Below are 115343 nucleotides of genomic sequence, written 5' to 3'. Positions count from 1 at the left end.
CCCAAAAAACGGAACAGTCCATCATTGGCAAAGATAACCGTCCAGTCGGCGTCAAAACGACACTTAAATACAGCACCGGGTATTCCGTTGTAAATCAGCTCCATTTCTTTGGTGGCTTTTTCATACTCCTGTTGAGTTGTAATTTCATCGGTTACGTCTGTATATACGGCATAATAATAGATGGTTCCGTCTTCTTCCGGAACAACACTACTCCTATTATTTACCCAACGATATTCATTCTTTGAATTTTTAATACGATATGTACTGTTGACCGGTTTCCTGCTTTCCATTGCAGCCGCTACTTCTAAAATAACCCGATCAAAATCATCAGGGTGTAAACCCGCCATCGCATCTGCTGAATATAATGCCATGAGATTTTCTTTTGTGTCTCCCATCATTTGGCTCCAGCCGTCACTCATATAGACGGGGATAATCTTATCATCACAAAGCTTCAATTTTACAACACCGCCGGGAATATTATCAACAATTGTCTGAAGCAGGTGCGTGCTTTTTTCTGCATCCTGGCGCAAATCCGTAATGGTATCATTCCACTGTTCTGTCATCAATCAGTTCCCCTCTTTCATAATGAACGCTGCCAAAGTGTCGTATAGCCTTTGCGGCTCAATGGGCTTTGCAAGATGGGCATTCATCCCGGCATCCAGACTACGCTGCACATCCTCATCAAAGGCGTTGGCCGTCATTGCAATAATCGGAATACTTTTAGCCTCTGCACGGTTCATGGAACGAATGGTTTCCGTGGCCTCCAGCCCATCCATCACTGGCATTCTGATATCCATGAGAATGGCATCAAATTCATGAACCTGGGCTGTTCGAAATCGTTCCAACGCCAACTTTCCGTTCGCTGCGTGTTCAACGCAAACGCCCTGTTTTTCAAGTAATTTTATGACAATCTGTGCATTGAGGGGGTGATCCTCACACAGCAGAATGTGGCAGCCATTTAGGACGGATCTATCGACGGGCTTCTCAATCCCCTTCAGAGGCAGATCTTCCTCTGAAGCCACTTCCAAATTCCATTCAACAATAAAAGCAGTGCCAATTCCCTTCTTGCTTTCCACCTGTATCGTACCGCCCATTGCTTCGACAATACTTTTAACAATTGGAAGACCCAGGCCAGTTCCTTTTCGGGTGACGTCATCATCGACATTTTCCTGTTCAAAAGGAGAAAACACCTTAGGAAGGAATGCCTCACTAATGCCCTCGCCATCATCCCTGACGATCAGGCGGTTTCTGACGACACTGCCGTTTCGAGAAACATTTTCAAGGCACAGCTCAACGTGACCCCCATTGGGTGTAAATTTAATGGCATTTGAAAGCAGATTTACCGCAACCTGACGGACATGTGTCACATCAAGCCGCATATATTGAGACGTGATCCCCTGCTGTTTCACCTCAAAATGAAGGCCTTTCGAAACAATGGTGGGCTTTACGATCGCAATAGTTTCCTGAATGAATTTAGGAAGGAAAACAACGGTAGGGTGCAGGACCATACTATTACTCTCAATTTTACGCATATCCAGCACATCGTTGATAATCGAGAGGAGATACTGTCCGGACGCTTGTATCTGTTTATAATAATTGCGCATTTCCTCCATGGAATTGCTCTCCACACCCAATCCAGACAAGCCAATCACCGCATTTAGTGGTGTACGAATATCGTGGCTCATTCTGGAAAGAAAATCGGTCTTGGCATTGGCGGCGTTTTGTGCACTGTCGAGTGCTTCCCGCAGCAGCTGCTGCGACTGCTCCTGCTGCATATACACCTCGGTAACATCAATACGGGTCAGTAAAAATATCGCCTGCTCCGCATACATCTGCGTAAACTGCAATTGCTTACGGCGTATTTTCCCGTTCGGCTCCTGTACACCGTAATTGAATTTGTATATATCCCCGTTTTGAATCCGGGCGAATATATTCGTAATCTTGCAATTTTCACGAACACGGTCTAAGTCCTCCGGGCAAACGGTTTTACAAATCAGCTCCTCGCACCGTTTATCAAATGGTTGACCGGGGAGGAACAGGGGTTCGGTGTGGGTGGAAGAATAATCCGATGCCGAATTCCGTTTACCATCAACAATAATAAAGAATTCGTAATCCGTGCGCGTCACTGTTTCCATCATCATCTTCATGACCTGTTCATCGGTAATATCATGAGCAGCAATAAAAGCAATGATATCATTGCTTTCAGGGTGCTTCATCAAATGAACATTGTATTGCAACCACCGGATATTAATATCGTCGATGTAACGGGAAAAATCCGCCGTCACCAGATAATCGCCGCTGTTATAGCTGCCCATTAAGGCCTGACGGCTAAAACGTTTGAGATAGTCTGCCCTTTTTTCTCGATTTGGAATGCGCGCTGCATTCTGCTTAAAATAGTAATCAGCATTTCCGCGTTCAAGCCATTGCGAGATCATTTCAAAGGGGCTGTCACCATCTAAAATCTTATTTTGTGTTAAGTTAATTTTAACCGAGCCGAGATTGTCTCCCTGAATGGCTGTCCGATAGTTCATTTCCTCCTGAAATTTTTGCTCAGCCAACTTTTCACGGGTGACATCTCTACCTGCGCCAAATGCCTTAATGGGCTTCCCGACAGCATCAAAAACAGTGGTATAAGTCACACGCTCACTCCACCAACCATGACCGTCGTTTGTCCTATACCATAGGTCCGCCGTCACCTCTTTCTCGCCACGTTTGAGTTTTTCAAAAATATCCAGAAAATCAGGGATACTATCTTCTCGTACATACTGATTGTCCAGCGTAGAAACGCTATAATTCTCAATAATATAGCTGTTTTGATTGATTCTGGGGGAATTAGAGATCACGGTCAGGATATCCTGCTGAATATCATATTCCCAAATGTTAATGCCAGAACTTTTTATGGCCACCTCGTAGCGTAACTGCTGTTCCTGAGCCACCTGTGTCAGCCGCACCGTTTCGTCTGCATCCATAAAGACTGCATGAAACTTTGGATTCCTGCCATTGGGATCAGCGATGTAAGTGGCATTAAGATTTACATACCGCGGCGAGCCGTTTTTCGTTTTAATACGGTAGATAATCTGTAAATTCGTCTTGTTTTTAACTGAATTCTTAATTGCCCGCAGCAGAGCAGATTGATCCTCATCAACCGTGAGCCGCAATGCATCATTTTGGCAAAGACCGTGGAGTTCTTCTCTGGAAAAACCCGATAATGCACAAAAGCCGTCACTGTAATAGGTAGTAACAACACGGTCACCTACCAGCTCATAAATGCCAATGCCGCCTTGTACAGTATTGACAAGGATCTGATAGTTTTCAAATGCATCCTGCGCCTGCTGCTGAAGCTTGCTGCTTCTTTCATACTCTTCACTAATATCCGAGTAGATTGCAAAAATGAGGGCACTTCCATCACTGCTTGGCTTTGCAGAAGCCTGCATCCGCAGCCAGATATACCGCTGCTTGGCATGATGAAATACGCGAAACGTACGATCCATGGGGAGATACTCAAACAGTACTTTATGCATGGATTGTCGCAGCCCATCCAAATCATCAGGATGAACCGCATCAGTCATCAAGTTGTTAGCCTGTTCGTAGGACAGCGCAATATCCTGCCCGAAAATTTCCGCAAATTGATGACTGATTTGCAGCGCTTTCATTGCTTTTCCGTTCCACATATACATGCAAAGTGCACCGGGTACATTATCCACCACAGTCTGAAGCCGTTCAAGAAGCTGTTCATTTTTCAATTCAGCCTGCCTCTGTGCGGTGATATCGGACACAATGACATAGATTTCACCGCCGCTTTCATCCGGGTGAATATGTCTCACATCGTAGATCCAGCATACCGAACCATCCACCTTTTCAATGCGATAGGTGCAGGTCCCATAGTCTGAACGAGAGATTTGACCGTTAATTTCAGCCAGTACACGCTCCCGATCTTTGTGCCACACCATAAGGTCAAAGCGATTTTCAAATTTGCACATAAATTGTTCTTTGGTATAACCCAGCATTTGCAGCATATTTTCGCTGATAAAATTGAACTGTTGGGTTTTTGCGTGATAACGAAACACACCCCCAGGCAGCAAATCCAGCAACAGCTTGCGATTCTCGGACAGCTCAGTTACCTGTCGCACCAGCGTGGCACGGCTGGTATCATCCTGAACATATTGGATGCGTGCTTTCCGATTTCCCCAATCAATGAGCTTTCCCTTAATTAAAAAGCTTCGACCAGAATCGTCCAGCCTTGCCTCATACTCACAATAATCACGCGTCAGCCTATCAATATGAACACAGTGATTACAAGGCCCATCTAAGTTCCAAAGGGCTTTATAACATGGCTTCCCAACACACTGTGTCTTTTTCTTGCCGGCAAGTGCGCAAGCGATGTCGTTCAAATAATAGATTTCATAGGTCTGTGCATCACATACCACGATAGCGTCACTGGATTCATCCAACAGCCAATCCATATTCCGATAGAGCACCTGCTCGGGTAGCTCAGACTCTCCGCCATAAATCCGCCAGCAGTTTTTTCCCATCCGCTTTGCCGTGAGCAGCGCCAAATCCGCATTGTGATAGACTTCCTGATAGGAGCCTCCAAACTCAGGAGCGATACATACACCAATGGAGCAGGTGATGTTTGTTTTCTGTATGATAAAATTTAATCTTTGACACATACGCTGTAAACGCGCAGGGATCTGCCCGGCGTTTAGCTTAGCTTTCATAAAAACGGCGAATTCATCTCCGCCCATACGACAGATAATATCATCCTCGCGGAACAGATCCTGCAGCTTTTTTGCCACAGTGCAAATGGCCTCATCTCCACGACTATGCCCGTACAAATCGTTGATATTTTTGAAATTGTCAATGTCCAGCATGAAGAATACGCCGTCTTTTTCGCCCTCTCCGGTAAAAAAGGCCTCTACCTGTCTCTCCATTTCTGTGCGGTTATACAGGCCCGTTAACTGATCCAGCTTGGCTTCCATGGTCAGCTGCTTCATTTTGGAGAGCATTCTCTTTTCTCTCTCCAAGGTTGCAATGGTATTTCTGGCTGTCACATTTTGCACACGGTGTATGGCAACATCCATATTGTAGGGCTTAGACAGAAAATCACTGGCTCCTAACTCGAAGGCGTGGGCTTCGCTGGCCTCTCCAGACTCAGAGGTCACCACAATGGGAATGGTATTCAACAACGGATTAACACAAATTTTCTTCAGCAGCTGAAATCCATCCATAACCGGCATGATGAGATCCAGCATAATGACGGCTATTTCATCAAAATGCGTTTCAATATATTCGTATGCAATCTGACCATTGTCTGCCTGTACAATGGTGTACATTCTTTGAAAGCACTCGGCGAGAATAGCCCGATTAACTGCAATATCATCCACAATCAGCATGACCTTCTTCGCAGAACTCTCTCCAATTTCCAGCGTTCCGGTCTGCCAGTCTTTTTCCTCGGCGGTGATTGGATCGGCAAGCTCGGCATTCAGCAGTGTCTCGGCAAACTCCGATGCCGGCATGGGTTTATCATAATAGTAGCCTTGGACATAGTTGCAGTCCATATTGCGCAGCAGGTCGATTTGTTCCTTTGTTTCAACGCCTTCGGCTACCACTAAAAGATTCATCCACTTGGCAAGACTGATAATAAAGCTGAGAATACTGCGGCTGCTGTTCTTCTCCGTTTCTATCTGGATAAAGCGCATATCCAACTTCAAAATGTCGATTGGAAGTTCAGAAAGCATGTTTAAAGAGGAATAGCCGCTCCCAAAATCGTCCATTTCAATGACAAAGCCAAGCTGCTTGAGTGTGCCTATCACTTTGATGAGCTGTTTCGGGTTTTCCGTGTATGCCGTTTCCGTAATTTCCAAATGCAATTGTTCGGGACGAAGCCCATGTTTTTTCACAATACCGCTTAGAATATCCGGCAGATTTACCTGATAAATATCTCGACGTGATACATTCACAGAAACCGGCACATATTTCCCATTGCGCTTAATCCACTGGGCAATCAATTCACAAGTTTCGTCCCAAACGAATCGATCCAACTCCGTAATAAATCCGTTGCGCTCAAATAGGGGAATAAACTCTCCGGGGTTCATGAACCCCAGCGTCGGATGAATCCAGCGCACCAGCGCCTCTGCACCGGCAACGCGTTCGCTTAAAAGATCATATTTAGGCTGGAAATATACCTGAAACTGTCCCTCCGTGAGTGCTTCTTTCATCACGTTGGTGATTTCTTGCTCCTTGAGCATTTTCATGCGAATAGCGTCATCATAATAGGCGTAGACAGAATGATACTGCCCCTTGACACTACCAGCAGCCAACATAGCGCGGTCGCACATCAGACTAATGGGTATATCCCGTTTTAAAACAGGATATACCCCGAATTTAAGAGAAATTCTCATGCTTAAAGGGTATGTAGCCAGGCTCTGATCAGCTTCCTCTGCCACAGCCCGAAACTCATCGTAATGTATTTCTCCGTTTAGCAGCACGGCAAAATGATCCGCACTCAGTCTGGCACATAGTCCACTGTACTGCCGGGTGTTTTCTTTCAGCTTGTCGGCTATATATCGGAGCAGTTTGTCGCCTTCGTCATTTCCAAAATTATCATTCACCAGTTTAAAGCGCTCCACATCTGTAACTACCAGTGTAAAGGCACGCTCCGGATGCTGCGTGAGTTGCTGCGTCGCATAACGGCAAAAGGCCTCTTCATTATAAAGCCCGGTCAGAGCATCCCGCTCAATACAGTTAATGCAGGCATTGGATTCGGAGAGCTCGATAAGATTTGCAAGCCGCTTGCGCAATATCTCCGGATTGTATGGCTTTGCCACAAAATCCAAAGCGCCTAATTTGAGTGCACGTGCCTCCGACTCATTTTTATCCGCCTGAGAGGCGACAAGTACAGGAATGGCAGCTAAAAGGGCGTCTTTCTCCATGAATTCCAAAACAGTGTAGCCGTCCATTACGGGCATCACGAGATCCAGCAGCACAGCGGAAATAGATGGTCCCTGTTCACGCAAAATCAACAAAGCAGCTTCACCATCTGCCGCCTCTAAAACCTCATATTCATCCTGTAACAGCTTTTTTAAAATGGTGCGATTGATACGCTGGTCGTCTACGATCAAGATTTTCTTTTGCATCATATGGATTCTCCGTTCCATAGATACTGGCACCGATGTCGGTATCTACATTTATCCTTTTTCTTTTGAACTTAGAAAGTGTGCAATCTTGAAGGCATATATTTGTATTTATGACAATAGAGGACTCGTTTGCGATCAGCAGAATACATTCTCTCTAAAAGGTAATTTCTTTTTTATAAGTCGCACTTAGCGACAAATTAAAATCAAAAAATATACAGCGCATCCTTTGTGCTGCAAATTAGAAGATTGGTTTATATGTTCCAACGTAATAATCGTTTGCAGTTTCTATTCGTCAATATTTCACTGCATCGCCAATAGGTTCTGCTCGAAGTATCAAGTACATATACTTATACTCATTTTAATATAACGCCAAGTACAATAAAAGTCAATATCTTTACGTAATTTGTCCACTGATAAATAGAATTTGGCTACCACTTATAATCAAAATTATATGAGAAATGACTATCACCGAACCTCTTTTCAAACTCCCTTAACCCTTCTTTAAAACAGTTCTAATGAGCTTGACAAACAATCTACTTCCCCCTATAATTATCTTAAATTCAAGACAAACGGAGGAAGATGTGAATACAAAGAATGCCCTCAAGCTATTCGTTGTTCTGAACCGCACCTGTGCAACCCTTGTAAATGCTGACCAGGAGAATATCCGCCATTATGGCTTAAGCCGCAGTGCCTTCAGCGTATTAGAACTTCTGTATCACAAAGGTCCTCAGACTGTACAGGATATCGGGAAAAAAATTTTGTTGACCAGTGGCAGCATGACGTATGTGGTCAACAAGCTGGTGGAAAGGGGCTTTGTCCAACGGGATATTTGTGAGTCGGATCGGCGGGTGACCTATGTCGGACTGACGCCTTTAGGAACAGATTTTATGGATGGGATATTCCCTGAACATGAACAACATATTGTCAAAATGTTCTCCGCCCTTTCTGATGCACAGATCGTGACGCTGACAGAAACCCTTAAACAGCTTTCAGCTTCAATAAAATAACTTCCGTTGAGCCCCACCCGGGCTTTGATATTCATCTTTCCAAGGGAATACCCTGGAAATCACAGAAGAAGAGATTACGGTCACGACTGCGCAGGATGCGCATATTCTAAGTATTGAAACGAGGAGATTCTAATGAACACATTTTTAACAGACATTCAAAAAAGACGTTCAATCTATGGCCTTTCTGCACAATCTACCCTTTCTGACGAGGCGCTTAAATCACTGGTGGAAACGGCAGTACGCCACGCCCCCTCAGCCTTTAATTCTCAAAGCAGCCGGGTTGTCCTGCTGACAGGAGAAAGCCATCAGAAGCTCTGGAATATCGTTCTGGAACACCTCCGGGCCCGGGTACCGGCAGACAAATTTGGACCCACCGAAGCAAAAATTGCCAGCTTTGCAGCGGGCTATGGCTCGATCCTCTACTTTGAGGATCAGGATATCGTCCAAGGCTTGCAAGAGCAGTTTCCAACCTACGCAGACAACTTTCCCCTTTGGTCTCAGCAAGCCTCGGGTATTCTCCAATTCATTATCTGGACAGCCTTAGCCCAGGAGGGAATGGGTGCTTCCCTACAACATTATAGCCCCCTCATCGATGCCGATGTGGCCGAGGCTTTTTCCCTTCCTAAAAATTGGAAGCTCATCGCCCAGATGCCCTTCGGTGTCCCCACAGCTCCTGCAGGTGAACGGCAATATGCCCCTACCTCGGAACGGGTGCTCTTTCGCCATTAAAAAGATTGTATAAACTGAATAGACCGACAGTTCTCCAAGTAGAGCTGTCGGTTTTTTGATTTCCCCATTGACTTTTGATATTAAAATGATATCATATAAATATCAAATCAGGAGGTAGTCTTTATGCAAGAATTTGTGAAGAATCGTAAAGAAAATGGAATGGCCATGCTGCTGCTTTTTTCAGCCCTTTATCTTATCGCCATTTTAGGGTGCATTGTAGGGGCCATGACCAGCCCTGTCCTGATGGTTATTGCCATCATCTGGCTGGCCATTGGGTGGTTTCCTTTCTTTGGTCTCAAAGTCATCAAACCCCAGGAAGCCTTAGTCCTTACCCTTTTCGGAAAATATGCCGGAACCCTTAAGGAAAGCGGCTTTTATTTTGTAAATCCCTTTTGTGTGGGGTTCAATCCCGCTGCACGGACAAAGCTGAATCAAAGCGGGGATGTCTCCGATGGGCCGAAAAAAGCCTTCACCTTTACCACCGGGAGCGGCGAGGAAAAGGCTGATCTCTCCAGCAAGAAAATCTCACTGAAAATCATGACCCTCAATAACAACCGCCAAAAAATCAACGATTGCCTGGGGAACCCCATCGATATTGGCATTGCGGTGACCTGGCGGGTGGTGGACACGGCCATGGCCGTTTTCAATGTGGATAACTACAAGGAATTTCTTTCCCTCCAATGCGACAGTGCCCTGCGGAGTATCGTCCGTCTTTACCCCTACGATATTGCCCCTAATGTGGATACCACGGGAGACGGTATTGCGGATGAGGGCAGCCTCCGGGGCTCCAGTGATACGGTAGCCCTGCGCATCAAGGAAGCCATCCAGGAAAAAGTGGCAGAGGCTGGCCTGGAGATTGTGGAGGCCCGCATTACCTACCTGGCCTACGCCCAGGAAATTGCCGCTGTCATGCTCCAGCGTCAACAGGCTTCCGCCATCATTGACGCGCGAAAGATGATTGTCGACGGTGCGGTGGGCATGGTGGAAATGGCCCTGGATCGTCTGAGCGAAGGCCAAATTTTAGAATTGGATGAGGAACGGAAGGCTGCCATGGTTTCTAACCTGCTCGTCGTCCTTTGTGGCAGCCACGATGCTCAGCCCATCGTGAATTCCGGCAGCCTGTACTAATCGTGGCCGGGGATAAGAAAAAGCAGATACCCCTGCGATTATCACCCAAACTTTACGCGGATATCGCCTCCTGGGCAGAGGATGATTTTCGTTCCATCAATGGACAAATTGAGTATCTGCTCTCAGAATGTGTCCGACAGCACCGAAAAACCGGAAAATATGTCTCTGAGGAAATCGATAAGCCTCTCAAGGTGACCCTGGATTAAAGGGCGCTGCTCCTTGCGCCCCATTCTTAAAACTTTATTGGAATTCTAAGAGAAGTGGAGTATAATAATAGTGTTCAAAGTGCAAAGGTTTTCTAACCCAAAAGATTGATCGCAAAAGGAGAGTGCAATGAATACATTTTCTAAATCTGATTTAGAGAAAAACCGCAAATACTTAGAGTTACTTTCAAACAAATTTCCAAATATTACAACGGCTGTGGGCGAGGTGGTGAACCTCCGGGCTATCCTGAACCTCCCTAAAAGCACCGAGCATTTCCTGACGGATATCCACGGTGAGCACGAAGCCTTCAATCATGTGATGCAGAACGCCTCTGGCGCCATCCGACGAAAGGTTATGGATGAGCTGGGCAGCACCGTCGCCCTGGAGGATTTAGAGGATTTGGTCACCTTGATTTATTACCCCGAGGAGAAACTGGACCTCGTAAAGAAGTGCAAGAAGGATCGATACCTGGATAATTGGTATGAGCTGACCATCTACCGCCTGGTTAAGGTGTGCCGGGCTGCGGCTTCTAAATATACCCGCTCTAAAGTGCGCAAGGCTCTTCCGACGGATTTTGCCTATGTGATGGAGGAGCTTCTCCAGGAGGACGAGCATCGTTTTAATAAAAAGGAATATTATAACCAGATCATCCAAAGTCTGGTGATGTACGGTCGGGCCGACCATTTCATCATTGAGTTGTCCAGCGTCATTAAACGCCTGACCATCGACCATCTCCACATCATTGGGGATGTCTTTGACCGGGGGCCTGGTCCGGAGGTGGTGATGGAGACACTGATGAAGCACCATTCCCTGGATATGCAATGGGGTAACCATGATATCCTCTGGATGGGTGCCGCCGCGGGTAATGCCGCCTCCATCGCCAATGTGGTTCGTATCGCCCTGCGCTACGCCAATATGGATGTGCTGGAAAATGGCTACGGCATCAATCTGCTGCCCCTGGCGACCTTTGCCAACCGGGTGTACCGACAGGACCCCTGTCTGGATTTCATCCCCCGGATCAATGAAGAAAAGAAGGAAACCGAGGCGGAGCTGGATCTCATGACCCGGATGCACAAGGCCATCGCCGTCATCCAATTTAAAATTGAGGATGCCCTCATTGCAAGACACCCGGAATATGCCATGGCAGACCGCCAGCTGCTGCGCCATTTGGATCTGGAAAAAGGAATCGTCACAGTGGAAGGGGGGGATTACGCCCTCAACGATACCAATTTTCCCACCATCGATCCTGCAGACCCCGCTGCCCTCACTGAGGACGAAGCCCTTGTCATTGATCGACTGGTGCATTCCTTCCTCCACAGCGAAAAGCTCCAGCGCCATATTCGTTTTATGTATGCCAAGGGAAGTATGTACCTGGTGTACAATGACAATGTCCTCTTCCACGCCTCCATCCCCCTCAATGAGGATGGCACCTTTAAATCCTGGCGATATAAAGGCCGGGATTACGCCGGTAAAGGCCTGATGGATAAGTTTGACCAGCTGGCCCGGGAAGCCTATTTCACCGATTTTATCGAGGACCCGCCGCGTTCGGATTTCCTGTGGTTCCTGTGGTGTCATCGGGATTCTCCCCTTTTTGGCAAGGATAAGATGGCAACTTTTGAGCGTTATTTCATCGACGATAAAACGCCTCACAAAGAGCACTATACACCCTTTTACACCATGATTGATGAAAATGAAACCCTGGTGGATAATATCCTCAAGGAATTTGGGGTGGACCCCTCCCAGGGACATCTCATCAATGGCCATGTCCCGGTAAAGGCGAAATCCGGGGAAAGCCCCATTCGCGCCGGCGGTAAGCAACTGGTCATTGATGGGGGCTTTGCCAAAGCCTACCAAAACACCACCGGTATTGCCGGGTATACCCTGACCTTTAACTCCTACGGTCTGACCCTCATCAGCCATCGTCCCTTTGAATCTGTGGAAATGGCCATTAAGGAGGGGGTTGATATCAAATCCACCAAACAGGTCATTGAATCCACCATCGACCGCAAACGGGTAAAGGATACGGATATCGGCAAAGCGCTTCTCTGCCAGGTGTACGATTTGGAAATGCTCATTACAGCCTATCGTAAGGGCTTTATCAAAGAAAAATTATACTGAAGCCACTAAAATATTAAGCGAGGTGAGAATGATGAAAAAATTTGGGCGATTGGCCTCCGGGCTATTGCTGACAGCAGCATTGACCGGCTGCAGCGCCGGTCCCGGTCACACCACCCCTTCTGGTTCACCGGAAGATTACCGTTACTGGAACCAATTTTCCACTCAGCTCTTCGCCCAGGTTTCAGATCAAGCCAATGTTCTGGTGTCTCCCACCTCCGCCTATTTTGCCCTGGCCATGCTGTCTGACGGTGCGGCCGGGGATACGGAAAAGGCCTTTAATACGGTCCTTGGCCAATCCGAACCGGCGCTGGACCAAAACGCCCAATCTTTATTCAACTCCCTCCAACAAACCGAGGGTAGCACAACCCTGGATATTGCCGATGGATTATGGATTAACCAACAATTCACCGTTGAGCAATCCTATATTAACCAGGTGAAAAAATATTACGATGCCCAGGTCGAGGTCCTGGATTTATCCCAGGCCAAGGACCCCATCAACCGGTGGGTTTCCAAACAAACCCAGGGGCTGATTCCGGAGTTACTGGACGCTGATCCCGCCCCTTCTGATGTGATGGTCCTGGTTAACACCTTATATTTTAAGGGGAAATGGCAGCAGCCCTTTGAAGCCGAGGCCACAACAGAGGGGCCCTTTACCCAGACTGACGGCAGTACCGGCACCACGCCCTTTCTAAAAGCCGGGGACTATTCCTGCCGATATTTTAAAACGGAGGGCCTGGAGGGGGCCATCCTGCCCTACGATGATGGAAGGACTGCCTTTGTGGCACTGCGACCAGCGGATGGCGGTGCCATCCGGGATGCCCTGGCCGGTTTCTCTGCAGATACTCTTGCCCGGCTGATGGAACAGGCCCAGGAGAAAACACTGGCTCTCTCCCTTCCTAAATTTGAGAAGGAATCCACCCTCCCACTGAATAAACCACTGGACAACCTGGGGCTATCCATTGCCTTCAGCAGTAAGGCTGATTTTTCTAAAATCGGTGAAGATCTTTTCGTCAGCGAGGTTCTCCAAAAAACAAAGATTATTGTCGATGAGGCTGGTACTGAGGCAGCCGCCGCCACCGAAATCACCATGAAAGTCACCTCCCTGCCCCCTGAGCCGGAAATCACCCTGGACTTTAATACTCCCTTTGCTTATTTCATTGTCGATACCCAAAGCGGGCTGCCCCTGTTTATGGGGATTTACGAGTCACCATCATAAAAAATAAAAGCGGGCTGTCCGAGACAGCCCGCTTTTATACCTATTTTATACCTAACGCCGACAGCTGCCAGAGCCACTGCCGTCCCGGAGACGCGCCTGCCCACCGGTTCCGCTTCCATCTCCATTTCCGTTATGGTGCTGACCACCCTCTCCATCCTGGGTGCCCGCACCGGTCCCATCCTGGGCTGGGGTACAGACCGTACCATTGCCATTTTGAGTCCCGTCACAGTTTTCCTGGGTGCACTGGGTCTGGGTGCAGACTGCGGCGTTGCCACCAGCATTTCCTGCCCCATTCCCGGCGCCAAAACCATTTCCCGCAGCCAGGGCGGTGGTGCCCATAATACCTAACAATGCGGTGGTCACCACCGCGCCCATTACTTTACCTTTTAACATGATTTATTTCCTCCATTCTTTAACATTGACCATATTATACGATGAAGTTGTGGCAAAACCATGGCAGGTTACGTTATAATGATGAAAAAATCATGGCGCGTGCCATCATTTCGTCATATTTACACCCTATACTATTCCTATGATTCACACTCTAAAGGAGGCCCCCCATGCCCAATCTTTTAATCGCCGATGATAACCCCCAAATTTGTTCCATTCTAGAGGAATACGCTAAATTAGAGGGCTTTACCGTTTATACCGCCGCTGACGGTAAGGCGGCCCTGGATGCTTACCATGCCCATCCCATGGATATGATTCTTTTGGATGTCATGATGCCTTTAAAGGATGGCTTTGAGGTCTGCCGCACCATCCGGCGGGAAAGCACGGTTCCCATCATTATGGTAACCGCCCGGGGCGAGGATTTTGAACGGATCATGGGCTTGGACATCGGTGCCGATGACTATATTGTCAAGCCCTTTTCCCCAGGTGAGGTCATGGCTCGGGTTCGGGCCATTCTCAGACGGCTGGATACCACCAAGGAGGATGCTCTCCAGGAAACCTGTACCCTGGATAATCTGGTATTAAACCTCACCAATTATGAGGCCACCGTTGATGGCAATCCCCTTTCCCTGACCAAAAAGGAGCTGGAGCTTCTCTGGCTCATGGCCACCCACCCTGACCGGGTCTACACCCGGGATAATCTGCTGGATCAGGTCTGGGGCTACGATTATTTTGGCGATACCCGTACCGTTGATTCCCACATTAAGCGGCTCCGGGCAAAAATTGATCACTTCCCCCATCCCCACTGGCAGATTAAAACGGTTTGGGGCGTAGGGTATAAATTTGAGGTGTGTCCCGATGACGCTGAAAATTAAAGGTAAGCTAACGATTTTTTCAGCCGCCATACTGCTATTTTTCAGTATTGTCGTCGGCGTCTTGTTTCTCGGAATGTTCTCCCGTCTAACGACAGCGATCTACAAGGATAATCTGGAAGAACGGGCGGAAGCCGTCGCCCACAGCATGTCTGGTTTTATCAGCGAAGAAGCCACACGATCCGAGGCAGAGCACGGAAAAGGCTATGGTCAATCGGAAAGTTTTGGGAAACACTCCTACTATTTGCGCTTTATCGATGATGCCGCTGGTGCCGATTCCTGGATTGTCAATGCCGATGGCTCAACCTTCTCCCTGGATAATGGAGAGACCACTGAACAATCGAACCTTTCAGATGAAGGCATGGCCCTTCTTCCCCGGGTTTTCCAGGGAGAGACCGTTACCCAGGAACACCAGGGTGGCTTCTTGGCCGTCCCGGCTATTCTGGTGGGGACTCCCGTAACGGATGGAGGGGGCAATGTGATTGCGGCGGTAATGATGGATACCCACGCCACTGGCGTTTCCGATACCATTGAATCCGGGATTAAAATCCTCCTGGCCAGCATGGTTATCGCCCTGGGTCTCGCCATTTTGTTGTCTTCGGTACTGGCCAAACGCTTCACCCGTCCCTTAAAACGGATCGAAGAAACCACTAAGATCCTGGCCCAGGGGGATTACTCCGCCCAAACCCAGGTGGTGACCAATGACGAAATTGGCTCCCTGGCCATTCATGTGGATGCCCTGGCCCATCGTCTGGATGAGGCGTCCCGGGAAAGCGAAAAGTTAGAGCGCCTTCGCCAGGCCTTCATCGCTAATATTTCCCATGAGCTGCGCACTCCGGTGACGGTCATGCGGGGCTCCCTGGAGGCCCTGAAAGACGGTGTGGTTTCCGACCCGGATCAGGTAAAGGCGTATTATACCCAACTGGTCGATGAAAGCATTCACCTGGAACGTATGGTCAACGATCTGCTGGAGCTAACCCGCCTCCAAAACATTGACTACTCCATTGAGAAAGAGCACCTGAACCTGCCGGAAGTTTTAGATAACGCCCTGCGCACCTGTCGCCAGCTAGCCGCTCCCAAAAGCATCACCCTGGATATTAAACGGGATGTCCAGCACTTCCCCTATGAGGGGGATTATGGTCGGCTGCGCCAGCTCTTTATCATTATCCTGGACAATGCCGTTAAGTTTACCCCCGTGGGGGGCACCATTGAAATTCAATCCAATCAGTCATCTGATGCCATGACGGTGCGTATCACCGATCATGGCCCGGGAATCCCCCCAGAGGACCTCCCCCATATCTTTGACCGTTTCTACAAAGCCAACACGGGAAGCAACCAAAAGGGAACGGGCTTGGGCCTGGCCATCGCTGGACAGATTGCCGCGCGCCACGGTATCTCCATCTCCGCGGACAGCACCCCAGGGGTCACTACCACCTTCACCATCCATATTCCCTCATAAAAAAACGGCGCAATGCCGTTTTTTTTATGCCCTGTTTTTTCCAACTTTATGATAAAGAATGGGGCCAATGGCCAGACCTAAGCCCAGCACCAGACCAATGATCATTCGTATGCTTTTGGTATTTTTAGCCAGTGGGGCCATTGTTGTGAAGGATATTTGAGCTGGGCCAGCCATCACACTCCCATCCCGGGCACTTATGGTCGTATCGATGCGCAGGGTGTAGGTTTTCCCTTCCCGGAGGGACTCCCTGGGCGTAACAATGATATAATTCCGACGGTCTGGGGCTTCATTTTCATCGGCCATGGTGATCTCCACCGGAATCTTAGTGTCATTTTGCCAAAGGGTGATGGCATTGGTATTCACCGTCCGCACCCCTGTGCTCACCACATTTTTGTTGAACTCCAGCTCAATGACGGTATTGAGGGGCACCTCTGTGGCCTTATTGGCCGGGGAGGAGGACACCAGGCCCAGGGGCTCCTCCGCCCGAACCGGGTGCAGTCCTTCCGCAGCCATCCCCAGCATCAGAAGCATTCCCACTATCAACGCATATCTCATTGATCCTTTTATCCCCAATCTCATGGCACTGCGCACCCCCAGACTTTTTTACCATTATAACACGTTAGAAAGCGTTTTAAAAGCGCAGCACCACCACCGCAGTGCTGCGCAACGATCAATTCATTCAGGCCGTGAGGCAAACCTCTTTTATTGCTTTGAAAGGAAAGCGTCCACTTCCTCTGCTGTGGGCAGTGAGGGCTGGGCACCGAGTTTGGTACAGGCTAATCCCCCCACGGCATTGGCATATTTTGCCGCAGCCAAGATATCCCCGGTTTCCACATACATCTTTACCAATGCCCCGGTAAAAGCATCCCCAGCGGCGGTAGGGTCCACACAATCGACCGTGTAGGGCGGCACCATCTCCTGGATGCCCTCACCGTAGATATAGGAGCCCTTGTCCCCCATCTTCAGTACCACATACTGGCAATGGGCGCGTTCCATAAGCTTCCTGGATGCTTCCAGACAGGTGTCCTCGTCCACAGGCAGAATCCCAACCAAAGCCTTGGTTTCGGTTTCGTTGGGGGAGAGGATGGTCAGCCCCTTCATTTTTTCCAGGGGATAATCCTGGGCCGGGCCAGCATCAAGGCAGGTGATGATTCCCTTTTCCCTTGCCATCTCAAGGGCGGCAATATTGGTTTCCAGGGGGATTTCCAGCTGCATCATAACGGCCTGGGGTGCCTTGGCAAAAGCGCCAGCCAAGGCATCCGGAGCAGTGGCGTCGTTGGCCCCCTTGTAGATTATAATGCGGTTCATCCCGCTTTCTTCTAAAAGAATAACGGCCATTCCCGTACTCTGACCCTCCACCAGCTGCATATAGTCGGTATCCATTCCTTCGGCTTCCAGCATAGCCTTTAGGGCTTCTCCGTTGGCATCCTGCCCCAAAGTGCAATAAACGGCGACATCTGCTCCCACCCGGGATGCCGCCACCGCAGAGTTTGAGCCCTTGCCGCCACCGGCATTCTTGTAGCTGTCCCCCAGAACGCTTTCACTGGGATCGGGAACACGCGCCATCTGTAAAATTAAATCCATCATGATACTGCCCACCATCAAAATCTTTGCTGCCATCCTGTTACCTCCAACTTTTATAATTTCTTATATCCTACCATGAATCGATAATGATATAATGCTATTATGCTTATAATTTAAATAATCTTTAAGGAGACGACCGCCCATGTCAACCATTCATGAAATCCCGCTGAACCAACCCATGGCAGATATCCTGTCTGCCGTGGAGGCCGACAGCAGCCGCTTCGGCCTGTCGGCTGGCGACTGCCTGCGCATGCGCCTGATCTGCGAAGAGCTGCTGGCCACCCTGCAGGATATCATCACCAACACCGAGGGGTTCCTCTTCATCCAAAAAGATGCCCATACATTAAGTCTGCACCTCAAGCTGCTTCGCCCGGTGGAGGGCACAGAGCGTGACCGCCTCATCCGCATGGCCAATACCGAAGGGAAGGCCCAGGGAAAGGGACTGTTCTCGCGGATTTCCGCCAAATTCGTGGATGCCTTCCTTTCGGATGTTTCCTCCTATATGCCCCATTACCCCGACGGAGAGGAAGGCAGCCAAGAGTATTCCCCCACCCTGCTTTATGAATTCCTGATGGATGACGCTTCGGATGAGGACACGCTCTCCGGGCTGGAAAACCGGCTGCTCCAAGGCTTCTCCGACGGGATTTCCGTTTATGCCGGGCTGCGGTATTCCGAGCTCATCGTGACGAAGAAGCTGCCCGCCCCAGGGTGCTGATGGTCCGGGTCCGACTGATGCGCTCATGCCACAGGGGCTTCTCGTGGTTGCACATATACAGCACCAAATGGATGACCAATACCGTCGCCAGGGCAAATTCGCAGGATCCAAACAAGGTGATCAGCGCCGGATAGACCGTGGTCGGAGACTGGGCCAGGGCAAAAAGGCCCAGCCCCCACAACGGTGACAGGATAAACACCCCATAAAGCAGCACCTCCCGCAGGCAGAGTTCGCCCAGCTTTACCCGGCCGCCATCCCTCCCCTCTACCCGGATCCGGACCAGGGCCTTCCCCAGGGTCTGTCCCTGACGTAACCATTGGACGAGGATGAAGTACAGCACCACGCCGCCAGCCAGGACCGCGGCCAAAGCGGCAGCAGTCCCCCATCGCCCCATCCGGGTCAGGAGGATATAGACGCCGCCCCCGGGAATCAGCAGGACCAGCCAATCCACAGCCATGGCCACAGTCCGCCGGAAAACTGATACGTTATCCCCCCGGGTGTAGCCCACCGGTATGGCATGCTCCAGATCCGGCAGGTGGGGCATCAGCTTCCGGGTGATGGCGTAGCCCAACATCCCCCCAAGCGTATTGCAGATCAGATCATCCACATCCACGATCCGGTAGGGCCGGGGATAGATGAAGAAAACGCCGCTGAGCTGGACCAGCTCAAAGAACAGGCTGGTCAACAAGCTGATGAGGAGAACCTGCTTCCAGTTCATCCGGAACATATAACCCAGAAAAAACCCCAGGGGCATCATCATCACCACATTAGCGGCATTGACGAAGAGGTCCGCCGAAAGGAGGGCCCCCACATAGGTTGAAGGGTCCGTTATGCGAAAGCCGGTATTCTTCAGCCAGTCCATCACCGCACGAAAGGGCAAAAGCTGGAGATAGGGATCCGTCATCCCCCGGACCTCCTCGATGCTGGGCAAGGGCAGGATGGTGAGGAAGAAGGCACACAAGCCGTAGAGAATGAAGGTGTAAAACAGGATGCTTCGCCCGACAAAGAACGCCCCGCTCCGCCGGTATTGGTGGATGACATAGGGGCAGGTCGCCAAAAATGTAATCACTGGAAATAAAATGACTGCCACCTGGATGGCAAATAAGTAGCTACGCACAATATCCTCCGTATTAACACTCACTAAACACGTTTGAAATGACTTTTGTAAAAAAAGGAGAAAAAAATGACCATTACCAAAACCTACAATGGAAGCTGTCTCACAATCGCCTTATCCGGCCGGCTGGATACGTCCACCGCGCCTCAGCTGGAACTGACCCTCAAGGAATCCACCGAGGGTATCCAAAAGCTGGTATTTGATTTTACCGCCATGGAATACCTTTCCTCCGCGGGACTGCGGGTCCTGCTGTCCGCCCAAAAGACCATGAACAAGCAGGGAGACATGATTCTCACCGGGGTCAACGATGCGATCATGGAGGTCTTCGAGATCACCGGCTTCACCGATATCCTAACCTTCCAATAGCCCAGGTTTACCCAAGGCTTTTAACCAGCCGGAGACGGTTTGCATCCCCCTCCCGGCTGTAGGACACCTCATCCATGAGCTTTTTCACCAGGTAGATTCCCAGCCCCCCCAGGGCCCGCTCCTCCGCCCCTCCGGTGAGGGACGGATCTGACTGCCGGGTGGGGTCAAAAGCCGAGCCGTCATCCCACACCGTCACCTGGACCTGTCCCGCCCCGACACTGCAGGTGATTCGAATCTCCCGGGCATCCCCATGGATGATGATATTGGCCACCACCTCATCCAGGGCAATCCCATATTTTACCACGATCTCCGGGGGGCACCCCCCGGCCTCCAGGGCCTGGGAAAGGAAATCCGCCGTCACGGGGATATTTTCAGTACAAGCCTCACCCTTCCACTGCTTCATTCTGCGTCCCTCCTTTGTATTTCAGGACCAGCATGGTGATATCATCAAACTGGGCCACATCCCCGACAAAGGCATCAATATCTGCCGTCACAGCCCCCGTCAGCGCCGATCCAGAATCCTCAAAATGGGTGTTGAGCACCCCCTCCAGCCGTTCCTCGCCGTATAGGGTATTGCTCCCATCCGTCGCCTCCGTCACCCCGTCGGTGTACAAAAACAGGGTATCCCCCGGCGTAAGGGTCAGGCGCTGCTCGGCATATTGAATACCCTCCATAGCCCCCAGCACCAGATTTCTTCGCATTTCAAGGGGTTTGAAAATCCCGGACTTTTTCAAATAGGGGGGATTGTGACCCGCATTGACAAAGCGGACCTCTCCCGTTGAGATTTCCAGCATTCCCATCCAAGCGGTAACAAACATCCCTTCATCATTGCCGGCACAGAGCTCTTCATTGGCACCCGTCATGGCCTCCGCGACACCAACCCCCGTTTCCACCACACTTTTCAGCAGCGTCTTTACCGTCATCATAAACATGGCGGCGGGAATGCCCTTACCGGAAACATCCGCCACCAGAAAGACCAAATGGTCCGAATCCAAAAGGTAGAAATCGAAGAAATCGCCCCCCACCTCCTTGGCGGTATCCATGGTGGCGTAAATATCAAACATTCCAGCGTAGTCCGGAAAGGGCTTAAAGGTATCCGGCAAGGCTGATGCCTGGACCGCCCGGGCGAAGGCCAACTCCTGGTCGATGCGCTCGGCGGCATCGGCAATGTATTGCTTCAGGGTCTTGACGGTGACATTGATATCATCGGACAGGGAGGCGAACTCTGCATTGCTCCGGACATCCACCGTGACCTCCAGATTGCCGCTGGTAATCTGGGCTAAAGATCGGTTGATTTCCTGGATATTGGCCACCACCTTTTTTTTGATGAGTGAATAGACCATAATGTAGAGCGCGGCAAAGACCAGAACATCCATAAACGCCACCACATAGGCAGAAACATCCCGGGTAAAGAAAACTTCATCTATGGGTGCATAAGCAATGATGGTCGTGTCCCCCAGTGTGCTGTAAAGGACAAAGGCATCCCAGTGGTAGACCTGGCTTTCAAACCGGACCCCAGGCTCCACCCCCTGCAAATCAATGCCAATATCCCCAAGGGTTTGACCGGTCGCACCTCTGCCGTCACTCAAAATCCGCCCGGATGCATCTGCCAGGATGATGCCTCCGGAGGTCCCAATGTGCCCATTGGCTGACGCTTCTCCAGATGCCTGTAACGCCCGGCTGACATCGGACACCTGAACCCCTAAGATGGTATCAATGGATTTCTCGGCCAGGGCCGTTTGTAAAATGAAAATAAAGACACTCGCCACCAGGAAAGCAATGGTAACACAAAGGAGTAGCCAGCGCTCGAAGGTCTGGACAATTCGCTGCTGGCCTTTACTGCGCACCCGACATTCCTCGCTGTTCGCCGCAATGGCCAAAAGCGCCACCATCACGCACAGGCCATTAATGATAATCATGGGGAAGCTGCATTGCCTGACAAAGGCAAAATCCCGCTGGATATCGCCCATATTGGTGATGAAGATCATCAGCATATGAAAAACCTCCATCACCATGGCAATGAGCAGACCAAAGGTCCATGTCGGTTTTTTATCATCCAAAAGCTTTCGTCGCAGCAATGCAGCCAGTACCCCAGCCAGGACCGTTGAGATACTGCAGGCCAGGCGGGTGTAAGTACCCGCTCCCCAGTAAATGGCAAACCATCGTCCCACTCCGCCGATCATCCCGGCAATGATTCCTGCCGGTGCCCCGAAGATCAGCCCGGCACACAGGGGCGCGGCATCCCGCACATTGATAATGGCCCCATCGATGTCTATGCCAAAGGTGGTGGCCAGATTGGCTAAAATCCCGAAGAGAATGCCAATGACGATTTGACGATGCCAAAAATCCGCCCTTCCCAGCTGCTTCTGACGTTTTGAATCAAAACGATACACCAGATAAACCACGCCGTCAAAGAGTAAGGCCATGAGCAGCAACCGGCCATAATCCATTAACATCGTCCACTCCATTCGTCATTCCTCCTGGCACTTTCTTGCTTTCGCTGTCTTAAGTATAACATATCTTCGGAAATCAGCAGTAAAACCTGAATAATTTATCGCACAAAAAAACCAGGGCATCTACCCTGGTTCAGTTTTTTCATCATTCTTAATACGTAAAAGCACCCTCAATTTCGGTGTCCAACAAGTCAATTTTCACACTGCGTGTCAATACATCGGAATAAGAGAAAGATAAACGCTGTGGTGCCCGTTTTTCCTCCTTGACCTTAACCGTAAAAATACTTGGATAAGTTCCTTCAATCACGCCTTCTTTATGATAAAGTTTTTTTTTGCTCTTATGTGCTTCCAGCTTGATGCGGCAACCGCGGTAAGATTCGACTTCACGTTTGACATCATTAATCGTCGCCCGTTGTTTTTGCATTCACTTCACCTCACTGCTTGTTCTGAAAATAGTATAGCAGGTTTTTTAATAAAAGTAAAGCAAATATTTTAGCAATTGCAAATCTTAAAGTCAATATGTAAATTAAATATTTTTTTACAGCGTGTAATCCCTTGCACAGGCACTATATCTTGTGTGTAATGTAAACATTTCTTAAGTATTCTCTTTTGGCAATACCCTTTTGAGGGCTGGTCGCCTAATGCTTTTGGGAAATCTCTAAAAGCTTATTCTTTAATTCGCCTTCGATCTTAGCCAGTTCGACCTCTGCCTCACGCCGTTTTTGACGTCCATCGGCCTGGATCTGGAGGACCTCATCAAAGGTCGAGATCAAGGACTCGTTGGTTTTCTTTAAGGTTTCGATGTCCACAATGCCCTTTTCGGATTCCTTGGCTGTTTCGATGGTATTAATTTTTAAGGTTTCGGCATTTTTGCGCAGCAGCGCATTGGTCATATCCGTCACCTGACTTTGGGCTTTGGCAGCCTCGGTAGAATGGGCGACGCCCAGGGCCAGAACCATCTGACTCTTCCACAGGGGAATGGTGTTCACCAGGGAGGACTGGATCTTTTCTGCCATCAGGGTATCATTATTTTGGACCAGCCGGATTTGGGGGGCCATTTGCATGGAGATGACCCGGGTAAGCTCTAAATCATGGAGCTTCTTTTCAAAGCGGTTGCACATGGAGGCTAAATCGTTGGCAGCCTGGGCATCCTCAGGGAAACCCGTTCGTTTGGATTTTTCCACCAGAGCTGGTAAATCGACGGTTTGCACCTCTTCCAGCTTTTTCTTCCCAGCCAGAATATACATGGACAGCTCTTTAAAGTAGGTCAGGTTGATATCGTACATCTTGTCCAGCATGGCAATGTCCTTGAGGAGCTGGATCTGATGACCTTCCAAAACATCACAGATTTTGTTGACGTTCGTTTCTGCCGCAGCGTATTTGGCCTTCATGCCTTCGATTTTATTGGCGCCTTTTTTGAAAAAGCCAAAGATGCCCTTATCCTCTTCATCGACATCAAATTTTTTCAGCTCGACGACCATACTGGTCAACATATTTCCAACTTCACCTAAATCCTGGGTTTTAACGTTGTCCAGGGCGGTATCAGAGAAATCGGCAATTTTCTTTTGTGCCCCGGCTCCGTACTGCATGACCAGGTTCGAATCATTGATATTGATCTGCCTTGCAAATTCATCGACCATTCGCTGTTCTTCCGGGGTCAAGGGATTTTCCTCCACCACCTGTTCCACAGCCTTAGCCTGGGGCACCTCTAAGGTCAGCTCTGGCTTAGACTGTGCATCAGCAAAGGGATCCAGGGTCAAACTTGGGGTTTCTACCCCTTCCATTTTTAATTCATCACTCATACGATCTCCTCCATTTTAAGATTCCTTATTTATTTGCAACAGACCATCCTCGGTTAAGCCTTCCTGGGCGAACATCGTCTTCATGACGGAAATATCCGTAGAGATGTCCATGGCTGTATCCTGATAAAAGCTGTCCAGGAGCTTTTCAAAGGCGCTGCTGATGGTATCCAGGGTTTCTTCAATTTCGTCCTTGGAACGCTTGATATTGGGCCCCTGGACCGGTTCTGCCTCCAGATCCTTGTAGGCATTAACCAACTTTAAGGTGGTGGGCAGATAATACCCCATAAACCGCCTTATTTCCATGAGCTGATCCGGATTTTTCTGGATGAAATCAAAGATTTTTCTAATGATGGTCTCCAGACGGTCTAACTTCCGGGATACAGATTCTTCCGGAATCGCCGCATTGGCCTCCTGGATTTGACGAATATTGGCTTCACCCTCTTCAATGACCAGACGAACTTCCTTATACACGGGATTTTCGGCCTCCAGCCTGCGCCTCTGCTCCTCTTCCTGCTGTTGTCGTTGTATTTCCTCCTGCTTCTGCCGCTCCCCTTCTTTCATTTTCTGGTAGGCCTCATAGGCATCATCACTGAGGAGGAGCATCTGACCATCATCGGTAATACGCCCCTCTGGGAACATTCGGGCCTCAATCATCCGATTAAGATCCTTATCCACGTATCGCTGGGATTTTCCGATGGTATCCGCCAGCTCCTTCGTATCCACATAGGCCCGGCCTCCCAGCTGTTTCACATATTTACGAAATCGGGTGACACGGTTCATCAGGCTCTTAGCCTTCCCCCCCATGTATCCCCCCAGAACCAAAAGCCCTGCACTGATAATCTGCAGGCCAATGCCCAATCCGCCAATGAGTGCCGCGCCTGCCATTCCTGCTGCTGCAATAATGGCCACCACACTCCCGACAACCAGAAATGGCCCTGAGACCGTTCCAGCGGGGGATTTTGCCACAGGGGCCCGCATGGGCTTCGGCTTAGGTGGTTGGTTCGTCGCTGCCACCTGGGCTGCTTTAATGGACTTTTCCATTTGGTATTGTCCCTTTTTAATGCCCTTTTTGGCTTCCACTAGCGCTTTATCCACAGTACTTGAGATCATGGATCCCAATTGTTCATAATTTACGGAGGAAATGGCATCCTGTACGATTTTCCCAATATCCTCACCGATATTACTATCTTTTTTTTCATCCGCCATTGTATCAACTCCCAATTTTAATCAATTCTGTTTAATATTATACCACAGATACACCCGGGTTGAAATGGACAGTATCCCTTCTTAAGCACATTCTATGCGCCCTTCTGCCCTTCACCCACTCTCAATAAAAAATCCATAATTGTCGGCAGATACACCTCCGGATGTGTAATGAAATCATCATGACGTGCACCTTCCTGATAAAGCAAGGAAGCCCCTGGGATCGCTGTGGCCATGGTTTGGGTGTGCCGCCGGGTGACGATATCCTTTGTGCCAGAGATAATCAAGGTTGGTGCCGTAATGCCTTCTAAGGCGATTCGATTCAGCTTTGGCTCCTTGACCATCAGGGCGTACTGCCGACGTTTATGGGCCAAATCCTTGGAAAAAGGCGCTGCCAGACACAATCCGACATAGCTCAAATGAATGGAAAGCCATGCCATGGGACCCAGGCCCAATGGCCAGGCATTGGCGCCCACAGGCACAATGGCTGTCACCCGTTGGGGGCAGCTGATGGCCAGCTGCAGGGCAATGTTTCCCCCATCGGAAAAGCCGACAACTGCGGCCTTTTCAATGGAAAGGGCATCCATTACCCGGGAAATATCCATCGCAAAAAGGGCCATGCTCCATGGTTCTTCCCCTGATTCAGACCGTCCATGTCCCCGGGTATCCAGGCACACGACGGTAAAACGATCCTTTAACACTGCAATATGTGGTTCAAAAATCCCCATATTCTCCCCATTCCCATGGAGAAGGAGTACCGCCGGCCCGGATCCCTCCATGCGGTAATGAATATGGACGCCTCCGGCATTGGCAAAGCCTTCAATGGCTTTTGCCTTTCCAAATCTCCCTGCTGCTAATTTAATCATGATCCATCGCCTCATTCTTTTCGAATTACAACAAAATATTTTTAGCTATTTTTCATTTTACCGAAGCTTTCTTAAAATTTCCAGTTTGACAATTTAAGGGGGATTGTCGATAATAGTATACTATAAAACCACTGGACTGAGAGGACAGAAATGAACAAATTTCCCACCATCGAACAAACGGACCAATTAAAGGATTATCGGGAGCAGATTGCCCAATGTCGTCCCCCCGTTTTCCATCCCGATGTGGCCTTTTCCGGAACGGCAGGCTCTCACACCGAGGATGCCGCCATGTCTTTTTTTGGGGAATCGGCTCATTTCATCCCCCATGCTTCCTTTGAGGATGTTTTTAAGAGCATCACTGGCGGTGGTGCCCATTACGGCGTCCTGCCCATCGAGAATAGTTCCACCGGTGCCATTGCAGCTGTCTATGATCTCCTCTCTGATTATCGATGCTTTATCGTCGGTGAGGAGAAGAAAAGCATCATCCAATGTCTTATGGCTTCTGAGGGTGCCACTCTGGATACCCTCCAGGAAATTTACTCCCATCCCCAGGGCTTCCAACAATCCCAGCGCTTTTTAGAGGGCTATCCCCAGTGGACTTGTATTCCCTGGCACAATACTGCCGTGGCTGCTCAAATGGTTTCTAAGGCTAAAAACCCAGCCTACGGTGCCATCGCCAGCCCCCGGGCTGCTCAGATCCACCATTTGAACATTCTGGCTGAGGGCATCAATACCGCGACCCAAAACACCACCCGCTTTGTGGTGGTAGCCGCCCAAATGGAGGATCGCCCAGATCAGGATAAAATGAGCATCGCCTTTCACCTGCCCCACTACACTGGTGCCCTTTACAGCGTCCTGGGGATCTTTGAGCGCCATCATCTCAACCTGTGTAAAATTGAATCCCGGCCCATCCCCGATGCGAATTGGGAGTATCAATTCTTCCTTGATTTTCTGGGCGCCGAGGACAGCGCCACCGTGGACGATGCCATCGCTGAACTCATCCAGGGCACCGTCCGTTTCCGGTTCTTAGGACGCTACGCTTCAAAAAAATAACGCCCTCGGGAAAGGGCGTTTCATGGCACAAAAAAAGGGAGGATGAGGGGTATCCTCCCTTGCAGAATAAACTCTGCCGAATGCTAATGCATTCGTTTCGTGTCACCACGAATGGCATCAAACCAATGCACTAAAAAAAGCGACTCTCTCTTATCCCCTCTGACAAAGCCATTTCGCTTTGCCCCACTGCCTTTCAACAGCTTAACCAAATGGATGTGCTTTTTACTAGTTTTAATTCATTCTAACATTAAGGCCAATTCTCGTCAATGCTTTTCTCAGGGTAATCTGTTTTTAACCTTTCGCCTTTCCTAGGCAAAGTATTGATTAAATTCACTTTTATCCGAGGCCCAGTCATGACCCACGTCAAAGCTAATCAGCTGATCCTTCACCAGCTTAGCCAGATTGGCATTCAGGGTATGCATGCCCTCCTTACCCCCGGTCTGCATCACCGAGGCCAGCTGATGGGTTTTATTTTCCCGGATCATATTAAGCACCGCATCCGTGCCAGTCATAATTTCATGGGCAGCCATTCGCCCTTCTCCCGTGGCCAGGGGCACCAGCTGTTGGGTAATAACCCCTTTAAGGGTGGCAGCCAGCTGGGTTCGAATCTGCTGCTGGCTGTGGGAGGGGAAAACATCGATAATACGGTCGATGGTATTGGCCGCCCCGATGGTATGAAGGGTGGACAGAACCAAATGGCCGGTTTCTGCAGCGGTTACTGCCGCCGAAATGGTTTCAAAGTCCCGCATTTCCCCCACCAGAATAACATCCGGGTCCTCCCGGAGGGCAGAGCGAAGGGCATCGGCAAAGCTGACCACATCCACGTCCACCTCCCGCTGATGCACCATACTGCGTTTATGGTTGTGCTTATACTCCACCGGGTCCTCAATGGTGAGGATATGCTTCTGATAGTTGGTATTGATATAATCCAGCATGGCTGCCAGAGTGGTGGATTTTCCACTTCCCGTGGGCCCCGTCACCAAAATCAGTCCCCGGGGCTCGCTGGCCAGACGCCGAATCACCGGCGGCAGCTTTAAATCCTCAAAATCAGGAATCCGATCATTAAGGAGACGGATTGCTGCCGTCAGCTCACCCTGCTGGCGGTAGATATTGACGCGCTGACGCAGCCCTTCAGGGGTAACATAACAAAAGTCCGAATCCTGGCCCGCCTTGATCTTGGCCTGCTGACGCTCATCCATCATCCCCCAGATCATGGCTTCCACTTCATCCCTGGTCATTTCAAAGGGCCCCTGGGCCAAGGCCCCGTTCTTTCTGAATACGGGCTTCAGCTCCGCCGTCAGATGAATGTCAGAGCAATTATTTTTCCGTCCAAAATCAATGAGTTCTAAAAGGGTTGCCATTATCTTTTCCTCCCAAATTTATATCCATTAATCCACATAGTAGGTCACCTTCAGCAGCTCTTCCATCGTGGTAACCCCAGAGAGGACCAGCCGGACCAGGCTCTGACGCAGATAGTGGATTTTGTCATTTTTTTCCACGTAGGCATAAATCTCCTCGGCAGGAACATTCCGGGAAATCATATTACGCAGCTCCCGGTCAATGGCCAGGATTTCGTGGACGGCAATTCGCCCTTTGTAGCCTGTACCATTACACTGATGACACCCTGCCCCCCGATAGAGCACGTCCACATCCTTCCCTAAAATTTCTTTTTCGGCAATGGTTGGGGTGTAGGCCTCCTTACAATTCGGACAAATCTTTTTAACCAGACGCTGGGCCACCAGACCCGTCAGAGAATTGGCCACCATATACGGTTCCACCCCCATGTCAATGAGCCGGACAATGGATGAAACGGCATCGTTGGTGTGAAGGGTGGAGAGTACCAAGTGACCGGTGATGGCCGCCCGAACGGCGATATCCGCCGTTTCTGCATCCCGGGTTTCCCCCACCATAATGATATCCGGGTCCTGTCGGAGCAAGGACCGCAGCCCCACCTCAAAGGTCAGGCCAGCCTGGGGATTCACCTGGGTCTGATTGATGCCATCCAGATTTCGTTCCACGGGGTCTTCGATGGTACTGATGTTGACATTCTTTTGGGAAAGCATCTCTAAGATCATGTACAGGGTTGTGGTTTTCCCACTTCCCGTTGGGCCGGTCATATAGACGATACCATGGGGGCTTTGGAGGATGCGGAGCATCTTTTCATAATCTTCAGTTTCCATCCCAAAGGTTTCAGCATGATCCAGGCGGGTGTTCAGGCTCAAAAATCGCAGCACCGCCTTTTCACCGTATACCGTGGGAATAAGGGAGGTTCGAATATTCATCTCCGTTCCCTTTATCCGTACCCGGAAATGACCATCCTGGGGGAGGCGTCGTTCTGCAATATCCAAATTTGAGAGAATCTTAATTCGGGCAATGAGATTTTGGTGAAGGGTCGGGGATAGGGTCAGGTACTCAACAATCAGGCCATCGATCCGCATCCGGACAACCGTCTGCGTTTCAAAAGGCTCGATATGGATATCGCTGGCACCGGCGTTAAACCCCTTAATCAGGATAGAGTTAATGAGGTTGACCACTGGCGCATCACTGCCATCGGCATCCAATTCTTCCACCAATGAAAGGCTTTCTGAATCCTCCACCGCCAGATTCGCCTCACTGGCTGCCTTCTTCGCTTCAATTTCAGAATAAGTGGCATCAATGGCTTTAGCAATTTCTTCCCGGGTAGCCAGTACCGTGTCAATAATCTTTCCGGTAATCATCCGAAGATCTTCCAGAGCATAAAAATCCAGGGGATCGTTCAGGGCCACTAAAAGATGTCCTTGTTTTTCTGCAACGGGAATGGCACTGTATTTTTCTGCGATATTCCGGGGGATTTCAGCGGCTGCGGCCATGTCCACCACCAGATCAGCCATCCGAATCACCTTGAGATCCAACCGCTTTGCCAGTGCTGTCAGAACCTGCTCCTCAGTCACATAGCCGGAATCCACCAAAATGGCTCCCAGGCGCTTGCTGCGGTCTACCTTCTGATAAGCCAGGGCTTCCCCCAGCTGTGCTTCGGTGATATATCCATCATTGACCAGAATATCTCCAATTCGTATATTCTTTTTCGGCTCACTCATACCCAGCCTCCTTACATCGGTTTCACTTTATTCCCATTATAGCATAAAACCCCATCATTGTCGTAAAAATCCAAGGTTTATACGATGATGAAACGCCCGGTTTTACGGCGGGGCATCCGTCCCGTTTTTTCAGGATATCCCAGGGTAACCATGGCTACCATTTTACCGCAATCCGGTGCAAAAACCTGACGCAGCTCTTCATCCATACGGGTTTCGATGGGGGCTGTCAGCCAGCAGCTGCCTACCCCACGCTCCCAAGCCGCCAACAGAATGTTTTCAATGGCCGCTGCCACACTTTGGGTAATGGTCACCGGTTCAAAATCATAGTCTTTGAATTCAAAGGCCAGAATGCACAATGGCGCACCGCCAAGCCCGCCGATGAAATCCAGACTTTCCTTCACCACCTCTGGATGATCGGGGAATTGTTCTTCCAGTTCTTCCCGGGAGGCTTCAGCCGACCGCCCCATGACCGCTTTCAGCTTAGCCATGGCATCCGGACTTTGGACGGCGACAAAATACCAGGGCTGCAAATTGACGGCCGACGGCGCCATGGTCCCGGCCTCTAAAATTTCCTCCAGTATTTCCCGGGGAATGGGTTCATCCTTATACCGCCGGATGCTGCGTCTTTCCATGATTGCCTGTCGACATTCCATCATTGGTCCTCCTAAAGGGATTTTTTCCATTGTATCGCACAACGTGCGGATTTGTCCATCCCCCTTCGGCCATCCCCATCATTTTTCCCGGAATTCTAACTGTAACGCTGACTTTGAATTGACAGCGCTTTTCCTTGGTGTTACGATAATTCTATAATACATTAAATCCAAAGATCGAGGAATTGCAAGTGAAAGAAACCACCCTATTACAGGTACAGGCCTATGATTATCTCATTGATATCATTAAAAAGGGCGAGCTTGAGTCAGGCCATATTTATTCCCTCAACCAAATGGCTCAAAAGATTGGTATTTCCAAAACACCACTTCGGGACGCTGTCCTGCGGCTGGAACAGGAACGTTATATCGACATCCTGCCCAGTAAGGGCTTCCGCCTTCACACCATGACCCGGGAAGATATCGTCGAAACCTACCAGATCCGGAACGCCATCGAAGCCTATTGCCTGCGGGAACTATGCCGCCATCTGGATACTGACGAGGGACAGGCCTGCCTGGCCAAACTGCAGCGCAAAATTGACACCCAAAAGACCATTGCTGACACCACCGGTTCCACTGAAGATTTTGCCCGGAAGGATTACGAATTCCACCGCAGCATGGTCCAATTCGTGGGCAACGCCACCATGCTGGAGATGTACCGCAGCTTCATGTACCGCATCTTCTGGCTCAACGTTACCTCCTTTTCAAGGGCGGGCCGCATGCAGGACACCGTCGCCGAGCACCAGCACATGATGGCCATGATCCGAAGTCGGGATATCATCGGCCTGGAGGAACAGCTGGATCATCATCTCAATATCGCCCAGCATATCAACCTGGACATGCTTGAAAAATAAGAAAAGGTACCCGCTGATGGCTTCAGAGCCGTCCGACGGGTACCTTTTTCATACTATTGGCTAAAATTTACAGAAAACTCACGCTTCAATTTCAGCAATACACACCACCTGGCTGGAATCCAGGCCTTTAATCCGCAGGGGGGCGTTGAAGAAACGAGTAATTTTCGCCCCGGCAGGAATTTCTGACAAATGCATATCCTCTACGCCAGTCACAAACTTACCGGTGTAATACCCCAGCATATGGCGATGGCAATCCGGCGGCAGCTCGCCTTCCGGACAATCCGCTGAAGCCGAACCAATGGCCAGGAAATCCATGCCGACACCCTTTAAATTGGGGAAATTTTCTGTGAGATAATCCCCGGCACTGGGGGCGATATAGGCCCCTTCATTCTGATACAGGTTTTGATCTGTATCCCGGTACTGTTCCATGCCCGTCCGGATGAGTACAAAGCTCACCTTGGCCAGAATATCGGCATAGGGTTCCAAATCTTCCTTGTAAATGCCCTGGGCCGGTCCCTTGGGGATATCCAGCAGGGCAACCTCAGTATGGCAGAAATAGTCAATGGACAGTTCATTGATATCCAAGCCATCCTTTACAAAATGGCGGGGGGCATCCATATGGGTGCCACAGTGATTGGGCAGCTCGGACACAAAGCTGCAGAAGGGACAGTCCTCGGTAACATCCGTACACTGGGTGACTTTCACTACTGGTTCTCCTGGCCATGCGTAGCCTTCTGGATCCAGGGGGTGGGATAAAAACATAAACATAATAGTACCTCCAAATTTTTTATTTTATTGATTTAAAACCTTACACACACATCAATACTTCTGCCGCTTCCCTCAGGGTCGTGATTTCCCCCACATTCCCCGGGAAGATGACATAGGGCGTCAGGGGGAATTTACTTTCCGCCCCGGTCTGCCACACGGGAATCCCCGGCTTAATCTGGCCCAGGACATTGGCTTTTTTCACTGCCAGGGCCTTGGTGCCCACATCCGAGGAGGTGATGCCCCCTTTTGCGATGACGAAGCTGGGTACTACGCTGAGCCGTCCCACCAGGGATTGCACCGCATCGGAAATCCGGACGGATAACCGCAGGTCGTCCTCCTTATCCCCGGTATCCGCGGTAATGAGGGCCCGGGTGGTGTACACACAGACGGTTTTACCGGAACGGATGGCTTCTTCTTCCAGAGCCAGACAACGGTCCACCTCCTGGGCAAAGGCAGCTTCATCCGCCACTAAGGTGGCATCCAGCTCGACAAAGACGATATTGGGATTTTCCTTTAAAGCTTCCACTTGTTGGGTGGTTTTATCCGTGTGGGAGCCCACCACGATAATCCCGCCATTTTCGGTTTCCTGCACCACCATCTGCTTCCGGGTTAACAGGGGCTGGTCAGTGACCCCACCCATGACCTTGACAATGGCGGCGGCAGTGCGAAACATAAAGGTCTTGCCCTTGGCCATGGCCCGGTACAGGGCGACGCAGAACACTTTCACATCCACATAATCGATGGCATTGACCACGATTTTATTGAAATCCGTCACGGCCATGAGCTGGGCTTCGATTTTATCGTAATCCATGGCACGGATATCCGTTAAAGCGATACTGGTCACATCGGCAGCCTTGTACGCTCCCCCGGTCTTTTCTTCCACATAGTCTTTGATGTCCGACTTGGTGTAGCCGAAGGTTTTGTCTTTCGCAAATTCGGTTTCGGCTGCGGGCACCAGTTCATCCCCATACTTCACATAATGGATATCCTCAATGGTGAAGCGTCCCCCTTCTTTGAAGAAGGGACAGAGGATTTCCCCGTCAATGGTTTTTCCGGTATGGGCCTCATAGGCTTCCTTTAAAATGACGGTTTCCAGAGGATAATGCCCCCGGAGGGTGGAGTCACTACGGCTGATGAAGAGGTAGCCCTTTCCCGTTTCCCTGGCTACTTCGGCCACCACCTGAGCAATTTCTTGATGGGCCGCCTCGGTCTGCTCTGCGGTGAAGCCCCGGGAATTGGTCATGATGTAGAACAGGTTATTTTCTTCTTCGAATCCCTGACGGATGCTGTCCGCATCCCAGGTGGTGTACACTGAGATATCGTGGACGGTTTGCACCCCGGTGGGGTCGTCATCCAGCACCACGATTTTTTGCTGATTGGCGGCAATTTCCTTTTCCAAAAGGGCATCTACGGCCCCTTCGTCAATGGCGGGATAGTTGTTTAAAACGTCGACACTGATTGACATAAACCCCTCCTAGTCTTCAACCTTTTTAACCACAACATCGGCCAGGGATTCAAAATACTGGACAATCCCGCCGTGATCATCATTCATGTGTCCATGGACCTTCAGGGCCTGGAGGATTTCATAGAGCTGGGCGGAGTAGGGAATGGGAACGTCCAAAGCATGGGCGGTGTTCACCACATTCTTAATGTCTTTATGATTGATGGAAATCTTTCCACCGGGGACGAAATTGCGCTCTACGATCAGCGGAATTTTAGCGTCCAGCACGGCGCTGCCGGCCAGCCCTCCGCGGATTGCATGATACACCTTCAGAGGATCTGCACCGGCCTTGGTAGCCAGTACAAAGGCTTCGGACACGATGGCGATGGTATTGTTGACAATAATCTGGTTGGCCAGCTTAGTCACGGAACCGCTGCCGCTGCCGCCAATTAAAACCGACGAAGATCCCATAATTTCGAAGTAGGGCTGCAGGGCATCAAAGTCCCTTTGATCCCCACCAGCCATAAAGGCCAGAGTGCCGTTAATGGCCCCGGGTTCCCCGCCAGATACAGGGGAATCCACAAAGCCCACACCCATTTTAGCCAGCCCTTCGTAGCATTCCTTGGATTCCACCGGGGTCACCGAGCTCATATCACACACCACCTTGCCAGCGGTTAACCCGGTCGCCACTCCATCCTCTCCAAAAAGAACGGCCTTGGAGATATCGCCATTGGGCAGGATCAGAAAGACAACCTCGCACTGCTCCCCGATTTCCCTATAACTGCCCTTCACCGCACCGGCTTCCACTAATTCCTGTACAGCCGCGGCATCAATGTCACACACCATCAAATCAACACCACCGGCCAACAGGTTCTTTGCCATAGGCTTTCCCATGATGCCCAGACCAATAAATCCAATCAGACTCATACCGACTCTCCTTTTCTCATTTATTATTGTAGGCTCATTATATAATATACCGGTATATCGGTCAAATGATTTTTGCTTTTTTCTCCCATAAAAAAACCAGCGTGGCCTTTAACCATGCTGGTCTTCATTCTAAAAATAATCTAATTTACTTCTTCCGCCTCCGAACAACAATCACTGCCACAATCACAGCAACGGCCGCCAGGCAAAGGACAATGGCGATAACCGGGGTGTTGGATGTCCCGGTGATGCCGGTTCCGGCATTACTGCCGGACTGAGTGGTGCTGACATTGCGGTTTTCCTTAACAAATACCGCTTCCAGGGTTTTATTGCCATCTGCGGTGATTTCGATGGTTTGTGACCCTGGCTTTACTTCACCATTAACCAGCCAGTGGTCCATGCGGTAGCCTGCCTTGGCGGTGGCGGTAAAGGTTTGGCTTTGCCCCTCGGCCAGGGTGACTGGCTGATCCGGGCTAATGCTGCCCATGTCGGCATCGTTGACCGAAGGGGTGAGGGTATAGTTGGCGGGAACGGTGGTTTTTCTGAAAAAGCTCACATCCGCCACCTGACTGCTCTGTCCCCAGACGTAAAAGGTATTTCCCAGGGTAATGCCCACATTCCGGAAGGTTTTTGCGGTGCTCAGGGTTTTACCAGCTTCTTCAAAGCTCCCGGATGTCGGATTAAAATACCAGGTATCCTGCCAGGCACCACCGGAACTGGAGACAATTCCGGTGAGTATAAAGCCCTCTGCGGTGGATCCCAGGGCCATTTCCATCTGTTGTCCGGCATCCACTGCCGGCAGGTTATGGCGCTTCACCGTATTTAAATCCGTCGTGCCAAAGAACGGCGCACCGGATTGGGTCGTGCTGGCAGCAATGGCCAGCTTATCCCCGGATACGGCGACACGGGCCTGCTCCAAGCCCTCAGGCAGCTCGACAGCGGTGGTCACCACCCCGGTGTCGACATCAATTTTCAGGATTTTATTGCTCAGGCCCAACCCCTGTGCCTCATCAGAAACCTCACCCCCAATGAGGAGTAAGTCGCTCTGATAGCTCACCGGAGTCGCCACGGCCGGCAGAGTTGCCGATGTCTTGATTTGGTTCCATTTTTGGGTTTCCGGTGTATACTCCCAGAGCTGACCAACCGGTATATATTGAGCATCAAACCCATACGCGCTCATGTAGAGTTTCCCTTCATGTCCAACGATTTGACAGAAAAAACTCGTTTCAATGCCTGTCGGGCCTAAATTGGTCCAGGAATTCCCAGCAGTGTCGTAGCGCCACAGCGTGGTTGCATCGGTATTGACATCCCCACCGAGGAGATAAACATCCTCACCCAGGGCAGCTAAACCCACAATCCCAATCCCATCATAGGCATCTCCCGTTGGAATGGAAAGATCTTCATAAGCCCCATTTATGGGCAGACTGACCTGCTTACTCCCGGATTGCCCAGCGGTATCGGTCACTACGGCCATTTGGGCTCCGGTTAGGCCCTCTGGAATCTTGACGGTAATCCGCCCGATGGTAGTGTCGGTATCCTCCATCCAGGTGAGTATTTCAGCATTCTGCCCACCAATGGTAACACTGCCTTGATCCGGCCCAATGAACCAACCCTCTAAAACGCCCCTTTGTCCCTCAGCCACCGCCGTCTGGATGGCGGGGTCGGGGTCGGTGTTGGCTTTGTCGATGTTGAGCTGGCCGCCACTGACGCAGGTTTCGGCAAAGAGATCCCGGTGGAGGGTCCCCCCGAGGATTCGTCCGGATATTTTGGCCGAGGATTCATCAGGATGATTGGAGGCCAGCAGGGCAAAAGCTCCGGTGGTAGCCGGTGCCGCCATGGAGGTCCCACCATAAACGGTGTAGCTGTCCAGGCCCGTCCCCAGACCGATGCCATCCAGGTGCAGGGTATTGGCGGTATCCCCAAAGGTCAGGGTGATCTTCATCTGGAAGTGTTCAAAATCGACATTGTCCGGCAGCTGCTGTAAAGCACTGCCGCCATTGCCGGAGTTGCCAGCATTACGCCATTGATAGCTGCCCATATCTTCCGCCGTGGTATCCGAGAAGCTGCCATCTTTAAGTTTAAAATCACATTTGACCTGGACCCGGCCGGTTTCGGACCACACGCAATAACCGCGGTAGAGTGGCTCATCCATTTCCAGCGTACGAAGCACCACGGGATTTTCTGAATAATTGGCCACATTGGATACAATGGTGACAGTTTGCGCGCCCTCTGCGGAGATATCCAGGCCATGTTCCCCACTGTAATAATTGTTCCCGATGGCCACGGCATCACCGCAGCCATCGGTCTGGCTTTCATCATAGTAATGAAAGTCCAGGCCGTCATTCACATCCGGATCATCCGTACTGCCTGCATTCTCAAAGCCTTCATACACCACTGCCCGGGCACTGTCCTTGGCGGCGCTGAAAGCGTTAAAGGTCCGGACATTCCCAGCGGCAGTGGAGAGGATGGCAGAACCCGGGGCATACAAATCCGTTTGGGTTTTGCCGTAATTGGTAAAGGACGAGGCCTTTCCGCTGGCTTCCATGGCATTGACATTTAAAACGGAGCCGCTATTGGCCATCCCCGTATCGCTTAAATCGAGATCCACATTTTTACTATCGTTTCCCGAGGCAAAAATGGTGGTAATCCCGGCGACATCGGCCGCATTCACCGCCATTTTTTCAGCCTGGCTGACGTAGTTTCCTCCGATGGAGACGTTCACGGCACGCACAGCCACCCCGGCGTTTTTAGCCTTTACCAGCCAGTTCCAGCCCTTGATCTCTGAGCTGACCCATATATAGCCGGTATTATCCTCCTGCACCTTTACACCGACAATCTTCACCTGATTCTTCATGACGCCGCTGATGCCATTGGCCCCATTCGCCCCGACGATGCCGGCACAATGGGTGCCGTGGCCGGCGATATCCATAATGTCATTATCCTTAAACGCCGCGGCACAATAGCCGTAATCATCACAGCCCAGGGCGGCCTTTTGCGCTTCGCTAAATCGATACATCTGGCTTGTCAGATTGGGATTGGTATAATCGATGCCGGTGTCCATAACGGCGACGATGGTTTCATTCCCACCCGTTAATGCCTGGGTATTCCCCACGTCGTATACCGGTTGACCATTTAGGGTCTGGCCGTCAGTGATTTTTCCGGAATTCTTCAGCTGCCATTGGAATGCGGATAAATCCGTACCTTCTTTATAGTTTAGCCAGTTGGTTTCCAGGCGGGGGGCTGCCTCCGTTCCAAGTCGACTGCCTTCCGTCTCGTCCAAGGTTGTATAGGTGTCGGCCTCGGCAAAGAGGACATCCTCCCGGGCTTCCAACGTGTCAATGAGGGTGTCGTTATCCAGGGTGTCCGAGGTCACCAGCATCAGGGTCAGGTTTTCGTTTTCCGGAGAAGCCCCAAGGGCCCTTGGCGCTGCTTCTTCGGACATGACGGCGATTCCCGCATCCCCATCCACTGTCTTTGTGTTGGCGGTGCTCACATCCATAAGAGGCTCCCACTTCAGGTCATCCTCCAGGGAATAGGTGCTTAGAGCATCCCCCCGCAGACACACAATGACCCGGGCACCAACGCCATCCCCCGATGCCGCCAAGACCGATCCTGATAATACCAAACCCAGGACAGCCATCATCAAAAAGATGTGCAGTCCATAACGTCCTTTTCTCCCCATCATACCCTCCTCATCGCTAAATCTTCTTCCTTTACCGCTTTTTCGTTATGGGCTGTCCCTCAAAAGCCTAGGCAAACAACACCCGGATGTAATCCTTCATATAGTCCGGCAGATCCGGCGGACGCCTTGCGGAAATGATATTGCCGTCCACCACCGAGGGCTCGTCCACCCAGGTGGCCCCGGCATTTTCCATATCATCCCTAATGCCTGGGGTACTGGTAACGGTCTTTCCATCTAAAATGCCCGCTGAAATCAGCACCCAGCCGGCGTGGCAGATTTCACCCACGGGCTTGCCCGCCTCATAGATGGCCCGGACCATATCTAAGACCACGGGGAAGCGGCGCAGCTTATCCGGGGCCCAGCCGCCGGGCACCAGAATGCCGTCGTAATCCCCTGGATCAATATCCCCAAAGGTGTAATCCGACACGCAGGGTACCCCGTATTTGCCATGATAGGTATGGCCGGCTTCCTCGCCCACCACATCCACCACGCAGCCTTCTTCCCGGAGCCGGTGCACCGGGTACCATAATTCTAAATCTTCAAAATCCTCACTGATAAGGGCGATTATTTTTTTATTCATCGCAATTCAGCCTCCTCTATCTTATTGCTTATTATTATAGCATTTTTTTTAATCGGATATCACACACAAGCCTATCCCATAAATTAGTCTCTCTTCATTTCTGTCATAAAGTCTGGATAATACAGCTGGCACATGTTTTTCCCCTTTTTCTTAGCATCGTACAATGCCAAATCTGCATGATGATATAAGAGATCAAAGCGCATGCCATGCTGGGGCGTGATTGCCATTCCAATGGAAACACTCAAAGAAATACCATCGCCATTTTCTTCCCACTCCTCCATGGCATCGCAGATCTGAGTCCCACTGAGCAGAGCCAGATACTCCGTTTCAATCTTCGGGGCAAAAATAACAAATTCATCCCCACCAAGGCGGGCGATATAATCTTCTGCATCAAAATAATCCCGCAGCACATCCGCCACATATTTAAGGGCTAAATCCCCCTTGGCATGCCCCAGATAATCGTTAATGGCTTTAAAGTCATCAATATCCAAGACGTAAAATGCCCCATGGTGCCACTCATTTTCTGCCAGGGCCGCATTGACTTTTTCTTCAAAGGCACGGCGGTTCAATAGTCCGGTCAGGCATTCCCGCTCGGTCTTTTTCATGAGCTGCTCCGCCTCCGCCCGAAGGCGATTTTCCTGCTGTTTGGCCCAGGTTGCATCTAAAAATACCAGCTGCATCACCCAGCCTCCACCAGGCTTACTCAGGACGTTCATACTCCCCGACACCCAAATAAGAGCACCGTCCTGCTTCAACAGCCGGCATTCAAAAGTCGTCTCTCTTTTTTCTTTTAGTACCACTTCTATTTGACCAGCTAGATGATCCTGATCCTCAGAAGCCACAGAGCACAGCCAGTCCCGTCGATTGGAGTCCCAAGAGAAACCTTTTTTACCATAACCCAGGATTTTATAAGCGGCTTTATTCATATTTAAAATTCTAGGATGATTATCACAGCTGCATTGTACAATGCCACAGGGGACGCTTTGATACAGGTGATCTAAAAATACATACTGCTGGCGGATAAAATGCTGTTTTTTTGCCAGTTCACGCTCGAGTTTAAAGTCCTTGGTAATATCTGAAAAGGTACAGTAGACCAGACGGTGTTCTTTGTTTTTCTCGATCATCCGTGCCCGAACGTGGAGCCTCCCAATACTGCCATCCCACCGCACTATTCTAAAATCCCCTTTAAGAATGCGATTTCGGCTGAAACTGGCCATCACAGCCTTTACCAGCCGGTCCCGATCATCGGGATGAACCAGAAGCAGGATTTCATCTTGAAAACGTGTATTAAATGTCTTCCAATCATAACCGCTATAGGCTACCGCCACCTCATTGATCATCTTCAGTGCCACCTTGTAGCCAAAGATGAGTATGGCCACCCCCTCAGGCATATTGTTAATGGTTTCCTGGATGATTTGATTGTTCTTCATACACTCACCTGTCTTTTATTTTTCTGTTTCTTCTCATCTTCTTATATTTATTATCTATCTTGTCCGTATTCTGTCAAGTGGAATTATTTAACATCTTATATATCATGTCCTAATCACCCCAGGGGCAGCACCACTTCCGTAATATATCGGCTGGGATCCTGGTGCTGGGGCGGACCTTCAAGATAAATATGCCGGCAGACCCCCGAAAGCTTTATTCCATTCTTTCGGGCATGGGCCACCAGCCGATCCCGCACCTCTGGAATGGATGTATAATCACCATGGTAATACATTCCCAGGGCCTTGACCTCCGGCAGCACCCGCACCCCTTCCCCCACACTGCCCGGGAGTATGGCCACACAATAGGTAATGGTGTCAGGGCTTTCCAGCGGGTATGAAATAAAGTACATGCGCTTGGTCGTGTCCGAACCGTACAGGGTCATGGCATCATGAATGATTTCACGCAGGTGGGTCATACGCATTGCCATAGTGCAAGCCTCGTAGGTTTTACAATACACGGTTTGCCCCGGAATGGTCATCAGTCCGATTGCATTGCTTCCTTCATCCTTGACCCGGGCCTTTAATTTTTCAATGCTCAAGGATAACTCATCCCGCATTTTCTCCAGGCGTGCAATCATTGGCCTTAAATCTGCGCCATCATCGTAATATTGAAGGATTTCATCCAGGGACAGTCCAAGGTTTTGCATAGTGCGGATGGTACGGATCCGGGTCAAGGTATCCATGGAGTAATAGCGATTTCCCTTTACTCTCCCGTTATCACTCCGTACATCGGCATTTAAAAGCCCACGGTCTTCGTAGTTTAAAATTATACGCCGGGTAATTCCCAGGGCCTTAGCTGCTTCACCAATGGAAAACATATATTTCTCTTTCATTTTTGTTTTTGCTCCTTGCATCGAACATCAGTGTATAGTGTATGCTTAAGTATACTACAGATAATGTACCCTGTCCTATCTTTTCGTAAAAAGCAAAGAAAAATAGAATAAGATGGTATTTCAATGAAAAACCAGGAGGATTTTAATGAAAAAGAAATTGCTTTATATTGTGATGGTGGCTGGCCTGTTACTGGCCTGCTCCACCGGGGGGGCCCTTGCCCTTGATGCCGCTACCGTGACCCCCGTCACCCTAACTCCGGAAGTGGCCACTGTCGAATCTAAAACCTATGACGGAAACACCGTTGGTCGCGGGACCCTCACCCTGAAGGGCGCTTCTGAAGGGGACACCCCCACAGCAACGGGTACCTTTACCTGGACCGACAAGGCTGCAGGAACAAGCAGCATTAACGTCACAAACATCACCTTAGACCCAGAATGGACCACGAATTATACGCTGTCCACCACAGAATTAAGTCATCAGGTTGTCTCCGCCAGCATTGCCCCGCGGCCGGCCGACATCACCTGGAATTATACACCGCCCTTTATCTATAATGGCGCCTACTACGCCGTCATCCCCCAGGTGCAAAACACCGTCCCCGGCGATATCATCAACACCATTACAGAAGGCGGCTCCAACTTTGACGCCGGAAACTACACCGCCAATGTAAGGACTTTGACCAATCGCAACTATACCCTGGAGGGTGCCACCGGCACCTCCCTCAATTGGAAAATTTTAACCACAGTGGATTTTGATCCTGCCGGGGGCACCCCTGCACCCGCCAGACAAACCCCTGCCTATGATGACCCCGTAATCCAGCCTGAAACCATCACTAAAGAAGGGTATCTCTTTGGGGGATGGTACGATGACGGAAGACTCTGGAACTTTGATATTGATCTCGCGACACAAAACAAAACCACCCTCACCGCACATTGGATTGAAAACCCCAAAGCCCTGACCAGCTTTACCCTGAACGGAAGGACCGGTACCATCAATGAAGACGCCGGCACCATTGAGGTCACCCTTCCCGGAGGGACTGACCTCAGCGCCTTAAAGGCAACCTTTTCTGCCAGTGCCGGTGCCACCGTTAAAGTGGGGCAAGCTGTGCAGGAAAGCGGCGTGACCCCCAATAATTTCAGCAGCCCGATGACCTACAGCGTGTACAGCCAGCACGAGCCATCAACGAATCCCAAAAACTACACGGTTACGGTCAAGCTTTTGAACCCGCCCGTCATTGGCGGCATCAAAGATGGCCATCATTATGTCACCACCCAACAGGCCGTCGTCACCGGCGATGCCATCACCGAGGTTACCTTAAACGGCAATCCGGTCAGCACCCTATCTGCAGCAGACAACGATATCGTCCTGAACCTGGCGGGCAACGTGGATCAAAGCTATACCATCACCGCCACCAACACCCTGGGCCTGGAAAGCACGGCCACCGTCACCATGGCCCCCATCACCACCCTGTCCAAGCCCATCGACACCCTTAATACCGATACGGTCAAATCCAGTGACCGTCCTGCCATTGACGGCACCCGAAAGGCAGTCCAGGAAGCCACCACCCCCCATGCCACCGAGGAGGAAATTGCCGGGCTCAAGGCCATCACAGATCAGTGTGACACCCTGGATGCTCAAATCAATGCGGTGGCCCAGGCGATCGAAGCGGCCAATAAAATCGCCGCTGGCATCAAAGCCGACAACGTCCAGCCCGGTGATAAAGCCGCCCTGGAAGCCTCAAAGGCAGCCCTGGAAAAGGTATTGGCTGATTACCCGAACAACTTGACCCCAAAGGAACGGCAGACCTTAACGGAACGGCTGCAAGAAATCGCAGGGGTCATCACCCTGGTGGATTATGCCCAGCTCCCGCTGACCGAAAAAGCCCAGGGGGTTAGAACCGGATTAACCGGCTCCCCCGCCACTGCTGCCATCGTCATCCTAATGGGTGCCCTCACCCTTGGCAGCGGCTATCTCTGCACTCGCAAAAAACACTAAAACGCCATTGAAAAAACAGGTGTGGCCCCCGCCTCACCTGTTTTTTCATGCTTTATTTTAAAATTCCACGGACTTCATCGATATTGTCCAGACCTTCCGCTTCGCAGTAAGCTTCCAGCCCATCGATAATCGCCACAGCGGCTCGGGGATCCACAAAGTTCATGGTCCCTACCTGGACACAGGCGGCGCCGATCATGATGAATTCCAGGGCATCCTCCCAGGTGGAGATGCCCCCCATGGCCATGACGGGGATATCCACGGCATTCACCACCTGATGGGTCATGCGCAGGGCCACCGGGCGCACCGCCGGGCCGGAAAGTCCGGCGTAAACATTATCGAAGACGATTTGCTTCTTCTTATAATCCACGGCCATGGCCTGGATGGTGTTAATGAGGGAGATCCCACTGGCCCCCGCCCCTTCACAGGCTTTCGCAATTTCTGCAATGTCCGCCACATTGGGGGACAGCTTAACCATGATGGGGTGGTCCGAAGCTTTGACCACCTTCTCAGTGATGTCCGCCGCCATCTCCGGCCGGATCCCGTAGGCCATGCCCCCGGCCTTGACATTGGGGCAGGAGATATTCAGCTCAATGAGCTGCACCGGGATGGTATTCAGACGGCGAATGGCTTCCAGGTAGGAGGCTTCATCCTTCCCCCCCACATTGACCACGGTCACCGTGCCGATCCCCGAGAGATGGGGCCATTCCTTTTCGATGAAGGCATCCACCCCCGGATTTTCCAGACCGATGCTGTTGATAATCCCCGAGGGGGTCTCCCAAATGCGAACACCGGTATTGCCCTCCCGGGGCTCCAGGGTGAGCCCCTTGGAGCACAGGCCGCCCAGCCGGGCCAAATCATAATAAGCCTCGAACTCCCGGCCGAAGTTAAAGGTCCCTGATGCGGTGAGTACCGGGTTTTTAAAGCTAACCCCGGCAAAGGTTGTTTTTAATCGTTCGCTCATCGCCCAAGCACCTCCCGGGGAAAGACTGGACCATCTTTACAAACTTTTTTGTTTCCTTCGACGGTTTTAATGGAGCAGCCCAAACAGGCCCCCATGCCACAGGCCATCCGGGCTTCCAGGGAGAGGTATACCGGGTTCTTTTCCGGCACCGCCTGGCACAGGGCATCCATCATCACCCGGGGGCCACAGGTAATAAAGGTCTCACCCCGTTTGGCCTCCACCTGAGTGGTAATGATCCCCCCCACATCCACCACCACCTCGTCGGCGATGGCATCAAAGGCCTCTACCCGATAGGCTTCGCTTGAAAAGCCCAGGTACACCCGAAGCTTTTTCTTGGGATTGGCTTCTTTAAACTGCCGGCAGGCATAGTACAGCGGTGCGATGCCAATGCCACCGCCCACCGCTACCAGAGGGGACTCCACCGCTGGAAAACCATTGCCGTAGGGGCCTTCCAGCTGAATGGCGTTTTTGGGCTCCATGCCGGAGAGGATAGCGGTGCCCTTGCCCACCACCTGGTATAAGAAAGTCACTACCCCATCCTGATAATCGTGGACGGAGATGGGGCGGCTCAGCAGCGGGTCCGTTTCCCAGGCCCGCACCATAAAGAACTGGCCAGGGGACACCACGCCCTCCCAGGCCACTTCCATCATATAAATACCGTCAGCCAGACTGCGGTTGGTTATAATTACAGCCACTTCAGTATATCCTCCTTCATCAGAGCCGTTTTTTCCCGGATGTAATCCACAAAATCCGGGCCCTCGGTTTTGCCTTGGTGGCCCCCGATAATCCCCCGGGAGGAATTAATGACAGCACAGCGGGATTTTTTAAAGATATTGGCGATATCCTTACCTGTCCCCCCCTGGGCACCGTAGCCCGGCACCAAAAAGAAGGTGGAAGGGCACTGATCCTGGAGTGCTTCAAATTCCTCGGGGAAGGTCAGGCCTACCACTGCTCCAATGGCAGAGTATCCGGATTCTCCAATAAAATCCTGACCCCAGGCGGTAATCTGGTCCCCCACGGCTTCGTACAGCTTTTTGCCATCATCCAGCACCCGTTCCTGGAAATCCCGGGAGCTGGGGTTGGAGGTGTGGAGCAGGACGAAGAGGCCCTTTTCCTTATCCTTTAGATAGGGGTAATAGGGTGAAATGGCATCCTCACCCATGTAGGCATTCACCGTAAGGATATCCACCTCAAAATCCCCTTCGAAGTGCCCCTTGGCGTACTGGGTGGCCGTGGAGCTGATATCCCCCCGCTTACAGTCCCCAATGGCAATCTTGCCAGCAGCCCGGACGGTTTTCACGGTTTCGGCGTAGGCCTTCATGCCATCCAGACCCAGAGCCTCGTAACAAGCCACCTGCATCTTGTAGCAGCCCGCTAAATCCGCCGTGGCCTCCACAATGCGCTTATTGAATTCTGTAATCTTCTCACCCGTGCTCCAGTCCTTATCCACCAGGTATCCTGGTAAAAAAGCGGGGGTGGTGTCCAGCCCCACGCAGACGGGGCTTTCCAGTGCATCCTTATATAATCGGTCCATGATCATAGACGATTTTACCTCCTTTAAATGTGAGTAATACCCGGCCCGTCAGCCGTTCCCCCACAAAGGGGGTGTTATGGCTTTTGGAAACAAAGGCCTTAGGGTCTACCTTCCAGCTGTCCTCCAGGTCCACCAGCACCAAATCCGCCGGGTATTTCTCCTTTACCAAGCCGGCTTTTAACCCCAACCGGGCCGCCGGAGCCGCACTCATCATCTCGCTCAGGCGGGTAATGGGAATACCCGCCCCCTTAAAGACCGTGTGATACATGGCAAAGGCCGTTTCAAAATTATTGATCCCCGGGGCTCCGGCAATCTTATCAGCATCGGTGTGGGGGGCATGGTCCGTGCCGCAGATATCAATATCCCCATTCAGAGCCCCTTCAATGAGGGCCCGGCGATCCCCCCAGCTTCTAAAGGGTGGGTGAACCCGGTATTCTAAGGCTGAGGCATAGAGATGGTGGGGCGTGACCTCACAGGTGATATCCAGCCCATCGGCCTTGGCCGCCATAATGGCCTCCAGGGTTGCCTTTTTGCTGATATGGCACACATGGAGATGCGCCCCTTTAGTGGCCCGGAGCAGCTCGATATCCCGCTGTACCGTCTCCGTTTCCGGCTCGCAGTGGGTGGCCAAAATAAAATTGTACTTTTTAGAGGCATTGAGAGCCTTTTTCATAATGGCCCCGTCATCCACATTGTAACCATCGTTGGAGAAGATGGGGGTCAGTTCCCGGAGGGCCTTGAAATTCACGGTTTTTTCGGTGCCAAAGCCCTCAGTGACCGCTGCCACCTGGATGACATCTGCAAGACCCACCGCTGCCGCCCGATCCAGGGTCTCAGCCATCAGCGGAGCGTTATCCATCACTGGCCGGGTGTTGGCCATGGCCACCACCGTGGTAAAGCCGCCCTTGACCGCAGCAGCCAGGCCGGTGTTAAAATCTTCCTTCTGGGTAAGCCCCGGGTCCCGGAGGTGGCTGTGCATGTCGATAAAGCCTGGCATCAGCACCTTGCCCCGACCGTCAATTTCCACATCGTGGGCCGCCTGGACCCGTCCGTTTTCCTTGTAGACCTTCTTGATCTTGTCATCCTCAATCATAACCTTGCCCACCCGGATGCCTTCAGCATCGACGATGGTTACATTGCTAATGAGCGTTCTCATGGCTTACTCCTTTTCGATGAACGTGGTATAGGCGTCGCAGTATTCGCAACGATAGATCCGTTCTTCCTCATTTTCTAAATAAAAGCGGATTTTTCCGACCTTTTCATATTGGGTAATACACCGGGGATTTTTACAGGTCATAATCCCCTCCACCTCTTTGGGAAGGGTCAGACTGATTTTTTCCACCAGCTCCCCATTGCGCACGATATTCACGGTGACATTGGGATCGATGAGTCCCAGGACATCCATATCCAGATCCAGGTCGGTCTCGATTTTTAACATATCCTTCTTCCCCATCTTATGACTGGGGATATTGTTCAGCAGCACCACCGGGTATTCCAGTTGGTCCAGGTGCAGCTCCTGATAGATTTTAAAACCGTGCCCCGCCTCGATATGGTCGATGACGATGCCTTCCTTCAGCTCCGATACATTAATCATTTATGCCACCCCCAGTAGTTTTGAAATCAATGCCATGCGCACATACATCCCGTATTTTGCCTGTTTGAAATACACGGCCCGGGGATCCGCATCCACATCCACCGCAATCTCATTGACCCGGGGCAGGGGGTGCATGACGATCATATCCTCTTTGGCGTGGCGCATCTTCTTTTTATCCAGGATGTACACATCCTTTAACCGCAGGTATTCTTCCTCATTGACAAAGCGCTCCCGCTGGACCCGGGACATATACAGAATATCCAGATCCCCGATGACGGCATCCAGATTGTCCGTCTCCACATAACTGCCAGGCTCCAGCATGGAGAGGAAATACTCCGGCATCTTTAACTCCTTAGGGGAGATAAAGACAAATTTCACATCTTTGTAACGGGCCAGGGTCTTGACCAGGGAATGGATGGTCCGCCCAAATAGCAGGTCCCCGCAAACCCCGACCACATGGCCATCACAGGTTCCCTTTTCGTGACGGATGGTCAGGAGATCCGTCAGGGTTTGGGTAGGGTGTTCATGCCCCCCGTCCCCGGCATTAATGATGGGCATCTCCGGCACCGCCTTGGACACCAGCTTAGCCGTCCCCTCCCGGGGATGACGGATTACTCCGATATCGGCATAACAGGATACCGTGCGAATGGTATCCGCAATGGTTTCCCCCTTGGAAACCGACGAATTAGCCGGGTTGTCAAATCCGATAATCTTACCGCCTAAACGCAGCATGGCGGATTCAAAACTGAACCGGGTCCGGGTGGACGGTTCGTAAAAAAGACTGGCTAATAATTTTCCCTTGCAGCAATCAATATATTCCTCCTGATTTGCAATGATCTTATCAGCCAGTCCAAAAATAGACTCTAGTTCTTCAATTGTAAAATCTCCTGGTTCGATCAAATGTCTACCTTTGAGCATTCTATCCTCCTTCAATTCAAAAGGGACCGGTGGGCCCCACTAACCCCATTGTGTTTTCTTGTGAAAATGATACGTCAAATCCATGAAAATGTCAAATAAAAAGCATCAGAGTCTGATATTGTTTTCACTGGTAATCCCTTTCAATTCACGGTATAATGATATCATAAAGATTATTTCTACTTAACCATAAAAATAGCATCACAAATATTTTGTAAATCGCTATAGCTTTCTCCTTATTATTATGCTATAATATATCGGTATAAATAGATTCAGTACCCATGACAACAAAGTAATTTCTAAAGGACGTAAGGTTAATCACCATTACCTATAAAGAAAGGATTCTGTTGCATTAAAACAGATAACATGAAAAACCATGAACTTAAGAGCTTCTACCAGTGGAATAATTGAAAATTCAATGTTTGATTATGACATTCCTGGGAACAAAGTATCCTTTGATATGATGCAAACTATATCGAACAGTGGTTATCCCACAAAGAAAAAACCCCGGTGCCTGGACATCGGTGCCGATATTCAGATCGATTATGGCATGCTTTGTAAAATGGAAGAAGACCTTTTCCTTTAAAAGCACTCACCCCCCTATCATCACATGGGGGGTTTTTTAAAATAAGGGGAGAAAACGATGCGGGATGGATATATTATCAATTTGTTAAAAAAACCAATGATGGAAGATTTCGACTCAGATCTTGGTATCCAAGAGTCTACTATTGCATGGATGCACTATGATTTTTTCCAAATAAAGCATGTGACTGATTTTAAGGACTTCTTCCTCCAGCCTGATAGTTCCAACCAGGAATTTCATGGCAGCGTACAAAGTATGTACCTGTACAAGCTAATCAAACAGGGGGGACACCACAATCACCTAACGATCTCCGACCAGCCCCTTCACGGGTTTGCCCGTGCAGAGTCCAAATCTGCACAATTCCTCTGTGTCTCACCCATCAAATTCAATCTCAAACCCAATTTTACTGATTATGAAGAGCACCTCCATAACACTTCCATTGAAATCTGCAATGCACTCACGCAATGGCGGAATATGATGACCCAGCAATCCGAAACAGCCTCATACAGCGACCTTGCATTTAATATCTTCGGTTCGTTGGGCTCTGAAGATTTAGTTCTCATTACTTCAAGCGATTCTATCCGCTGCCTGCTTTATGCTGTCGATTTTATCCGTAGCTATAGTCACACTAATCAGATTCCCTTTATTGACTCTACCACATCATATATCGTCAACAATTTTGCCGAAATCAAAAAACAGGCCTTATTTGATTCGCACATCAGCATTTCCCTTACCCTAAATCCTAAAGAAAACAACAGCGCATTCGTTAGAAAAATCCATGATATTATCACGAACAACGGTCAAAAATGTGACAACACCATAATGACAATTTTGGGTAAATTTGACTTCCGAATATTCATCAATCAGAATCAGTCAGAAACCATGCATGCCCTCTTTGATTTCTCAGATTCTCCACTCAATATACGCAACTCAGAATATCAGAAGCATGTGTACCAATCGCGAACCAACTGGCTCTACCCCAGCAAAGATTTCCAGGACCTCTACGACCATTATATAGCCAATCACTATCATCCAAAAATATTACCAACCAAATACACAGACGAGACTAAAGCCTCCATCGACCGGAAAGTAAAGCAAGTCTGTAATAATCTTAAACAGATTACCGAGGGCAGCCAGATGCTGTCCGTTTTTAAACATACCCCACATTTAAGCAAGTTGATTTGGACCCTTTTCCACGATTACTCTAAGAACATGTACAGTATTTTCAGTGATTCATGGAAGGACGACCTCCATTCACAAATCCTCGCTTTTATCGACATTATCCAGAGCCTGGATTCCTCTGGAGATCAGAATCTTTATGCCACCATGGAAGATTTAATCAATGCCATCCGACAGACTTATGTCCATGTGAATCAGGCCAATCGGATGTTCTTTGAGATCTCCGCAACAAACTTGAGGTATACCGGCTCCTTTAACAAGGTATTAAAAACCTACTACGGTATTATTCGCTGCATTATGAACATCGGCTACTCATTCCACCGCTACAGCAATACAGAACAATCCAAACTGGTACCAGTGGTCAGTTTTGAGTACACCCCCAAGATTAAAACCCGTGCATATGGTAATGCATCCGATGTTAAAAGTAAAAAAATCATCCAATTCATGCTGCCTTATGCCGCTCTGACTGATATCCCTAAATATACTGTTTATTTATTTCACGAGGTATTCCACTATATCGCACCCGTAGATCGAAAAATCCGGAATATACAGTACGCTAAAATGTGTCTAGCCCTATGGTTAAGGGAGGTCCTAAAAGCATTTTTCACAAATCTGCTGAAGAACTTCACACCACAGGACTATACATCTTTGGCAGAGGTATTAGGTGATGGTACGGATATCAACAATTGGTTGGAAATTCACTCCAGCCAAATCATCGAACACCTCTGCCGTTTAGATGGACAAGGCATTGGTACCTCTATTGAAAATGATGTATTCCATTCCTTCATAGAGTCCACCAAAAGCCATAACCTACACAAACTCACCTTTGCCAATTTAAATGAACTCCTTAAAGACCAGTTACTTCGAGAACCGATCCGGGATGGTAATTCCTTCGATTGGTGTGTGCTCCTCCTCGAACAATACATTCAAAGTGTTATGAAAACCGGCACCCTTCACTTTGATCCAACAAACATTCCAGATAAAGACAGATCCGCCTACACTGTTACATATAGCCAGCTCTTCAAAGGTCTCATGGCACAAAATAAACTGAAAAATTTTAAACAAATTTTTGGGCAAATTAGAGGAATTATTAATTTTGACCATCTGGAAATGCTATTTGACTTCTATGCCTTTGAGGGTAAGGAAGCTGCCTGCGATTTCTTTATGATCAATGCCCTTAACATCAATAAGTATGCAGATTACCTCTATTATATCTTTCAGCTGTATTTTGATATTAATGTCAAACTGGATGTAAATGAAATTTTCATCAAAGACTCCAGCATGCTCAGATTCGGGTTAATCAGCACGATTTATTACCGTAAATCGTCAATGTTGGACGGGCAGGGTTTGTTGGACTTTTTTGATGAAATCACCGTAGATGACCTCATACGGAACAAAGAATACAAAACAGTCTACGCTAGAAACTATGCAAATGAATTCCTCTTATATTTCAGGAATCATCTCTCCCGCTATCTCGCACTAGAATGGCAATGCGGCACCATCACCTTAGAGGACTGCCTATTCGACCTTCTGAGTATCAACGACCATAAAAAACATATGAGCAATGCAGGAAAAACTGAATGTAATAAACTCCACACCCTAACATTACTGAACAAGCCCTGGAATGACACGCTATCACCCTCCCAAGAGGCATTCACAGTAAATATGGCCTTTATTAACCAATTCCTGCTATACGACTCAGATTATTACGATACCCGTATAACCGAAGCACAATCATTACTCCTTCACACTATACCAAGCACATCCGCACCTCCCCACACCGCTAGGATGACTGTGCGAAATATTCAGGAATACATTAACGCTGTCAGTTTCGGTGCCAAACAAATTGGTGCGACCACCGATCCCGGTAAAAACACCCCGATCTGGTATCGGGGTGAAAGTAAAGATAATTACAATTTATTGCCCAGTTTATTTCGAAACGAGAACTATAAAATGTTGCCTCGTGCGCAGATTCTGGGATATTATGATCTCTTCCGACACCATGGCCTCACTTCCATCGAACTAGCAGGGAGTAATGCCTTAAACAGTGTTGATATCGCCGTGTGTATGCAACATTACGGATTACCCACCCATTTACTGGACTGGTCCGAAAATGCCATGATTGCATTATACTTCGCCCTTCATCCTGAACAGAATGAGATGTCAAAAAAAGAAATGGAATACTCCAACCTACAAAACAATAAAGCCGTCTACCTCCTTAATCCAGAGCGAATGAACAAAGTACGGGCAATCCTGAAAAAACTTTGTGCAAAAAACATATTCACGGAAGCCGCCCTAAAAAAACACTATACCCTCTACCGTAAAGAATTAGACACCTACCCCATTGTCGATTTATCCAATGACCACTACCAAGAGGTTTTTCCAGAATGCTATCCCATCCTTAACAAAGGATGTGACAAAATAAAAGTCACCAGCGGCCGTTCCTGCTCGTCATGTGCGACTATCAAAAGCTACATTAAAGATTTATCCGACAGCTTTCCAGTGGCTAGTTTGACATCTCTAAGCAACGCACGGATCAAAGCACAATTCGGTACCTTCACCGCATTCGACCTGACAACCTTATATGACAACACCCCAAACCTCAGGGCAATCGAACGCTATAAGTGGGCTTCGCTCAATGAAATTCACAACCGATACCTTCAATTCACCAGCACCTATAACCTTGATTGCGAGCCTTTCCTGTACAAGATTACAATCAGCAAAGATAATATCGTGCAAATGCAAATCGCCCTAGCCCGGATGGGCTTCACAAAGATGCGACTCTATCCCGAGTTGGAGCGCATTTGCCAAGAAGCTAAGGATATGATCAATCATTACTATGAATAATCATCTTCAAAAAAATAAACTTTGGGTTGAAATAGGCATTTAATGGGTTTCACTGGTAATCCCTTTCAATTCACGGTATAATACTATCAAAACCAGAATCGGAGGATATGCCATGTATTACGTTACTTATCAATACGCATCTTTTTCAGAAGCCGGCATCCTGACTTCGGACCAAAAACGCGTGGTCCCCGTCACCACCATCGGCAAGGTCATGGGGCTGAAGCTTCCCGAAAAAATGATCGACTTCATCACCCTGGCCGATGATGACCTCATTGCAGAAATTGAAGCGGCCATGCTCCAAAACCCAGACATGGGTATCCGCCGGGATAAAATACGCCTCCTGGCCCCCATCCCAAAGCCCCCCCGCAACATCTTTTGCCTGGGTAAAAATTACGCTGAGCATGCCGCAGAGATTAAAAATGTCCCCGGGCTTTCCGGTGCCCCTGCTGCCCCCATCTATTTCTCCAAGCTCTCCTCCTCAGTGATCGGGCCGGATATGCCGATTCTGTCCCACGCCAATATGACGAAACAGGTGGACTACGAAGCCGAGCTGGCCGTCATCATTGGAAAAAAGGGGGCCGACATCCCCAAGGAAAAGGTTGAAGACTATATTTTTGGCTATACCATCGCCAACGACATCACCGCCCGGGACCTCCAGCGGAAGCACTCCCAATGGTATAAAGGAAAATCCCTGGACACTTTCTGCCCCATGGGTCCGGCCATCGTCCACAAAAACGCCATGCCCCTGCCCTTGGATTTAGGGATCCGGTGCTTTGTCAATGACGAGCTGCGCCAGGAATCCAACACCAGCAAAATGATCTTCGATATTCCCTATATCGTCAATAACCTCTCCCAGGGGGTCACCCTTTATCCCGGGGATATTATTTTAACCGGGACCCCCGCCGGGGTAGGCGTCGCCCAGGACCCGCCAGTATTCTTACAGCACGGCGATGTGGTAAAAGCCGAAATTCAGGGCATTGGCACCCTGAAGAATACTATTCGATAAATTCCTGTAGAAAAGCTGAATAACAAAGCGGATAAAGCCAAACTAAAGGTTTATCCCTTATCATCAATCAAGAGATGTATATCTCCCCTTTTTCTTTTCATTCCTAATTTTTTGCAAAAAGCGCCTGGTCTCCCCCAGGCGCTTTTTGTATGCTTTTTCGTCTATTTCTGCAATAACCGACGGCCCAACAGCACTGCTATACCAAGGATGACCAGAACCCCAAAATAGATTTCAGCCGTTCCCTTCTGTACTGGTGTATAGCCTGTCCCGGGGTTTTGTGCCTTCAGCTTTGAAGGGGTATCCATGGTGTTACTGCCAATGCTGATTCCCGGCTCCTCTGGCCTTGGTTTTTCCGTAACGCCCCCCAGATTCAACGCCTTGAAGCTGTGCCACTCATCCTGGTGCATCACACAGGGACCCAGGGAAAAGGTTGGCGGATAAGAGGTGGAACTCCCTGTCTGGTTGTAATAAAAGTCCCAATGTGCAATGGATAAAACCACATCCTTTGCCTCACCTTCGCCTTTAAGCAGACGCGCCCGTTTCAAATGCCCCATTCCCTGGTCAAAAAGCACATTAAAATGGGTGGGCGTCCCACTCAGCCAGGTCCCCTCCGGCAAAAATTTCTTCAGAGCGATGCGCTGGGTGCCTTCGCTTCCCTCTACCTCCAAAATCAAATCATCGGCCAGCACCCGCTGATTCTCCAGTGCCAGGGTCACCCCAAAGCTATTCACCGGTTCATCCCCTAAGAAGATGGGGTAACTGACGCCCTTAAGGGGCAGCCACTGGTTCATTTGCCTGTTAGCGGTGGTTTGGGGGAACCCGCCAATGGTCTTCTTCAAAGACATCAGGTAGTATTCGGTGAGCTTAGCCCCATCACTTTGATCCCGGTCCTGGCGTTTAAGCCACAGAATCTCCGGAGCATTCAGAGCATTCCCCAGGTTCAGGTAATAACTCCCCTGGTTATCCTGATAACACCCGGACAAATCCATCCAGGGGATATCTTCCGTCAAAGGAGCCTGATTCCTGTCAGCCAGGGCGGCCTGCAGCCCGCTCATGACCGATGGGCTGAAATTGCCCCAAAGGGATAAACGGACTACCCGATCATCCATATGGAAGGTATTTTGCTCCTCATCACTGGCCGACAGCTCCCGATAACAATCGAAGCGTCCATTTTCATCCCCCACGCCATAGGGCGATCCCATGGCCACCCGCAGCGACTGAGGGTACGGACCATAGCTATCCGTAAAGGTCTCAATTTCCAGGGTTCCCAAGGTTCCCAAATTGACATCGGACAGATCCCCATCTTCCAGGACCATCACCTCCGGATCATCCCCCGAGGCAATAGAACAATCCGCCTCAAAACGCCGTTCGCCCCCTGTACCTGTGACGATCAGGGTGAGGGGCTGTGTATACTCGGAGTCCTCATCCCAATCCTCACTGCTGCCGCCATGGGTAAAGGTAATGTAATAGGGCACCCCATTGGTGTACCGGCAATCCGGCATCATCTGAATATCCCCGCTAATCTGGTTATACCCCAGGGTCAGGGTGCAGTTTGAAATCTTGTGATAAGCCTGGCTGCTGCGTTCCTTCGTGAAATAATTCATGCCAATATCCGATGCCTTGGCGCTCCCGGCCACCGCCGTTACCGTCGTATCCTCCATGGCCAGATGACCCCCGGCATATATGCCGGCACAGTCCCCGCTGCCCCGGGCAGACAGCATGATCCCCGCAATCTTTAAGGTACCAAAGCCATTTTGAATGCCCGGAGCTTCCCCTGCGGCCTGTACCGTCAGCTGCCCGGGGCTGCCATCTGCATTCCCACTTAAAATGGTCAGCATCTCCTGGTTACTGGTGTTCTCCACTTGAATCCCCGGACGGCTTTTGGTCCCGCCGCCTGCGGTCAGCGTCACCTGCCCTGCCACCGTCAGGGATTGCGATCCCCCCTTCGCCTTGAGTACCGGCACATTATCCCGTCCGGTAATCTCCAGATTCTTCAGGGTCACCTCAGCCCCCGTCCCCATTTCCAAGGACAGCCCCGTAAAGGACCGGGGTACCTCCCCGCCATCTAAAACAACCTTCCCCTCGAGATGGAGGGTTTTCCCCTGGAAATCCGTCTGGGTCATCTGTGATAAATCCACCGTAAGGGTGCGCCCAAAGGGTAAGCCCAGCGCCGGTTCCTCCCCTGGAAAATCATCCAGAGACTTGGGCACAAAATCCAAATCCGTCACGGGGCCGTCCCCGCCCTTTTCCAGAACCAGCAGCAGCCGGGCGGCATGCCAGGGGGTGGCCTCAGCCGCCCCGCCGAAGTTATAGCTCTCCGATGCCCGGATATAATTGGCAATGTAGCTTTGGTCCACCACATCCACACCCAGTTCATTATAGGTCACCTGGTTGGCATCAAAGACCTTCTGGCGGCCATTCTTCGTTTTGGTATCCGTATACATAATGGGGCCGGGCAGGTTTTCCACACAATCTGAGGTAAGCAACGCCTGGCAGTCGGACAAATCTGTCAGCCCGCCATTATCCACCAGCCAATCCAAAAACCGCGCCCCCTTCTTCTGACCCCAAGCGGCCTCAGCCAAGGGATACAAATCCCCCTGGGAATCAATGAGCTTAAACTGACCGGTAACATCCTGGGCCGGATAATTTTCATTATGACAATAGGTATGCTCATAGGGGTAGCGCCCCGAGAGATGCCGGACGGTATAGGTGTAAAGCTCCGATAGGGTATCCGCCCCCTGGGCAATGAAATACGTCTTCCTGTTGGCATTAAGAATAACCCCATAGCCCGCCACCGTTTTGCCCTGTCCCCGATCCGGATTATACAGGGTCATGCTCTGATGGATGGCCTCGGGATCTGCCAGCTCTGTCAGCTTACTGGCCTCAACCTCAGCATTAATGGCTGTAATCACCGCATTATACCGGGACAGGTACAGATTGTCATAGTACGGATCCTCCTTCAGGGCCGATTGATAATGGTAATACTCACTGGATAAAAACAAAAGTTGCTGGCGTACCCCCACCGTATACTGATACAGACTGTACATGGGTGTCCGGATCTGATGCTCAAAGGGATACCCCTCGCGCAGCACCCGCTCCCCCGCCGCCCAAAGGGTATCCGTACTCTGGGAATTACTCATAAGGGCGTTAATCCGGCTGATTTTAGCATCCAGATTGGCGCGCTCCGCCTTAGCCGCCCAATCCGCCGCATGGGCCTTATTCTGCTCCGGTGTGGACGCCTCCGCACTGTTGAGGACCGTCTGATAATCCCCATACAGTGTCTGGACTTCATTATCGATGGTCTTTACCTCATTCATCATCTGGGAGTAGCTTTGCAGATCCACCTTTCCGGCAACCTGGTCCATGGCCGACTTCAGCTCCCGATCCTGTGCCGCAATTTGGCTTTTCATCTCCGTCAGCGTCGTCTGGATGCCATCAATCTTATGCATCAACTCTTCGTTGAACTTCTGATTCTGGAAATCCCCCATGATCCCCGCATACACATTAATGGGATCGGAAATCTTTTTAAACACATCCCCATAGCTTGTATTGCTCAGCACCGAACCGGCAATCTCCGTCAGCTGGGCCACACTCAGCCCCTCCAGCGATACAGCATCCTCCCCAGTCCCACTCTCCTGTGCGCATACCATTGGCGTGCCCATCACAACCAGCACACACAACGTAACAGACAGTACCGCCGTCCAAATGCCTTTACATCTCCATTTCATCACAGTTCTCCTTTTAAAAATACTCCTGTACTTTTTATTAATCATACTCCTTTTTAATCTTTTATGCAATATCCATTTTTCTTTCCCATCCAGCCACTTTTCTGATATAATTAAAGAAAACTTAAGGAATCCTTTATGAAGCTAACCACCCTCCGCTACTTTGTGGCCGTCGCCGATACCCAAAGCATCCGAAAGGCTGCTGCCGAACTGTACAACTCCCAGCCCAACCTCTCCCGGGCCATCCACAGTCTGGAAGAAGAACTGGGTGCCCAGCTCTTTATCCGAAGCCCCCAGGGCATGCTCCTGACCCAGGCCGGCCAGGATGTCTATTACTACGCCCGTTCCATCGTGAACCAGGCCGATACCCTGTCCAAGCTTCAGCTGGAATCTGCCACCCCCATCCAGAAATCCCTGCGCATGGCCATCTCCGGCCTGCTTTTTCCCGATAGCCTCATCGCCGATGCCGTCAACAGCATGACCGCCCAACATATCACTCTGGCCCTGGAAGAAACCAGCACCGAAACCCTCCTCGACCGCCTGGCTGAAGGCCAGATTGACGTCGGTCTTTTCCTCCTGCACCGCGGCATTGAAACCGCCGTCCACCGGGGACTCGAGCTCCGGGAACTCATCTGCTATCCCATTGCCAGTGCCGCCATCGCCGTCCACTTCAACAACGGCGACCCCCTGGCCCAGACCGACACCATCGACCCCGGCAGCCTCTCCGACCACCGACTCCTCCGTACCCCCCCGGACTACTACGACTACCTCTCCTGGGGTCCCCTCATCGAAACCTACGGCTTCCCCCGGTTCTCCCAGACCCTCACCATCAGCCACTACCACAGCATCGTCCGCTTCCTGCGGACCCCCGGCACCCTCCTTCTGGGCAACACCCTCCAGGCCCGGGAATTCGCCAAAGCCGGCATCCTTACCCGCCCCATCACCGGCACCGCCGATGAACTCACCCTCGTCAGCGTCCACTCCCGCCGCCTCCAGGCCATCCCCCCGGAAGCCCAGACCCTACGGGATGCCGTCATCGCCTATTACCACCAAACCCCGTGATACCCAAAAAGCATGATTCCCACCCCCACACCCGGTAATCGCTTTTTCCACCCCATGCTGATATAATAATCCTTAATCAAACGATTCTAAACAAGAGGAGGAATAGATTGATGAAGGGAACAAAATTTTTATCAAGTAAAGCGATCCTAGGGATCGTCACCGCATTGGCGGTGGTTGTCACAGTGGCGGGGAGTTTTGCGGCTTGGGATGTGTTAAGTGATAAAGGAAGTGCAACCGTAACCTATCGTTCACCGGTCACAGTTACTGCCTCGACATTTACTGCATCAATTCCCAAAGTTGCAACAGTGTCTGATCTAAATGAAACTACGGGTCCAACGATTACTACCGGCGATGCGAAATTTGTTGTCTCAGACAATGAAACAGGAATTACCACATCCAACAGCCAATTGAAATTAGATATAACTGTAAAAGAGGGTGAAAGTAATTTAACCAGTAATTTTGATTTTACTGTTAGCAAGGGTGAACAACCTCTAGGTACTGTCACATCAGGGAGTGTAACTGATTCGAGCATTACTCTCGGCGAGTCGGGTAACTCTTATGTGATTACTGCAACTCCAAAGTCTACGGCTGATAGCGCTACTCTTGCTGGTAAAACTTTAACCCTAGAAGCAACTGCTACTTTAATAGCAAAATCATGATTTATCATCTTTATTGATAATAGTCCTTAATTTCAGCCATCCTCGGATGGCTTTTTTCAAACCAACTAGGCGGTATTTCCGACTCCCAGGCTGTCCGTGGCTGGTGTCTTGTCCACGCGATTTTGAGACGAACAGGCACAGCCTGTCCGTCGAGCATGAGCGGGACAAGACACCAGCAGCGGACAGCCGCCCCCATTTCCGCACCCTAGTAGAGAGGTACCCATGACCGACAAAACCACCTTTCAAAAAATCAAATCTTGCCTCACCCTGCTGCTCATCCTGATCATTGGGGGCTATACGGCCCTGTCCCTGACCGTCCCGGAACAGCTGGCCCAGGTCATCGGCTACCGCCCCTATATCATCATGACCGACAGCATGAAGGACACCCTGCCCCCGGGCACCCTGGTCATCGACCGCACCATCACCATTGAAAACTTCCATACCCTGAAGCCCGATGACATCATCACCTTTAAAGTCGACGACCTCCGGGCCAATGAAATCTTCACCCACTATTATAAAGAGCTCCAATCCACCCAGGACGGCCTGTGGGTGCGCACCCAGTCCGAAATCCTGGACCGCTACGACGACTACAGCACCACCCCCTCCGATGTCCTGGGCACCGTCGTCCTGGCCATCCCCTGGATCGGCCGCTTCATCCTCTTCTGGCGCAGCCCCTTCGGCCTTATAGAACTGGGTATCCTTGGCATCATCTGGGTCATCAACACCCTCATCTGGCGCCGTCTGGACGCCGCCGAGCACTTCAGCCAAAAGGGCCTTAATCTGGCCAAACCCCTGCGCCTGGACGATATCCACCTCCGGGGCGGTGAACTCCGGGGGGTGCTCCTTAATCCCAACCCCCAGGCCTGCACCGGCGCCACCATGGCGGTCCAGGTGTGGTACTCTGGGGATAAAACCCAGTGCCTGCGCCAGCCCATGCCCGAAATCCCCCCAAAAGGGCGCCTTAAATGGCACTGGCCCTTTGAAAAATCCGGCAATATTGTTAATTACACCGTTACGATTACGAAGGAGGACAAACCATGAAACGCTTTCGGTTAAACACAGCCCTATTGCTCATTCTGTTAGGTCTCTTTCTGGGCCTCTGCGGCTTCTCCATCACCAGTACCTACTGCGCCTGGGATCAGCTCACCGCCACCGCCACAGGGACCTTTACCTTTCCGGCGGAAACCACCCCATAAACTTAATGCTTTTATCCCCTGACCGGTGTATAATAGGGAAAAGAATGAGGAGGTAACGACAATGAGCGATTTATTCAGCGAAGGATTGGACAACCTGATGAAAGGCCTGTCCAACCTGTTCCCCAAGGACGATCCCACCATAAAATTTTTAACGGCCCGGGGAACCGTTGTGGAATTAAAAAAACGAACCGATGCCCTCTACGCCGAAATTGGCAAGATGGCCCTGGCCCGGGATGGGGACACCGCCTATGGGGACACCGCCCTCCAGCTGCGGGAGCTTTTGGATCAAATGGCTGAAGCCCAGGCCATCATCGATGCGGCCAAGGGTCAGAACGGCCAGAGCTTTAAAGACATGTTCGAAGCCCAGACCTGCCCGGTCTGCGGACAGGAAAATCCACCCGATAGTCAATATTGCAGCAGCTGCGGTGCCAAGCTGGGGGATCAGACCTGTCCGGAATGCGGACACACCAATCCGCCAGGAACCAACTTTTGTGGGAAATGTGGTGCAAAATTATAAAAACTTGTGAAAATTTTTTGTGTTTTTTCATGTTTTTATAAAATAACAGTAGCTTTTTGGTTACAATGATGTTACTATTTGTGGATATTAACTGATAAACCATGGAGGAACGAAGGATATAAAATGGGTACAATGACGACACTCCGGCAGCGCATGAGCCGGATGAAGAGTGATTTGCACAAGATTCCGGAAATCGGCGAAGAAGTCGAGGGATCGCTAATCCGCTTGGGGTTCCGAACGCTGAAATCCCTGCAGGGTGTAAACCCAGAGACCATTTATGAAAAAGAATGCCTGACCCGAGGGCGCTGTATGGACCGGAGCCGACTGTACAAATACCGCTGTGCGGTGTACTATGCCAATACCGAAAAACCGGACCCGGAAAAACTGCACTGGCTGTATTGGAAGGATCAATAATCATCAATGAGGGACGTGCCCCACAGGACGTCTCTTTTTTTATGGTTGAAGCTTATTTATGTTCTTTTTTTCTGAAAACCATGTTATACTGAATTAAGATTTATCTAAGATTAGAGAAGGAGCATCTTTCGTTATGGTTTGGAACCTTGTGGGTGAGTGGCTTTCCCTCACCATGATCTGCATTATCATTTTATACTCCCGCCGAAGTCATTATACTTTCTCCCTAAGGGACCAAATTTTCAATCTCAGTCTGTGGGTAATTTTTGTCTCCATCTTCTGCACTCTATCCTCCACCTACATGCTCTACAACTACCAAAACCTGCCCCTTTGGCTAGTTTCTGGTACCACCACCTTATATTTTGCGGTAACGCCCCTCATCGCCATTGTCTATTTTTATTATACGGCCGCCGTACTCTGTTATGACCAAAAAGCCAAGGCCATCCACCCCCTGTGGTATTTCTGCTGCTTCCCTTATCTGCTTTACCTGGCCATGGTGCTGACCAACCCCTGGCACGGCCTGATTTACCAGGTCACACCCGGTGTGGGGTACACTCAGGGAAGCGCCATCGCCATTACTTATCTGGTTTTTTACGTCTACTGTCTAGGGTGCCTGATTTTGACCATCGCCTTGCGGCGTCGGGTGGAACGCCGGGTCATGGCCATCCTTCTGGTCTTTCCCGTCATCGCCTTTATTTTTGTTTTTCTCCAGAAATTCTTTCCCCATGTCATTCTGACTGGCAGTGCTTCTATGATTTCTGCGCTCATTTTGTACCTTTACCTCCAGAGCACCCGGCTATCCATCGACCCACTGACGGGGCTGCTGAACCGCAGCGTCTTTTTAAAGGACGCCACCGCCGTCATCCAGGCCAATCGTCCCGCCTGCGCCGTGGTGGTCTCCCTCAACGAGTTTAAAAATGTCAACGCCCACTTCGGACAACAAACGGGGGATGCCCTGCTGTGTCAACTGGCACTCTTCCTGAAAGCCACCCTGGGGGATATCCCTGTTTACCGCACAAGCGGAGATCGTTTTACCTTTATGCTGACCGGTACCGACCTTCCAAGGACAGAGGACCTCCTCACCCAGATCCATGACCGTTTCGATCAGGCCTGGCAGATGGACATGGTCGAACTCCGGACCTCTGCCGCCATCGCCGTTGCCGATATCGCCTATGCAGAGGGTTCCCTGGATACGGCCATCCGCGGGATGGAGTATGCCCTGGCGGAGTGTAAGAAAAATCCGGAGATGCTGTACTGCCGGTATGAGCCCCAGCTTCGGGCTGCGGAAAACCGCCGGGAAGCGGTGAAGGCGGCACTAAAAAAAGCCCTCGTTTCCGATGGCTTTGAGCTTTTGTACCAGCCTATCTGGTCGGTTGAAGACCAGCGTTTTACCCAGGCAGAAGCCCTGCTGCGGTTGAAGCAGAAGGAGATCCCCCATTTGTATCCCGATGAATTCATCCCCGTGGCCGAGGAAACGGGTTTGATTGTCGAGATTACCTATCATATCCTGAAAAAAGTCTGCGATTTCTTTCAAATTATGGATGCCCGCAGCGATACCCTTGTACCTCTAGACCGTATTTCGGTGAATTTCTCCTTCCTCCAGTTTCTCCAGCCGGATTTAAAGGAACGCATCCTCGATATTTTGGCCCAGGGGAACGTGTCGCCTTCCCGCATTAAAATTGAGCTGACCGAGCGCATTCTCATTGAAAGCACCGATCTCATCACCCGCTTCATGGAGGATATTTCCTCCGAGGGCATCGGCTTCGCCCTGGACGATTTTGGGGTAGGGTACTCCAACACCGAAGCCCTGCTCAGCCTTCCCTTCGATGCCATCAAGCTGGATAAAGGGCTGGTGTGGACGGTGATGGGCAATCCGGACAGTGAACACTTTCTCCGGCATTTGGTCCATGGCTTCCTGGCCCTGGACCGCCATGTGGTGGCTGAGGGGGTGGAAACCCAGGAGCAGCTGGATTACATCGTACAATGCGGCTGCAATCTGATCCAGGGATACTTTTTCAGTAAGCCCCTGGAAGAGAATACCTTTCTGGACTTTTTACAGGCGTCCAGCAGAGCTTAGACCTTTATGGGTTTAGCCCGGAGCCCTATAAGGCAGTCCGGGCTAAAATTTCCTGCCCAATTGCTTTAAGGGACCGGCCGTCCGTAGTCACCGCCACATCAGCTGCTGCCTGGTAGTACGCCCGGCGTGCATCCATGAGTCCAGCGATGCCTTCCAGGTGCATGCGTCCAGCCAGCAGCGGGCGGTCCGCCCTGCCCTTCACCCGTTCATACACCGTCTGAGGCGTGGCGGTAAGCTGGACAACGATGCCGTTTTTTTTCATCAGGTCAATATTGACTGGGTTCAGGACGATGCCGCCGCCACAGGAGATAATCTGCCCCGATGTCTTCCCCAGTTTTTCCAACAGCCGGGTTTCCAGATCTCTGAAATAAGGTTCTCCCTTTTCTGAAAAAATATCCCCAATGGACAGGCCGGCCTCCGTGCTGATGGCCTCATCCGTATCCACCAGGGGCCTTTCGGTTTTTTCTGCCAGCCATTTTGAGACGGCGGACTTTCCGGTTCCCATGAAGCCCACCAAATAGATATTCGGGGTAAAGAACTGATCCATCACCTCGTAAGCCGGCATTTCCTGGCCGGTGTAGAGCCTGAAGGCCGCCGCTCCCTGCCACAGCAGCATCCCCATCCCACCGATAACCTGGCTCACACCAGCGGCTGCCGCCATGGCCATGAACCGTGTTTGTCGGGGATTATAAACGATGTCTGCCACCACCAGGTTTTCATGGAAAAGGGCCGCATCGGTAATGGGGGTGGTTTCCACAGCCGGCGCCATTCCCAGGGGGGTGGCATTAACCAGCACATCGGCCGATGCCATAGTTTCTGCCAAAATCCCGGTGTCCTCCAAATCAGCCAGAGTCAGGGTACAGGTCGGGCAATGGGCCGACAGAGCCTGAATGACCCTCTGGTTTTCTGTGAAGGATGCCCCTCGGCGGCTTAATACCGTCACCCGTCGGGCACCGTCCAGGGCACATTGTACCTGGATGGCGGTTCCGGCTCCGCCGGCTCCCAGAATAGCGATGTGCTTTCCTGAAATGGCTACGCCATGCTCCGCCAGATTTCGCACGAAGCCCTCTCCATCGGTGATATGCCCGGTAAGCACCCCGTCATCATTGACGATGGTGTTACAGGCCCCGATGATTCGAGCCGCCGGGGACAAGGCATCCATGTAGGGCACCACTGCCCGTTTATCGGGCATGGTGACGTTCATCCCCCGCATTTTAAGGGTTCGCATGGCGGCGATGGCATCCCCGACCTTGTCTTCCGGAATGTCGAAGGCCAGATAGGCGGCGTTGATGCCCAGCCGGGCAAAGCTGTAGTTGTACATGGCTGGAGAGCCGGAATGCCCCACCGGAGAGCCCATGAGCCCCAAGAGCACAGTCTTTCCATCTAAATGCTGTTCCATGCCCGCCTCCTAGTCCAAATCCATGAGCTTATCCAGCACAGCCTTTCCCAAACGCCGCTCCTTTCCCCGGTAGGGGTAGCACTGCATGGCGATGTGGGGGTTGTAATTGACCTCAATGATAGCATGGGGGGATTGGGGGTTCAGATAATCTTCGATGATCAGGTCCACACCGCAGATAAAGGCATCAAACACCCCGGCGGCCCGGACAGCCAAATCCTTAAAGACCTGGGGCATGACATCCGTATAGTCGATGGAATCCCCCCCGGTGGAGATGTTGGAATTTCCCCGAAGGGTGATGCGCTGGTTTTCTGCGGGTATGGATTCCGGGGTCAGTCCCTGGGCTTTCAAAAATCCCAGGGCGGCATCATCGAGAATAATCTTGTTTAAGGGTTTTTCGTGATCGTCCCCCCGGCGGGGGTCTTTATTCTTGCTGTTCACCAGCTCCCGGATGGTGGACAGACCATTGCCCACCACATTGGCGGCCCGGCGATGGAGCACTGCCAGGGTTTCCCCCTCCAGCACCAGGAAACGGTATTCCTTCCCTGGAATAAAGTCCTCCAGGAGGATCACGCGGTCAAAATCAAAGGCCAGACGAACGGCCGCCTCCAGCTCTGACAGCTCCGCGGGATGGTCAATGACCGTGATTCCCAGGCCAAAATTTGTGGATTTTGGCTTAACCACCAGCTTTCGGCCCACCCACAGCGGTAAGATTCCGGTGTAGCTTTCCTCTTTTTGAATTTCGATGCCTGCGGGTACCGGGATGCCGGCTTCAGCCATCAGAAGCTTGCTCACGGCTTTATTTTCCATGAGCAGGGGGGTGATATAATTATCCCTGCTGGTTTTGGTGGCCTGCTGGACGAATTCCCGGCGGCCATCCTTTCGAAGCTCAATGAGGTTTTCACCCCGGTCCAGCACCGTCACCGCGACGCCGGCTTCCATGGCCTCCCGCATGATGATCTGAGTGGACAGCTCCATATCCTCATATCCCGGGAGTCCGAAGGTTTTACTTTCTGTTGCCATTATAATCGCCTCGCTTTCTATGGAATCAGCCCCATGAATGCCTCTGTCAGCAGTACCGCCACACAGGAAAATACCGCAACGGTCACCAGTCCCTTGCCCTTGACGGCCAAAATGACGGCCACCAGTAATCCCACCGTGGCAGAAGCTATACTGCCCGTGGAAAAAAAGATGGCCGGAAAGGTCATGGCCCCCAGCACGGCATAGGGGATATAATACAAAAATGAACGGATAAACGTGCTTTTAATCTCTTTTTGAAAGAGAACCAGGGGCAGCACCCGAATGGCGTAGGTCACTCCGGCCATGACGGCGATATACGCCAGAATCATACCGGTACTCATTGGACCACTCCGGCTTCTTCAACCGGGCGGAGGACTGCCCCCACCGCCGATGCCGCCACCGCACAGATAATGATGACAAATCCACTGCCCAGCTGATTTAAAACCGGCAGGAAGGCAAAGGCACAGCTGAGCACCGCCGCGGTGAGCAGCACCGTCCGAATGGCGCCATCCTCTGTGGCCGGAGGAATGATGATAGCCAGGAACATGCCGTAAATGGCAATCCCCATGGCACTGCGGATGAACTCCGGCAGCAGGGTGCTGGCCACCGCCCCAATGAGGGTACCCAGGGTCCAGCCGATGTAAGGCATCACCATAAGCCCGAACATGTACCGCGGCCCCAGGGTTCCCGGCTGGCCGCTGCTCACGGCGAATATTTCATCCGTATTCCCAAAGGCGATGATGCACCGCTGGAGCAGGGTCACCTGCTTATCCATCTTTTGGGACCAGGACAGGGACATCAGCGCATAGCGCAGGTTAATGATGAGCTGGGTCAGGGCCATTTCAAAAAGGCTTCCCTGGCCCACCATCAGTGCCAATCCGGCGAATTGTCCGGCGGAGGTCAGGTTCGTCATGGAGATGAGCACCGCCGACCACACCGGCAGCCCGTCGGTGACGGCCATGAGCCCGAAGGTGATGGAGACGGAAAGATATCCTAATCCGATGGGGATGCCGTCCTTCAGCCCCTCGGTGAATCGATTATGACAGATTTGTTCTTCCACGATTTCTTTTTCCCTCAATTCTATTATGTCCCTTAAAACTTAAATAACGCCCTGCAGTTCTGGCTGGTCTGATCAACCACTGCCTCCAGGGAAATCCCCTTAATCTCCGCCACCTTTTTAGCCACATAGGCCACATAGGCTGGCTCATTGCGCTTTCCTCGAAGGGGCTCCGGGGTCAGGTAAGGGCTGTCCGTCTCAATGAGAAGGCGGTCCAGGGGGGCGTAGGCCACCACATCCGGTGCCTTCCGGCTGTTCTTAAAGGTCAGGGGGCCGCCGATGGACAGGTACAGACCCAGATCCAGCAGCTGTCTGGCCATCTCCACACTGCCGCTGTAGCTGTGGAATACCCCGCCGGCCTGGGGCTTTAGACAGGCTCTTACCATATCCAGACAGTCGCCGTGGGCATCCCGGTCATGGACAATGATGGGCAGAGCCAAACAATTTGCCAAATCCATCTGGGCCTCAAAGACCTTTTTTTGCACCGCCCGGGGAGCGCCGTCATCATAATAGTAATCCAGTCCGATTTCTCCAATGGCCAGGGTCTTTTCCAGGGCGCACCAGTCCCTTAGCATGGGGATGTGGACCGCTTCTACAAAGTCAGCACAATCCGACGGATGAAAGCCCACCCCGGCATAAACCTCCGGATATTCCTGGCTCAGGGCCACCGCCCGCTCGCTGGTGGGAACATTACATCCTGGATTCAGGATAAAACCCACCCCCGCTTCCCGGGCATTCCCGATAATGGATTCCACCTCATTTTCAAAACGCTCATCATCCAGATGGGCGTGACTATCTGATAACATCATTTTTTTCTCCTCAGTGATCATTTATTTTATTTTATCATAAACCCTTCTCCTGGACCATGTCGGTTTTCATTGTCCTTTGACCTTTTTTATATTATACTAATGGCATTGGAAAAGATGGTCAACAGAGATTAGAAGAGGTGAAAATTTTGGAATCACGGAATACTTTGTCAAAAAACGGATTGATGACAGGGCTTTGTTTCTTACTTGGCGATGTGCTCATCGCCTTGGTCTGCCTAGGATTCGTCAATTATTTAGGGATGCCATCCTTTGTGGCAACCCTTCTGCGCCATTGCTGGGCTTTTTTCCTTTTAGGGGGCTTTGCCCTTATTCTGGTAGGGGTCCTGGCCTTTAAGCAATATGAGCTCATCCGCTGTTCTCTCTTTGAGGGCGTGCTGCTCATGCTTCTGGGAGTATGGTTCGGCTTTTCCCGGGTGTATTTGATCTACCAGACCCCGAACGCCGGTGTATCCCTCCTTTTCGGGCTGGCCAGCGGTCTCTTGATCGCCTTCATGGTTCTGATCCATATCGATATGCTCTGGCGGGCCCCCATTAAACGGCTGTTAACCACGGATAAACACACCAAAAAAAAGGCTTCGCCATCCAAGGGGCCTGAACCGGTTCCAAAGCGTCAGCCGAAACCTCAGCAAACCCGTCAAAAAAAGCCGAGCCCTGTGCAATCCACCCGTAAGTCCGCCCCCAAATCCACTGCCTCTTCCCAAAGAGCGCAGACCGCTAAGGCAGCAGGAACCCAAAGGATGGATGCCACCCCCTCCCCGCGCACAGCCTCTGAAGCCATGCGCCAGGCCAACCGTTCCTCCCGGCCCACCCAGGCCCGAAGGCCCATCCCCCGGGGACCAGAGGTCATCCCACCCTCTAAAAAACAGCGGTCTGAAAATTAATTGCAATTTTTTTGACCTTTTTCCAAAAAAAGCTTGCAATAATATTTTTCCCTGTTATAATATATCAGGTAAGGCAATTAAGCCTCACACCTGCGTGCCAATAGCTCAGCTGGATAGAGCGTTCGGCTACGAACCGAAAGGTCGGGGGTTCGAATCCCTCTTGGCACGCCATAAACGTCGTATTTAACAGCCTTCAAGGCTGTTTTTTTATTTTATCAATTTAAAAAATATTTTCAAAACAAATCTTCACTGGTATAAACATTATACCCCTCATAATAGTAACTTGCATCTATTCCTTTCATGTAAACTTCCCGATCATTTATATTCTCTGTAAGGGCTTCTTTTAACAAGTGTTTGATTTCTAAATCTTTAATTGGACTTCGCTCCATTGCTAAGAGATAGTCGTTTTTATCGACTTTGCTCCAGTCCACTACTTTTTTAAGGTTGTGTTTCAGTATTAAATCAAGCCAAATTCTTGTACTGCATCCATTACCTTCTCTAAATGGGTGCGCAATATTCATCTCTACATATTTCTCTATAATTTCATCAAATGTTGTCTGTGGCATTTTATCTATATTTTTCAATGATACCTCTAAATACATCAATGGTGCAAAACGAAAACTTCCCTTTGCTATATTTACTGTTCTCACTTCTCCAGCAAAGGGATAAATATCATCAAATAAATATTTGTGTATTTCGGAAAGTGATGAAAATGTTCCGACTCCCAGTGTATCAAGTATGCCTTTTTCAAATAGCTCGCAGGCTTTCTTCTTACTTATACGTTCTTCTACGAGTGCAAGCTCTGCTTCTGTTTTAATTCCCAACTTATTTTCCAGCATATTAGAATCCTCTCCTTCCTTCAGCTTTATCCCAGGTCGTATCATTATCATCAACAGCATATGGATTGATCGCTGAATCTCGTATGATAAGCCATTAAAATATTATTTTACCATATTCGGTAATCAAACAGACTTAATTTTTTATTCCTCAAAGAAGATGGTGGAAGAGGTGGCGGTGTAGAACCAAACTTAATTATTAACTTTAGTCCCAATATTTGACATTTTGTCCCATACAGTGTATAATATTGCTGAGGTGATTACAATGAAGAAAAAAAATGTGTTAAATCTTATAAAATACCATGCAGAAAATAATGATTCAGCCTTTAGAAATGAAGCTTACGAAATCGCAAAGTATTTTGATAAAACAAATGATTATCAACTATCCGAATATATCATGTCACTATTATCAGATACAAACACATTTTCACCTCAAATTGATGCCAGTGAGAGTGTATTTGTAAAAAAAGTTGAAACATCGACAGACCCACTTCCATTGCCAGATTCAATCAACAGTAGTATATTAGGTATTATAAATGCTATAGGGCATAATGCTGGTGTAAATAAATTCTTATTCGAAGGGCCACCAGGTACTGGAAAAACCGAATCTGCAAAACAAATTGCCCGAATTCTTGAACGTACATTATTCATGATAGATTTTGATACCGTCATTGATAGTCGATTGGGACAAACATCAAAAAACATCTCCGCTTTATTTGATGAAATTTCATCGGTACCTAATCCACAAAAAGTAATCATTTTATTTGATGAAATAGACGCCATTGCCATTGATCGGATTAATGCCAATGATTTAAGAGAAATGGGGAGGGCGACATCTTCTGTATTAAAAGGCCTAGACGGCTTAAACGACAATATTGTTTTAATCGCAACCACAAATCTCTACAAAGCTTTTGATAAGGCCTTAACCCGACGGTTTGATGCCATTATCGATTTTAGCCTCTATACGAAGCAAGATTTAATCGATGTTGGAGAAACTATTCTAAATGATTTATTACAGAAATTTAAATTTGCAGGCCGAAATATACGGTTATTCAAAAAAATCCTGGACTGTATGGATGTGATTCCTTATCCTGGAGAATTAAAAAATTTAATTAAGACATCCTTAGCCTTCAGTGATGCAAATAATGAATATGATTATTTAAAACGACTGTATATTAGTACTTCTAAAAAGAACAGTACCATGGATTTAAAAATATTAAAAAATCAGGGTTTCACAATTCGAGAGATTGAAATATTGACCGGGATTTCCAAAAGCCAGGTCTCACGTACGCTGAAGGAGTAATGTATTTTGAATAACCTACTACAGTTAAAAGGACAATTTGAACAGGCTCCTCCCAAGAATCAATTTGGGCCGTCTAACCTACCTTCCGGTAAATCAGTTGATACTTCTAAATTAGAATCACTCATTAAAAATCTAGAGGAATTGAAATTATTTTGGAAAGATAAAAATATTTTTTCTGGTGCTTTGGTAACAGTTCACTACAACAAAGTTGCCGCTAAGAGCAATCGCGTCAAATCCCTATTGGCTAAAGGATCAAAGGATCCCAATGAAACGGTTGTTGGGGCAAAGTTTTCGACAGGAGATTCACCAAAGCATATCATTACGCATTATATCCAAAGAGATATTTTAACTGAAACAATTGGAAAACTTAAACTTTGCATCAATATATTAAATTCATATTTTAATGGCAAAATAAGTTATGCTACGATTAAAAGCATTAACGAAAAAAAACTTCGATATCAAGCAAAAGAACTTAAACCAGCAAATTTTTTGAAAATAATTATCGATTCTTATTATGTAGAAAAGTTTGATGTTGATCTCGATACGATTAATTTAAATGCTAACGCTATTATTACATTGTATCAAACCGAAGTTGAAACTCAAGAACTTCTCCAAAAGATTGGGATTAATATTCTTTCTGATCGCATCATGGATGAAACAACCATTCTTTTGCGACCAGATGAGTTGGCCATTTTAAAAGAGAAAGCCCCATTCCTCATTTCTATGGCTGTTCATGATCTATCCGAAATCACCAAAGATGATTTTCAATTTACAGATGATGACATCATTAAAATTCCATCGCCTAAAAACGAACCAACCATTGGTGTCATTGATACTTTGTTTGATGAAAATGTATATTTTTCAGAATGGGTTGATTACACCAAAATGCTTTCAGATGAGATTCCAACTTCTGCTCACGACAAGGAACACGGAACAGCCGTATCGTCAATTATTGTCGATGGTCCAGCATCCAATCCCCATTTAGATGATGGTTGCGGTCGATTCAAGGTCAGACATTTTGGTGTCGTAAACGGGAACAGCATTCATTCCTTTACAATTTTAAGAAATATCAATGAAATTGTCGCTAAGAATAGAGATATTAAGGTTTGGAATTTATCCCTTGGCTCAGTACGAGATATTAATAAAAACTTTATATCTCCGGAAGCTGCAATCCTTGATAAAATTCAATTTGATAATGATGTTATCTTTGTAATTGCAGGAACAAATTTAATGCCAGGGGAAACCACCCCAAGACCGATTGGTGCACCAGCTGATTCTCTGAACTCAGTTGTTGTAAATTCTGTCAGCATTGAAAATAAGCCTGCTTCATACAGTCGAAGGGGACCTGTTCTTTCTTTCTTTATTAAGCCGGATATCAGCTATTATGGTGGTGACAAAAATCAACCAATACGGGTTTGCACCCCCACCGGGGAAGCCTTCGTAAGGGGAACTTCCTTTGCCGCTCCATGGATTGCAAGAAAGCTTTCCTATCTAATCGATATATTAGGCTTAAATAGAGAGGTTGCAAAAGCACTTTTAATTCATTCATCAACAGGATGGGATAAACAACAGTATGCTTCAACCCTCATCGGGCATGGTGTCGTTCCAATAAAAATACAGGATATTGTACAATGTCAAGATGATGAAATACAATTTATCATTCAGGGTATTTCTGAAAAGTATGATACCTATAATTATAATCTCCCCGTTCCCATCGTTAAGGATAAGCATCCCTTTATTGCTAAAGCGACCTTATGCTACTTTCCTGCCTGTTCCCGAAATCAGGGGGTTGACTACACCAATACAGAACTGGATATTTCTTTTGGACGGTTGAATAATCAAAAGATCAGAACAATCAATAACAACTATCAGACGAATGAATCTGAGCATTTCACCTGGGAAAAGGATGCCCGAAAGCTCTTTAGAAAATGGGATAACATTAAACATATTCGGGAAATTTTCACAGGTAAAAACCAGAGTTTAAAGGCCTATGAAACCGGACTGTGGGGATTAAGTCTCAAAACAAAGGAAAGATTACCTAAAAAATATGGAGAAGGCTTAAAATTTGGTATCGTCATAACGTTTAAAGAGATTAACGGTGTTAACCGCATCGATGAATTTATTAAAAACGCTCAGCTTAGAGGATGGCTAGTGAACAAAATTGATATCGATACCCAGCTTGAGATTTACAATATTGCCGAGGAAGATATTGAATTTGAATAAAATGATATAAACAAAAAGACGGTATCTATTGGTTTTGGCGAACCGATAGATACCGTCGGAGATACATGCTTATGTTTGAATATAGTTGTGTCCATCTCGGCTTTGATTGCAAAGTGTAGTGTGTGTTATACGCTCTGTCGGCGTTGCTGCGAAAAGGGGCTTGCCACCGGGAAAGGCAGGGGCATTTGAAGCGGCAGGAAAACAGGGCTGTGATTGCATGGCGTGGAGCCGCAAGCGCAGGACTGGTTTCATCAGCAGACAGGGTGTATATGAAAGCCCCTGACCCTCGCCCTACACTCCGACTTGTAAACAAAGTGTCCCGAAGTGTGGCCACATTCCCGGAAAAATAGCAGGACAGCGGGCAACCATTTTAGAGCTTGGCTGGCTTTGCTATTTCTCCAATAAGAAGGAACTGGAACAAGTCAGTTTCGCATCATTCTATAGTCGTTCCATCTGGTAAGATAATATCGCCATTGTCTGTACTTACATCAAAAAATCCAACCTTGTGTTTTTGAGCTAAGCCACGCATAAGTTCATATGCTTCCTCTGCCACCGACCAAGAAAACGCTGCATAAATCACATTACGTCCAATACGGAATAATCTTCCTCTGGAAGATTGACCGCCATTACATCAATACAGAGCGATTTCCAACAAACCAATAGGTGTTTTACAGTTTGTAATTCGCCAAAGAAGTCGGCTGTACCAATTCATTAACCATAGTAAACCATTCCGGGTAGTTTGCCAGTTTATATGTAATGAAATCCTCTATCGTGTAATATTTTTGGTCGATTTCGGGATTGTATTTCTTTCCCTTGCACACAAAAATAATCACACCTGTTAAACCTTCCTCTGATTCTAAAGGTGTTTTACAAGGAGCATCATAATTGATAATCACAATGTGTAATTTCTCATCTGCTTCATTAGGTGATAAGAAAAACTCGTCACAAAAGCACAAGTTTTCTTGCTTGGAAAATGAAATATCCTCATTCATATATTGAAGTAGTATATCCCTGTTAATGCGATATTGTGTACCCGAAAACAATCTTTTCAGTCCGTTAAATAAGTTCACTTTCATTCATCTCAATTTCAAAATATTTGCATAATAATTAAAATATTATACCATAAAATTATGAACGTTTCAAATCGTGGATTTATACAACACAGGAAAAAAAAAGTTCAACTTTTTGTGTCCAATCTATTGACATAGGTTCATATATTGAAACCATGATCCAAGAAAAAACCGGCCTTTCCGGGGGACTAAAAACCCTGGGCATCAATGCGGTGGATATGCAGTACAATATGCTCCTCAACAAAATTCGGGGGAATCTCCCCCTGAATAAAGAATAACGTCGCCTTAATCCTAACACCGTTTCTTCAAATAAAGGATGAGAAGCACACTGGCACCCAATAATAGCCCAACCAGAGCCGCCCCCTGAAGACGCCATGATGATCCCAAACCAGTATTGTGATTGGTTCCTGGATGATCCGTTATGATTGTTTGTGTTGTCTCTTGTCTCTTGGGGACGACAGTAAGTTCCACAGAATCAAAGGGCTTTTCAATTTCACCATTATTCTTACCATCTCTCGCCTTGAGATAGATGGTAACCTTCCCCTCTGAATGGGCCTGAAGCCTACCCATTTCATCAATTGAAGCCACCTCGGGATGACTTGAAACCCATTGGGTGGTTAAATCGTCAATGGTATCTGGAGTGAGGGGCAGAACACCGCCATCTAAGGTATACCCGGTATTAAAAACGGGAGAAAGCTGAATAAATTGATCCACATCCATGATATTTCCATTGGGGATATTTCCTATGGATAGCGTCTCTGCCAGGACAGTGAAGCGGCAGTTGATAAAAGTATCCTCTGCCCGTGCATTCAATACCCCTGGCGTCTTCGGCAGGTTAATGGCATAGGTTTCATATTTTGGATAATCCCCACCACCCAAATCCGATTGCTGCAGGGGATCTTTTAACTGATCTGGCGTGAGGCCATGGATTCCCAATGCTGCTTCTTGCAGGGTTAAGCCTGTATTCTCATGAAAATCAAAGTTATACAGTATTACTGGTGTATTTCCTACCAAATCGATGATTGCATCATGGGCAACCGGAACAAGGGCTTTAGAATCATAGGTTCCATCGTCATCATTGAGTGCAACAATCTGAACCCCTTGATCTGAAAAGTTCTCCGGCAGCTTAAATCCAGGGATAGCGGTGCTGGTCTCTAATTTGATATTTCCCTGTGGGGCCCGGAGTGTTCCATCGTCCATCTTTGCATAATTCATCGTCAGTTGAATGCTCGTCAGTTGCTCCTCAAGGGGGATCGACGAATCCGCACTGATTATCCAAAAGTTATCCCTCAAATCATGGAGGGCACGGTTGCTCTCCATCTCCGGTCTGGTTTGATGAATTTCAAAGGCATTGCTGAAATAACTCCCGTTCTGAACATTCCAAAAAGCATATCGAAAATCCTCCGGTACTGTGACGCCTTTGTATCGATAATCCTGGACATAGATATGGTTATGCATCCGATCATCCGGTAAATGAATATCTCCAAAAAATGAAACGGCCTGTTCTTCAGGGGGAACAAAGGTGGCACTGCCCGCTGTCTGTGTCCCCGATTGCTCAATCTTAATTGAGCGGCTATTGGGATTTGCATTCTCAGCATTGATGGCCACATCCTTATAAAAAACCTGATCGACGTATTCATTTTGAATAATACCATAGCCTTCGGTTGTTTTAATATTCCGGATGGTAATATTTTCAATGTTAACCTGTCCCGGATTATAGAGAACATTCAATGCAACATTTTTATTACGGGTATCTACTCCCCAAAAGCTTGGATATTCAGTGCTGTTATCATTCCCGATATTTTCCAGTACCACATCCCGCATGACAAAGTTGTTACATCCAGCGACTTTTCCTCCACCTGTAACAACGAAAAAATACTCACCTCTATTTTTAGGTACCCGACTGGATCCACTCCCCCCACCCACAGGGTACATATCCTTTCCTTTCCCGTCAAACTTCAAATTCTCAAGATAAATTTCCGGATTCATGAAAATCCAGCGTTCCATTTTATCATCAATATTCGGATTGCCGGTGCCACTGCGGGGTTCTTTGGACAGCGTTGCCGTCGATTCCCCCAGTGCATCTCGATTCAACCCCACATAAGAAGCATTTTCCTTGGATAAAGCGGTGTAATTCGTACTATTCGTATCATTGTAAAGACCATCATCAAAAAAAATGGTGAAATCCCGTGAGGGAACAGCATAATTTAAAAGCTTGATCCTTGTACCGTCACGATTGGGAAATTCCAAATTTATAAAGTCAATATCACTGGATGGTTGAACGGCTACCCCCTCCAGGGAAAATACCTTTCCGTCATAGGAAATTGACTCTAAATCCCGTTTTTCCTCATCATGGGTTAAAAGATAATACTTGATCCCATCGCCGTCATAGTGATTGCCCGGCGCCACATATTCTGCCGCATTCACCGCGGGTGTAAAGGCACCCTCACTGGCTGCAGCATCCCCAGAGCGATAAATCGTTGCGGCTTCCGCCTCTCCTGAAAACAGACCAATTAATAAACATAATGGCGCAACAACCGCCAATCCCATCCGTATTTTTTCCCAAAAAACCATTGTTTTACGACTCCTCTTCTCATCTACTACACACCATAAACATACCGTATATGCGTGTATTTTTGTCGTCATTAAAACATATTGAGCGTACCAAATCCGTATACAGTGGGAGCCTCTAAAGTTTTCTGCCGTCACTTTGACATCAATACAATAAAAACCATTGCATCCGCTTCATCCTTTAGATACAATTAAGTATTATAATCATAAGGGAGTTTATTATGAAGAAATGTGTGTTTCCACTTTGCCTCATCCTATTTTTAAGTTTTTTTACCCTGTTTCCCGAAACCGGCAATGCTGCCGATGGGGATATTACTCTGACCCTGACGGTGCCCACCGCCGCCAACAGCACCATTGCCTCCGGTCGGTCCTTTAGCGTCCAGGGGACCCTGGGTACTGCCAACAATGCGGTAATTCCAGAGGACGCTGTCCTGACCATTACCCTGTCGGATGGGAGCGGTAACACGGTGCGAACCCTTTCCCAGCATCAGAAGAATAATGATAACTTAGATGTATCCAACCCATTGGTCAGCTACTACGATAAAAGTGACCCGAACCGGGAACAGCTCAAATCCGCAGGGATGGCAGAAATTCTCTATGATCCTGCCGACCCGGTTGCTTCCTTGAAAAACGGCAGCATCAAATGCTATTACAGCGATACCCAATTCCGGGGCATTATCGTTGGAGCGACCCATGCCGCCATCGATGACCAGATGAACTATGTGGATGGCGGAGGTCACGATTATCCGGCTCTGGCTGATGGTGACTACACCATTACCGCTTCCCTGTATGCCAATGATGGCAGCACGGTCCTTTCTTCCGACACCATGAAGATTACCATCGGCACCAACCCCGACAAGGTGTTAGCCCGCTTCAGTCCCAGCGGTCATTTTGCCAAAGTCCAGACCTGGGCTGACCAAATGGGCTATACCGTCTATAACGACCCCTTCCCGGGCTATTTCAGCCAGGGGAATGTCTTCGCTGAAATCCTGCCCATGTGGCGAGCTGCGGATATCACAGAATACACCGCCGGTAAGGTCCATATGGTGGTGTATAACATGAAGGCCAGCAGCTCCTCCTACTCTGTGGAGCTCGGTTACCTTCAGAGCGTCGGAGCCATTGCGGACCCCAATCGTTTTGCCGCCTATTATTACGATATTGGAGAGCCCAGCCTGGTGGTGCCAGATGCCGGCATCAGCCTCACCGGGAACATCGTCCCCTTTGATTCCGGGGATTATCTGGCCCTCACCCGGGCCGATACCGTGGCTGACGGCACCCTGGATAATACCCTCAACACCGAAACCCCTGGCATTTTAGCCACAGACACGGATTTAAGGGATGGTGTCACCATTGCCCCTGGTACAGACCTCGCCATCCAAGGCGTCACCGCCCCCATCCCGCTGGATTCTGCAGATGTCGCGAATAACGGAGATAACAGCTATACCCTGAACAATAAAATCTCTACCTTGGTCTATACCCTGGATAACGGCGCCCAACGTTGGACTGAGGAAAAACCCGTGGCAACCCTCAACCGGGTCGACAACAGCGATTGGACCACCCCCTCGGAGCTGGAATTCAGCCACGTCCTGGCCATTACGGATGACATGGCCGGTCAAAGCCTCACCGTATCCGTCCAGGGGTATGATGCCCACGGTGCTGCGGTTTCCGGTACAGCGGAAACCTTCCGCCTTTCGGTGACCGGGCATGACCCCGCACCCACAGCCCCACTGACCACCCGTGAAAATGTCCCCACAGGGACGGACCACCGCCCCCCCGTGGCTGCCCTATCTGCGGTGATGACGGCACTTTTTGTCCTGGTTGTACGGCGAAGTAAAACCCACTCTGAAAGTTAGGGCTTTATCAAGTAAAAAAGGGGCTGTCCCATGCGTGACAGCCCTCAGAGCATCAATAAAATATTCACAATCAGTACAGCGATGCCATAAATCATGAACAGCTTCTTGTAAGCCCAAATCAATGCGGCATGCTCACGGAGTACCGCCACCGGGTGGTAGTAGCTGGCGGTTTTTCCGCCGATCACTTCACCATTGATACCCAGTGCTTTTGCAAAAATGGCGGCCCGCAGAACATGGAAATTATTGGTTGCAATGACGCAAAAATAGTTTGGATTCTGCTTTTCCATCATTTTTTTTGAAAAGATGAGATTCTCTTTCGTGGTGGTAGATTGATCTTCCTTCCAGATTCGTTCCTGGGGGATTCCCTTTTCCATGAGATAGTTCGCCATGGCCTGGGCTTCTGAGATGGGTTCATCGGCTCCCTTCCCCCCTGAAACGAGGAAGATACTCTGCTGTCCTGTTTGTTGGTCAAAGGCCATGCCCCGGTCCAGACGGCTGGCTAAAAGGGGAGTAACCTGATCGTCCGCAAGCCCACACCCCAGGATGACGATATAATCCGGTTTTCTTTTGATCGGTAGTTTCTGATAAAGCATGGCGTACAGTAAAAACCCGATCATCATCATGGGAAGGTAAGCCGCCAGTGCCATACCGGTATAAAAAATCATTTCGACTATTCTGGGTATCCCGTCTACCCCATGGTTGTGCTCCAGCAAATGCAGCGCATAAAATAAAAAGCCCATGTAGGCGGCGATGCATAGAACGATGATACCGCCCAGAAACAAGGATAGGCTGTGTGCAATGGAGAACCCTTCCTTTTTAATGACCACAAGCCCATTTATCACCATCCCTGTGGCAAACAGCAGTGCCAGAATGATAAGGGGTATAACCACGTGGCCCGTAATGTCCTGGGCATAAACATAGCCCGCAATGACGATGACGCATTCCCATAGTAATGTGAGGGCACTGACCAAAAGGACGCAGTTCAGCATCCGCCTGCGTTCGTGATGGACGGATAGCAGGAAGGCGATGATCGTCCCGATGGTTACCAGGTATAATATAATCCGCGCAATGGGATAAAAAAATAAATCCATAATTTGCTTACTCCTTTGAAGTGTCATGCGCCGTATCGGAATCAACGGCACTTATGTGTCATTCTCTCCGATACCTATGTACAGGCCCATCTTTTGCTTCTTTCTTTCCCATTCGTGCAAAGCGCTGATGGCTCTGGCTTTTTCCATGGACATGCGTGCTTCGCATTGTTGGGGGTTAGTCTTAATCTTATTATAGGCATGACAATGGTTTTTATACCGGGTCGTCCAATTTCCACACTGCTGATCTGTACATATCTTCATTCATTTCACCTTTGTTCTCTTCTCTAATGATAATACCGATCAACACAGCCTGTATCACATCGCAATCATCGGTTCAATCATCAGATTTATATTTTTTCTGCCGTTTATTAAATATATTTTATATGAACTTCTTTTAAAAAATTGAAAATTGTTCCAAACGACATGAATTATATCCTAAACGACAAGCTATACATTTTATCTCTCCCTTCCATTATAATATATAATTTTTTATAATTTTTTTGTTTGTTTTCTATAAAGTTTTAAGGCGCTTAGGCGTCATTACTGTGGAAGGCTGGCCTGGACTTTACAGCGACGCTTTATACTAACCGAGGTTGCTTTCCAAAAATTTCCTTAATTTTATCCATTTTTTTCATTTTAACTTGTCGCTTAAACCTGATGATGATAAAATATACAAAAATGATATCGCTATGCAAAGAAGGGAGTGAAGTGCCATGAGTCCGACTCGAAAGGGCAAGATGACCCGTGCCCGAATACTAAACTGTGCAAAAGAATTATATTATGAAAAAGGGTTTGATAAAACCACGATTCAAGCCATCGCCGATAAGGCGGGTTCAACCTTGGGGTCAATGACCTATCATTTTTCAACCAAGGCTGATTTTGTGGATACCTTGTTTTCTGATTATCATGGAGCCATCGAACAAACCATCGATACCGTGGCACCGCGAATGAAGCATTCCGAGTTTATTCGCAAGCAGATCTTTGTGCTGTATATTTATTACCACAATATCTTTGTCGATCCTCAAATCACGCAGTTCTACCATGAAATCTTAAAAAATGACGAGTATTACCAAGTGGTTCGGGGTCAGATGGACTACATCTTTAAACAAGAGCTCTCCCATCTGGGACACACCATCTGCGCCGCTTCGATCATATCGGACCGGGGGGCGCATCAAGCCTGTTTGAATGCCTATTGCAACGGTGAGCTGGATATGACAGTCGACGGTATTGCCACCTTTGCCATCCTCTACACTACCCGTTGTTTACGGGTTTCCGATGAAGAGGCCCGCAAGGATATTAAAGATGCCCGTCGTTTCCTTAAAACCTACGGCCACGAGCTGGAAAAAATCCGACTCATTCCCTAACCCTAAACCTAAAAAAGAGCGCGCACCCCTGGTGCACGCTCACTGAAGGATTTATGAAAACAAGTAAATTTCGAGTGACACCTTCAAAATGGAAACAGAAGAAAATGCCCATGCAAGAGTAAAAATGCTCTAGCATGGGCATTTTTTATACATTAGATTATGTAATCCATCCAATTCAACCACCTCCTATTTCTTGCTATTTTTCTTTGCTTCTTTTTCAAGTACCTTGATGCTGTCTAAATATGCCTGCTCTACGGGAGTAATTGTTTTTTCTTGATATTTGCGGTATTCAGATTTTGCTTTTACAATCGCCTGTGTGTGACTGACTGTGCCGCTGTTTTGGAGCAGCTTTCTGTTGCCGGAAGTTAAAACGGAATCAAGCTGCTGCACATAATCACTCATATACATGGGTTTATGCTCAATAGCATTAATTTCAGCCAAATCAAAATAACCAGATACGAGGTTATTCAGCACTCGCAGTTCGCTTTCTTCCAAATAGTTCTTCGCAATAGAAATATCTTTCAACGCAGGGAGTTCCCCAGAAAACGAGGTCAATCCCATAAATGGCTTTTCCGCATCGGCTCTCTCGTATATGACCTCGGCGGCAGTGTGTCCGTGAGCAGCAAAGTGCAGCTTGTTCTGAACAATTTTGAAGAAACGCATGGAATCTTCACTGTGAGGATTGTAATCCACACTAGTAGCATAAAGGTCAAGAACCTGTCTGTAAAGCACTTTTTCAGAAGAACGGATATCTCTGATGCGGTCGAGCAGTTCTTTCCAGTAGCTGCCACCACCGTTGCCTTTGAGACGTTCGTCATCCATTGCAAAACCTTTTTTCATGTACTCTTTCAGAATACCTGTCGCCCAGATACGGAACTGTGTACCACGAACAGACTTTACACGATATCCCACTGAAATAATAACATCTAGATTATAGTAATCAACGTTGTAATCTTTGCCGTCAGCGGCAGTGTGGGCAAATTTTGCCCACACTGATTCTTTCAACAATTCGCCTTCTTTAAAAATATTGCGAACGTGCTTGCCGATGACACTACGATCACGCTGAAATAATTCTGCCATCTGGTCTATAGAAAGCCAGACGGTATCATTGTCAAAGGTGGCTTCAACTTTTGTTAAGCCATCAACTGTTGTGTACATGATAATATTTGTATTAGGTTTATTGTTCACTGGCTGTGCCTCCTTGTAATAAATGCTTGTGCGGTTAATATCTAGGAGCTTTGCTCCTATAGAAGCCGGTATTTCTTTAGTCGTCAAAAGTTTTGGACTAAACGTACTCTCGTAGTCAGGTCACAAATTTCTTCAGATTTTTTAAGCCAATCAACCTGCATGCTTAATTGACCAACCTTTTTGGCGTACTCCGCTTTTTCTTTGCGTTCTTCGGTGAGCTTTTCTTTGTCGATGCATTATTTAGGAATTCTTTCTTCCGATTGCGAATATGAACAATGATGCAACTGAAGCATTCCTTCGAAATCAATCACCGAGAGGGGTTTAGCATAATAATACCCCTGGCCAAACTCACACCCCCGGGATTTTAAAAAGGCAAGTTGTCCCTCGGAGTCAATCCCCTCCACCACCATTGGCAGCCCCAGGGCCTGGGCCATATGGATCACCGCTGACAGAATTTTTTCAGCTTTGTCATTTTCTTCAAATCCCCGGAGAAATTCCAAATCAATTTTAAGAATATCCACGGGAATGTCTTTTAAGACATTTAATGAGGAGTACCCGCTGCCAAAATCATCCAGGAGAATGATAAAACCATCGGCTTGCAGTTCTTTAATGGTTGCCATCATCTTTTTCGGCTCTTCCATATAAGCACTTTCCGTCACTTCAATATGGATAAATTCCTGGGGAATATCGTACCGCGTAAGGGTCTCCTTCATCTCCTTTCCCAGATTAACATTGTAAAAACTTACCTGGGAAAGATTGACAGAAATCGGGACCATGGGCAATCCCCGGTTCCGCCAGTCCGCTAAAATGGCACAACTCGCATTAAAAGTGTAGTGGTCCAACAGCCGAATAAACCCATTTTTTTCAAAAAGGGGGATAAAGTCATTGGGTGGGATTAGGCCTTCCACAGGATGATGCCACCGCACCAAGGCCTCGGCACTGGCCAGGCAATTCTTTTCAATGTCGAATACAGGCTGGAGCTGGATGATAAATTCTTCCTTGGACAAGGCTGACGCCATCTCTGTCAGAATTTTCTGTTCTGCCAATTGGCGCTCGCCCATTTCCGCTGTATACCAGCCCATTCGCCCAATGTAGTTTTGTTTAACCGTGTTAAGGGCTAAAAGTGCACGATCACACATCAATGCCACCGGCAGATTGGGATCATCGATGACGTAAACACCATAGGTCAGTACAATGGGAAAAGCCTTACTACCTCCCAAATCGGGATTGTTAAGAATCTGTTCTTTGTTTTCTTCCAGACGACGAAGCGGTACACAGATTACAAAATGATCGGATTCCATGCGGGCATAGGTGCCCCACTCCAAATCAATTTTTTGCTGAATCAACTGCCCGATGCGAATCAGGAAATCATTCCCTTTCTTCCACCCTAAAAGCATATTAATCGTGCTAAACCGTTGAATATCCATGACAATAATACACAGGGGATCATTGTCCTTCTTATATAACAACCGACAGACGTCCAGGTAAAACGCCTCCACACTGGGTAGACCCGTCAAAGAATCGACCTGATCATTATAGCTCTGAACCGAAAGATAAATGACCGCGACGGTGAGGGCGCCACCGAAACCCGTCAGGAGATAGGCCGGCATGAACGCCTGAATCCCACCCAGAATGACATTGATGAGAATTGCCGCTAGAATGGTGTAATAGGTTTCCCTTGCAATGCTCTGACGATTTCTCAGGACATACCCCAAACTGATCCCTAAATAAATGATCCCGACAATGAGTTCCAGAGCATTGAAGGGCCCCCGGATATAGCTGCCATCCGCAGAAAAAGACATAAAAAAACCGGTAAAGGGATTGATAATCAAAATACTCAGGATGCCAATCAGGGCAGGCACATACATTAAATATGGCAGGTTTCGCTTCTTTCCAACAGCGACAAAAACGTAATGGGCCAAAAGGCACGGCAACATAAAGCCTAAACAGAGGTAGAGGGCATTGGTTCCATAAAGGAGCCATAGGGGAACGACCGCATGATGCCACCCCAAAACCACGGTGGCAATATCCGTAATATTAATAAAAAATACAGCTACACAATAGAAAATAAAAAGATTAAGCTGTTTCGAAAAACGTCGGGGCTTGACAAGGAAATAGACCATCAGGATGACGAGAATTAAAATCGCCGATATTTCATATTCGATTCGGTAATCAATCATCCGCTACCCTCCAAGATATTTTTTTCATTATATCATTGTATTCTGTACTCCACAATTTATTTGTCAAATCCCTGGCTTTCATTTCAAAAAAAAGACACCCGAAGGTGTCTCGCCTTTCATCGGTCTATTCCTTCCGGGTGATGCTCTGGAGGAATTCCCTGGTCCGTTCATTTTTGGGGTGCTCAAAGATTTCCTCTGGCGGTCCTTCCTCCAGAATAATCCCGGAATCCATGAACAGTACCTTATTGGCCACCCGACGGGCGAAGCCCATTTCATGGGTGACTACAATCATGGTCATATGCTCCTCTGCCAGCTCCTGCATGACGCTCAGCACCTCACCGGTCAGCTCTGGGTCCAGGGCTGAGGTGGGCTCGTCAAAGAGCAGGATATCGGGGTTCATCATGAGGGCCCGGGCAATGGCCACCCGCTGCTTTTCACCACCGGATAAGGTGGAGGGCATAGCGTCAATTTTCCCCTCCAGGCCCACCTTTCCCAAATAGTGTTCGCAGCGCTCATCCATAACCCTGGCACTCTCCTTAGCCACCACCCGGGGTGCCAGCTCAAGGTTTTGTCTTACTGTCAGATGGGGAAAGAGATTGAAATGCTGGAAAACCATCCCCATTTTACCAATGATACCCCGGATTTCCTGGGCAGTGGGATACTGGCCATCTCGAACCAGATCCAGTCCTTCCATGGTGATGGTCCCGCCGTCAGCCTTCTCCAAATCAATGAGGCAGCGCAGAAGGGTCGATTTTCCAGAGCCGGAGGACCCAATAACGGCCACTACATCCCCCTTATTCACCTGGAAGGAAATATCCGTCAGGACCTGGTTATCTCCAAAGCATTTGGTTAAATTGCTTACTTTTATGATTTCTTCCATAATACGCTCCTAGAACGAATACTTTTTCTCAAGCTTTTTAAACACGAGTGTAATGACGAAGTTAATGACGAGATAAATAATGGCGGCTACCAGGAAGGCCGAGGTATTCCCATCCCGATTGACAGCCGCTTTGGCGTAGTGGAGAATTTCTGAAACCCCAATGACGGTTACCAGCGCCGTGTCCTTGAGGAGGGTAATGGTTTCATTACTCACAGAAGGCAGGCACACCCGAATCATCTGAGGGAGAACCACGGTACGCAGGGTCTGGCCCTTGGTCAGCCCCAGGACCTTACAGGCTTCATACTGACCCTTATCAATGGCCAGAAGCCCTCCTCTGAAGATTTCAGCAAAATAGGCGGCGTAATTCAGGCCAAAGGCGATACAGGCGGCCACAAAACGGTCAAAGGTTAAAAGTGGACCAATTCCCGGAATGAGCGGCAGACCAAAGTAGACGAATAATAGCTGCAGCAGCAGTGGGGTTCCCCGAAGGATATAGATATAAACCTCCGCAAAAGCCCGAAGAGGTGCAAAACGGCTCCTGGCCATGAGGGTAAAGAAAAATCCCAGGGGGATGGAGGCCACCAGGGTGATGGCAAAGATGGACAAGGTAACCCCTGCCCCTTCCAGCATGGGACCCATCACTGAAATCAAATAATCCATAAAAATCTCCTACTCCTATTTGATAATAAGGAGAAGCCCTCATCGAGGGCTGCCTCCCAGAACACTAAAAGGGCTTTGCTTTCGCAAAGCCCCCAATCGTATTTGTGACTAAACTACTTGGTCCCGGTGTAAATGATATTTTCACCAAACCATTTTTCTGAAATTTTAGCGGCACTGCCGTCAGCAACCATTTCATCCATGGCCTTCTGGATCTTATCCCTCAGCTCAGTGTTGCCTTTCTTAACCGCTACACCGTACAGCTCGGGTGACAGGGTATCGCTTAAGATGGTGAAATCTGCATTTTCAGAGGAAATATAGTAGCGGGCAACGACGGAGTCAACCACCACTGCCTGGATACGGCCAGATGCCAAATCCTGGAGTGCCGATACATTCTCATCAAATTCCACGGGCTTCCCGCTGTCAATCTTTGTATTAATAGGGTTATCCATTAGGGCATCATAGGCAGATGATCCCTTCTGAACGCCAACCTTTTTACCTTCTAAGGCTGCGATATTGGCAATATCTGAACCCTTCTGGACAACAACGACCTGATCGTTTTCCAGGTATGGATTGGTAAAGTCCATGGCTGCTTTCCGTTCGTCGGTGATGGTCAGCCCATTCCAGAGCGCATCGACCTTATCATTTTCAAGTTCCATTTCCTTGGTATCCCAATTGACGACCTGCAGCTTGATTTCCATCCCCATTCGTTTTGCCGCTTCTGTGGCTAAGTCAACATCGAAACCAATGATATTGTTATCTTTGTCCCTAAAGCCCATGGGGGGGAAGGAATCATCCAAGCCGATCACAAAGGTTTTATCATCATTGGTTGCACTTTCTGAATTGGTGGATCCGCCATTACTGCATCCTGCGAACAAGGCCAAGGACAACAGGCCCAGGATTAGAACCATCAACAAACTCTTTCTCTTCATTTACACTACTCCTCTTGCGTTTAATATAATTTTAAGCTTATTATACACTTCATTACATTAAAAGGGAAGAGTGTTTTCCCAAAGTTAAGCAAAAAAAGGAATCCCGGCATCACATTTTGGGGGGAAGACGCCGGGATTCTTGGAGAGAGGGGTAATATTATGATAGCCCATCAGGTTCTCGCTTCCTGATGAGTAAACATCACTTGAAAATTTTCAGTTTGGGTGTGTAACAAGCTGAAAAGTATTTCTTGATGCATCTAAAGTATACATCCTTATGTAAAAAAAGTCAAGAGTGAAAATACATGAAATTTATATTTTCTTGAATGAAATTAAGGCATTCATAATCTTTGATAAAAAATAAGAAGCCCTTGTACCTTTAGGGGGGACGGTACGAAGGCTTCTTATTTAAAGAGGGGTAATATTATGATTTACTTCTTTGATGTGTCTATAGTATACGCTCTTATGAAAAATTTGTCAAACTGAAAATGTACTGTAATGTAATTTTTTCAGTATCTTTTAAGGCAGTTATTTTCATAAATCTTTAAGAAAACACGAACCCCCAAATGCTTTTTAGGGGGAGGCATTCGAGGGTTCATAATGGAGAGGGGGGTAATATTATGATTGGTTGTTCATCAAGATTTCAAATGTGGGTGTGTGTCACATCGATTGACTTCCTTGATGTGATTACAGTATAGCACCTCATGAAAAATAAGTCAATACTGAAAATCATATGTAATGTAATTTTTTCAGCGAAACTTAAGGTTTCTTTTCCCGATTTTTCTTTCGTTCATTCCAGGGTATAAAAGAACCTCGAATGCCTTTAAGGGGGGATGCATTCGAGGTTCTATAATGGAGAGAGGGGGTAATATTATGATTTAAAACATCAATCCTTCAAAGATGGGTGTGTGTCATCTCTGAATGATCTCCTTGATGTAAGTACAGTATACGACCTTCTGTAAAAAAAGTCAATACTGAAAATCATATGTAATGTAATTTTTTCACAGTAAACTATTTCAGTTCGCTATTTTTTAATTTTCTTTTAAGTTCAGCATCATCCGGGCTTTTTTATTTTGCCGGTCAATCTCCATGGCAACCCGTTTTCTCCTGACATCCTGGAGCCGCTGCTTCAGTGCTTCATCCTCGGAATTTGCAATTTCAGTTTTCATACAATCCAGGGCTTCCTCAAATTTCTCAATTTGTGTCAGGAGTGCTTTCTTATTGCTCATGAAAAGCTCTGTCCACATTTCGGCATTAATCATGGCAATCCGGGTGAGATCACAAAAGCTTCCTCCCTCAAAGTCTGAAATATGCCGATCCTCTTCGCTATCGATGAGGGCGCAGGCGATGACGTGGCAAAGCTGGGAGGTGAAGGCAATTTTTTGATCATGAATTTCCGGGGTGGTCTCCACGATATTGACAAAGCCTAAATCCCGGATAATGGCCTTTAGCCAGGTGATATTCTCAGGATGGTTTTTCTCCCGGGGGATGAGGATATAATTACGCCCCTTAAAGATCGAATCGTCGGCACCGCCATAGCCTTCCTTTTCACTTCCGGCCATGGGATGGCCTAAAATGAAGTCCAAATCCGGGCGCATACAAGGAGACAGGGCATCGATTAACGCCTGTTTGACCCCAGTAATATCGGTGAGAACGGCCTTTTCTTTAAAATCCGTCATATGGGTTATGATAAAATCCACGGTTTGCTTGGGATATAAGCAGAAAATGACCAGATCCGTCCGGCTTAACATCTCTGCCACGCCCTCAGAGGTGCTTTCTCCCCAATCGATCACCTTATCCTGGAGGGCTGTCTCCAGCACTTCTTCATTGATGTCGAAGGCACCGATCCCGGCGGGGCCTTGCTTCCGCAGTCCCATGGCCAGAGCCCCTCCCATAAGACCCAAACCGATGATGGCAATATTCTTTCCTGCCAGGTTTTTCATTTTATAATTGCTTCCCTTCGAATTCAGCATATTTCTTCAGGGTGGTCATTATGCCGTCAAAGGCCTGGGGGGTAATGGCCTGATCCCCATCACACAGGGCTTCCTCTGGGTTATTATGAACCTCGATCATGAGTCCATCGCCTCCGGCAGCAATGGTGGCCTTGGACAGAGATTCCACCGCCCAGTTAAGGCCCGTGGCATGGCTGGGATCGATGATGACCGGCAGGTGGGTCTTGCGCTTTAGCACGGGAATACAGCTGATATCCAGGGTGTTCCGGGTGGCGGTTTCAAAGGTCCGGATCCCCCGTTCACACAACACAATTTGCCCATTGCCTCCGGCCATGATGTATTCCGCCGCCATGAGGAATTCCTTCATGGTGGCGGATAGCCCCCGTTTGAGGAGGACAGGCTTGCGCAGACGGCCAAGCTCCTTTAAAAGGGTAAAATTCTGCATATTCCGGGCTCCCACCTGGATCATATCCACCTCCTCGAAGAGGGGAATCTGGGATAAATCCATGATTTCCGTCACGATGGGAAGGCCGGTGACGGCTCTGGCCTTGAGCAACAGACCGAGGCCTGTGGGGCCCATCCCCTGGAAAGCATAGGGAGAAGTCCGGGGCTTAAAGGCGCCCCCCCTTAGCATCTTGGCGCCAGAGGCTTTGATGGCCTTGGCAATGTCAACCACCTGTTCCTCACTTTCTACGGAGCAGGGCCCGGCGATAACCGTGACGTGGCCTTCGCCAATGGGGACCCCGGACACACCCACAATGGTATCCTGGGGATGGAAGGCGCGATTGGCCTTCTTGTAGGGCTCCTGGACCCGCAGGACCTTTTCTACAATGGCGTTGGAACGCAGCTTGTGCATATCCACCATCTGGGTTTCCCCCACCAGCCCCAGGACCGTGGTTTCTTCTCCCTTAATATCGTGGATACGAACCCCCAGCTCTAAAAGAGCCTGGGTGAGCCGTTCGACCTCAGATGGCGGTGATTGGGGTTTTAAGACGATAATCATGACGGTTTCTCCTTTTCTTCTCTAGACTTCTTTATCCTCAATGGCGGCGTACTTCCGCACAACCTCCATGATCTGGCCAAATTGTTCTGGGAGCAATGCCTGATCCCCATCACACAGGGCCTCCTCGGGATTATTATGGACCTCAATCATCAAACCATCTGCCCCGGCGGCCACCGCTGCCTTGGACATGGATTCCACCATCCAGCTCACACCAGTGGCGTGGCTGGGATCGATGAGGATGGGGAGATGGGTCTTGCGTTTTAGCATGGGGATGCAGCTTAAGTCCAGGGTGTTCCGGGTGGCGGTTTCAAAGGTCCGAATCCCCCGTTCACAGAGGATGACATTTTCATTTCCCCCAGCCATGATGTATTCCGCCGCCATGAGAAATTCCTTCATGGTCGCTGACAGGCCTCGTTTCAAGAGGATGGGCTTTTGCAGCCGCCCCAATTCCTTCAGGAGGGTGAAGTTCTGCATATTCCGGGCACCTACCTGGATCAAATCCACTTCTTCAAACAGAGGAATCTGGGAAAGATCCATGATTTCTGTGACAATGGGCAGCCCCGTTTCTTTTTTAGCAATGAGCAGCAGCTCCAGCCCCATGGGTCCCATGCCCTGGAAGGCATAGGGGGACGTCCGGGGCTTAAAGGCGCCGCCCCTTAACATCTTGGCCCCTGCCGCCTTCACCGCCTTGGCAATATCCACAATCTGCCCTTCACTTTCCACAGAGCAGGGCCCGGCAATGGCCGTGATATGTCCCTCGCCCACCGGTACACCGGATACATCCACAATGGTATCCTGGGGATGGAAGGCGCGATTGGCCTTCTTGTAGGGCTCCTGGACCCGCAGGACCTTTTCCACAATGGCGTTGGAACGCAGCTTATGCATATCCACCATCTGGGTTTCCCCCACCAGCCCTAAAATCGTGGTGTTTTCTCCCTTGGAGTAATGGATCTTAATGCCCAGGGATTCTATTTTCTCTTCAAGCTTCTTAACCTCAGCTTCTGGTACGCCTTGTTTAATAACGACAATCATGGTATTTTTTCCTCTGCTTTCCTGAATAATTATACATCTTAGAAATAAACAAAGACCCGCAGGCATCATGCCTACGGGTCTTCAGTATCCAATCATCATGGGTGGCGGTTCCTTACCACCCCTTTAATTGCTCTGAAATGAATCCGCAGGCAGGCACGCAAAATAGCCAGCGCTATAGTAATAGCCCCAGCTAAAGCCAAAATATGCCTTTGTATTCATTTCACGAATTTTCATGACATTGGTTCCCTTCACAATTTAAGTTGTTTTCATTATAAACCTGTATTTTTTCAGTGTCAATGCATTTTTCATTTTTTTCAGAAGGTAATAAAGCTCCGGTAAAGCCCTTCCAAAAAACGATCCGTCATCCCGGCAATGTAATCCACAATGGCCCGCTTATAGGCCAGAGGATCTGTCTTCAGCCTATAAACCACTTTGTTTTGATACCGCTCCCCCCTGGGTCCATCCCAATATTTTGACAGCCAGCCTGAAAATTCTGCGGTTAATCGGGGGTATTGGCGGGCATAATGGGCCAGGTTTCCCTCATAATCCTCGCACCAGCCAGATAACACCTGATACACCCTTCGGATAACAGTATCCCCGTATTCGCTGTAGGATTTGAGCATGGGGTTATAGTAAATGGTCTCCCGATTAAGATGAAGCACCGCATCCATGACGGCGTAGCCTTCGTCGGAAAAACGGATGCCCACTGCTGGTGAGCTGTGGGAGCACAGATCCGTGACGAGTAAATGGATGATGTTGGCATTGTTAATCCCCGCGGCATCCTCGCCGCAGGCCTTGGCATAGCGGATGACGATATCCGTCAGTTTGGCATGGGCGTCTGCATCCATCCGTCCCAGGATGACCGCATCGTCAATATCCCGTCCGAGATAGGAGATATTATCCGCCAGCTTGATGATACACCCCTCCCAGGTAAAGGGCTCGTACTGCCCCGGCACCTTAAAGGCCGACAGCTCGATGGCATCCTCCCTGGGGATCAGGGCCCGTCCCATAATATCCCCACTGTGGGCAATGATGCCATCCCGTACAGCATAGGTGAGGTCCAGGTTGTGGAAGCAGGCATCCGGTCCCTCTAAAAGCTCCAGGGAATCCACACAGCGCAGGCCGTTCATGCCATGCCAAAAGGGAATATCCCCACCCTGTGGGATGATCCCCTCTTCCTTTATAATGGCGGCGATGGTGCGCTCCCCATCGTGGCCAAAGGGGGTATGCCCTAAATCATGGCCGATGGCGATGGCCTCGGCCAGCTCTCCATTAAGCCCCAGAAATTCCGTGATGATCCGGCTAATGGATGCCACGTAGTGAACATGGTCGATGCGGGTGCTGACGTGGTCGTGCTCCGGGGAGAAAAAGACCTGGGTTTTGTACTTCAGGCGGCGATAGGCCATGGAATGAAGAATTCTTGTATAATCCCGCCCAAAGGGTGTTCGGATATCAGTCTTTCGGCTGTACAGGGATTCTCCACGCATGATCGCCTGGGTCCATTTTTCACTTTGGGGTGTCGTGGCCATCCCCTCAAAGCATTTCCTGTTGGTCTCTTTTAGCATCCTTTTTTCCTCCCGGTGGGTCTTATTATTATCATATCATAGTCCGCAAACCTTCGCTTTAAAAACCACCGTTTTATTGACAATCCAAGGGCCGAGTGGTATATTTCATATCATATTCATCCGAATAATCGGTATTAAAAATACCGCTTGAACGAAAGGGACCGAACTTATGATTATTAATGATTTAACGACACTCATTGGCCACACACCCCTTTTGCGCCTGAACCATATTATAAAGGGGGAAGGCCTGAAAGTGGACCTTCTGGCTAAGCTGGAGTCCTTTAACCCCGGCGGCAGCGTTAAGGACCGGGTGGCCCTCTCTATGATTGATGATGCCGAGGCCAAGGGGCTGCTAAAGCCTGGCGGCACCATTATCGAACCTACCAGCGGCAATACGGGCATCGGTCTGGCCCTGGTGTGTGCCCTCCGGGGGTACCACCTGATTCTCACCATGCCAGAGACCATGAGCCCGGAGCGCAAGGCTCTCCTCATGGCCTACGGTGCAGAAATCGTCCTTACCAACGGGACCGCCGCCATGGGCGGCGCCATTGCCAAGGCCAAAGAGCTGCGGGATGCCATTGCGGGAGCCATTCTTCTGGGCCAATTTGACAACCCCGCCAATGTGGCGGCCCATCATGAAACCACTGCCCAGGAGCTATGGTCAGACACCCAGGGCAATATGGATTATTTTGTCGCCGGCGTTGGCAGCGGCGGGACCATCCAGGGGGTTGGGGAGGTCCTGAAGGAAAAGAATCCGGGAATCCGCATCCTTGCAGTGGAGCCGGAAAACTCCCCGGTCCTCTCTGGAGGACCAGCAGGCCCCCACAACCTCCAGGGTCTGGGGGCAAATTTCATCCCCAGCATCCTTGATGTGAACATTATCGATGAAATCCTCCCGGTTTCCGATCAGGCCGCCTACCGGGCCTCCCGAATGCTGGCCCAGTGCGAAGGCCTGCTCTCAGGCATTTCTGCCGGGGCTGCTCTGGAGGGTGCCCTCACCCTGGCCCGCCGCCCTGAAAATGCCGGCAAAACCATTGTCCTGCTCCTGCCTGATACGGGGGAACGCTATCTGTCCACCCCTTTGTTTCAATAGCATAACTGCGGATTTCCGCTTCCCACCACTTGGCTTGCTTTTCTTAATTCAAATCAATAAACGAGGTAAACACGATGCCCATAAAAATACCTGATAACCTCCCTGCCTTTACCACCCTGGAAAATGAGAATATCTTCGTCATGGCCAAGGGCCGGGCGGATACCCAGGATATCCGCCCCCTGCGGGTGGCTATTATGAACCTGATGCCCACCAAGATTGCCACGGAGACCCAGCTTCTGCGCCTTATTGGGAATACTCCCCTCCAGGTGGATATCACCCTCCTGCAATCCGAGACCCATGACTGTAAAAACACGGACCTTGCCCATCTGGATACCTTTTATAAAACCTGGACAGAGGTACAAAATCAGTATTTCGACGGTCTGATCATCACTGGTGCGCCCATTGAATCCCTTCCCTTTGAAGAAGTGGATTATTGGGATGAACTGGTGGACATTATGGATTGGAGCCTGACCCATGTCTTCTCCACCTGGCATATCTGCTGGGGGGCCCAGGCGGCTCTCTACCACCACTATGGGGTTCCGAAGTACGATCTCAAAGAAAAATTATTCGGCGTCTTCCCCCATCATATTGAACCAGATTATTGTCCGCTGTTCCGAGGCTTTGATGATACCTTCTACGTTCCCCACTCCCGACACTCCGAGGTTCGGGCCGAGGATATTGAAGCGGTGCCTGAACTGATGCTGGAGGCTATTTCCGAGGATGCCGGGGTATACATTGCCTCGGCCATGAAGGGGCGCCAATTCTTTGTGACCGGTCACAGTGAGTACGATGCCAACACCTTAAAGCAGGAATACGATCGGGATATCGCTGCAGGTAAGCCTATTACGGTCCCCTCCAATTATTACCCCAATGACGATCCCACCCAAACTCCAATGGTCCGCTGGCGGGGGCACGCTAATTTACTGTACCAGAACTGGCTGAATTACTATGTCTACCAGGCAACCCCCTTTGATCTGGATAACCATCCTGATTTTACCCATCTTACATCACGCTAACGCACTGAAAGGATTATTACACCATGAATGACAAAACTAAAAAACTTGTTTACGCTGCCCTTTTTATTGCCCTCGCCTTTGTTGGCGCCAATATTAAAATCATGGGCTCCATTGCCTTTGATGCCCTGCCGGCCTTTTTAGCCACCCTCATTTTAGGCTGGGGCTGGGGAGCGGTCATTGCTGCCATCGCCCATTTGCTCACCGCCGCCCTTTCCGGATTCCCCTTTACCCTGCCAGCCCACATCATCACAGCCATTATGATGTCTGTGACCATGATCGCCTTTTACTTCACCATTAAGGGCTGCCTCTTTAAAAAGCTAAACCCCATCCTTGCCTACGGCCTGGGCTGTGTGGTGGCGGTTATTGTCAATGTGCCCATCGCCCTGCTGGCCGTGGCCCCTGTTTTTACCTTACCTGTGGCCATTGGCCTGATTCCGGCACTGCTCCCTGCGGCCATCCTCAATGTTGTGCTGGCCGTGATCATCTACAATCTCCTGCCGGCACGCTTCCAGCCCTTGCCGGCCATTACCCGCAAAAACCATGACCATCAGTAAGTACCGGGACTTAACCCTTGCCTCCATTCCCGGGGGAACCGTGGTGGTGGCCGCCGACAGCTGTGGCAGCACCGGCGAAAAGTCCGAAGATTTTCTGAAATGTCCCCCCTACCACTGCGGGCGGGTTTCGGCACGGGTGGTCCTCTTTGAGCTTCTGTGCATTGGCGCGGAGGTCTTGATTCTGGCCGATGGGATCTGCTCGGAAATGCATCCCACTGGCGAAGCCATTATTCAGGGCTTTTCTGACGAGCTAAAGCTGGCGGGTCTTTCCCCGGACTGCCTCACAGGCTCCACCGAGGAAAATTTTCCCACTTCCATGACTGGGGTGGGAACTGCAGCCGTGGGGTATCTGCCCGGCACCTTTACGCCACCCCATTGCCAAGCCGGAGATATCCTGCTGTGCATCGGTACCCCTTTGGTGGGCATGGCCTTTCTGACGAATACGAAAGCACCCCTGGCGACCTACGACCATTTAAAAGAACTATGGGCCAACCCCCAGGTGCATGAGCTGGTTCCGGTGGGTTCCAAGGGTATTGCCTATGAAGCCCGCACCATCGCCGGACTCCATCAGTTGTCCCTTCAGCTTGATAAGGACTGCCCCCTGGATCTCTGCCAATCCGGCGGGCCCTCCAGCTGTGTGCTTGCCGTGGCGGCACCGGAAGCCCAATCATCACTCATGGCCGCCTTTCCCGCCTTCCGGGTCGGGACGCTTTTATCCCGGTAAATTGATTTTCTAACGGAGTCCACCATGAATGAAAAAATATTGATCATCGAGGATGATGAAAAAATTGCAAACCTTTTGGAAGAGCAGCTTGGGCATTATGGCTTTATCACCCGATGCTGTCAGGATTTCAAGCGGGTCATCGATACCTACGGGGATTTTCTTCCAGACCTTATCCTCTTAGATGTTACCCTGCCGGCCTATGACGGCTATTTTTGGTGCCAGCAGCTGCGCCAGGTGACGGCCTGCCCCATTATCTTCACCTCTGCACGCAGTGACGACATGGACCAAATTCATGCCATCTCCGAGGGCGGGGATGATTATATCACTAAGCCTTATTCCTTTAATGTCCTCATTGCTAAAATCCAGGCCCAGCTTCGCCGGGCCTATGGGGCTTACGCCGCTCCCAACGTGTCTGAAATCCGCTTTGGAGATGCCTGCTTCCATCCCGGGCGGCTGACCCTCCAGTGCCAGGATACCATCCAATCGCTGAGTAAAACCGAAGCTGCTGTCGTCCACAGCCTGTTCCGCCACGCGCCGGATGTGGTCACCCGGGAGTCCCTGCTGTCCACCATCTGGGACGATGAGTGCTTCGTCGAAGAAAACACCTTGAATGTTACCATCAGCCGTATCCGGAAACGTCTGGATCAGATTTCATCGGTCCTTCAGATTGTAGCGGTCCGCGGCATTGGCTACCGCCTGGCTGTGCCGGGAGATCCAAAGCCATGAAAGGGCACTCGCCGTTTTATCTCTTTTGGTGCGACCATTTCTGGCTATTATTTCCTTTTGCCCTGGGACCTTTGGGGGTCTTTTTCCTCTACGGGACCCTCCTGGATGCGTCACTTCTTGATTTTACCTACTACTGCTTTCTTAATCTATTAATCCTGGCCCTTTTCCTGTTATGGCGCCTGTATGCCACCTGGGGCTATTACCAGCTCATCTCTAAGTTATCCCAATCCGGTGAAACGGAGACCATGGACCATTATCAGCTCCCCTACCCCCATAGTCATTTCGAGGGTCAGGTTTCCCAGCTCCTGGGGCATCTGTCTGCCCTCTCACACCAGGAGGCCCTCCGCCACCACCAATCCCGGAAACAACAAAAGCTAGCCATGTACCGTTGGGTCCATCAGCTAAAAACCCCCTTATCTGTCATCGCCCTCACCACCGAGGCCCATGGGAAATCCGCTGATTTTTCAACGATTTCCACGGCGGTCCGACAGATTCAATATCAGCTTGACCAGATTTTGGACCTCTATTCCCTGGATGCCATTGAAAATGATTTCCAATCGGAACCGGTGGACCTCCGACAGCTTTGCAAGGCCACCATTAATGAGCTAAAAGATGCCTTCATCACCGCCCATATTTTCCCGAAGCTCACCGTTCCGGAGGGGACTGTCGTGTATTCCGATGGGAAGTGGCTAAAGCTCATCCTTTACCAGCTCCTCACCAATGCCATTAAATACAGTCCCCCAGACCAAGCAGTCTGTATCCACGGGGCGTCCAGCCCTGGCCAGGTGACCCTGTCCGTTTCCGATTCGGGGATTGGTATCCCCAAGGCAGACCTCCCTGGCATTTTCGATTTGTTTTTCTGCGGCAGTAATGGCCGGGCCACCGGGGAGTCCAACGGGATCGGCCTTTATCTCGCCAGCCAGACGGCCGCGTATCTCGGCCATCGCCTCACGGTAGAGAGCACGATCGGAAGGGGCAGCACCTTTTCCATCCTTTTCCAAAATCCGGATACCACCTTTGAAAAGATGACAGAATTGTAATCTTCTGTTATCTTTTCAAATTTCTATTCTTCTGGAAAAACGCTATACTGGAATTAAATTCTGTGTATGGAGGCAATCACTATGTCTGTCTTAGAAATCCGGCAACTCGAAAAGACCTATCCCGGAAGTGTCCCGGTACAAGCGTTAAAGGGCATCGACCTTACTGTTGAAAAGGGGGAGTTCATTGCAATCATGGGCCCCTCCGGCAGCGGCAAGAGCACCTTTTTAAATGTTATTTCAACCATTGATCAGCCCACTGGCGGGCAGGTCCGCATTGGGGGGAAGGATCCCCATGGGATGGATGATGCCCAGCTCGCCCAGTTCAGGCGGAGCACCCTGGGCTTCATCTTCCAGGATTTCAATCTCCTCCCCACCCTGACCGTTGAGGAAAACATCTTACTCCCCCTCACCCTGGAAGGGGTGAAGGTTCCGCTGATGAAAAAACGGGCCGCCACCATCGAGAAGATGCTGGGCATCGCCCATCTGGCCGATAAACGTACCTATGAAATCTCCGGGGGACAGGCCCAGCGTGTCGCTGTCGCCCGGGCCGTCATCCAGAATCCGGCCCTCCTGTTGGCCGATGAACCCACGGGCAATCTGGATTCCAAGGCCGCCAAGGATGTCATGGGGATTTTCACCATGCTCAATACCCGGATGAAATCCACCATCCTCATGGTCACCCACGATGCCACGGTCGCCAGCTATTGCCAAAGGGTCTACATTATAAAGGATGGCCTCCTCTATCAGAAAATTAATTCTGATGGGGTCCGCGCCCATTTTTATGAGCATATTTTACACGCCATGACCCAACTCGGAGGGACACCCCATGACGCTGTTTGATTTTGCCATTAAAAACATCCTCCGGGATGTCAAAGCCTACCTTTATTATTATCTCAACTGCGTCTTTGCCGTGTTGATTTTCTTCCTGTTCCAGATTCTGTCCCAGCATCCGGCCCTGGCCGTCATCGATACGAATAGCAGCATGGGCTTAACGCTCATGGCAGCGGAGCTGGTTTCCATTTGCTTTTCCCTGATTTTCATTACCTATTCGGTGAGCCAGTTCCTCCAGGGACGGAGTAAGCAATTCGGGATTATCACCATTTTAGGGGGCTCGAAGAAACAACTCAACCGCCTTCTGTTCTGGGAGAATTTCATCATCAGCGTCGCGGCGCTTTGTACAGGGATTCTCCTTGGCCTGATTCTGGCCAAGGTATTTTTGAGCTTTGCTGCCCGGATGATTGGGGGGCTGGACCTGCCCTTTTATTTCCCCCTCAGCGCCATTGCCATCACCCTGCTCGCCCTGGGATGTGTCTTTTTATTCATTGCCATCCTGGTCCCCCGGATGCTGCGCCACTCCCAAATCCTGGCCTTGCTTAAACGCGCGGACCAGGGGGATAAGCCCATCCGCCCCCTGCCGATCGCCATTGCCTTCGGCATCAGCGTCCTTCTGACCATTGCCGCCCTCATCCTCCCCGATGCCACCGGCTGGATCAGCTATCTCCTACTGCCCTGTGGCTGCGTTGCCTTATACACCAGTACGTATCTGTTCCTCATCCTGGTCTTTAACATCCAGCGCCGGCTGGCCAAATCCAGTGGGCGCTACTTCAACCGGACCCGGATGCTTGATATCTCTAATTTTTATGATACCTTCCGGACGAATTTAAAAACCATGGCCCTGACTACCCTGCTCTACACCATTTCCTTCCTGTCCATCATCCTGATGGTTTCCGCCACCCGCAATGTGGCCAGCCAAACCCGGGCGGAAATGCCCTGTGCCTTTTGGTATACCTCCTGGAGTGAACAGGCGGATACCCTGGGCAACGTGGATACCATCACCCAGACCCTCATGGATCAGCCCGGTTACCGCACCGTACAGGAAACCTTTTATCAAAAAGCAGGGGATGCTAACCCGGACCGCCAGGTCTTATTATCCCAAAGCGGCTACAACCAGATTGCCGCCTTCTTTCAGTATCCTACGGTCACTCTAACCGGCGGCCAGGTCCTCATGGTTGCCGGGGATATGCTCGAAAAGGATTATAGTATCCCCCAAGCCTACCAGGATGCACTGGCGACCTCTGGCTATACGGTATCCCTGGCTGGCACCCAGCCCGGGCTTTTGGCCATGTCGGGTTATCTGGACAGCGTCACCGTGGTTTCCGATGAAGCCTTCCAACAGCTATCCCCCAATCTGGCCGCCTGGGATGCCTATGCCTTTGATATCAATAACTGGCAGGACCTGGATGCTGAAAGTCAATCCTTAATCGACGCCTTCACCCCCATTCTGGAGCGTGGCGAAGGGGTTCTTCAGACGAATTACCATAGCTACCAGCTCAATAAGCTGAGCAAAAACCTCATCCTGTACATTGGCAGCATCCTGTGCTTCGCCTTCCTACTGGCCGTGGGCAGCTTTATTTATTCCCGGCTTTATGCCAGCATGGATAAGGAGAGTGCCTACTATCGGCGAATTGTCCGGATTGGCCTGTCCCAAAAGGAGCTCAGGCACCTCATCCGCCGCTTTATCGCAAAGCTCCTGCTCATCCCCTTCGGCCTCGCCATCCTTTATCTGTGGGTGGGTGTTTTCATCATTGATGCCTACAGTGCCGTGTCCAACATCCCGACAGCACTGGTTTGCACCGGCATTTACACCGTGCTCCAGGGGATGGTCTTCACCCTTATTCACCAGCTATACCAGCGTAAAATGTTTGCCGCTGTCTATGGGGCGTAGAATTACGCCTCTGCTTCCATGCTTTCTTCCTCGGAAACGGTGTGCCGCCAAATCCATGCGAACAGATAGGTGGCAGCGACGGCGATGATGGCCCCGGCCACATTGCCGATGATTCGCAGGCCGATGGCATCCTCCGTGGGCATGAACAGCGTCGCCGTGACCAAAGCGGAGAAGGAGTTATAAATGGTTTTGATAAAGTAGGAATTGATGAACATGGACATGAATCCGGCCATGAGGACCACCATGGATTGATAATTCGGGGGGATGAGAATGCCAAAGAGGGCAAAGAATACCAAGCAGCCTAAGATGGTTGCCGGGATGCGCAGCCATTGCCGCTTCCGCACCTCATCCTCCAAGGGGGTCAGTAGGGACAGCACGGACAAGCCCATCCACATGGTTTTCGGGAATCCGATGGCCACACCAAAAAAGAGGGTCGCTGTCAGTGTGCACCCCAGGGTAATGGCCCAACGGGCCCAGCTTTCCTTCAGGGAGAAGGGCTTCCACATTTCCCGAAGGCGATGGCGGCGGGGCACCTTCCGATTCAGCAGAAAGTGAATGAGGCCAATGGCCGATCCTACCACCACCAGGCTGAGTATCCGGCTTTCTGCAGCGCTGCCCACCACCGGGTACCCGACGAACATGACATACCCCATGACGAAAGGCAGGTACAGGGTGTGCCCGGAATCATACCGGACCAATGCCAGCACCCAGACCAGGGCCGCTACATGGCATAAAAGCCCCCACCATAGTCCACGATCTGCCAGCAGTGCCAAGAAGCCAATGCCCACAAAGGTCACAGGGATAAGGATAGCGGAGGCCTTTGCCCCATATCCAAAATCCGCCTTCATCAGCATGAGCAGCCCCATGAGCAGAATAACCCCAACGATGCTGTTTTCCGTGCCATAAAAATGACTGTATCCACTAATAAATACAACACAAAAAATAAAAATCGGCAGCTTCGTTAAAACCACCTTAACATAATCCTTCCAATGCTTCTTTTTTTCCTTCACAGTGACCTCCTGAATATCAACGAGGCATTTTACGCCTGTTTCCTTAAAGATAACATAATACCGATTGTCATTTTGGTTTGTCAAGTCTTATCTTTAGAAAAGGATTTACATGAAATATTGAAAAAATTTCAGCTTAATTGTCACTTTTACATGATTTCCTTGAATTATTACCCTCCTTAAGCTATAATTTACTTACCAAAAACCTTAGGAGGTATCAGTTCAATGTTAGTATCCGCAAAAGAAATGTTGACAAAGGCCAAAGCTGGCCATTATGGTGTCGCTCAAATTAATATTAATAACCTGGAATGGACAAAGGCTGCCCTGACCGCTGCCCAGGAAATGAACTCCCCTATTATCCTCGGTGTATCAGAAGGTGCCGGCAAATATATGTGTGGCTTTAAAACGGTGGCCGATATGACCAAGGCTATGATTGACGGTTTAAACATTACCGTCCCCGTTGCCCTGCACTTAGATCACGGCTCCTACGAAGCGGCCAAGGCCTGTATCGAAGCGGGCTTCTCGTCCGTCATGTTTGACGGCTCCAGCCTGCCCATCGAAGAAAACATCGAAAAGACCAAGGAACTCATCGCTTTGTGTGCTGAAAAAGGGATTTCCCTGGAAGCCGAAGTCGGCTCCATTGGTGGTGAAGAAGATGGCGTCATCGGTGCTGGCGAATTTGCCGATCCCATGGAATGTAAGGAAATTGCCGATTTAGGGGTGACCATGCTGGCTGCCGGTATTGGCAATATTCACGGGAAATATCCTAAAAACTGGGCTGGCCTGAACTTTGACGTTCTGGCTAAAATCCAGGAACAGACCGGTGATATGCCCTTAGTCCTTCACGGCGGTACCGGTATCCCTGATGCTATGGTGAAGGAAGCCATTGGCTTAGGTGTGGCTAAAATTAATGTCAACACCGAATGCCAGCTGGTTTTTGCTGACGCTACCCGGAAATACATTGACGCCGGTAAAGACCTGGAAGGTAAGGGCTTTGACCCCCGGAAGCTTTTAGCACCCGGTACCCAGGCGATTATCGATCTGGTTAAAGAAAAAATGGAAATGTTTGGCTCCGTCGATAAGGCGTGAGGCTGATTGAGTTATGAAAAGAGGGACTGCCACACCAGACGGTGTGCAGTCCCTCTTTCTTTATTCTTCCCTTAAAAATCCAGACAATCAGGCTCGGGTGGTTCCACCCGTTTACTGGGCCAGGGCTTTGATCTTCTTGTAAGCCGGCAGATCCGTGTATAGCTCTCCAAGGTAAGGATTGCGGCGGGTCTTGATGATCTTGTAGACCATATAGGCAAAGACAGCGATATTGGCCAGCAAAGCCAACAGGCTCATGATGAAAAGAGCGGTAGTGGGCGGTGTCGCCGAAGCAATTTCATAAACCCCAGGGGCTACCAGGGCGGTGTAGCCATCGGGTGCCAGCATCCCCTGGGCAATGGCGCCCTTTGCAATGGCATAGCTGGAGGAGGAGTGCACCATAAAGGCACTGGCATCCTGGAATGCCGGTACAGTCTGGGCAAACATACACCACATGGCCAAAGTTTGGGCACGATGCTGGAGCCAAGCCCCCTTGCCCAGGGTGAAGGCACACAGGGTCGGAGCCAGCAGCAGGGCCAGGCCACAGTACCAGGCGTGGGTCGGCAGGCAATTATAGGTATACGCAAAATTCCATAAATCATAGGCCACGATCCAAAACCACAGCATATCCGGCCACAGCATATCCCGGCTGTGATCTTTCTTCGTCACGGCACGGATACAGATTCCGAACCACCCGGTGATGGTGATGATATTTAAAATTCCGGCAATGCCATTCATCACATTCCAGGGGCCGCCGATATAATACTGAATCTGGTTATTCATAAACTCCATCACCGGCACCGTATAATGGCCGATTTCAAAATCCCGGGCTACCGCCTCACAGATATTGACGGCTAAAATAAGGGGCGGAAAGCACAGGGCAATCTTGCTCTTATCCCAGCCTTTGATAAACCGAATGCACCAGAAACCAATACAGCCTGCTGTGGAGGAATATACCTTGGCTAAATGGAACCAGTCCATGTAGGCCGTATCCTTAAACACCGTCAGCCAGCTGATGGTTAAAATAATGGGGAGGATGACGAAGGCGGTAAAGCCCACCCATTTAAAACGGCGGGTGACTTCATTGAGGCCAAAGAGTGCCCCAAAGACGCAAAGCCACACCAGGATGACGAGGGCCACCGGCACCCCTTCATAAAAAACAAACACGCAAATCCCTTCTTTCTATTGTTTCTCAGTCAATCACTCGGTATCGATCACCCGGATTTCCTTGATGAGTAAATCATTGCCGGAAATCATCTCCGAATCCTTTTCACGACAAACCGGACAGTGGAAATCCTCTGCCACGGCATTGTAGATGGTGCCGCATCCCCGGCATTCTACCAAACCGGGGATGATTTCCAAAATCAGATTAGTTTCCTCCATGCTGGTCTTATATCGGGCCGCGGGCCAGCACTCTTCCAGATAATGGGGGACGATGCCCGAAAGCTCCCCCACCTCTACCACGATTTCCGCCACCCCGGCGACACCCTCCTCAGAGGCGAGGGTGTCCTCGATGGTGTGGATCATGGCATTTAATATTCCAAGCTCATGCATGGCTATTTCCGGGTGAAGTGCTTAATGGCGGCTTCTGCAAATTTTGCTCCGGTTTCCACAGATTTTCCAGCAATCTTACTCCCCCGGACCACCGCATTGGCGGCAATCTTCATGGGAAGTTTTTCATACACATCGGGTTTGGAATCTCCGGTACGCACCAAATGGATGGCATCGAAGGCGCACTTGGTGGTGCACATCCCGCAGCCCACGCACATATACTCGTCTACCTGGACGGCACCACAGCCCAGACAGCGTTCGGTTTCTGCCTTGAGCTGTTCCTCAGTAAAAGTCAGGCGATCGTCCTTAAAGGTCCCCCGATTTTCCTCAGCCACCCCGGGGCGCTGGCGCGGCGTGCTGTCAAAGCTTCCGATTTCAATGGCCACACCATCCTTATCAAAGGCGTGGTATTCCCGGCGATCCCGCCCATACACCAGGTTTTGACCAGGCTGGACAAAGCGATGGATGGAAATGGCCCCTTCCTTACCAGCGGCAATGGCATTGATGGCGAATTGAGGGCCAGTATAGCAGTCCCCGCCGACAAAGACATCTGGCTGGGCGGTTTGATAGGTGAAGTCATCGGCCTTTACAGTATTCCCCCGTCCCGTTTCCACGGCACTGCCTGCAAGGAGGTTCCCCCATTCAATGGATTGTCCCACCGAAACCAGCACGGTATCCGCATCCACTGTCAGGGTATCGGCTTCATCGTATTGGGGAGCGAAACGCCCCTCGGCATCAAAAACCTGGGTGCATCGCATGAATTCCACGCCGATGACTGCCCCATCTTCGGTCAGAATGGATTTCGGCCCCCAGCCATTGTTAAAGGCTACGGCATCGGCTTTGGCCTCATGGATTTCCTCATCCAAAGCCGGCATTTCCTCCCGGCTTTCCAAACAGAAAAGCTGGACTGAATCCACGGATTCCCGGGTGGCCGTCCGGGCCACATCGATGGCCACATTGCCCCCGCCGATAACCACCACCTTACCGCTGACTTCAGGCTTCTGGCCCAGGGCCACCTGGCGCAGGAAATCCACCCCGGTCATCACACCCTGGGCATCCTCCCCGTCGATGCCCAGCTGCCGTCCACCCTGGGCACCGATTGCCAGGTAAAAGGCTTCATAACCCTAGGCTCTCAAATCATCCAAGGTTATATCTTCACCCACATTGACCCCGGTTTTAAACTGGACCCCAAGCTGGCGCAGCACATCGATTTCCGCATCCAGCACTTCCTTTTCCAGGCGGAAAGCGGGAATCCCCATGGCCAACATCCCCCCGAGTTTTTCTTCCCGTTCAAAAACCGTCACCGCATAATCATCCAGGGCCAGGTAATAGGCACAGGCCAATCCCGCCGGTCCCCCGCCGATAATAGCGATTTTATTTCCCAGGTGATACCGCTTCTTCGGCACAAAGCGTTTTTCGGTATCCAGCTCCTGGTCCGCAATGAACTTCTTGATTTCATCGATGGCGATGGGCTCATCAATATTTCCCCGGGTACATTCATCCTCACAGCCATGGGGACAGATCCGGCCGCAAACCGCCGGGAAGGGGTTTTCTTTTTTAATGAGCTCCAGGGCCTCTGTATAACGTCCCTGGGCTGCCAGCTTGATATACCCCTGTACGGCGATATGGGCGGGGCAGGCCGTTTTACAGGGTGCCGTTCCCTCTGGGGCAACATCCTCCCGGTTGGTGCGATAATCCACATTCCAGTTTTTCTCGCTCCAGGCATGATCCCTGGCGGTGGGAGCCGGCTTTTTCGGCGCCACTGGCCTGGTGGCACACAGGCTATGCCCTAGCTTTAACGCGTTGGTGGGGCAATTTTCCACGCATTGGCCACAGGCCACACAGTCTAATGGCTCCACCACCGCCGTATAATTCGAGCGGATGGCATCGGGCGTTTCAAAGTAGGTCGCCAGGCGCATGGAGAAACAGGAGCAGCTGCAGCAATTACAAATGGCCGCAGATTCCCCCAGCTCTTCTGTCGCTGGCATTTCGTGCATTAAACCGTTATCCTCGGCAAATTTCAGAATTTCCTCGGCTTCCTCCCGGGAAATCTGGCGCCCCCGGCCGGTTTTAATATAATACTCGGCTCCAGTCCCCATCTGAATGCAGATATCCTTGTCCAAATGGCCACAGCCATCTCCCATGACCTTCCGGGACTGGCGACAGGAGCAGTCCGACACGCTGAAGGTGTCATATTTATCCAGATAGTAGGACAGTTTTTCCCAGGGCTGCACCCCGGGATCATCCTTCACCGCATCCTCCACCGGGATGATGCGCATCATGGCCATTCCCTCTGGGAACATAGCAGCCATGGGGGCCAGGCGCCTTCTGGTGTACTCCTCAAAGGCCCGGCCGATTTCGGGATGGGCTGCCAGCTGTTCCCGATTGTTTACCATCATCTCCAGCATCCCCGGGGCAAAGATATTCACAAAATACCGGGGCTTGCCATCGCTCCGATCCGTCCATACCTTGGCCACCCCAACCTGGGTCAGCTCATCTAAAATCCTCTGGGTATCCTCCGGTGTCCGCTTGCATTTTTTAAGAATGTACTCAAAGGTCCGGGGCTTTCGAAGGCCCATCACCAAGGCCACATCGGCCATCTCATCGGTGACCACCCCATCTAAAGCGTAGTACTCCGGCTGATCCCCATCGATTTTATTCATGGCACCAGCCACACCACCCACCATCTTCGCCAGCTTTACAATCTTCGGTCTCAATTCTGATTTTGCCATTTTTGACACTCCTCTCTTAACCAATTGGTCCACACATCCATCCCCTCCCCGGTCTTTGCACTGATGGGGATAATGACTGCCCTGGGATTACGTTCTCTGATGGCTGCCGTGCAGGCTTCCATATCAAAATCGAAGTAGGGCAGTACATCCATTTTATTAATCAACACCACATCGCAGACAGAAAACATCAAAGGATACTTTAGGGGTTTATCATCTCCCTCTGGCACCGAGAGAATCATGACATTCTTTACCGCTCCGGTGTCAAACTCCGCGGGGCATACCAAGTTCCCCACATTTTCCAGGACCACCAAATCCAGGCCATCGCTCTCCAGAGCCTGTAAACCCTGCTTTGTCATATCCGCATCCAGATGGCACATCCCACCGGTGTGGAGCTGGACCACCTTGACCCCCATCGCCTCCATGGTTCGGGCGTCCACATCAGAATCGATATCCGCCTCCATGATCCCCAGGGATAAATCCCCCTTCAGAGCCTTCACCGTCCCCCCCAGGGTCGTGGTCTTTCCCGACCCTGGGGAAGACATCAGATTGAGCAAAAAGATCCCCCGATCCTTTAAATCCTGTCGCAGTGCCTCTGCCTGCTTGTCATTGTTATCAAAGACACTGCGTTTGACTTCGATCACGCGAAATGCATCCATATCCCTCACCTCGATATTGTTTATTCTTTAACGAAATAATACACCCCCCAGGCTGGTTCTGCCACGGACAAAGGTTTCCAACTGTAACGTTTTACCCCATATGCGTTAAACTGGGTAATTGTATACAAAAAAAACGACAGCATCTCAATGCTATCGTTTGATACTCAGGCTTCATCGCTCAAAACCATCTAAGGCCCGGGCGATATTTCCATGGATGGTTATCCACAGCTTGTCAATGATTTTTTCCGGGTCCGCCTGCATCCCGGTTTTAATCCAGTCCAGAATCAGGCCGACGAAGGCAAACTTGTAGAAATCTGCAACGAACTCCTGGTCCTCCCGGGGAATATTTCGCCCGGCGGATTGTTCCTCAACCACCCCCATGACCAGCTTATAATTCAGCTTATACAAATAATCAATGAGCTGATCACGATTGATGGAATGGTAAGCGTTAATCACCAGCTGTCGATTTTCCGCCGCATATTTTAACACCTGGAGGGCTCCCTGGCGCCAGGTTTCATAGGAACGCTTGCCGTCTAAGGCTTCCTGAACCTCCCCCAGAAAAATCCAGTCGATAAGATCGTAAATATCTTTAAAATGATAATAGAAGGTTTTCCGGTTAACTCCGCAGCGCTCTGCCAAATCCACTACCGTGATTTTATCCAGGGGTTTTTCTGATAAAAGCTCCTTTAGAGCGGTGGCCATGGCTTTCTTTGTAATCTGGGACATCGCTTCACCCGGGGCTGTACCCCTTTCCTTCCCTGTGAAATCTTATCTTTATTATAGCATATTTTGGTATTAAGCTCCACCTGGTCTGTGGCATCATTTTCTTTTATCTCGGTAGGTGTTGACTTAATTCTTTTACATGCTATAATCTACCTAACGATAGGTAGGTCAACATTAAAGGAGAAATGTGCTATGAACGATAACGCTACAAAGAAACAAATCATAGATACCATGTGTACTTTAGTGGCACAGCGTGGTTATGATAAAACCTCCATTGGACAGATTGCAGATGCCATTGGCATCAAAAAAGCATCCATCTATTACTACTTCAAATCCAAAGAGGAAATTTTTTTGAAGCTTGTATCGGAGCTTTATGAAGATGATTATCTGCAAAACCCGCTACTCTTACAGGCAAACATTGACGTCCAAACCTTTGAAAAAGAATTTCTGGTTTTTGGCGACGCGCTGATCGACTCTTATTTTGATAATCCGGATCTTCGCAAGGTGTATGCGGAAATTGATTTGCAGACCACAAGAATTTCAGCCCTTAAAGAAATGGTTGATGCCGCAAGCGAGCGGCTCAACGAGTTTTTGGGGGACTGTATAACCAACGGCATTGCAATCGGCGCTTTCCCACAGGATTTCAACGTATCCGTTAATGCGCAGCTTTTGTATATGGTGCTGGTGGGCATTGATTCTGCCATTTTATATGACCTCCCTATTGAGCCAAAGGCCGTATGGCACGAGGCAATTTCAAAGTTATTTACACGAAAGGATTCACAGTGAGTGATGACCGAGAATCAATTTGCAATACTTCCCATTAAGAAAATATTTTTCCAATTAACCATTCCAAGCATTCTGAGCATGGTCTTTTCCTCTCTCTATATGATGGCAGACGGTATTTTTGTTGGCCGTTTTATCGGCGCACAGGCATTGGCTGCGGTCAATCTTATTATGCCGATGATGACAATTGTGCTTGCACTTCCTAACATGATTGCAGTCGGTTCATCGGTCAAGGTGTCCACTGCCTTGGGGGAAGGAAACATCGAAAAGGCAAAGCACCTATTTTCCGCCAGTGTACTGATGGTGGTCGGCACAGGGCTTACGTTTACACTGCTTGGTGTAATTTTTCTAAAACCACTGCTTTACACCGTCATTAAAGATGCCACACTTGGAACGCTTACCTACGACTATACACGTTTCTTTGTTTATGGGCTACCGTTTATCATGCCCCTGTTTGCCATGGATAATTTTCTTCGCGTCTGTGGCAAAGCAAAATACAGTATGTGCGTTAATGTGATTGTTTCGGTCATGAATATTGCCCTTGACTGGTTTTTTATTGTGCATCTTGGCTTAGGGATTGAGTTTTCAGCAATTTCCACCGTCATCAGTATGATGATTGGTTCGGCATTTTCTTTTACACCGTTTTTCACCAAGAGAATGACCCTTCATTTTGCTAAACCGCAAATATCCGCAAAAGAAGTTTGGGGAATTTTATATAATGGCAGCTCGGAGTTTTTCAGTGGAATTGCCGGCTCTTTTATTGCTACGGTAATCAACGGTTTTCTACTGACACTTGGCGGGGTAATTGCGGTGGCAAGTTATGGCATTGTCATGTATATCGATACGCTGCTTGTTGGTATTTTATACGGTATTCTGGATGCAATACAGTCTGCGGTCAGCTACAATTTGGGAGCCAAAGAAATTAAGCGAACGTTCTCATTTTTCAAGATTTCGAGCATTACAACAGCCGTCGTATCTCTGACATGCATGGTTGGAATCCTCGTATTTCCAGATGTTTTAGCCAGTATCTTTTCAAAGAGTAACGATCAAGAAGTGACCAACATGACAATTGCGGCTTTAATACTCTTTGCGCCATCTTATCTATTCACATGGTATAATATGGTAACAAGTGCATTTTTAACCGCAATGGATAAGCCAAAAGAATCAATGTTGATTATGGCATTTCGGGCAATGGTATTCCCTCTGATTTGTCTGGTGCTGCTCACCTTGTTTATGGGTGTTTACGGCGTGTTTTTTGCCGCCACCTTATCTGGTGCCCTCACTTTTATCGCCGCTATCATCATCTGGAATAGATCGGTACATCATCTGCGCGAAATCGTACAGTAACAAGCATCCCGATACTCTGATTTACTTTCAGGGAACCGAGATACACCCTTTATCATCCCACAACGTCCGGCTCCCCCAATACAATGCCCCAAACACCGACAAACACACCACCGTGCAGATGGCAATGATTACCGCAATCTGATAGAGGATTGCCGTGGTCGGCAAGGTTCCGGAAAGAATTTGGCCTGTCATCATTCCAGGCAAAGAGATAATCCCCATCCCCACCATATTGTTCAGGGTCGGCAGCAGGGCCGTTTCCAAGGCATTATTCACAAAGGGCATCACTATTTTTTTCGGGGCCACCCCTAGATTGGTTAAGACGCGGATTCTCAGCGCATTATCTGCTAAGCCATCAAAAAAAGCCTTGAGCCCTAAATTCATCCCTGTCATGGCGTTGCCAAAAAGCATACCCGAGATGGGAATGGCATATTGGGGATTAAAGAAATTCTCCCCAATCACGCCGCAGAGAAAAAAGGCCAGAACCGAAATTCCCGATACGGCCATGGACAATAAAATAATTCCCTTAAACGCCCGGTTGAGGACGGGGCACTTTTTATAAACCCGAAGGGTTGCAAAAATAATCATGGCCAGAATATAAGCCACGGTAAACAGGGGATGGGGATTTTTAAGCACATAGGTTAGAATCAGCCCCGCCAGCACCAATTGGACCGTCATTCGCATACTTCCGATTAAAAGCAGCTTCGTCTGGTCGATGTGACTGCCCTTCATCACCGCCAGGACAACAAGAAGGAGCAGATAAATCAGCAAAAATTGGAGGATATTAATCTGAACGATACCACTATTTCCCATGGTGTCCCCCCAATTTCTTCTCCAGGGTAATGCACCCATCGGCGTAGGCCTCCGCCACTTTTCGGTTATGGCTGACCACCAAAAGGGTCGTCCCCCGTTCCCGAAGGTGGGTGGTGATGGCATCCATCAAGGCCATAGCGGTCCCTTCATCCAAAGCGGCAGTCGGTTCATCCAGCATCAAAATTTCCGGCTCAAAGGATAGAAAAATGGCCAGAAATACCCGATGCCGTTCTCCTCCGGACAGAGGCCCCGTATCCCGATCCAGGGTGTAGGGAGCCTGACACAGGGCCAAGTACCTCGCCATCGTCTCCGGCGATGGTGGCTGTAGGCCACGATAATTATAATAGGCCGCCACATTTTCTGCAATGCTTCCGCCAAAGAGATAGGGTGTTTGGTCCACCAACAGTACCCGGCGACGCAGCGCCACCCCATCCATCTGGGCGATGTCAGCCCCATCCAGGCGAATGACCCCCTTTGTCGGCCGGGCTGTTCCATTGATGAGCCGCAGAAGCGTGCTCTTACCGCTGCCGCTTTCTCCCAGGATAAAGGTTGCCCTCCCCTTTGGAATTTGGATCAGGGGATACTCAACAATTCCTCTAAATCCCACACCTTCCATTTCGATCATCACCACTTCCTCCTCCCGCAGCCGCAATTCCCCCGGTCTGCTTCAAATGGAATCTCCTTGCACAAAAAAAGGGAATCCACGATTCCCATTCTCTTATACTCCAAGTTAAGACCGTGCAGCCTGAAAGACTGCCCGGGACTGCTTTGTCATTTTAACGATACGCGCCATAAAGTCATCGATATCGGCCACTTCTTCCCGATTCATAATAAAATAATTGGCCAAAATCAAAGCGATGCGACAGGCTTCATACTGATCCTGTTTGTCCGCAATGGTATCAAAATCCGGCAGAGGCACCAGTCCTCCCACACGGCTGATAATCTGACAGCCGGTAAAGCCAACCATTTCGTGGAACCAATTGGCCAGGACAAATTCCCGATAATCATCGTAGCCCTTGTAGGTTACCCGGGCGTCGGCATCCCAGCAGGCCGTATAAACCTCAACATAGGTATTCAGAATTCCCCGCATCAGCTTAAGGACGTATTCCCGCATGGCCTCACACTGGGCCCCAGGCCCATCGGGCATATAGAACCAGCGGATATATTCGTACAATATACTCCCCATGAGATATCCCATATCCGCAGATAATGGCCCCATATAGGTGTACTCCATATCGATAACCTTCATCTCATCGCCACCCACCATAATATTGGAGGTATGGAGATCACCGTGGACCAGACACTCACTTTTCTTCATATGGATATGACGTAGTTTCAGCATCTCCGTTCGAAAGGCCATGCTTTCCCAGGGGGCATCCCCCATGGCCAGGCGAATGGGGTCAGCATCGGGATTGTGATGAGGGTCCCGATTCTCAAAGGCGCTTTCGTCCTTTAAAAATAAGCCAGTCTCGAAAATCTTGCGCATATGGGGATTGATGAATTTGGCCTCCAGCTCCTTATGGGTCTGGGGGTCCAGATAAATTTCCGATGTATAAAAATTATTCCGGGCGATAAAGGCCCCAATGTGCTCCGCCAATCCCGGGAAGGATTTCCCCTTCATCAGTTCAAAGCGCAGAATATTCAGATGTCCGCAATCCTCACAAATATAGATATGGTTCACCAGATCAATATAATAAATCTGGGGGATGTACTCTGGTGTAATGGCATATTTTAGCCGCAGAATATCCGCCTCCAGGGCATTACGGTCCGGCACGAAGGGACCTTCCCCCTCACCAAAGGCCTTGTAGTAGGTCTTGGCCTGCTTAACGATGACCGAACGTCCCCCGGTTTCCCACACCCGGTATAAAAAATTTATGAAGCCGTCGCCATCCTCTTCACCTTCACCAATTTCATACACCTTTAATTCCGCCTGTTCCGGAAATAAGGTGGTTTGGGTTTTGATATACACGATGACGCTTTCTTTATTTAAGTCCTTAAACATCATTCACCTCTCGGTGGACAAAGTTGTCCTTATTCAGTATAGCACCCTCATGTAACGGGTTAAAGGGAATTATTTTTACTTTATAGGGGATTTTTCAACCCAACACCGTGGTTAACGATTCTCCCCTTGGCGGGTATAAGTCTGTACCTCACCAGTCACGCCATTGGTCAGTGTCAGCTTGGCCTCTGTCACCACATAGGTCATGGTTGTTTCCTGACCGCCATAGGCCTGGGCATATTTTAGGGTAATGGTGCTGTTTTCCTTATCCAGGGTGTAGGTTGCTGCATCCCCCTCCATAATCTTAAAAACACCATCAGACGTAAAGGTAACGGCAACACCGGTGGAGTCTTCCGTCCACTGACCCACAATACTGACTGCAGATCCGGAATCTCCCCCCTTTAAGCTATTCCCCAGCGCTGTAAAGCCAAATGCCCCACCAACGCAAACTACAACCAGGACAATGGCGGCAATGATTAGTTCCTTTTTCTTCACGCTTTTGTTACTCCTCTTAAATTTTATGATTTTTTTCCATTATAGCATACTCCTGTGACGGACGCGTGTTTTTTAACAGAAACTTCATGGGTTTTCCCTTGCTCTTTAAAGGGGTTGTGGAAGATATTTGATTTTAACCCTGATGTTTAGCATGCCCCCTGTCTCATGGACAATGCGCTTAAATAGAGAAGTAACGATACAGACATCTCCCGTGACTATCTCAATGAGATTTTGATTCAAAAACGTACATTATCGGCTGGTGGGCAATTGACCCATTTCATGCAAAGATTACGATATCCCATTCTTACACCGTGACGTCATTCAGGAATGTTAGGCACTACTTCTTATAAGTATTCTGCAAATAATGGTCTTCTGAATTGAAAGAGAATGTCCCTATTTTTTTCAATTCCTCATAGGTATTCTACAAATGGAAAACAAACAGTTCATTGATGACGAAACTAAGGTTTCAATTCCTCATAGGTATTCTACAAATCCGGCATTAAAGGGCAGGATAAAAAGGGGGATGTAGTTTCAATTCCTCATAGGTATTCTACAAATAAAGTTCATTATGTATCACATGGAAAAATGGAAGTGGGTTTCAATTCCTCATAGGTATTCTACAAATAATTGCATACGGTGACGCAGCTCCTTCGGATCCGTGAAGTTTCAATTCCTCATAAGTATTCTACAAATTTCGAACCGCTGACCCCATCCTTACCATGGATTGCAGTTTCAATTCCTCATAGGTATTCTACAAATTCGAAGTCGCCTCTTTATAGTGCGTGGTGTATTTTGCAGTTTCAATTCCTCATAGGTATTCTACAAATGCGTGTATGAGCTCACCCATTACTTTATTATTAACCAGTTTCAATTCCTCATAGGTATTCTACAAATCAGCTTGAGGATCTACCTGACCAGGCCCTGGTCAAAAGTTTCAATTCCTCATAGGTATTCTACAAATCCAGATGGATTTGCCGAGTGTATCTCAAGGAGAGTGGTTTCAATTCCTCATAGGTATTCTACAAATCCATATCGCTTAGCCAGGCCTGTATAATTCCAGCCGGTTTCAATTCCTCATAGGTATTCTACAAATCAAGCGGGTGACGGCAGAGCTGTACGATTTATCAGGTTTCAATTCCTCATAGGTATTCTACAAATGTAACATTATAAAAGTCACAATTCCGTACAGTGAGAGTTTCAATTCCTCATAGGTATTCTACAAATGCGGACAGCTCATCCCGCACCGCCTGGATGGCCTGCTGTTTCAATTCCTCATAGGTATTCTACAAATAGCTGAACAGTCCATTGCATTTTTGACTGCAGATAAGTTTCAATTCCTCATAGGTATTCTACAAATATACCTCCTATAGTATATTTGGATATCCTATGCTTAGTTTCAATTCCTCATAGGTATTCTACAAATGAGCGAGG

General features: G+C 49.4%; 97 protein-coding genes, 1 tRNA gene, 1 pseudogene and 1 CRISPR repeat array (1 of these 100 running past the window's edge). Of the genes and pseudogenes, 41 read left to right on the top strand and 58 right to left on the bottom strand.

Annotation, left to right across the window (positions count from 1 at the left end):
- Both BLU30_RS00490 and BLU30_RS00485 read right to left on the bottom strand, forming a co-directional pair.
- Window positions 1-563, bottom strand: partial view of a PAS domain-containing protein gene (locus BLU30_RS00490; protein ID WP_242873469.1) — the start only. 3037 nt of this gene lie to the left of the window's left edge; 563 of the gene's 3600 nt are visible here — the first part of the coding sequence; the start codon lies at window positions 561-563; the stop codon falls past the left edge of the window.
- 3 nt (window positions 564-566) lie between these two features.
- On the bottom strand, window positions 567-7139 hold the full coding sequence (locus BLU30_RS00485; RefSeq protein WP_176770768.1) for an EAL domain-containing protein: 6573 nt from the start codon (window positions 7137-7139) through the stop codon (window positions 567-569).
- A gap of 578 nt (window positions 7140-7717) precedes the next feature.
- Here BLU30_RS00485 and BLU30_RS00480 point away from each other — a divergent pair.
- The 6 genes from BLU30_RS00480 to BLU30_RS00455 all read left to right on the top strand — a co-directional run bounded on the left by BLU30_RS00480 (window position 7718) and on the right by BLU30_RS00455 (window position 13538).
- Window positions 7718-8143 carry a MarR family winged helix-turn-helix transcriptional regulator gene (locus tag BLU30_RS00480; protein WP_207647978.1) on the top strand — a complete coding sequence of 142 codons (426 nt, stop codon included), beginning with the start codon at window positions 7718-7720 and terminating at the stop codon, window positions 8141-8143.
- A gap of 132 nt (window positions 8144-8275) precedes the next feature.
- Entirely contained in the window at window positions 8276-8872 is a 597-nt protein-coding gene (locus tag BLU30_RS00475; RefSeq protein WP_090242322.1) for a nitroreductase family protein, read from the top strand.
- Window positions 8873-8995: 123 nt separating this feature from the next.
- Window positions 8996-10000 (top strand): SPFH domain-containing protein, encoded by a 1005-nt coding sequence (locus BLU30_RS00470; RefSeq protein WP_090242321.1) that lies wholly within the window; start codon window positions 8996-8998, stop codon window positions 9998-10000.
- Between the two features lie 2 nt (window positions 10001-10002).
- Window positions 10003-10206, top strand: a complete 204-nt coding sequence (locus tag BLU30_RS00465) for a type II toxin-antitoxin system antitoxin (RefSeq protein ID WP_090242319.1) — start codon at window positions 10003-10005, stop codon at window positions 10204-10206.
- Between the two features lie 127 nt (window positions 10207-10333).
- Window positions 10334-12322 carry a fructose-1,6-bisphosphatase gene (locus BLU30_RS00460; RefSeq protein ID WP_090242317.1) on the top strand — a complete coding sequence of 663 codons (1989 nt, stop codon included), beginning with the start codon at window positions 10334-10336 and terminating at the stop codon, window positions 12320-12322.
- 28 nt (window positions 12323-12350) lie between these two features.
- Window positions 12351-13538 (top strand): serpin family protein, encoded by a 1188-nt coding sequence (locus BLU30_RS00455; RefSeq protein ID WP_090242315.1) that lies wholly within the window; start codon window positions 12351-12353, stop codon window positions 13536-13538.
- Window positions 13539-13589: 51 nt separating this feature from the next.
- Here the strand turns inward: BLU30_RS00455 and BLU30_RS00450 are convergent, their stop codons facing one another.
- Window positions 13590-13931 carry a hypothetical protein gene (locus tag BLU30_RS00450; protein ID WP_090242314.1) on the bottom strand — a complete coding sequence of 114 codons (342 nt, stop codon included), beginning with the start codon at window positions 13929-13931 and terminating at the stop codon, window positions 13590-13592.
- Between the two features lie 167 nt (window positions 13932-14098).
- Between BLU30_RS00450 and BLU30_RS00445 the strand changes: the two genes are divergently transcribed.
- Together BLU30_RS00445 and BLU30_RS00440 are read left to right on the top strand one after the other, a co-directional pair.
- Window positions 14099-14803 carry a response regulator transcription factor gene (locus BLU30_RS00445; RefSeq protein WP_090242312.1) on the top strand — a complete coding sequence of 235 codons (705 nt, stop codon included), beginning with the start codon at window positions 14099-14101 and terminating at the stop codon, window positions 14801-14803.
- Window positions 14787-16259, top strand: a complete 1473-nt coding sequence (locus BLU30_RS00440; RefSeq protein WP_090242310.1) for a sensor histidine kinase — start codon at window positions 14787-14789, stop codon at window positions 16257-16259. Before BLU30_RS00445 ends, BLU30_RS00440 begins: the two co-directional genes overlap by 17 nt.
- 24 nt (window positions 16260-16283) lie before the next feature.
- Here BLU30_RS00440 and BLU30_RS00435 read toward each other — a convergent pair whose 3' ends face one another.
- Together BLU30_RS00435 and BLU30_RS00430 are read right to left on the bottom strand one after the other, a co-directional pair.
- Window positions 16284-16814, bottom strand: coding sequence for an Ig-like domain-containing domain (locus tag BLU30_RS00435; protein WP_176770767.1), 531 nt, complete (start codon window positions 16812-16814; stop codon window positions 16284-16286).
- A gap of 147 nt (window positions 16815-16961) precedes the next feature.
- The gene (locus BLU30_RS00430) at window positions 16962-17879 is read right to left on the bottom strand and encodes a ribokinase (protein WP_090242306.1); all 918 of its coding nucleotides are present in this window, start codon (window positions 17877-17879) and stop codon (window positions 16962-16964) included.
- Between the two features lie 106 nt (window positions 17880-17985).
- Here BLU30_RS00430 and BLU30_RS00425 point away from each other — a divergent pair, with 106 nt between their 5' ends.
- Window positions 17986-18558 carry a hypothetical protein gene (locus BLU30_RS00425; RefSeq protein ID WP_090242304.1) on the top strand — a complete coding sequence of 191 codons (573 nt, stop codon included), beginning with the start codon at window positions 17986-17988 and terminating at the stop codon, window positions 18556-18558.
- On the opposite strand, the gene BLU30_RS00420 is transcribed toward BLU30_RS00425, so the two are convergent.
- The gene (locus BLU30_RS00420) at window positions 18521-19675 is read right to left on the bottom strand and encodes a VanZ family protein (protein ID WP_143024181.1); all 1155 of its coding nucleotides are present in this window, start codon (window positions 19673-19675) and stop codon (window positions 18521-18523) included. The genes BLU30_RS00425 and BLU30_RS00420 overlap by 38 nt on opposite strands.
- Window positions 19676-19741: 66 nt before the next feature.
- Here BLU30_RS00420 and BLU30_RS00415 point away from each other — a divergent pair, with 66 nt between their 5' ends.
- A complete protein-coding gene (locus tag BLU30_RS00415) occupies window positions 19742-20038 on the top strand; it encodes an STAS domain-containing protein (RefSeq protein ID WP_090242300.1) in 297 nt (98 codons plus the stop codon).
- Between the two features lie 7 nt (window positions 20039-20045).
- Here BLU30_RS00415 and BLU30_RS00410 read toward each other — a convergent pair whose 3' ends face one another.
- The 6 genes from BLU30_RS00410 to BLU30_RS00385 form a co-directional block, all read right to left on the bottom strand.
- On the bottom strand, window positions 20046-20441 hold the full coding sequence (locus BLU30_RS00410; RefSeq protein WP_090242298.1) for an ATP-binding protein: 396 nt from the start codon (window positions 20439-20441) through the stop codon (window positions 20046-20048).
- Entirely contained in the window at window positions 20422-22506 is a 2085-nt protein-coding gene (locus BLU30_RS00405; protein WP_090242296.1) for a SpoIIE family protein phosphatase, read from the bottom strand. Before BLU30_RS00405 ends, BLU30_RS00410 begins: the two co-directional genes overlap by 20 nt.
- 136 nt (window positions 22507-22642) lie before the next feature.
- On the bottom strand, window positions 22643-22915 hold the full coding sequence (locus BLU30_RS00400; RefSeq protein ID WP_090242292.1) for a Veg family protein: 273 nt from the start codon (window positions 22913-22915) through the stop codon (window positions 22643-22645).
- A gap of 214 nt (window positions 22916-23129) precedes the next feature.
- Window positions 23130-24293 (bottom strand): toxic anion resistance protein, encoded by a 1164-nt coding sequence (locus BLU30_RS00395; RefSeq protein WP_090242290.1) that lies wholly within the window; start codon window positions 24291-24293, stop codon window positions 23130-23132.
- Between the two features lie 15 nt (window positions 24294-24308).
- Complete coding sequence (locus BLU30_RS00390) at window positions 24309-25499, bottom strand: 5-bromo-4-chloroindolyl phosphate hydrolysis family protein (protein ID WP_090242288.1); 1191 nt, start codon at window positions 25497-25499, stop codon at window positions 24309-24311.
- A gap of 92 nt (window positions 25500-25591) precedes the next feature.
- Window positions 25592-26362 (bottom strand): alpha/beta fold hydrolase, encoded by a 771-nt coding sequence (locus BLU30_RS00385; RefSeq protein ID WP_176770766.1) that lies wholly within the window; start codon window positions 26360-26362, stop codon window positions 25592-25594.
- Window positions 26363-26512: 150 nt separating this feature from the next.
- Here BLU30_RS00385 and BLU30_RS00380 point away from each other — a divergent pair, with 150 nt between their 5' ends.
- Entirely contained in the window at window positions 26513-27415 is a 903-nt protein-coding gene (locus tag BLU30_RS00380) for a prephenate dehydratase (RefSeq protein ID WP_090242283.1), read from the top strand.
- A gap of 308 nt (window positions 27416-27723) precedes the next feature.
- Here BLU30_RS00380 and BLU30_RS00375 read toward each other — a convergent pair whose 3' ends face one another.
- The 3 genes from BLU30_RS00375 to BLU30_RS00365 form a co-directional block, all read right to left on the bottom strand.
- The gene (locus BLU30_RS00375) at window positions 27724-28776 is read right to left on the bottom strand and encodes a type IV pilus twitching motility protein PilT (RefSeq protein WP_090242281.1); all 1053 of its coding nucleotides are present in this window, start codon (window positions 28774-28776) and stop codon (window positions 27724-27726) included.
- A 27-nt stretch (window positions 28777-28803) separates the two neighbouring features.
- Window positions 28804-30492 (bottom strand): GspE/PulE family protein, encoded by a 1689-nt coding sequence (locus BLU30_RS00370; protein WP_090242279.1) that lies wholly within the window; start codon window positions 30490-30492, stop codon window positions 28804-28806.
- 77 nt (window positions 30493-30569) lie between these two features.
- Window positions 30570-31148 (bottom strand): nitroreductase family protein, encoded by a 579-nt coding sequence (locus tag BLU30_RS00365; RefSeq protein WP_242873460.1) that lies wholly within the window; start codon window positions 31146-31148, stop codon window positions 30570-30572.
- Window positions 31149-31333: 185 nt separating this feature from the next.
- Here BLU30_RS00365 and BLU30_RS00360 point away from each other — a divergent pair, with 185 nt between their 5' ends.
- Window positions 31334-31993 carry a GntR family transcriptional regulator gene (locus BLU30_RS00360; RefSeq protein WP_090242277.1) on the top strand — a complete coding sequence of 220 codons (660 nt, stop codon included), beginning with the start codon at window positions 31334-31336 and terminating at the stop codon, window positions 31991-31993.
- A 78-nt stretch (window positions 31994-32071) separates the two neighbouring features.
- On the opposite strand, the gene BLU30_RS00355 is transcribed toward BLU30_RS00360, so the two are convergent.
- The 7 genes from BLU30_RS00355 to BLU30_RS00325 form a co-directional block, all read right to left on the bottom strand.
- On the bottom strand, window positions 32072-32761 hold the full coding sequence (locus tag BLU30_RS00355; protein ID WP_090242275.1) for a cyclase family protein: 690 nt from the start codon (window positions 32759-32761) through the stop codon (window positions 32072-32074).
- Window positions 32762-32801: 40 nt separating this feature from the next.
- Window positions 32802-34226, bottom strand: a complete 1425-nt coding sequence (locus tag BLU30_RS00350) for a four-carbon acid sugar kinase family protein (protein WP_090242273.1) — start codon at window positions 34224-34226, stop codon at window positions 32802-32804.
- Between the two features lie 9 nt (window positions 34227-34235).
- Window positions 34236-35129: an NAD(P)-binding domain-containing protein gene (locus BLU30_RS00345; RefSeq protein ID WP_090242271.1), complete on the bottom strand. Its 894-nt coding sequence runs from the start codon at window positions 35127-35129 to the stop codon at window positions 34236-34238.
- 145 nt (window positions 35130-35274) lie between these two features.
- Window positions 35275-38811 carry a S8 family serine peptidase gene (locus BLU30_RS00340; protein WP_090242268.1) on the bottom strand — a complete coding sequence of 1179 codons (3537 nt, stop codon included), beginning with the start codon at window positions 38809-38811 and terminating at the stop codon, window positions 35275-35277.
- A 64-nt stretch (window positions 38812-38875) separates the two neighbouring features.
- Window positions 38876-39388: a type 1 glutamine amidotransferase domain-containing protein gene (locus tag BLU30_RS00335; protein ID WP_090242266.1), complete on the bottom strand. Its 513-nt coding sequence runs from the start codon at window positions 39386-39388 to the stop codon at window positions 38876-38878.
- A gap of 83 nt (window positions 39389-39471) precedes the next feature.
- Window positions 39472-40818 carry a sensor domain-containing diguanylate cyclase gene (locus BLU30_RS00330; protein WP_090242264.1) on the bottom strand — a complete coding sequence of 449 codons (1347 nt, stop codon included), beginning with the start codon at window positions 40816-40818 and terminating at the stop codon, window positions 39472-39474.
- 113 nt (window positions 40819-40931) lie between these two features.
- Window positions 40932-41708, bottom strand: a complete 777-nt coding sequence (locus tag BLU30_RS00325) for a MerR family transcriptional regulator (RefSeq protein WP_176770765.1) — start codon at window positions 41706-41708, stop codon at window positions 40932-40934.
- Between the two features lie 145 nt (window positions 41709-41853).
- Here BLU30_RS00325 and BLU30_RS00320 point away from each other — a divergent pair, with 145 nt between their 5' ends.
- Window positions 41854-43701 carry an InlB B-repeat-containing protein gene (locus BLU30_RS00320; protein WP_090242260.1) on the top strand — a complete coding sequence of 616 codons (1848 nt, stop codon included), beginning with the start codon at window positions 41854-41856 and terminating at the stop codon, window positions 43699-43701.
- A gap of 52 nt (window positions 43702-43753) precedes the next feature.
- Here BLU30_RS00320 and BLU30_RS00315 read toward each other — a convergent pair whose 3' ends face one another.
- Genes BLU30_RS00315 through pyrB form a run of 6 tightly spaced genes read right to left on the bottom strand, consistent with a single transcriptional unit; the run spans window position 43754 to window position 48708 of the window.
- The gene (locus tag BLU30_RS00315; RefSeq protein ID WP_090242258.1) at window positions 43754-44662 is read right to left on the bottom strand and encodes a dihydroorotate dehydrogenase; all 909 of its coding nucleotides are present in this window, start codon (window positions 44660-44662) and stop codon (window positions 43754-43756) included.
- Window positions 44659-45357, bottom strand: coding sequence for a dihydroorotate dehydrogenase electron transfer subunit (locus BLU30_RS00310; protein WP_090242256.1), 699 nt, complete (start codon window positions 45355-45357; stop codon window positions 44659-44661). Before BLU30_RS00310 ends, BLU30_RS00315 begins: the two co-directional genes overlap by 4 nt.
- Complete coding sequence (pyrF, locus tag BLU30_RS00305; protein ID WP_090242254.1) at window positions 45348-46202, bottom strand: orotidine-5'-phosphate decarboxylase; 855 nt, start codon at window positions 46200-46202, stop codon at window positions 45348-45350. The genes BLU30_RS00310 and pyrF overlap by 10 nt, the downstream gene beginning before the upstream one ends.
- A complete protein-coding gene (locus tag BLU30_RS00300) occupies window positions 46180-47352 on the bottom strand; it encodes a dihydroorotase (protein WP_090242250.1) in 1173 nt (390 codons plus the stop codon). The genes pyrF and BLU30_RS00300 overlap by 23 nt, the downstream gene beginning before the upstream one ends.
- 3 nt (window positions 47353-47355) lie before the next feature.
- Window positions 47356-47790 carry an aspartate carbamoyltransferase regulatory subunit gene (locus tag BLU30_RS00295; RefSeq protein WP_090242248.1) on the bottom strand — a complete coding sequence of 145 codons (435 nt, stop codon included), beginning with the start codon at window positions 47788-47790 and terminating at the stop codon, window positions 47356-47358.
- Complete coding sequence (gene pyrB / locus BLU30_RS00290) at window positions 47791-48708, bottom strand: aspartate carbamoyltransferase (protein WP_090242246.1); 918 nt, start codon at window positions 48706-48708, stop codon at window positions 47791-47793. It lies immediately after the preceding gene.
- A 415-nt stretch (window positions 48709-49123) separates the two neighbouring features.
- On the opposite strand from pyrB, the gene BLU30_RS14145 reads away from it, so the two are divergent.
- The 3 genes from BLU30_RS14145 to BLU30_RS00280 all read left to right on the top strand — a co-directional run bounded on the left by BLU30_RS14145 (window position 49124) and on the right by BLU30_RS00280 (window position 54320).
- The gene (locus BLU30_RS14145; protein WP_176770764.1) at window positions 49124-49291 is read left to right on the top strand and encodes a hypothetical protein; all 168 of its coding nucleotides are present in this window, start codon (window positions 49124-49126) and stop codon (window positions 49289-49291) included.
- A gap of 57 nt (window positions 49292-49348) precedes the next feature.
- Entirely contained in the window at window positions 49349-53314 is a 3966-nt protein-coding gene (locus BLU30_RS14320; protein ID WP_090242244.1) for an FRG domain-containing protein, read from the top strand.
- A gap of 112 nt (window positions 53315-53426) precedes the next feature.
- Window positions 53427-54320 (top strand): fumarylacetoacetate hydrolase family protein, encoded by an 894-nt coding sequence (locus BLU30_RS00280; protein ID WP_090242242.1) that lies wholly within the window; start codon window positions 53427-53429, stop codon window positions 54318-54320.
- Window positions 54321-54481: 161 nt separating this feature from the next.
- On the opposite strand, the gene BLU30_RS00275 is transcribed toward BLU30_RS00280, so the two are convergent.
- The gene (locus tag BLU30_RS00275; RefSeq protein WP_090242240.1) at window positions 54482-58048 is read right to left on the bottom strand and encodes a hypothetical protein; all 3567 of its coding nucleotides are present in this window, start codon (window positions 58046-58048) and stop codon (window positions 54482-54484) included.
- Window positions 58049-58183: 135 nt separating this feature from the next.
- Here BLU30_RS00275 and BLU30_RS00270 point away from each other — a divergent pair, with 135 nt between their 5' ends.
- The 7 genes from BLU30_RS00270 (at window position 58184) to BLU30_RS00245 (ending at window position 63967) form a co-directional block, all read left to right on the top strand.
- A complete protein-coding gene (locus BLU30_RS00270) occupies window positions 58184-59107 on the top strand; it encodes a LysR family transcriptional regulator (protein ID WP_090242239.1) in 924 nt (307 codons plus the stop codon).
- A gap of 110 nt (window positions 59108-59217) precedes the next feature.
- Entirely contained in the window at window positions 59218-59766 is a 549-nt protein-coding gene (locus BLU30_RS00265; RefSeq protein WP_090242237.1) for a hypothetical protein, read from the top strand.
- A gap of 222 nt (window positions 59767-59988) precedes the next feature.
- Window positions 59989-60807, top strand: a complete 819-nt coding sequence (locus tag BLU30_RS00260) for a S26 family signal peptidase (RefSeq protein WP_090242234.1) — start codon at window positions 59989-59991, stop codon at window positions 60805-60807.
- Window positions 60804-60962 carry a hypothetical protein gene (locus BLU30_RS14135; RefSeq protein WP_176770763.1) on the top strand — a complete coding sequence of 53 codons (159 nt, stop codon included), beginning with the start codon at window positions 60804-60806 and terminating at the stop codon, window positions 60960-60962. The genes BLU30_RS00260 and BLU30_RS14135 overlap by 4 nt, the downstream gene beginning before the upstream one ends.
- 61 nt (window positions 60963-61023) lie before the next feature.
- Window positions 61024-61479 (top strand): zinc ribbon domain-containing protein, encoded by a 456-nt coding sequence (locus BLU30_RS00255; protein WP_090242232.1) that lies wholly within the window; start codon window positions 61024-61026, stop codon window positions 61477-61479.
- Window positions 61480-61602: 123 nt separating this feature from the next.
- Window positions 61603-61893, top strand: coding sequence for a helix-hairpin-helix domain-containing protein (locus BLU30_RS00250; protein ID WP_242873459.1), 291 nt, complete (start codon window positions 61603-61605; stop codon window positions 61891-61893).
- Between the two features lie 133 nt (window positions 61894-62026).
- Window positions 62027-63967: a GGDEF domain-containing phosphodiesterase gene (locus BLU30_RS00245; protein ID WP_090242230.1), complete on the top strand. Its 1941-nt coding sequence runs from the start codon at window positions 62027-62029 to the stop codon at window positions 63965-63967.
- Between the two features lie 25 nt (window positions 63968-63992).
- Here BLU30_RS00245 and aroE read toward each other — a convergent pair whose 3' ends face one another.
- Genes aroE through BLU30_RS00220 form a run of 5 tightly spaced genes read right to left on the bottom strand, consistent with a single transcriptional unit; the run spans window position 63993 to window position 68249 of the window.
- Window positions 63993-65366: a shikimate dehydrogenase gene (gene aroE / locus BLU30_RS14655; RefSeq protein ID WP_176770762.1), complete on the bottom strand. Its 1374-nt coding sequence runs from the start codon at window positions 65364-65366 to the stop codon at window positions 63993-63995.
- A 9-nt stretch (window positions 65367-65375) separates the two neighbouring features.
- Window positions 65376-66386: a bifunctional glutamate--cysteine ligase GshA/glutathione synthetase GshB gene (gshAB, locus tag BLU30_RS00235; RefSeq protein WP_090242229.1), complete on the bottom strand. Its 1011-nt coding sequence runs from the start codon at window positions 66384-66386 to the stop codon at window positions 65376-65378.
- Between the two features lie 17 nt (window positions 66387-66403).
- Entirely contained in the window at window positions 66404-66724 is a 321-nt protein-coding gene (locus tag BLU30_RS00230; RefSeq protein ID WP_090242227.1) for an AzlD domain-containing protein, read from the bottom strand.
- A complete protein-coding gene (locus BLU30_RS00225; RefSeq protein WP_090242621.1) occupies window positions 66721-67443 on the bottom strand; it encodes an AzlC family ABC transporter permease in 723 nt (240 codons plus the stop codon). The genes BLU30_RS00230 and BLU30_RS00225 overlap by 4 nt, the downstream gene beginning before the upstream one ends.
- Window positions 67444-67475: 32 nt before the next feature.
- Entirely contained in the window at window positions 67476-68249 is a 774-nt protein-coding gene (locus BLU30_RS00220) for a TatD family hydrolase (RefSeq protein WP_340148110.1), read from the bottom strand.
- 146 nt (window positions 68250-68395) lie between these two features.
- Here BLU30_RS00220 and BLU30_RS00215 point away from each other — a divergent pair, with 146 nt between their 5' ends.
- Window positions 68396-69148: a hypothetical protein gene (locus BLU30_RS00215; protein WP_090242225.1), complete on the top strand. Its 753-nt coding sequence runs from the start codon at window positions 68396-68398 to the stop codon at window positions 69146-69148.
- A 94-nt stretch (window positions 69149-69242) separates the two neighbouring features.
- A tRNA-Arg gene (locus BLU30_RS00210) sits at window positions 69243-69319 on the top strand.
- Window positions 69320-69381: 62 nt separating this feature from the next.
- Here BLU30_RS00210 and fic read toward each other — a convergent pair.
- Window positions 69382-69987: a protein adenylyltransferase Fic gene (gene fic, locus BLU30_RS00205; protein ID WP_090242223.1), complete on the bottom strand. Its 606-nt coding sequence runs from the start codon at window positions 69985-69987 to the stop codon at window positions 69382-69384.
- Window positions 69988-70249: 262 nt separating this feature from the next.
- Between fic and BLU30_RS00200 the strand changes: the two genes are divergently transcribed.
- Entirely contained in the window at window positions 70250-71287 is a 1038-nt protein-coding gene (locus BLU30_RS00200) for an ATP-binding protein (protein ID WP_090242221.1), read from the top strand.
- 6 nt (window positions 71288-71293) lie between these two features.
- Entirely contained in the window at window positions 71294-73510 is a 2217-nt protein-coding gene (locus BLU30_RS00195; RefSeq protein WP_090242219.1) for a S8 family peptidase, read from the top strand.
- 668 nt (window positions 73511-74178) lie between these two features.
- On the opposite strand, the gene BLU30_RS00185 is transcribed toward BLU30_RS00195, so the two are convergent.
- The gene (locus BLU30_RS00185) at window positions 74179-74586 is read right to left on the bottom strand and encodes a hypothetical protein (RefSeq protein WP_090242217.1); all 408 of its coding nucleotides are present in this window, start codon (window positions 74584-74586) and stop codon (window positions 74179-74181) included.
- A gap of 149 nt (window positions 74587-74735) precedes the next feature.
- Between BLU30_RS00185 and BLU30_RS14605 the strand changes: the two genes are divergently transcribed.
- A complete protein-coding gene (locus tag BLU30_RS14605; RefSeq protein WP_278286231.1) occupies window positions 74736-74858 on the top strand; it encodes a hypothetical protein in 123 nt (40 codons plus the stop codon).
- Between the two features lie 13 nt (window positions 74859-74871).
- On the opposite strand, the gene BLU30_RS00180 is transcribed toward BLU30_RS14605, so the two are convergent.
- Window positions 74872-77154, bottom strand: coding sequence for an Ig-like domain-containing protein (locus BLU30_RS00180; RefSeq protein ID WP_090242215.1), 2283 nt, complete (start codon window positions 77152-77154; stop codon window positions 74872-74874).
- 218 nt (window positions 77155-77372) lie between these two features.
- Between BLU30_RS00180 and BLU30_RS00175 the strand changes: the two genes are divergently transcribed.
- Window positions 77373-79004 (top strand): hypothetical protein, encoded by a 1632-nt coding sequence (locus BLU30_RS00175; RefSeq protein WP_090242213.1) that lies wholly within the window; start codon window positions 77373-77375, stop codon window positions 79002-79004.
- Window positions 79005-79048: 44 nt separating this feature from the next.
- On the opposite strand, the gene BLU30_RS00170 is transcribed toward BLU30_RS00175, so the two are convergent.
- A complete protein-coding gene (locus BLU30_RS00170) occupies window positions 79049-80095 on the bottom strand; it encodes a YdcF family protein (protein ID WP_176770761.1) in 1047 nt (348 codons plus the stop codon).
- A 51-nt stretch (window positions 80096-80146) separates the two neighbouring features.
- Complete coding sequence (locus tag BLU30_RS00165) at window positions 80147-80356, bottom strand: hypothetical protein (protein WP_090242209.1); 210 nt, start codon at window positions 80354-80356, stop codon at window positions 80147-80149.
- A 452-nt stretch (window positions 80357-80808) separates the two neighbouring features.
- Between BLU30_RS00165 and BLU30_RS00160 the strand changes: the two genes are divergently transcribed.
- Window positions 80809-81459, top strand: a complete 651-nt coding sequence (locus BLU30_RS00160; RefSeq protein ID WP_090242207.1) for a TetR/AcrR family transcriptional regulator — start codon at window positions 80809-80811, stop codon at window positions 81457-81459.
- Window positions 81460-81645: 186 nt separating this feature from the next.
- On the opposite strand, the gene BLU30_RS00155 is transcribed toward BLU30_RS00160, so the two are convergent.
- The 9 genes from BLU30_RS00155 to BLU30_RS00110 all read right to left on the bottom strand — a co-directional run bounded on the left by BLU30_RS00155 (window position 81646) and on the right by BLU30_RS00110 (window position 92845).
- Window positions 81646-82617 carry a virulence RhuM family protein gene (locus tag BLU30_RS00155; RefSeq protein WP_090242616.1) on the bottom strand — a complete coding sequence of 324 codons (972 nt, stop codon included), beginning with the start codon at window positions 82615-82617 and terminating at the stop codon, window positions 81646-81648.
- Between the two features lie 266 nt (window positions 82618-82883).
- Window positions 82884-84827 (bottom strand): putative bifunctional diguanylate cyclase/phosphodiesterase, encoded by a 1944-nt coding sequence (locus BLU30_RS00145; protein ID WP_090242205.1) that lies wholly within the window; start codon window positions 84825-84827, stop codon window positions 82884-82886.
- Window positions 84828-84951: 124 nt separating this feature from the next.
- Window positions 84952-85707, bottom strand: a complete 756-nt coding sequence (locus BLU30_RS00140) for an amino acid ABC transporter ATP-binding protein (protein WP_090242203.1) — start codon at window positions 85705-85707, stop codon at window positions 84952-84954.
- Between the two features lie 9 nt (window positions 85708-85716).
- Window positions 85717-86367 carry an amino acid ABC transporter permease gene (locus BLU30_RS00135; RefSeq protein ID WP_176770760.1) on the bottom strand — a complete coding sequence of 217 codons (651 nt, stop codon included), beginning with the start codon at window positions 86365-86367 and terminating at the stop codon, window positions 85717-85719.
- A 113-nt stretch (window positions 86368-86480) separates the two neighbouring features.
- The gene (locus BLU30_RS00130) at window positions 86481-87296 is read right to left on the bottom strand and encodes an amino acid ABC transporter substrate-binding protein (RefSeq protein WP_090242200.1); all 816 of its coding nucleotides are present in this window, start codon (window positions 87294-87296) and stop codon (window positions 86481-86483) included.
- A gap of 1028 nt (window positions 87297-88324) precedes the next feature.
- Window positions 88325-89236 carry a prephenate dehydrogenase gene (locus BLU30_RS00125; protein ID WP_090242198.1) on the bottom strand — a complete coding sequence of 304 codons (912 nt, stop codon included), beginning with the start codon at window positions 89234-89236 and terminating at the stop codon, window positions 88325-88327.
- 1 nt (window position 89237) lies between these two features.
- Window positions 89238-90248 (bottom strand): 3-deoxy-7-phosphoheptulonate synthase, encoded by a 1011-nt coding sequence (aroF, locus tag BLU30_RS00120; protein WP_090242196.1) that lies wholly within the window; start codon window positions 90246-90248, stop codon window positions 89238-89240.
- 21 nt (window positions 90249-90269) lie between these two features.
- Window positions 90270-91280, bottom strand: coding sequence for a 3-deoxy-7-phosphoheptulonate synthase (aroF, locus tag BLU30_RS00115; protein ID WP_090242194.1), 1011 nt, complete (start codon window positions 91278-91280; stop codon window positions 90270-90272).
- Between the two features lie 314 nt (window positions 91281-91594).
- The gene (locus tag BLU30_RS00110; RefSeq protein WP_090242192.1) at window positions 91595-92845 is read right to left on the bottom strand and encodes a deoxyguanosinetriphosphate triphosphohydrolase family protein; all 1251 of its coding nucleotides are present in this window, start codon (window positions 92843-92845) and stop codon (window positions 91595-91597) included.
- Between the two features lie 169 nt (window positions 92846-93014).
- Between BLU30_RS00110 and cysK the strand changes: the two genes are divergently transcribed.
- The 8 genes from cysK to BLU30_RS00070 all read left to right on the top strand — a co-directional run bounded on the left by cysK (window position 93015) and on the right by BLU30_RS00070 (window position 100723).
- Window positions 93015-93938, top strand: coding sequence for a cysteine synthase A (cysK, locus tag BLU30_RS00105; protein WP_090242190.1), 924 nt, complete (start codon window positions 93015-93017; stop codon window positions 93936-93938).
- A 74-nt stretch (window positions 93939-94012) separates the two neighbouring features.
- A complete protein-coding gene (gene metA / locus BLU30_RS00100; RefSeq protein WP_090242185.1) occupies window positions 94013-94954 on the top strand; it encodes a homoserine O-acetyltransferase MetA in 942 nt (313 codons plus the stop codon).
- A 23-nt stretch (window positions 94955-94977) separates the two neighbouring features.
- The gene (locus tag BLU30_RS00095) at window positions 94978-95508 is read left to right on the top strand and encodes an ECF transporter S component (RefSeq protein ID WP_090242183.1); all 531 of its coding nucleotides are present in this window, start codon (window positions 94978-94980) and stop codon (window positions 95506-95508) included.
- The gene (locus BLU30_RS00090; protein ID WP_090242181.1) at window positions 95495-96232 is read left to right on the top strand and encodes an AIR synthase related protein; all 738 of its coding nucleotides are present in this window, start codon (window positions 95495-95497) and stop codon (window positions 96230-96232) included. Before BLU30_RS00095 ends, BLU30_RS00090 begins: the two co-directional genes overlap by 14 nt.
- Window positions 96233-96256: 24 nt before the next feature.
- Complete coding sequence (locus BLU30_RS00085; protein WP_090242179.1) at window positions 96257-96958, top strand: response regulator transcription factor; 702 nt, start codon at window positions 96257-96259, stop codon at window positions 96956-96958.
- Window positions 96955-97998, top strand: coding sequence for a sensor histidine kinase (locus tag BLU30_RS00080; RefSeq protein ID WP_090242178.1), 1044 nt, complete (start codon window positions 96955-96957; stop codon window positions 97996-97998). The genes BLU30_RS00085 and BLU30_RS00080 overlap by 4 nt, the downstream gene beginning before the upstream one ends.
- A gap of 81 nt (window positions 97999-98079) precedes the next feature.
- Window positions 98080-98838, top strand: coding sequence for an ABC transporter ATP-binding protein (locus BLU30_RS00075; RefSeq protein WP_090242177.1), 759 nt, complete (start codon window positions 98080-98082; stop codon window positions 98836-98838).
- The gene (locus BLU30_RS00070; RefSeq protein WP_090242175.1) at window positions 98825-100723 is read left to right on the top strand and encodes an FtsX-like permease family protein; all 1899 of its coding nucleotides are present in this window, start codon (window positions 98825-98827) and stop codon (window positions 100721-100723) included. Before BLU30_RS00075 ends, BLU30_RS00070 begins: the two co-directional genes overlap by 14 nt.
- A 2-nt stretch (window positions 100724-100725) precedes the next feature.
- Here BLU30_RS00070 and BLU30_RS00065 read toward each other — a convergent pair whose 3' ends face one another.
- On the bottom strand, window positions 100726-101733 hold the full coding sequence (locus tag BLU30_RS00065; RefSeq protein ID WP_090242173.1) for an FUSC family protein: 1008 nt from the start codon (window positions 101731-101733) through the stop codon (window positions 100726-100728).
- Window positions 101734-101955: 222 nt separating this feature from the next.
- Between BLU30_RS00065 and fba the strand changes: the two genes are divergently transcribed.
- Window positions 101956-102819, top strand: a complete 864-nt coding sequence (gene fba, locus BLU30_RS00060) for a class II fructose-1,6-bisphosphate aldolase (RefSeq protein WP_090242171.1) — start codon at window positions 101956-101958, stop codon at window positions 102817-102819.
- Between the two features lie 111 nt (window positions 102820-102930).
- Here fba and BLU30_RS00055 read toward each other — a convergent pair whose 3' ends face one another.
- From BLU30_RS00055 to BLU30_RS00035, 5 genes and pseudogenes are all read right to left on the bottom strand, one after another.
- Window positions 102931-103989, bottom strand: a complete 1059-nt coding sequence (locus BLU30_RS00055; RefSeq protein WP_422717886.1) for a DUF5692 family protein — start codon at window positions 103987-103989, stop codon at window positions 102931-102933.
- A gap of 27 nt (window positions 103990-104016) precedes the next feature.
- A complete protein-coding gene (locus tag BLU30_RS00050) occupies window positions 104017-104370 on the bottom strand; it encodes a hydrogenase maturation nickel metallochaperone HypA (protein WP_090242169.1) in 354 nt (117 codons plus the stop codon).
- Between the two features lie 2 nt (window positions 104371-104372).
- Window positions 104373-107099 (bottom strand): annotated as a pseudogene (locus tag BLU30_RS14695) (FAD-dependent oxidoreductase).
- Window positions 107081-107755, bottom strand: a complete 675-nt coding sequence (gene hypB / locus BLU30_RS00040) for a hydrogenase nickel incorporation protein HypB (RefSeq protein ID WP_090242167.1) — start codon at window positions 107753-107755, stop codon at window positions 107081-107083. Before hypB ends, BLU30_RS14695 begins: the two are co-directional and overlap by 19 nt.
- Window positions 107756-107926: 171 nt before the next feature.
- Window positions 107927-108481 carry a TetR/AcrR family transcriptional regulator gene (locus BLU30_RS00035; protein ID WP_090242165.1) on the bottom strand — a complete coding sequence of 185 codons (555 nt, stop codon included), beginning with the start codon at window positions 108479-108481 and terminating at the stop codon, window positions 107927-107929.
- Between the two features lie 189 nt (window positions 108482-108670).
- Between BLU30_RS00035 and BLU30_RS00030 the strand changes: the two genes are divergently transcribed.
- Together BLU30_RS00030 and BLU30_RS00025 are read left to right on the top strand one after the other, a co-directional pair.
- The gene (locus BLU30_RS00030; RefSeq protein ID WP_090242163.1) at window positions 108671-109264 is read left to right on the top strand and encodes a TetR/AcrR family transcriptional regulator; all 594 of its coding nucleotides are present in this window, start codon (window positions 108671-108673) and stop codon (window positions 109262-109264) included.
- Window positions 109265-109267: 3 nt separating this feature from the next.
- Complete coding sequence (locus BLU30_RS00025) at window positions 109268-110608, top strand: MATE family efflux transporter (protein WP_242873466.1); 1341 nt, start codon at window positions 109268-109270, stop codon at window positions 110606-110608.
- A 27-nt stretch (window positions 110609-110635) separates the two neighbouring features.
- On the opposite strand, the gene BLU30_RS00020 is transcribed toward BLU30_RS00025, so the two are convergent.
- From BLU30_RS00020 to BLU30_RS00005, 4 genes are all read right to left on the bottom strand, one after another.
- A complete protein-coding gene (locus BLU30_RS00020) occupies window positions 110636-111418 on the bottom strand; it encodes an ABC transporter permease (RefSeq protein WP_090242159.1) in 783 nt (260 codons plus the stop codon).
- A complete protein-coding gene (locus tag BLU30_RS00015) occupies window positions 111408-112043 on the bottom strand; it encodes an ABC transporter ATP-binding protein (RefSeq protein WP_090242157.1) in 636 nt (211 codons plus the stop codon). The genes BLU30_RS00020 and BLU30_RS00015 overlap by 11 nt, the downstream gene beginning before the upstream one ends.
- A 105-nt stretch (window positions 112044-112148) precedes the next feature.
- On the bottom strand, window positions 112149-113423 hold the full coding sequence (gene mtnK / locus BLU30_RS00010; RefSeq protein WP_090242155.1) for an S-methyl-5-thioribose kinase: 1275 nt from the start codon (window positions 113421-113423) through the stop codon (window positions 112149-112151).
- Window positions 113424-113531: 108 nt separating this feature from the next.
- Entirely contained in the window at window positions 113532-113912 is a 381-nt protein-coding gene (locus BLU30_RS00005; protein WP_090242154.1) for a hypothetical protein, read from the bottom strand.
- A gap of 399 nt (window positions 113913-114311) precedes the next feature.
- Window positions 114312-115335: a CRISPR direct-repeat array (repeat unit 30 nt; unit sequence GTTTCAATTCCTCATAGGTATTCTACAAAT).
- Window positions 115336-115343 lie beyond the last annotated feature (8 nt).

It is taken from the genome of Eubacterium barkeri (genome assembly GCF_900107125.1).
In the GTDB taxonomy this organism is placed as follows: Bacteria; Bacillota; Clostridia; order Eubacteriales; family Eubacteriaceae; genus Eubacterium_O; species Eubacterium_O barkeri.
This window is presented reverse-complemented; position numbering and strand designations above follow the sequence as displayed.

What these genes read in the sequence shown, in the direction of transcription:
- metA (WP_090242185.1), top strand. Translation starts at nt 94,013, where the DNA reads ATGCCCATAAAAATACCTGATAACCTCCCTGCCTTTACCACCCTGGAA.
- BLU30_RS00270 (WP_090242239.1), top strand. Translation starts at nt 58,184, where the DNA reads ATGAAGCTAACCACCCTCCGCTACTTTGTGGCCGTCGCCGATACCCAA.
- BLU30_RS00470 (WP_090242321.1), top strand. Translation starts at nt 8,996, where the DNA reads ATGCAAGAATTTGTGAAGAATCGTAAAGAAAATGGAATGGCCATGCTG.
- BLU30_RS00330 (WP_090242264.1), bottom strand. Translation starts at nt 40,818, where the DNA reads ATGAAGAACAATCAAATCATCCAGGAAACCATTAACAATATGCCTGAG.
- BLU30_RS00165 (WP_090242209.1), bottom strand. Translation starts at nt 80,356, where the DNA reads ATGAAGATATGTACAGATCAGCAGTGTGGAAATTGGACGACCCGGTAT.
- BLU30_RS00400 (WP_090242292.1), bottom strand. Translation starts at nt 22,915, where the DNA reads ATGCAAAAACAACGGGCGACGATTAATGATGTCAAACGTGAAGTCGAA.
- BLU30_RS00395 (WP_090242290.1), bottom strand. Translation starts at nt 24,293, where the DNA reads ATGAGTGATGAATTAAAAATGGAAGGGGTAGAAACCCCAAGTTTGACC.
- BLU30_RS00170 (WP_176770761.1), bottom strand. Translation starts at nt 80,095, where the DNA reads ATGGATTTATTTTTTTATCCCATTGCGCGGATTATATTATACCTGGTA.
- pyrF (WP_090242254.1), bottom strand. Translation starts at nt 46,202, where the DNA reads ATGATCATGGACCGATTATATAAGGATGCACTGGAAAGCCCCGTCTGC.
- BLU30_RS00325 (WP_176770765.1), bottom strand. Translation starts at nt 41,708, where the DNA reads ATGAAAGAGAAATATATGTTTTCCATTGGTGAAGCAGCTAAGGCCCTG.
- BLU30_RS00365 (WP_242873460.1), bottom strand. Translation starts at nt 31,148, where the DNA reads ATGATGGAATGTCGACAGGCAATCATGGAAAGACGCAGCATCCGGCGG.
- BLU30_RS00185 (WP_090242217.1), bottom strand. Translation starts at nt 74,586, where the DNA reads ATGAAAGTGAACTTATTTAACGGACTGAAAAGATTGTTTTCGGGTACA.
- BLU30_RS00435 (WP_176770767.1), bottom strand. Translation starts at nt 16,814, where the DNA reads ATGAGATATGCGTTGATAGTGGGAATGCTTCTGATGCTGGGGATGGCT.
- BLU30_RS00255 (WP_090242232.1), top strand. Translation starts at nt 61,024, where the DNA reads ATGAGCGATTTATTCAGCGAAGGATTGGACAACCTGATGAAAGGCCTG.
- BLU30_RS00090 (WP_090242181.1), top strand. Translation starts at nt 95,495, where the DNA reads ATGACCATCAGTAAGTACCGGGACTTAACCCTTGCCTCCATTCCCGGG.
- BLU30_RS00475 (WP_090242322.1), top strand. Translation starts at nt 8,276, where the DNA reads ATGAACACATTTTTAACAGACATTCAAAAAAGACGTTCAATCTATGGC.
- BLU30_RS00385 (WP_176770766.1), bottom strand. Translation starts at nt 26,362, where the DNA reads ATGATTAAATTAGCAGCAGGGAGATTTGGAAAGGCAAAAGCCATTGAA.
- BLU30_RS00460 (WP_090242317.1), top strand. Translation starts at nt 10,334, where the DNA reads ATGAATACATTTTCTAAATCTGATTTAGAGAAAAACCGCAAATACTTA.
- BLU30_RS00340 (WP_090242268.1), bottom strand. Translation starts at nt 38,811, where the DNA reads ATGATGGGGAGAAAAGGACGTTATGGACTGCACATCTTTTTGATGATG.
- BLU30_RS00295 (WP_090242248.1), bottom strand. Translation starts at nt 47,790, where the DNA reads ATGATTAATGTATCGGAGCTGAAGGAAGGCATCGTCATCGACCATATC.
- BLU30_RS00450 (WP_090242314.1), bottom strand. Translation starts at nt 13,931, where the DNA reads ATGTTAAAAGGTAAAGTAATGGGCGCGGTGGTGACCACCGCATTGTTA.
- BLU30_RS00250 (WP_242873459.1), top strand. Translation starts at nt 61,603, where the DNA reads ATGGGTACAATGACGACACTCCGGCAGCGCATGAGCCGGATGAAGAGT.
- BLU30_RS00145 (WP_090242205.1), bottom strand. Translation starts at nt 84,827, where the DNA reads ATGATTGATTACCGAATCGAATATGAAATATCGGCGATTTTAATTCTC.
- BLU30_RS00455 (WP_090242315.1), top strand. Translation starts at nt 12,351, where the DNA reads ATGATGAAAAAATTTGGGCGATTGGCCTCCGGGCTATTGCTGACAGCA.
- BLU30_RS00075 (WP_090242177.1), top strand. Translation starts at nt 98,080, where the DNA reads ATGTCTGTCTTAGAAATCCGGCAACTCGAAAAGACCTATCCCGGAAGT.
- BLU30_RS00410 (WP_090242298.1), bottom strand. Translation starts at nt 20,441, where the DNA reads ATGAAGCAGTGGAAGGGTGAGGCTTGTACTGAAAATATCCCCGTGACG.
- BLU30_RS00315 (WP_090242258.1), bottom strand. Translation starts at nt 44,662, where the DNA reads ATGAGCGAACGATTAAAAACAACCTTTGCCGGGGTTAGCTTTAAAAAC.
- BLU30_RS00230 (WP_090242227.1), bottom strand. Translation starts at nt 66,724, where the DNA reads ATGAGTACCGGTATGATTCTGGCGTATATCGCCGTCATGGCCGGAGTG.
- BLU30_RS00430 (WP_090242306.1), bottom strand. Translation starts at nt 17,879, where the DNA reads ATGGCAGCAAAGATTTTGATGGTGGGCAGTATCATGATGGATTTAATT.
- pyrB (WP_090242246.1), bottom strand. Translation starts at nt 48,708, where the DNA reads ATGCTCAAAGGTAGACATTTGATCGAACCAGGAGATTTTACAATTGAA.
- BLU30_RS00050 (WP_090242169.1), bottom strand. Translation starts at nt 104,370, where the DNA reads ATGCATGAGCTTGGAATATTAAATGCCATGATCCACACCATCGAGGAC.
- BLU30_RS00080 (WP_090242178.1), top strand. Translation starts at nt 96,955, where the DNA reads ATGAAAGGGCACTCGCCGTTTTATCTCTTTTGGTGCGACCATTTCTGG.
- mtnK (WP_090242155.1), bottom strand. Translation starts at nt 113,423, where the DNA reads ATGATGTTTAAGGACTTAAATAAAGAAAGCGTCATCGTGTATATCAAA.
- BLU30_RS00380 (WP_090242283.1), top strand. Translation starts at nt 26,513, where the DNA reads ATGAACAAATTTCCCACCATCGAACAAACGGACCAATTAAAGGATTAT.
- BLU30_RS00095 (WP_090242183.1), top strand. Translation starts at nt 94,978, where the DNA reads ATGAATGACAAAACTAAAAAACTTGTTTACGCTGCCCTTTTTATTGCC.
- fba (WP_090242171.1), top strand. Translation starts at nt 101,956, where the DNA reads ATGTTAGTATCCGCAAAAGAAATGTTGACAAAGGCCAAAGCTGGCCAT.
- BLU30_RS00160 (WP_090242207.1), top strand. Translation starts at nt 80,809, where the DNA reads ATGAGTCCGACTCGAAAGGGCAAGATGACCCGTGCCCGAATACTAAAC.
- aroE (WP_176770762.1), bottom strand. Translation starts at nt 65,366, where the DNA reads ATGGAACAGCATTTAGATGGAAAGACTGTGCTCTTGGGGCTCATGGGC.
- aroF (WP_090242196.1), bottom strand. Translation starts at nt 90,248, where the DNA reads ATGATTATCGTCTTAAAACCCCAATCACCGCCATCTGAGGTCGAACGG.
- BLU30_RS00220 (WP_340148110.1), bottom strand. Translation starts at nt 68,249, where the DNA reads ATGATGTTATCAGATAGTCACGCCCATCTGGATGATGAGCGTTTTGAA.
- BLU30_RS00335 (WP_090242266.1), bottom strand. Translation starts at nt 39,388, where the DNA reads ATGAATAAAAAAATAATCGCCCTTATCAGTGAGGATTTTGAAGATTTA.
- BLU30_RS00020 (WP_090242159.1), bottom strand. Translation starts at nt 111,418, where the DNA reads ATGGGAAATAGTGGTATCGTTCAGATTAATATCCTCCAATTTTTGCTG.
- BLU30_RS00440 (WP_090242310.1), top strand. Translation starts at nt 14,787, where the DNA reads ATGACGCTGAAAATTAAAGGTAAGCTAACGATTTTTTCAGCCGCCATA.
- fic (WP_090242223.1), bottom strand. Translation starts at nt 69,987, where the DNA reads ATGCTGGAAAATAAGTTGGGAATTAAAACAGAAGCAGAGCTTGCACTC.
- BLU30_RS00155 (WP_090242616.1), bottom strand. Translation starts at nt 82,617, where the DNA reads ATGTACACAACAGTTGATGGCTTAACAAAAGTTGAAGCCACCTTTGAC.
- cysK (WP_090242190.1), top strand. Translation starts at nt 93,015, where the DNA reads ATGATTATTAATGATTTAACGACACTCATTGGCCACACACCCCTTTTG.
- BLU30_RS00110 (WP_090242192.1), bottom strand. Translation starts at nt 92,845, where the DNA reads ATGCTAAAAGAGACCAACAGGAAATGCTTTGAGGGGATGGCCACGACA.
- BLU30_RS00125 (WP_090242198.1), bottom strand. Translation starts at nt 89,236, where the DNA reads ATGAAAAACCTGGCAGGAAAGAATATTGCCATCATCGGTTTGGGTCTT.
- BLU30_RS00135 (WP_176770760.1), bottom strand. Translation starts at nt 86,367, where the DNA reads ATGGATTATTTGATTTCAGTGATGGGTCCCATGCTGGAAGGGGCAGGG.
- BLU30_RS00245 (WP_090242230.1), top strand. Translation starts at nt 62,027, where the DNA reads ATGGTTTGGAACCTTGTGGGTGAGTGGCTTTCCCTCACCATGATCTGC.
- BLU30_RS00275 (WP_090242240.1), bottom strand. Translation starts at nt 58,048, where the DNA reads ATGAAATGGAGATGTAAAGGCATTTGGACGGCGGTACTGTCTGTTACG.
- BLU30_RS14135 (WP_176770763.1), top strand. Translation starts at nt 60,804, where the DNA reads ATGAAACGCTTTCGGTTAAACACAGCCCTATTGCTCATTCTGTTAGGT.
- BLU30_RS00345 (WP_090242271.1), bottom strand. Translation starts at nt 35,129, where the DNA reads ATGAGTCTGATTGGATTTATTGGTCTGGGCATCATGGGAAAGCCTATG.
- BLU30_RS00415 (WP_090242300.1), top strand. Translation starts at nt 19,742, where the DNA reads ATGACCATTACCAAAACCTACAATGGAAGCTGTCTCACAATCGCCTTA.
- BLU30_RS00200 (WP_090242221.1), top strand. Translation starts at nt 70,250, where the DNA reads ATGAAGAAAAAAAATGTGTTAAATCTTATAAAATACCATGCAGAAAAT.
- BLU30_RS00405 (WP_090242296.1), bottom strand. Translation starts at nt 22,506, where the DNA reads ATGGAGTGGACGATGTTAATGGATTATGGCCGGTTGCTGCTCATGGCC.
- BLU30_RS00320 (WP_090242260.1), top strand. Translation starts at nt 41,854, where the DNA reads ATGAAAAAGAAATTGCTTTATATTGTGATGGTGGCTGGCCTGTTACTG.
- BLU30_RS14145 (WP_176770764.1), top strand. Translation starts at nt 49,124, where the DNA reads ATGTTTGATTATGACATTCCTGGGAACAAAGTATCCTTTGATATGATG.
- BLU30_RS00485 (WP_176770768.1), bottom strand. Translation starts at nt 7,139, where the DNA reads ATGATGCAAAAGAAAATCTTGATCGTAGACGACCAGCGTATCAATCGC.
- BLU30_RS00130 (WP_090242200.1), bottom strand. Translation starts at nt 87,296, where the DNA reads ATGAAGAGAAAGAGTTTGTTGATGGTTCTAATCCTGGGCCTGTTGTCC.
- aroF (WP_090242194.1), bottom strand. Translation starts at nt 91,280, where the DNA reads ATGATTGTCGTTATTAAACAAGGCGTACCAGAAGCTGAGGTTAAGAAG.
- BLU30_RS00355 (WP_090242275.1), bottom strand. Translation starts at nt 32,761, where the DNA reads ATGTTTATGTTTTTATCCCACCCCCTGGATCCAGAAGGCTACGCATGG.
- BLU30_RS00035 (WP_090242165.1), bottom strand. Translation starts at nt 108,481, where the DNA reads ATGTCCCAGATTACAAAGAAAGCCATGGCCACCGCTCTAAAGGAGCTT.
- BLU30_RS00375 (WP_090242281.1), bottom strand. Translation starts at nt 28,776, where the DNA reads ATGGCAACCCTTTTAGAACTCATTGATTTTGGACGGAAAAATAATTGC.
- BLU30_RS00425 (WP_090242304.1), top strand. Translation starts at nt 17,986, where the DNA reads ATGTCAACCATTCATGAAATCCCGCTGAACCAACCCATGGCAGATATC.
- BLU30_RS00025 (WP_242873466.1), top strand. Translation starts at nt 109,268, where the DNA reads ATGACCGAGAATCAATTTGCAATACTTCCCATTAAGAAAATATTTTTC.
- BLU30_RS00260 (WP_090242234.1), top strand. Translation starts at nt 59,989, where the DNA reads ATGACCGACAAAACCACCTTTCAAAAAATCAAATCTTGCCTCACCCTG.
- BLU30_RS14320 (WP_090242244.1), top strand. Translation starts at nt 49,349, where the DNA reads ATGCGGGATGGATATATTATCAATTTGTTAAAAAAACCAATGATGGAA.
- BLU30_RS00445 (WP_090242312.1), top strand. Translation starts at nt 14,099, where the DNA reads ATGCCCAATCTTTTAATCGCCGATGATAACCCCCAAATTTGTTCCATT.
- gshAB (WP_090242229.1), bottom strand. Translation starts at nt 66,386, where the DNA reads ATGGCAACAGAAAGTAAAACCTTCGGACTCCCGGGATATGAGGATATG.
- BLU30_RS00180 (WP_090242215.1), bottom strand. Translation starts at nt 77,154, where the DNA reads ATGGTTTTTTGGGAAAAAATACGGATGGGATTGGCGGTTGTTGCGCCA.
- BLU30_RS00015 (WP_090242157.1), bottom strand. Translation starts at nt 112,043, where the DNA reads ATGATCGAAATGGAAGGTGTGGGATTTAGAGGAATTGTTGAGTATCCC.
- BLU30_RS00030 (WP_090242163.1), top strand. Translation starts at nt 108,671, where the DNA reads ATGAACGATAACGCTACAAAGAAACAAATCATAGATACCATGTGTACT.
- BLU30_RS14605 (WP_278286231.1), top strand. Translation starts at nt 74,736, where the DNA reads ATGATCCAAGAAAAAACCGGCCTTTCCGGGGGACTAAAAACCCTGGGC.
- BLU30_RS00300 (WP_090242250.1), bottom strand. Translation starts at nt 47,352, where the DNA reads ATGAGAACGCTCATTAGCAATGTAACCATCGTCGATGCTGAAGGCATC.
- BLU30_RS00265 (WP_090242237.1), top strand. Translation starts at nt 59,218, where the DNA reads ATGAAGGGAACAAAATTTTTATCAAGTAAAGCGATCCTAGGGATCGTC.
- BLU30_RS00085 (WP_090242179.1), top strand. Translation starts at nt 96,257, where the DNA reads ATGAATGAAAAAATATTGATCATCGAGGATGATGAAAAAATTGCAAAC.
- BLU30_RS00140 (WP_090242203.1), bottom strand. Translation starts at nt 85,707, where the DNA reads ATGGAAGAAATCATAAAAGTAAGCAATTTAACCAAATGCTTTGGAGAT.
- BLU30_RS00390 (WP_090242288.1), bottom strand. Translation starts at nt 25,499, where the DNA reads ATGGCGGATGAAAAAAAAGATAGTAATATCGGTGAGGATATTGGGAAA.
- BLU30_RS00280 (WP_090242242.1), top strand. Translation starts at nt 53,427, where the DNA reads ATGTATTACGTTACTTATCAATACGCATCTTTTTCAGAAGCCGGCATC.
- BLU30_RS00175 (WP_090242213.1), top strand. Translation starts at nt 77,373, where the DNA reads ATGAAGAAATGTGTGTTTCCACTTTGCCTCATCCTATTTTTAAGTTTT.
- BLU30_RS00370 (WP_090242279.1), bottom strand. Translation starts at nt 30,492, where the DNA reads ATGAGTGAGCCGAAAAAGAATATACGAATTGGAGATATTCTGGTCAAT.
- BLU30_RS00350 (WP_090242273.1), bottom strand. Translation starts at nt 34,226, where the DNA reads ATGTCAATCAGTGTCGACGTTTTAAACAACTATCCCGCCATTGACGAA.
- hypB (WP_090242167.1), bottom strand. Translation starts at nt 107,755, where the DNA reads ATGGATGCATTTCGCGTGATCGAAGTCAAACGCAGTGTCTTTGATAAC.
- BLU30_RS00070 (WP_090242175.1), top strand. Translation starts at nt 98,825, where the DNA reads ATGACGCTGTTTGATTTTGCCATTAAAAACATCCTCCGGGATGTCAAA.